Genomic DNA, 115,343 nt, shown 5'->3' with positions numbered 1-115,343 from the left:
GATTCTGCAGCAAATCCTTATGTTGACGGATCTGCATTCCATTTATATGCCGGAGACATTTCCGCATTGGGAACCGTTCACAATTTGTTTCCTAATAAAAATGTCTATTTTACAGAACAATGGACCAGTTCTACAGGAAATTTCGGCGGAGATTTGGATTGGCACACAAAAAACATTATTATTGGATCAATGAGAAACTGGAGCAGAACAGCTTTGGAATGGAATGTTGCCAATGATGCATCATTCGGGCCTCATACACCGGGCGGTTGTACGCAGTGTAAAGGTGCGGTTACCATTACCGGATCTGCAGCGTATGATAAAAATGTTGCCTATTATATTATTGCTCATGCTTCAAAATTTGTTCCTGCAAACTCCCAGAGAATTGAATCTACACAAGGGGATAATCTTTCAACCGTAGCTTTCAAAACTCCTGCAGGAAAAACGGTTTTAATCGTTCAGAATAGCAATTCAGTGGACAAGGCATTTACTATTAAATATAATGGAAAAACAGCACCGGTAACTATTTCAGGAAGCTCAACGGCGACCTATGTTTTTTAAGTTTAATATGATTATCTGAAATTTGTAAAGAATAAAAAACTTTATGTTCTTTGCTGAGCAAAATGTCTTTGCAGAATTTAAAAGCAATGGAGACAAAACTTTGCAAGTTTTGCGTTAAAAAAACAGCGAACAATAGGTAATCAAAAAATAATTTATAAATGAAAAGAGTTTATTTCTTCATGGCAATTACAGCCTTTGGAATCAATGTATTCGGACAGAAGACCAACGATCAGAAAGTTTCTGAACTGTTGTCTAAAATGACGTTGGAAGAAAAAGTAGGACAGTTGGTTCAGTACAGTGGTTTTGAATATGCAACCGGTCCTCAGAATTCCAATTCTGCAAATGTTTTAAATGAAATAAAACAGGGAAAGGTAGGTTCCATGCTTAATGTTGCCGGCGCCGGGGAGACCCGGAAATTTCAGGAATTGGCTCTACAGTCAAGGTTAAAAATTCCTTTATTATTCGGGCAGGACGTTATTCACGGATACCGAACAACATTTCCGGTAAATTTAGGGCAGGCAGCAAGCTGGGATTTAGCATTAATTGAAAAATCGGAACGAATTGCTGCGACTGAAGCTTCTGCATACGGAATCCACTGGACTTTTGCACCGATGGTAGACATTGCCAGAGATCCGAGATGGGGAAGGGTAATGGAAGGTTCCGGAGAAGATACCTATTTGGGAACACAGATCGGGCTTGCAAGAATCCGCGGTTTTCAGGGAAAAGGACTCGGAAATCTTGATGCGATCATGGCCTGTGCAAAACATTTTGCGGCATACGGAGCGGCAGTTGGCGGGAGGGATTATAATTCGGTAGATATGAGCTTGAGACAGCTTAATGAAACCTATTTACCTCCTTTCAAAGCGGCTGCAGAAGCCGGTGTTGCCACATTTATGAACTCTTTTAATGACATTAACGGAATTCCTGCTACAGCAAACAAATATATTTTAAGAGACTTATTAAAAGGGGTATGGAATTTTAAAGGTTTTGTTGTTTCAGATTGGGGAAGTATTGGCGAGATGATTCCTCACGGTTATGCAAAAGATAATAAGGAAGCTGCAGAAAAAGCGATTCTTGCCGGAAGCGATATGGATATGGAAAGCCGAGCGTACATGGCGGAACTTCCAAAACTGGTTCAGGAAGGAAAAGTGGATCCGAAGCTTATTGATGATGCGGCAAGAAGGATTCTGGTTAAAAAATTCGAAATGGGATTGTTTGATGATCCTTACCGTTTCAGCAGTGAAAAAAGACAGAAAGAGCAGACCAACAATCAGGAAAACAGAAAATTCGGAAGAGAATTCGGTTCAAAAAGTATTGTTTTACTGAAAAATGAAAAGAATATTCTTCCGCTGTCAAGATCAACAAAAACCGTTGCTTTAATCGGACCTTTCGGAAAGGAGACTTCAGCAAATCATGGATTCTGGTCGGTTGCATTTAAAGATGATGATCAAAGAATTGTGACACAGTTCGACGGGATTAAAAATCAATTGGATAAAAATTCAACCTTATTATATGCAAAAGGCGCTAATGTTGATGATCAGGACCGATCAATGTTTGCAGAAGCCGTGGAAACGGCTAAAAAAGCTGATGTTGTGATTATGACGCTGGGTGAAGGCCATGCGATGAGCGGTGAAGCAAAAAGCCGAAGCAATATTCATTTTTCAGGGGTTCAGGAAGAACTTTTAAAGGAAGTTGCCAAAACCGGGAAGCCGATTGTTTTAATGATCAACGCAGGAAGACCTTTGGTATTCGATTGGGCGGCAGACAATGTTCCTGCAATTATGTACACCTGGTGGCTGGGAACGGAGGCCGGCAATTCTATTGCAGATGTACTTTTCGGAACAGTAAATCCGGGAGGAAAACTTCCGATGACTTTCCCAAGAACAGAGGGACAGATTCCGGTGTATTATAATCATTACAATACCGGAAGACCTGCAAAAAACAATACGGACAGAAATTATGTTTCGGCATATATTGACTTGGATAACGATCCAAAGTTTCCGTTCGGATATGGATTAAGTTATACCCAGTTTAAATATGCTGATATGAATCTAAGTTCTACAAATCTTAAAGGAAATCAGACTTTAAAAATCAGTGTTAATGTTTCCAACAGCGGAAATTACGATGGGGAAGAAGTAGTTCAGCTTTACATCAGGGACCTGTTTGGAAAAGTGGTGCGACCTGTAAAAGAACTGAAACGCTTTCAAAAAATCTTCATCAAAAAAGGTGAAACAAAAACCGTTACTTTCAATCTTACTCCCAATGATCTTAAATTCTATGATGATGAATTAAATTTTGACTGGGAAGGCGGCGAATTTGATATTATGGTAGGAACAAATTCACAGGATGTTCAGACGAAAAGAATTAATTGGTTAAAATAATACTATAGTTTACTTACTAAGAGCGGGATAAAACCCGCTTTTGGCGGTAGAAGACTACACGTTCTACAAAATCCATTTTATGAAAATCACATCTCAATATATATTTAATTTACTGATCGGGGGAGCACTTGCTTTTTCTATGGTGAACTGTACGGCTAACAAATATCCCGGTAAAAAGCTGGTCTGGTCGGATGAGTTTAATTATAAAGGTCTGCCGGATTCTACCAAGTGGAACTATGATGTTGGCGGACATGGTTTCGGAAACGAAGAATCTCAGTTTTATACCAAAAACCGACTGGAAAATGCAAGGGTTGAAAAAGGGAATCTGATTATCGAGGCTAAAAAAGAAAACTGGGAAGAAAGTAAATATACTTCTGCAAGGCTTCTCACTAAAGGTAAATTTTCATTTGAATACGGAACTGTTGAAGTGAGAGCCAAACTTCCGAAAGGCCGCGGCACGTGGCCTGCAATCTGGATGATGAGCGAAAAGATGAAAACCTGGCCGGATGATGGGGAGCTGGATATTATGGAACATGTAGGATATAACCAGGGATTTATTCACGCGTCGGCACACACCAAAAATTACAATCATAAAATCAATACTCAGAAAACCGATACGATCTTCGTGAAAGATGTCAGTGAAAGATTTCATGTATATAAAGCCGACTGGACCCCGGAAAAGATTGATATCTATGTTGATGACAAAAAATTTTTCACCTACGAAAATAAAGAAAAAACATACGGAGCATGGCCTTTCGACCAGCCTTATTTCCTAATCCTGAATGTTGCAGTTGGAGGATTTTGGGGTGGATTAAAAGGTATTGACGATACCGTTTTCCCTCAAAAATTTGAAATCGATTACGTAAGGGTATATCAGGATAAATAAATTCTTCAGTGAAAAGATTTCTCAAAATTTAAAAGTGAATAGAAAAAAGAAGAAGAAATACATGAAAAAGCTAATTGTAAGTTGTTTTGTGATAGGAATTGCCTGTAATATAAATGCACAAAGCTACTGGAAAAAGAATGCGGGAAAATCGGCAAAAGTTGTTTTTACCCATTCTGAAACCAACAAAAAAATGGTGGATAAGGGAACGGTGAAATTTGAAAAAATGCCTCAACCTAAAGAAACGGATGCCTGTATTTTTGTGGATCCCGACTTTAAATATCAGAAATTAATAGGAATCGGAGGAGCTATTACGGATGCTTCCGCCGAGACTTTGTACAAACTTCCAAAGAATAAGCAGAAAGAAATTATGGAAGCATATTACGGGAAGAACGGACTGGGTTATACCGTTGTTCGTACCAATATGAATTCATGCGACTTTTCAAGCGATTCGTACACTTACGTGCAGGATAACGACAATACTTTGAAGACGTTCAACGTAGCACACGATGAGAAATATAAAATCCCGATGATTAAGGAAGCGCAGAAAATGATTGGTAAGGATTTTACCTTTTACTTTTCACCCTGGAGTCCGCCGGCGTGGATGAAATCAAACAGGAGCATGCTGAAAGGAGGAAGGCTTGAAAATGCTTTTTACCAGACCTGGGCAGATTATTATATTAAATTTATCAAAGAGTATGAGAAAAGAGGCATCAATGTTTGGGGATTAACGGTGCAAAATGAGCCGATGGCCACGCAGACTTGGGAATCCTGCATTTATACTGCTGAAGAGGAAGGCGAATTCCTAAAAAATAATCTGGGACCGACACTCTGGAAAAATGGGTATAAACATAAAAAAGTAATGATCTGGGATCATAACCGCGACCTGATCTACCAACGGGCGACCACTACTTTAAGCGACCCTGAAACTTCCAAATATGCCTCCGGAATCGGATATCACTGGTACGAAACCTGGAACAATAAAACACAGCTTTTTGATAATCTATATGAAACACAGAGAGCTTTTCCGGATAAATTTTTGGCTTTTACAGAAGGCTGTAAAGAACAGTTTGACCTGTCTAAAATTGATGATGTTAAACTGGGAGAACTTTATGGAAGAAATATGCTGAATGACTTCAACAAAGGAACGGCTTTATGGACAGATTGGAATGTTCTCCTGGATGAAACAGGCGGACCGAACCATGTAGGAAATTTCTGTTTTGCTCCGATCATTGCAGATACCAGAACGGGCGAAGTTCATTATACTTACGAATATTATTATATTGGCCATGTCTCGAAGTTTATCAAACCGAATGCGCAGCGCATCGGGACCTCATCAAACCGGGCAGCACTTACTTCCACAACATTTATGAATGAAAACGGGCAGTTGGTGACGGTAATTATGAATGACTCCGATACGGATATTGACACTAACCTCTGGATTGAAGGAATGGCGGCAAAACTTACTGCTCCGGCACATTCGATACAGACTGTAATTTTATAAAACTCTTCATATTAACATTATTTTTAAAGTTTCGGCGGCACCAAAGGTGCCGCCGAAACTGTTTTACAGAGTAAAAATATTAGCCTTTCTCTAGTTCCAGCCATTCCTGTATGGTGGCTTCACTTCCAATTCCTTTTATATAATATTTCGCTCCTTCTTTTTTTATGTAAAATACACCAGAAGATGTACAGTTGTCTTCTTTATCGTTGTAAGATAATTCAAACATATTGTTGTTTTCTCTTACAAGATATTTTCCGTTACATCTTATAGGTTCATGATAAGTATTTGTTTCCAATATCGCTTCATTGCCTCTTTTAAATGAATAACTGATGGAAGCCATTCCCCGCAAAGGTAGCTTCTGTTTCAACATGATATTATAAATTACCGTCAATACCTGAAAGATTAGAACTTTTATTATTACTCAATGATACATTTGCTTTATAATATTTAAACGTTTTTGAATCATCATAGGTTACTTTTATTCCGATATAATTATCACCGAACCAGACTACATCTTTAGTATTAAAATTATCTGAAGAAAAACTGCGGTATTCCGTGAATGTCTTATCGCTGTTAATTTTCAGAATACCTAAAAAACTTTTATTTTTATCATACATATCATTGTAACAGTACGCTAAATATTTTGTATTGGGAGAAACAACAGGATTTTCTACTTTGTTATCGCCCGGCGATACAATGCTGCAAACAGAAGGGTTCGTTGCGTTAATCAGGTTAAGTTCACTAAAACCTAAATAATCGGCTATACTATTTGCGGAAAAAGCGTACATATGTAAAGACGGATAAAATCCTAAATAATCATATTGGGTTTCTCCTTCTTTCAATGTATTGGACAATTTTTTTAATTGAAGAATTTTATCATTTATTTCTAATATATAATTACCATTTCTGGATGGTAATGGTAAACTTGTAATGGGATGGGCTATGCTTTTCAGATTATCATATTCATTTTTGGTAATTTCGGTAAAATCCAATAAAGGCAGCGTTTCAAACTTTTCTTCAAACCCTACCTCAAAATGTTTTAATTTTTTAACATCAACGATTTCCTTTTGAACGATGGGTTCTGATATTACTTTCTGCTCTTTGGTACAGCAGACAAGAATTGTTGATGCCATAAGAATTTGTGCTATATTTCTCATTCGTAATTTGCAATAAAAAAAACCAAAGCAGATTATACTTTGGTTCACATATTTAAAATGATATCATTTATTGTTCAGTATCATATTTATTGATTACTTTCTGCGTTACGCCGGAACTGCTGAATCCACCGTCGTGGAAAAGATTCTGCATGGTTACTTTTTTTGTAAGATCAGAGAATAAGGTGACGCAGTAGTTGGCACAGTCAAGAGCCGTAGCATTTCCAAGAGGAGACATGTCTTCAGCATATCCAAGGAATCCTCCAAAGCCTTTCACGCCGCTTCCCGCCGTTGTAGGAGTAGGAGATTGTGAAACCGTGTTTACACGAACTTTTCTTTCACCCCAGTAGTTTCCGAATGTTCTGGCAATACTTTCAAGATACGCTTTGTTGTCAGACATATCATTGTAATCCGGGAAGGTACGCTGAGCAGCAATATAGGTAAGTGCAAGAATGCTTCCCCACTCATTCATACAATCTTTTTCCCATGCTACACGCATTACTTTATGGAAAGAAACGGCGGATACATCCCAGCCTTTTTCCAACCAGTCATAATTCATTTCTGTATAATGTTTCCCTTTTCTCACATTTACGGACATTCCGATGGAGTGGAGGATAAAATCGATTTTACCAAATTTTGCAACAGCGGCATCAAAAAGTTTCTCCAAATCCTCAATGGAAGTGGCGTCAGCTCCAATTACTTCAGATCCTGTTTTTTCTGCTAACGCATTCAGTTCTCCCATTCTCATAGCGATAGGAGCATTAGACAAAATAAATTCAGCACCTTCTTCATGACATCTTTCTGCAACTTTCCATGCAATTGATTGTTCATTAAGGGCCCCAAATATAATTCCCTTTTTGCCTTTAAGTAAACCGTATGACATATTTTTAATGTTTATTAGTTTACAAATGTAGCAATATTTTGTATTTATTACATCATAAAAAACGGAGCCTCTTGTAAAAAGACTCCGTTTTTCTTGAAAATATTTATATGACTGAAATTAATTTGTTTTCTTATTCCATTCTGCCTTTACATCTTCTGCTGCATCTTTGGTTTTTTCCCATGCTTCATTGGCTTTGTCTTTTACATTTTCCCATGCATCAGAAGCATTGTTCTTTACCCTGTCCAGCCAGTCTTCATGTCTTGCTTCTTCATCATTGGCTCTTTTTTCATTAATATAATCTTTTGCTCTGTCTGCAAGCTCCTCAACTTTCCATTTCGTGTTGTCCGCTGCATTTTTTAAAGAGTTTTCAGTGTTATCTACTGCGTTTTCTGCTTTGTTGTATTCTGAATTGTTCATAATAAAAATATTTTAGTGATGTTATGATTAAAACAATAACTATTCCTAAAATTGTGGTATACTGTTAAACTTTTCATAAAAAGAAATAAATTTATTTATAAAATATTTTCATAGTTGATTTATAATTTGTTGAGAATATTTATATTTGTTATTAATACAAAAACACAAAATGAAAAAAAACAAATATTCTAAAGTAATAGCTGTTTTTATATTATTATTTAAATTCAGTTATAGTTTTACTCAGGTTGGAATAGGCACTACTACGCCTGCGAATTCTTCTATCCTTGATATCACTTCCGGAAACAAAGGAATTCTTATACCAAGAATTACCCTCCTCTCTACCACAGATGTTACTACCATATCATCGCCGGCTGAAGGATTGCTGATCTGGAACAACGGCCTTGGTGGCGTTTCTCCTTCCGGATTTTATTTCTGGAGTAATTCAAAATGGAACCAGATTGCTACGGTCTCTACTGTTTTACCAAGTTCGGGAAATTGGAGTACATCAGGAAATAATGCGGGAAATTACGGAGGTAATGCTACCAATCTTTCTATAGGAACATCAACTTATGATGATCTCATCTTTAAAGTAAATGCTTCTAATATTGGGAAATTAAGTGTAGATGGATCAATAAGTTTTGGCAGCTCTGCAAGTTCAAAATATCAGGCAACAGCTATCGGTTACAATGCTATTGCAGATAATAATGAATCTGCCGCGTTCGGTAAAAATGCGTTTTCCGGAGGTTACAGATCTCTTGCCTTAGGTTTTGCAGCAAAAACCAACAGTAATAATGAAACAGCGGTGGGCAATAATACGCTTACATCAGGACAAAATTCCACAGCATTGGGTTCCGGAGCCTCTGCAAATGGTCAAAATTCTACGGCAATAGGTTACAATGCTTCAACATCTCAGCCTAATGCGATTGTTTTAGGAGATAGCAATGCAAATGTGGCAATCGGAACCGGCACACCCAATACTGCAGCAAAACTAGATGTTAATGGCCAGTATAAGTTGGGAAATAAAGGGACAGTGCAAAAGAACCAAATCAGTTTTGAAACGTTCCCTTCGGTTTCTATAACCAATCTTCCTGCAGGAAAAACTACAACAATGGATATTCCTATTCCGCCGGCTTTGGTGATGACTTCAACTAAAGCAACCATTATTGTTACACCGGCAAATGATTTTGCAGGAAATTCTACATTCTCGATATCAAATCCAAGATTAACCTCCGTTTCAAACATTACCATTAATCTTACCAATATTGCAGGTAACGCTGAAAGTCTGAATTCAGCACATTTTTATGTTACGATTAATGAATTTTAGATTATATTTTGCTTTATTGTGTAATTAATAAATGTATGTTGTCAATATTAAAATCGAATATCTTACAATAATTACTGTCTTTCAGTTTCAAAAGTGAATTTGTAATTTATTCTTGACCTAAATTGAGTTCGTATTAGTAATATTTTAATAATTCTAACTTATTTTTGAGATATAATAAATTTTAGTATGTTTGAGCTTTAAAAGGTTAAACTAATAATACTTTATGAAACTTAAATTACTACTCTTCTTATTTTGTGCTGTATGCATAAAACTTTTCTCTCAGCCTTATTACGGAAAGCAAAATACTAAAGATTTACCTAAAGCTGAATTCCTTTTGGCGAACGGTTCTACGGTAAATGCTTTTTTTGTCGGCTATACGTATCCGAACGGAACCTATCCCGGTTTTTTTGATAAGGATGATATTTATAATTTTATTTATAAAAAAACAAAAACTTCAGAAGATGAAAAATTTGGGGCAGATGAAGTAAAGATGTTGAAAATTTATGATGAACATGATGATGTCACAAGCACAATAGAAAGGCTGGACATGAAATATATCGATAAAGACGGTAAAGTAAATGATAAAAGAAAAAGATCTTTTCAGCCATTGCTTTATGATGGTAAAATACAGATCTATGGTTCAAATATGAAAATGTGCAGCACTGTTTCGTGTAACTATGTTTATTCTCAGCTGTATATCAGGAACGCGAAAGATGAGTTCGCCGTTATGCCGGTAGATTATGACAAGTTGGGACTTTTTGCGGGTTCATTATACGAAAAGATGGTGGAGGCTTTCAGATATGCCGGCCGTGACTGTCAAGAATTTCAGAAATATATGGACACGTTTGAGGCAAAAATTCAAGACAAAGAATTTAAGAAAACAATGAATGCCAAATTTAAAGATATCCGCAAAAAAGCTTTTGATGAAGGCAAGAAAGACAAGCTTGGCCACAACGCAACCCAGGAATTATTAGGAGATTATATGCTTCAGGCTTATTTGGAATTCTATGGCGGCATTATAAAAGAATACGAAAAGAATTGTCCGTACTAAAACATAAAGGATTGCAGAAACGCAATCCTTTTTAATTTATTTGATGATTCTTTCCAAAACCCATTCAATAAGGTTTTTTTCAGAAGCGTGATGATCTGATGAAAACTCGCCGCGCCTCCTGTTGGCAATGACATTATTTACCGTAATGGCTTTATGGCCTAATAATTTTGAAAACGCATAAATTGCAGAAGTTTCCATTTCAAAGTTAGTGATGCCCAGGTCGTTTAATGTTTCGAGGAATTGATCATCCAGAGCTTTTAAACGAAGCTGTCTGCCCTGAGGTGCATAAAAGCCGGGAAATGTCGCCGTATTTCCGTGGTACTTCGCATCTTTATATAATTCGCCAAGTTCCTCAGACCATTCGGAAAAGTACAGCATCGGTTTTATTTTTTCATAAGGGAATTTTTCATAAAAGTTTCTGGAGAATTCGTTTTCAAAATGGTAATCCTGGTAAAAATGCATTAAACCGTCTAATCCAACTACATTTTGTGTTACCAGCATATTATCCACCTGAACATCAGGATTTACACTTCCGCAGGTTCCCATTCTGAAAAGCTTTAGAGAAGTATGTTCGGTTTTGAATTCTTTTTGTTTAAGGTCAATATTCACCAGAGCATCCAGTTCATTCATTACGATATCAATATTCTCCGTCCCGATTCCCGTTGACATCACAGTGATTCTCTCACCACGAAGCGTTCCGGTATGGGTATAAAACTCTCTTTTATTTTTGCGGACTTCCACCGTGTCGAAATATTTCGAAACCTTGGCCACACGGTCGGGATCCCCCACGAGAATGATTTTTTCAGCAATATCTTCCGGTAAAAGATTAAGGTGATAAACGCTTCCGTCTTCGTTCAGAACAAGTTCTGAAGCAGCAAGTTTATTGAGCATAATATGTTTTTATTTGAATTAAAGTTTGTATTAAATCTTCCCCAAATGTCCTATTATCATTAAATCATCGGTATAGAAACCGTTTGTTTAGTTCTGAATATGATTTTGGGGTTTAAAATTAATAAAAATTCCCTTATCTGAAATGTAAACATTATTTAATTCAAATTTAAAATTGGGGTAACCTCCGAAGCTTGTTCTATTAATAGTTTTGCGGAAAAAAATTAATGAAGTTTTATCCTTTGGCTGTTCTTTTTGTGATATTAGGATTTGCAGTAATGTCTTTCAATCCTTCCCATAAAGGCTTTAAAAATGAAAATTCTGTAATTCATGAAGGTTTATCAGATTTTAAAACCAGACTCAGCCAATTGAAATCCGATGCTTATGGTTTTTCCGAAAACAGAATAACGCTTGAAGATTTACGCAAAACATTAAAGGAAACGAGAAACTCATTCAAAGAAGTAGAGTTTTATGTAGCCTATCATTATCCTGAATTTACAAAAACACACCTTAATGCTGCTCCGTTATTTCATATTGAAGCGGCCGGAACAACTTCCTACACACTTCCTCCGGAAGGCCTCCAGGTTTTGGACGAGCTGGTGTTTTCAGATGAAGCCGAAGAGAACAGGGAAGAAATAAAAACCATTACCGATTTCCTTTTCAACAGCTATGCAAGCTTCTATTTAAGTTCCCTGAAAAACGGCCTTAGTAAAGGAAATAATAAAACATTGCCGTTAAGAATTGAACTCGTCAGGATATATAGTCTTGGCGTGACAGGTTTTGATACGCCGGGGTCTTTAAATATTTCCGAAGAAACCCTGCATGCCTTTTCAGGAATGAAAAAGTATATTCAGGATGATCCTTATTTTAAAAATTACAACACGGAAAAAGCTGACCGATTGTTGTCAGCAGGCATTGCTTACCTTTCAGAAAATACAGATTTTGAAACATTTGACAGGATAGAGTTTTACAAAAAAATAATTCAGCCTTTATATCAGGAACTGGGAAGCTGGGATGGAAGAACGGATGATTTGAAAGAATTTTCCGGATGGAATGCCGGAAGCAAAGATTTTTTCAGCAGCGATTTTCTTGATCCTTATTTTTACACTTTGCTGAAAAAAGATGAAGATAATGAAGCGTTAAGAAATTTAGGAAAACAAATTTTCTATGATCAGAATGTGAGCGGCAACGGTAAAATGAGCTGTGCCACATGTCACCTTCCCGAAAATGCTTTTACGGATCTGAAATCTAAGTCGCCGAGCAATGTAGACGGAAAAACCGTACTGAGAAATTCTCCGGCACTCTACAACGCTGTTTTTGCCAAAAGATTCTTCTATGATTTAAGGGCTTTTTATCTTGAGCAGCAGGCAGAACATGTTATTTATAACAAAGACGAATTCAACACCAGCTATGACAATATTATTAAGAAAATAAATGCAGATCCTGAATATAAAAAAGCCTTCAGAAAAGCTTTTAAAAAAGAAAATATCAACCGTGAAAACTTTTCAAAAGCGTTGAGTTCTTATGTTGCTTCCCTTTATTCTTATGAGAGTGATTTTGATAAATTTATGAGAAATGAGAAAGAAATTTCTAACGATGCAAAAAAAGGATTTAACCTGTTTATGGGAAAAGCCAGTTGCGCAACCTGCCATTTTGCACCGAACTTTTCAGGTCTTGTGCCGCCATTTTTTAATGAAAATGAATCTGAAGTACTGGGCGTAACCTCAAAACCGATTGATCACAAGCCTCTTGAACTTGATGCGGATAAAGGAAGAATAAACAGCCCGGTAAGAAAAGAAAATTCCTGGATTTATGAAAATTCTTTTAAAACCGTAACGGTAAGAAATATTGCCCTTACCAAACCTTATTTTCACAACGGGGCTTTCAACAGTCTGGAAGAGGTTCTGGAATTTTATAACGAAGGCGGCGGGGAAGGATTGGGATTGAAAATAAAAAACCAGACGCTCGCTCCTGATAAATTAAACCTTACTCAAACGGAAATTAAGCAGATTATTGCATTTCTTAACTCCTTAACGGATATCAGCAAAGCAAAGCTTAAATAAAAGTAAGCATACTATTGTCATATAAAGTTTTGTTGGCTTTTGTTTTTCAGCATTAGCTTCAACATTATCTTTTGCATCTTTTGCGGTAAATTTTTTTCTCCCCCTGATCTCACGGATTCCGCAGATTTTTTGAATTTATAATTGTTATGATATTTTAAAACATCACGCTTTTCATTCCGGAAAAATCTCACCATAATTTATATAAAGTTTTGTTGGCTTTTGTTTTTCAGCATTAGCTTCAACATTATCTTTTGCATCTTTTGCGGTAATTTTTTTTCTCCCGCTGATCTCACGGATTCCGCAGATTTTTTGAATTTAAAATTGTTATGATATTTTAAAACATCACGCTTGTCATTCTGGAAGAATCTCAACATAATTTATATAAGGTTTTTTTGGCTTTTGTCTTTCAGCATTTAGCTTCAACATTAATCTTTACATCTTTTGCGGTAATTTTTTTTCTCCCGCTGATCTCACGGATTCCGCAGATTTTTTGAATTTAAAATTGTTATGATATTTTAAAACATCACGCTTGTCATTCCGGAAAAATCTCACCATAATTTATATAAAGTTTTGTTGGCTTTTGTCTTTCAGGATTTAGCTTCAATATTAATCTTTTGCATCTTTTGCGGTTAAAAGAAAATATGATTATTGTAGGTGATGTAACATTTCCTTAACCTGATTAACGTTAAATTTTCCATTAATTAATATTTCGAAAGAATTATTTAAACTCCTATTAATAGGCTCTTCATCGCAATAAAATAGATTTGCAGAGTCTAATAAATCGAAATTTAAAATGAAAAGAAAACTACTAACAGTTGCAGCTCTTGCAATGGTTTCGGGTACATTGTTGAATGCCCAGACTTTTATCTTCAACAAAAATTCTTCCTGGAAGTATAATGATGCTAATACGGCATTGGCAGACCAGTGGAAAAATGCAAACTTTGATGTTACGGCATGGCCGCAGGGGAACGGTCCGTTAGGATACGGAGATCCTGTAACCACACAAACCAATACAGGATTAATCACGGCTTATTTTGCAAAAGATTTCACCGTTAACTTAAATGATCTTTCCTCAACAATGGAGCTGGGTGTGATGAGAGATGACGGAATTGTAGTCTATCTGAACGGAGAAGAAGTGGTAAGAGACAATATGCCTACAGGAACAATCGATTTTAATACTTTATCTTCAACAACTATAGACGGATCTGCAGAAAGCGTATATAACGTATTTTCAATTCCAAAATCTAAATTTGTAAACGGAAACAACAGAATTTCCATCGAATTACATAACAGAGGCGCTTCAAGCTCTGATTTAAGAATTGATGCTTATCTGAAAACAACCACAACGGTAACTCCGGTTCCTTGTAACGCCAATCATATCAGCTGCTTTACATCTATCGTTCCTACTGCTCAGACCAACAAATTGATCATTCCATCAGAGCATAAATATCAGCTTATCCTGAAAGAAGGGGACAGCTATACAGAGGGAGGAGGATTAGTAGGAGGTCTAAATGATTTTACAGGATATGTAGCTAAAAATTCAAGCAGCACGAACGGTTACCTTTCCGTAAACCACGAAACAAACCCGGGAGGTGTTACGATGGCGGAAATCAACTATAACCCGACTACTAAATTGTGGCAGCTTACAAGATCAAGAGCGGTAAGTTTCTCTGCACCGAGCCTTGTTCAGACCATCAGAAACTGTTCAGGAGGGGTTACACCTTGGGGAACGATCATTACAGCTGAAGAACAGACAACTTCCAACGATGTCAATGCCGATGGAATGAAGGATTACGGATGGCTGGTAGAAATTGACCCGGCAACGGCTCAGGTAATTACTCAGAATACGGATGGTTCCAAAGGAAAACTTTGGCAGATGGGAATCATGAACCATGAAAATGTAGTGGTTAACAATGCCGGAACAGTAGCTTACTATGGTGAAGATGGAGGAACAAATAAAGTCTACAAATATGTAATGGACACACCGAATGACCTTTCTTCAGGAAATCTGTATGTTTTAAAATTAGATCAGGGATTAAGCAGTGGAGATCCTGTAGCGACAACGGCAACATGGGTTCAGGTGCCTAATAAAACAAAAGCAGATCAGAATAATACAGCTTCATTAGCAAATTCTCTTGGAGGAACTTCTTTCAATGGAGTGGAAGATGTGGAAATCAGTCCGCTGGATGGTAAAATCTATTTTACGGCAAAAGGATTAAACAAAGTGTACCGGTTAAAAGATGACGGAACAACCGCTTCTGAGGTAGAAACTTTCGCAGGTGGTCTTACAACAAACTATTCTTTCGAAACCGCTCAGGGAACAAAAACGGAAGCGTGGGGAGATGGAAATGATAACCTTACTTTTGATGAGCTAGGAAACCTTTGGGTGCTACAGGACGGTGGTAAAAACTACATCTGGGTAATAGCTCCGGATCACACACAGGCGAATCCTAAAGTAAAATTGTTTGCTTCCATGCCTGCAGGTTCAGAGCCAACCGGACTTACCTTCACACCAGATCATAAATTTGGATTTTTCTCCATTCAGCATCCGGATTCTACCATTTCTACGGATATTGACGCCACCGGAAACACCATTGATTACAGAGGGAAATCTGCGACAATAGTAGTAGCTCTGAAAAATGACTTGGGAACAGCCGGTTCTTTAGGAACCATTGAAGCACAGCCAGAAAATACGGTAACTGTTGCACCGAATCCTACTTCAGGAATCGTAAAAATCAATTCTCCAAAAGGGTTGAAGAATATTGCAGTAACAGCTTACAGCATAGATGGAAAAATTGTTTTCAATCAGAAATATTCGGGATTGAATAAAGTTTTGGATTTGGATTTTACCAATCAGCTTAATGCTTCAAGAGTTTTAATTCTGAACATCGAAGCAGAAGGAGGATTCCAGCAAACCGTAAAATTGCTGAAGAAATAAATTATTAATATTTACATTACTGCCGGTAATCGATTGATTGCCGGTAGTTTTTTTAGTTTATGAAAAAGTTATTTTTTTCTGTTTCATTATTGATTTTTTTACAGGCAAAAGCTCAGATTGATCCTGTAAAATATCCTACCTATACCAGTGTTGACGATGCACTGAAAAGTGGAAAAACAGTCTACAGCATGAGTTTTCGGGGAAAAGCAATGTTTAATCTTCCTGTTGAAATTCAAAAGTTCAATTCTGTTTTCTTTCTGAATCTGATGGAAAATAAGTTTGAGAAAATGGATGAATCTATCTTTAAATTAAAGGAACTTACGATTTTGAATCTAAACGAAAACAGCATCAAATATATCCCCGATGAAATTGCCGAGCTTCACAAACTGGAAAGTTTTTCAATCAATCTAAATAATCTTACACATATAAACCCAAACCTTGCAAAGCTTAAAAAGTTAAAAACAATACATCTTGATGCCAATAACCTGAATGTTTTTCCGGAAGCATTACTGGAAATTCCGGGACTGGAAGAAATTAACCTGCAGGGAAACCAGATCAGTTTTATTGCTAAGGATTTAGATAAAATTAAAAATTTAAAATCGTTGAATCTCTCCTCTAATCAGATCAATGATTTAGGAAAATTAGAATTTCCGGGAGCATTAAAATACCTGGAATTACAGCAAAATTCGATTGCTGAACTGCCGGACGGATTATTTCGTTCAAAAGAACTGGAGTTTTTAAATCTAAGCCAAAACAACATCAAAGAAATTTCGCCTAAAGTGAAAGGTTTAAAAAATGTTGTAAGCATGAATTTGGCCAATAACCAGCTCAAAGATCTTCCCTCTGAATTTTCCCAATTGAAAAATCTTAAAACATTAATATTAACGGGCAATCCGATAGAAAAATCAACTCTGGAAAAATTAAAGAAGATGATTCCGGAAACGCAGATTTATTTTTAACATATGAGCGATGTAATTGTAATGTGTGTTTTTTTAACGCGATGTTCGCAAAGATTTGATTGAAATTATTGCGTATATTTTCGATCGTGAAGGCACTTCGTTCAGCAAATGATAGCAGAATGCTTAAATCAAGCGAAATTAAAGATTCGATATAATCAATGCTGATACGAACGAAAAAAAATCTACATTAGGTAGTTTCGCAAATATTGCGTTAAAAGTAATTGTTAAATTTTACGCTCAGATTTTATAATTTAAACCACAAAAACTTCTTTCTTTTATCATTTGCTGAACGAAGTGCCCTTGCGATCAAAAAAATATACGCAACCATTTCATTCAATCCTTGCGATCCTTGCGTGTAAAACAAGGCTTTAATAAAACAAACCTATCCGCCCACCCTTTTCGTCTTGTATCCCATTTCTTTAAGGATATCCATTATTTTATCACGGTTATCTCCCTGAATGATAATCGTCCCATCCTTTTCAGAGCCACCGATTCCCAAGGTGGTTTTTATTTTTTTTGATATTTTCTTCAGTTCTTCTTCACTACCTTCCCAGCCCTCAACAATGGTTACAGGCTTGCCATTTCTGCCTTTCTTTTCAAATTTGCAGACTAATGGCTCTTTCTGCCTGAATTGTTCTTCGGGCATTTCAAAATCCTGCTCTTCATGATCAGGAAAAAGGTTTTTCAGTTGATCTCTTAAATCCATAAGGCAAAATTAATAAAATATTTAAAGAAGGGAATAGTAAGATACTTAAACCTTGAAGGTTTACAATCTAAAAACAATTTTAAACAAATTTTAAGCCTCCAATTCTTGAATTCATTTCAAAATAAATAAATTTGTAATACAAAAGTTTATACAAAATGTCGAAAAAAGCAATATTAGCAATCCTTGACGGATGGGGATTGGGGATGAATCCTGATGTTTCAGCCATTGATAAAGCCAACACACCATTTATAGATAGCTGCCTTAAAAATTTTCCGCATACCACCCTTGAAGCAAGTGGTCTGGCGGTAGGATTACCGGCTGGACAAATGGGAAATTCTGAAGTAGGACACATGAATCTGGGTGCCGGAAGAGTGGTATATCAAAATCTGGTAAAGCTGAACATGGCGGTGGAAAACGGTTCTTTAGGCCAGCAGAAAGTTATTCAGGATGCATTTGAATATGCTAAAAGAGAAAACAAAAAAGTACATTTCATCGGTTTGGTTTCCGATGGAGGGGTGCACTCCCATATCAATCATCTAAAAGGCCTTCTTACGGCGGCACATGAATTCGGACTGCGTGAAAACGTTTTTGTACATGCTTTCACAGATGGCCGCGACTGTGATCCTCATTCCGGAAAAGGTTTTATTGAAGATCTTCAGGAACACATGATAAAAACGGTAGGAAAGCTTGCTTCTGTTGTAGGAAGATATTATGCGATGGACAGAGATAAACGATGGGAACGTGTAAAAATCGCTTACGATGCCATGGTGGAAGGAGTAGGAGCGCAGACAACCAATGCGTTGCTTGAAATTCAGAAATCGTATGACGAGAATATTACCGATGAATTCATGAAACCGATTATCATGATTGATTCTACAGCCATTGGAAATGTTGTTCCGGTGGCTAAAATTACAGATCATGACGTTGTTATTTGTTTCAACTTTCGTACAGACAGAGGCCGTGAAATCACAGAAGTTCTTACACAGCATGATAACCCGGAATATTTCATGAGAAAGCTGCCGTTGTATTATGTGACATTAACGAATTACGATAAAACGTTCCAAAACGTACACGTGGTTTTTGATGAAGAAGTACTTCATGAAACAATGGGCGAAATCCTGGAAAGAAACCATAAAACACAGATCAGGATTGCAGAAACCGAAAAATATCCTCACGTAACTTTCTTCTTTTCAGGAGGCAGGGAAGAGCCTTTCAACGGAGAAAAAAGATTACTTTGCCCGAGTCCTAAAGATGTTCCTACTTACGATCTTAAACCGGAAATGTCAGCCTATGATATTACCAATGCCATCCTTCCGGAACTGGAAAGTGAAACTGCGGATTTTATATGTTTGAATTTTGCCAATACCGATATGGTAGGTCACACAGGTGTATTTGCTGCAGCAGTAAAAGCAGCGGAAACAGTGGATCAGTGTATTGAAAAAGTGGCCACAACGGCTTATGAACATGGCTATGCGGTTTTCATTCTTGCCGACCACGGGAATTCAGATGTTATGATTAATCCGGACGGATCACCAAACACGCAGCACTCAACAAATCTGGTTCCTTTCATTGTAATGGATAAAGATCATACCTGGAATCTGAAGCCGGGCAAACTTGGAGATGTGGCGCCTACCATTTTAAAAGTGATGGGTGTCGAAATTCCGGAAATTATGACCGGAGATATATTAGTGAGTTAAAATAATAATATAAGAGATCAATTGCCGTTATGATTGTATATAGCGGCATTTTTTATGATTAATATCAGAAGATTTAACAGTTTATTATGTCCTAAATAATAAATAAAACTCTAAATTTGCAAATTAAACCTAAATTTATAAAATGTATCAAAAGCTTGTTAGGAAAGAAGTAATGGGAATTTTGGAAAAGGAAGTGGGCTCTTTTCTGGATAAATTTTTAACGCCAATCGAGAAGATCTGGCAGCCTTCTGATTATCTTCCGGATCCTTCAAGCTCAGAATTCAAATACGATCTTGAAGAAATTCAGACCTTTGCCCGGGAAATGCCTTACGATCTTTTCGTAACCCTTATCGGCGACTGTATCACGGAAGAAGCATTGCCTTCTTACGAATCCTGGTTGATGGGTGTAGATGGTGTAGATCAGGAACAGAGAGAAGTGGGATGGGCACACTGGGTGAGAGCCTGGACTGCTGAGGAAAACAGACACGGAGATCTTCTTAGTAAATACCTTTATTTGTGTGGAAGAGTAAATATGAGAGAGGTTGAAGTAACAACCCAATATCTGATCAATGATGGTTTTGATTTAGGAACAAGTATGGATCCGTACAGAAACTTTATCTATACAAGTTTTCAGGAAACAGCCACCAATATTTCTCACAGAAGAGTAGGAACACTGGCAAAGCAATCCGGAAACGGAAAACTTGCTAAAATGTGCGGGGTTATTGCTGCCGATGAAGCAAGACACGCCAAGGCATACAAACATTTTGTGGCAAAGATCCTGGAAATTGATCCTTCGGAAATGATCCTTGCTTTTGAAGATATGATGCGCAAGAAAATTGTGATGCCTGCTCACATGATGAGACAGTCCGGACAGAAAGCAGGAGAGCTTTGGGGACATTTTTCAGATGCGGCACAGAGATGTATGGTTTACACGGGACAAGATTATATCAACATCATGAAAGATCTTCTTGACGAATGGAAAATAGAGCATGTTAAAGGTCTTAACGAAAAAGCCGAAAAGGCCCAGGAATACCTGATGAAGCTCCCGGCAAGACTTCAGAAAATTACGGATAGAATATCGACTCCGGATCTGCAGTTCCAGTTCAGCTGGGTAAAAAGTTAATCTATAGTATTAAATTATAAAAGTAAGAGCGCCGGAGTATACTTGGGCGTTCTTTTATTTGTATCTTTGCATTTCTTAAAATAAATTCACAGAATGAATAATAAAAAAATTGCAGTTGACTTTGACGGAACTATTGTTGATGATGCTTATCCCGCAATTGGTAAACCGAAAATTTTTGCTTTTGAAACATTAAAAAAACTTCAGTCGGAAGGATACAGACTGATTCTTTGGACCTACCGTCACGGTAGGGCGCTGGACGAAGCCGTAGAGTTCTGTATGAAAAACGGTGTTGAGTTTTATGCGGTAAATTCCAGCTTTGAAGGAGAAGTTTTTGATTCTGAAAATCAATCCAGAAAAATTGATGCGGATTGGTTCATAGATGACCGAAATCTAGGCGGATTTCCGGGCTGGGGTGAAATCTACAATATTATTCAGGAAAGAATAGAATTCCGTGTTGAAGGAAAAGAAGTTCTGGCTTATTCAAAGCTTAAAAAAGAAAAGAAAAAAGGGTTATTCTGGTAAAGAATAAATCTAACAATATAACAATGTAAGAGTTTACCAATTTTGATTGTTACATTGTTAAATTTTTAAATTGTTACATTAGTTACATGATTCAGTTAAAAACAATAGACGAGCTTCGTCTTATGAAAGAAAGTGCCCGATTGGTTTCCAGAACATTAGGAATGCTGGCAAAAGAGATCAAACCGGGAATTACCACTTTATATTTGGATAAACTGGCACATGATTTTATTAAAGATCATGGTGCGCAACCCGCATTTTTAGGATATGGTGGATTCCCGTATTCCCTTTGTATTTCACCGAATGAGCAGGTAGTCCACGGTTTCCCGAGCAAAGAGGAAATCAAAGAAGGTGATGTGCTTTCCGTAGACTGTGGCGCCATTTTGAATGGTTTTGTAGGTGATCATGCCTATACTTTTGAAATCGGTGAAGTAAAACCGGAAACCAAAAAGCTTTTGAAAGTTGCTAAAGAATCTCTTTACAAAGGGATCGAGCAGTGTGTCAGAGGAAAAAGAATCGGGGATATTTCCCATGCAATTCAGTCTCACTGTGAAAAAGAAGGATATGGGGTTGTAAGAGAACTTGTAGGGCATGGAGTAGGAAGACAGATGCATGAAGATCCGCAGGTTCCTAATTACGGAAGACAGGGCAGCGGAAAAGTGATTAAGGATGGCCTTACCATTGCCATCGAGCCCATGATCAATCTGGGTACAGAAAAAGTGAAATTCCACAATGATGGCTGGACAGTAACCACTCTCGATAATCAGCCATCTGCCCATTTTGAGCACGATGTTGCCGTGATCAATGGAAAACCTGTCTTACTTTCCACCTTCCAGTACATTTACGACGCCTTAGGTATTGAAAGTGACGAAGAGAAAGCCTTCCAATTGGATTTTTAAATGAAAAAAGCAGCCAAATTTTTATTAAATAAAATTCCGCGCCCTATGCTGATAAGGTTAAGCATTTGGGCAAGGCCGCTTATTTACCAGCTGTTTAAAGGAGACCGTTTTGTTGATCCTATTGATGGACGGTCCTACAGGAAATTTCTTCCTTACGGATATGGTAAACAAAGAGAAAATGCTTTATCGCCAGGAACTTTAAGTCTCGAAAGACACCGTCAGATGTGGCTGTATCTCCAGAATGAAACGGATTTTTTTATTAAAAACCATAAAGTTTTACACATCGCTCCTGAACAGGAATTTCTCAGAAAATTTAAAAGAATGAGGAATCTGGATTATATTTCGGCAGATCTCTTTTCTCCCATTGTAGACGTAAAAGCAGATATTCTCGATCTTCCGTTTGCCGATGAAAGTTTCGATATCATTTTCTGTAACCATGTATTGGAACATATTGTAGATGACGCTAAAGCGATGAGCGAGTTATACAGGGTTTTGAGACCCGGAGGTTGGGGGATTTTACAGGTTCCGATGAAAAATTCGCTTGAAAAAACTTATGAAGATTTCACCATTACGGATCCAAAAGAACGCCAGAAACATTTCGGGCAGTATGATCATGTACGCTGGTATGGAATGGATTATTTCGAAAGGCTTCAGAAAGCAGGCTTTGAGACGGATGCCAATTTCTATTCCCAGCAGTTTTCTGATGACGAAATCAAAAAATACGGACTCAGAAAAAATGAAATTTTACCTGTCGTTTATAAAAAATAAAACGCCTCCAGACTGGAGGCGTTTTTATATTAATAATTTCATCGGCTTACCCCGCTTAATTATAAAAAATTGAATAGTGTTGAAATTATTAAACTTCAACAAGTTTAATGCGAAGAAACCGCTTTAAGCCCAATAATAGAACCAACTAATGTTATGATAAAAAAGATTCTCCAGAAGCTTACCGGATCTTTAAAAAAGAAAATTCCCATCAATACGGTTCCTACTGCGCCTATGCCTGTCCAAACAGCGTAGGCCGTACCAATAGGCAGAGTTTGTGTAGCTTTGATGAGCAAAAGCATACTGATTGTAAGAGACACCAGAAAACCCCCGAACCATAAATACATGGTTGTTCCGCTTGTCTCTTTTACCTTTCCCAGGCAAGATGCAAAAGCAACTTCAAATAATCCTGCAATAATTAAGATAATCCAATTCATTGTTTAAATTTTTCCTGCAAAGTTCGGTATTTAAAAACAATTTTGACCTTTAAACAAATATTTTCCGGTTAATGATTTTTAGAAAACCTTCCTTTTCCAGTTTTTTAATAGTCCGAATCACAGTCTCTACACGCAGTGCGGTGATTGATGCAATATCTTTTCTTGTAAGCGGAACTTCAAAGGAAAACTGCTCCTGATTGTCACTGAAACTTTTCTGATAATTCAGGGCTCCTTTTATACGGACATCAGGCCTTAAAGAAGTATTATTCTCCAGCATGATATATTTGAAATAAAGGCGTTCGGATAAAAATTTATTAATATCTCTGGAAACCTGGACATTTTCATCCAGCAGCCTGATAAAATCACTTTTCGGAAGTTTCAGTACGGTGGTTTCTTCAAAGGTAATGGCATTCACCGGATATTTTTCATCAATAAATAAAAGGAGCTCGCAGACGCTCAGTCCCTTGCTTAGGATTGCAAGAATAAGCTCTTTTCCGTCTTCATCGTAGTGATTAAGTTTTATTCTGCCTTTTACGATCTGGTAATAAAATTTCGGTGTGCTGCCTTCCTCGAAAATAACGTGCGAAGAATCGAGGTTTTCAATGTCTGCACCGTAAGACAGTAAGAGTTGTTCTTCAATTAACATAATAATTTGCTTTAATCGGCATTAGGATATACCACATTTTTAAATATATCACAATGAAAAATATTTCCATTGTGATCCTGATCATAAATATACTGCTATATTTTGATATTGTTAGAGAAAATTTGATCATTATTAATTGTGATTACCGTCATAAAAAGCTCATCGATTATTCAATAAGTTTGAAAACACCAAATTTTTTAAATATGAAAAAACTAATTTTTACAGTTTTTATTTTTACAGTCATTACAGGCTGTACAAAATCCGAAACACAATACATCGATCAGGATAACAAAAGACAATCGGTGAACAACCGTGATTCTGATACCATTAATACCCTGCAACAGCGCTCTGATACATTGCAGAATCAGGATAATCTTAAGAATGTACCGACGGATAATGAGTAACTCGCTTTTTAAAAGTTTTGATATGGTACCAAAAGGAAGACTTATTATGATCAGAAATACTGACAATCCTGTTCCTGAAAAAGATAAAGAAACAAACGGAAGCTTTTTTTTGCATGAGATATTCCAGATTCTATCGAGCAGTAAGGATGCTTCAATAGAACTTATTACGACAGCATCAGATCAGGAAAAGCAGGTTGAAAAAAAATACGCTGAAGGATTGATCGCTGCCGGCTACCCGAATTTTAATTTTCTGTATCTGAGCAAAGAACAAAATGATGATGAACAGCTTTCTTCCAGGCTTAGTCGGGCCCAAATAGTAATCTTCACAGATGAACACTCCGAAATTTGCGGAATCCTGAAAGAATCTACAATTCTTAAGCTCTTATACAGGAAATACCTTTTGGAAGAACACTTTACAATTGTTGGGATAAATGTTGGTGCCATGTGTATTTCCGGGATATTTATGAATGACTCCGGGGTTATTGACGGTTTAGGCTTCATCAATACCTGCATTATTGATACTCGTTTCGATCATAAAACGAGATTTAAAAACCTGATAAAAAATGTTATTCTCAATAACGAATATTTCGGTCTCGGATTGAGCGAAAACACAGCGCTTATTATTGAAGAAGGCAGTAAAGCTATCTGTAAGGGGAGCGGATCTGTAATGCTTGTCAATGCAAGAAATGTAAAAAAATTTAACCCTAAAGATTTTGATAAAGGAAAAACAATGTTTGTAAAAAACCTTAAAGGTCATATTCTTGTTGATGGCTGTACCCTGAATCTCAAGAACGGGGAAGTACTTAATACGGTGCACAAAGAATTAACTGCAAAATAAGTATAATATGGCAAAAGGTAGATTATTAATCATAGGAGGGAAGGAAGACAAAAACGGAAGTGATCCCGAAATGGAACAGAAAAACAAGGATTTTTCACCACATGAAATTTTAAAACTTCTTACAGCATCTAAAGATGACCGCATCGAGGTCATTACAGTGGCTAGTTCCGAGCCGGAAAGTATTCGGGAGAGCTATACTAAAACATTCAATGAAATTGGATATACTAATTTTGATTTTCTCAATATCTGCGACGATCAATTGCACACCGATTATCAGTTTAAAAGAGTCTCGGCAGCAAAAACGGTATTTTTTACGGGTGGGGATCAGCGCAGGATTTATGAAAAATTAAAGGATTCCGCATTAAAGTATCTTCTCAAAGAAAAATATACCAATGAGAAAGATTTTACCATTGCGGGTACAAGTGCCGGAGCCATGTGCATGCCGGAAATCATCATTATGGAAGCCGCAAATGGTGAAGCAATGCTTGATCATGACATCGAGCTCAATTCAGGACTGGACTTCATTGATAAGTGCATTATTGATACTCATTTCGTGCACCGCGCCAGGTTCGGAAGGCTTGCACATGCCGTTATTCTTCATCCGCACTGCTGGGGAATCGGTTTAGGTGAAGATACGGCACTGCTTATTGAAGAAGGATGTAAAGCAACGTGTCGCGGATCTGGTATGGTTTGGCTGCTGAATGCTGAAAATATCGGACAAACAAATATTGATACGGCTAAAAAAGGATCACCCATCTATGCTGAAAATCTTAAGGTACATATATTAACCGATAATTGTATGTTTGATTTCAACGAGAAAATTTTTAAAGGTACAGAGTAGGTAAATAATTTAAGTCTAAAATTGTAAACCGTATTTGCAAAACAATAAACCCCTGAAAAAACAGGGGTTTACAATTTGAAAGTATATATTTAAGTGAAAAAGTGTTGCCAGTCAATATTCAAACACTATGCCGTGAATTATAATCTTAAAGGAAAATTTTCTAAGTTTATTTTATTTTAAATTAAAAATATTTATAAAATATTGATTCAGTGGAATAAATATTGCTGCGTTCTTTACAATTTTTTTTAATGTTAAATAATATTCATATTAATGTGGTACCTGCATGTATAATCGCGAAAACATTACTGTTTTTCGGAATATTGTGAGTATTTTTGATGTTGAACTAAATATAATTAATTATTGATTTTATATTTCTATGATCTTAATTGTTGATGATAACCAGAGCAACCTTTATTCCCTGAAAAAACTGCTGGAATCAAAAGATTTTCAGGTGGATACGGCAGACTCCGGTGAAGTAGCGTTGGGAAAAGCACTGAAGAATGATTATGCATTAATTATTTTAGACGTACAGATGCCCGATATGGATGGTTTTGAAGTAGCCGAAACACTTGCAGGTTACAGCAAAACCAAAGAAGTACCTATTATATTTTTATCTGCGGTAAATACTGAAAAAAGATTTATTACACGAGGTTACGCTTCAGGTGGTAAAGACTATGTGACAAAGCCGGTAGATCCTGAAATTTTGATGCTGAAGGTAAAAACGTTTTACAGTCTTCAGGAACAGAATCTCGCGATGAAGAAAGCGCAGCAGAGCCTGGAGCTTGAAGTAAAAGGCAGAAGGGAATCCCAGGTTACCATGAAATCGCAGATCGATCATTTTCATCTGATGCTGGAATCACTTCCGCAGATTGCTTTTACATTAAATGAAGAAGGAGTCATAGATTTTGTAAATGGCAAATGGTACGAATATTCCCAATCTGAAAAACAATTTCCCGAGACTCATCCTGATGATTTCAATATCAAAGAAGAATTACAACGCTGCGGAAAAAAAGGAACCGCATTAGAACTTGAAGTCAGAATAAAAAAAACAGAATCCGGTAAATATCGTTATCATCTTCTCAGGGTAACACCTGTATATGACGGAGATTCAATCAAGAACTGGGTAGGAACTTTTACGGATATTGACGATCAGAAGAAAGTAGAAAAGGAAAAAGATGAATTCCTGAGTATTGCCAGCCACGAACTCAAAACTCCTTTAACGAGTATCAAAGCATACGTTCAGCTTCTGGAAAGGAAACTTAAGCTTGATAAGGAAAGTGCTGAAGCAGGTTTTGTTACTAAAGTTCAGGACCAGATTGAAAAACTCAATACCCTTATTACCGATTTGCTTGATGTTTCCAAAATAGAAAACGGTAAGCTTAAAATCAATAAAAAGCCAACCAACCTGGAAAGTGTTATCAGCAATGCAATTGATACCATTCTTCAGACTCATGATGAAAATCGTGTGAAAATAAAACGAGACGGCATAAAGCCCGATATTCTTATTCCGCTGGATGAAATCCGAATTGAGCAGGTTCTCATCAACTTTTTAACAAACGCCATTAAATATTCTCCTAAAAATAATCAGATAATTGTTACCACTTTCGTAGATGAAGAAGAGCAGGAAGTAAAGGTAAATGTTACCGATTTCGGAATCGGTATCCCGGATTTCAAACAGGAAGCTGTGTTCAGAAAATTCTATCGTGTTGAAGAATCTTCCCTTCAGTTTCAGGGAATGGGGATAGGATTATTCATATGCTCTGAAATTATCAAGCAGCATCACGGAAGCATTGGCGTCTCCAGTAAAGTAGATGAAGGATCTACGTTTTATTTTACATTACCATTAAATTAATTTTTCAATGCCGAAAAAAATTATAAGAAATCTTCAGTTTGGAGTAGGACTTTCTCTAGTGATCCTGATTGCGAGTTCTATTGCCTCGTATGTAAGCATACAAAAACAGATGGACAACCGGGAAAGCCTTTCAAAAAGTCGGAGATCCATCACTGCTGTTAAAGATGTTTTAATTTCATTGTTGGATGCCGAAACCGGAAGCCGGGGATATCAGCTTACCGGCCGGGAAAATTTCCTTGAACCGTTCAATCGCAGCCTTATTGAGTTTCCGAAAGCAATAGAACGGGCAAAAAATCTTGATATTACCGACGAAAATCAGGTAAAGCTTTTACATGAGCTTGAACGGAATGTTAATACAAATATTTCAAATCTGAAACATTTTGTAGACAACAGGAAAAAAGGAATTGTCATGAGCCAGGAGCAGGTTCTTATGAGTAAATCATATATGGACAGATGCCGGAAAATTGTTCAGGAATTTGTACAAACTGAAGAATCACAGCTCGCTATTAAGAACAAGGATCTTACCAGATCATCCAACACCACGGTTCTATTCATCATATTTTCTGCTATTGCTGCTATTGTGGTAACAACATTCTTTTATCTGAAATTACGGGCAGACCTGATCCGAAGAGATAAGCTGGAAAAAGCACTTCAGGCTAAAGATATTGAGATCAGCAAAAGAGTAAGCGCCATCCGTGAAATTGCCAACAGGGTTGCCAACGGAGATTACAGCCAAAGGGCAACGGATAACTCACAGGACGATCTTGGAGATCTTGCCGAATCATTGAACCACATGACCGAGTCACTGAAAATTTCTTTTGATAAAATTAATGCCAGCGACTGGCGTCAGAAAGGTCTTGCTTTGCTTAATGAATCTCTCATGGGTAACAAATCGGTACAGGAAGTTTCCGATAATGCCCTGAAGCAAATCATTGAATACGGAAAATGCATCAACGGATCCATTTATCTTTATGATGAAGGAATGCTGAAATTGAAAGCCGCTTTCGGGCTGGAAAACAATATGAAAAAGATTTTTGAACCTGGAGAAGGAATGGTGGGACAAACCTTCATTAGTAAAAAAACACAGGTTTATAATAATCTTCATGAAGAGGATTTTGTAGTAACCTTTGCAAGCAGCACCATAAAAATTTACGGAATATTATTACTGCCGGTTTTTGCTGATGGAAACATTATTGGTGTGCTGGAATTAGGATCTACCAATAATTTTGATGAGAGCAGGATTGATTATTTCATTGAATGTACGAGAAATATCGGGGTTGCGCTGAATGCAGCTAAAAGCCGTGAAAAAGAACAGCAGCTTCTGGAAGAAACGCAGGCGCAGTCTGAAGAATTGCAGGTACAGCATTCCGAACTGGAAAACCTGAATACCGAACTTGAAGCACAGACCCAAAAACTGCAGGCATCTGAAGAAGAGCTAAAAGTGCAGCAGGAAGAGCTGATGCAGGCTAATGCAGAGCTGGAAGAAAGATCAAGATTGCTGGAAGAGAAAAATCATCTGATTGCAGAACGTAACAGTGAAATTCAGAAAAAAGTAGAAGAGCTGGCTTTAAGCACAAAATACAAATCGGAATTTCTTGCGAATATGTCTCATGAATTGAGGACTCCGCTTAATTCGATTTTGCTCTTGTCCCGTTTGATGGCAGAAAATCCGGAAGAAAACCTCAACGAAGACCAGATAGAATCGGCTAAAGTGATTCAAAGCTCAGGAAGCAGCCTTCTGACATTAATTGATGAAATTCTTGATCTTGCAAAAATAGAATCCGGAAAAATGACATTGGAATATCAGGACGTGGAAATTAATGATATTATTAAAGATTTAAAGAACCTCTTTAATCCCATTTTCCAGGAGAAAAAACTTCAGTTCAACGTACAGATTGACAATGAGCTGAATAATACCATTGAAACCGACCGTCTAAGAGTAGATCAGGTTTTAAGGAACTTATTGTCAAACGCACTGAAATTTACTACAGAAGGAAGCATCAATTTAAATATTAAAAAAGACATTAAGAAGAAAGATTTTATTGTGTTCTCTGTAAAAGATACGGGAATCGGTATTGCAGAAGACAAGCAGAAAATCATTTTTGAGGCATTCCAGCAGGCAGATGGTTCCACCAGAAGGAAATTTGGAGGTACAGGTCTCGGTTTGTCCATCAGCCGGGAAATTGCAAGGCTTTTAGGTGGTGAACTTACCCTGGAAAGCAAAGTAAATGAAGGAAGTGAATTTTGTCTTAGTATTCCGGTAAGAGCAATTAATGAATCTGAAATTGAACCGATTGAAACCGATCAGGATATAGTAGAGATCATCCGCGAAGATGTGGAGGAAATAAAAAATATTCTGGATGACGGAGAAGAAGAATATTATAATACCATCAATGCGCTGGAAATTCCGGAAGATGTAGCTGATGACAGAGATCATATTCAGGATGGTGATAAAGTAATTCTTATTATTGAAGATGACACCAATTTTGCCAAAGCACTCCTTAAATATGCCCGGATGCAAAAGTATAAAGCTGTGGTAGCAGTAAGGGGAGATCATGGTGTTTCTGCGGCTTTAAAATATCATCCGCAAGCGATTCTCCTTGATGTTCAGCTTCCGGTAAAAGACGGATGGCAGGTAATGGATGAATTGAAATCCAACCCTAAGACAAAACACATTCCGGTGCATATGATGTCTGTACTTCATGTAAAGAAGGAAAGTCTGATGAAAGGAGCTATTGATTTCATCAACAAGCCGGTTGCATTGGATCAGATGACTGAAGTGTTCAGAAAGATTGAAGAAGTACTCAGCAAATCTCCGCAAAAAGTACTTATTGTGGAGGAAAATGCCAAACATGCGAGTGCTCTTTCTTATTTCTTAAGCAATTTTAACATCTCATTATCCGTGCAGACGAATGTTGAGGACAGTGTGAAGGCACTTACCACTGATCATGTAGATTGTGTGATTTTAGATATCGGATCTTCAAAAGGAGATGAATACCAGATTATTGAGTCTATAAAAAGCTATGATGGCCTGGAAAATCTTCCGATTATCATATTTACGGAACGGAATTTGTCTAAATCAGAAGAACTGAAAATAAAACAGTATGCAGATTCTATTGTTGTTAAAACAGCACATTCTTACCAGAGAATTCTGGACGAAGTAGGGTTGTTCCTGCATTTGGTAGAAGAAAAAAATAATTCTCTTGAAACCGTAAGAAGTAAAACACTGGGATCTTTAACCGAAGTATTAAGCGGTAAAAAAATACTCATTACTGATGATGATGTACGAAATATTTTCTCTTTAACAAAAGCACTGGAAAAATACAAAGTAGAAGTCGTAGTGGCAATGGACGGAAAACATGCCCTGCAGCAGATTAAGGAACATCCTGATGTAGATGTTATCCTGATGGATATGATGATGCCGGAAATGGATGGCTACGAAACGATAAAGCAGATCAGAAAAATGCCGATGTATACAAGGCTTCCGATAATTGCCGTTACCGCAAAATCAATGATCGGGGAACGTGAAAAATGCATTACTGCCGGAGCTTCGGACTATATTTCGAAACCGGTGGATATTGATCAGCTATTGTCCTTACTTAGAGTTTGGTTATATGAAATGTAAACAGCTAAAATTCTGATGAATAAGAAAATTTTGATTGTGGACGATGATCCGCGAAATATATTTGCCCTGAAACTGACCCTGAAATCCCGGGGATATCAGATAGAAAGCTGTACAATGGCGCAGGAAGCCATTACTATTCTTAAAAAAGACAATCAGTTTTCTGCTGTGCTTATGGATATGATGATGCCCGAAATGGATGGCTATGAAGCTACCAGGATCATCAGAAGCACGCCTTTGATCAGTAATATACCGGTGATTGCCGTTACGGCACAGGCAATGCCGGAAGACCGTCAGAAATGCCTGGATGCGGGAGCAAACAATTACATATCAAAACCGATTGATGTGGATCAGTTAATACATGCCATTGAAAAATTACCATAATGCTGGAACCTAGTATCATAAAAGATGAAGAGGTAGAATACTTGATTAAAGATGTTTATGATATGTATGGCTACGATTTTTCAGAATACAGCAGGGCGTCCTTTAAACGCAGGGTTAATCGTATCTGCTTAATAGACCGGTTTACCAGCTTTGCCGAATTGCGCTACACCATTCTGAATGATCCGGAATATCTGAAGCGTTTTATCGAAGAAATTACCGTAAACGTTACGGAAATGTTTCGTGATCCGTTGTTTTTTAAGGCATTAAGGGAAAAAATATTGCCTCAGCTGGGAACGTATCCGCTGATAAGAATCTGGGTGGCAGGATGTTCTACGGGAGAGGAGGCCTATTCAATAGCTATTCTTCTGAAAGAAGCCAATCTTTACCACAAATCGCTTATTTACGGAACAGACCTCAACCCTTCAGTATTGGAGAAGGCAAGATCTGGAGTTTTCCCGCTTCAGCAGATGAAATTATACTCCGAAAATTATATATTATCAGGAGGAAAAAAAGATTTTTCGGATTATTATACTGCGAATTATGACAGTGTAAAATTTGATAAAAGTTTGCAGGAAAAACTCATCCTCTCAACTCATAATCTGGTTTCAGACAGCTCTTTCAACAGTTTCCAGCTGATTATATGCAGAAATGTGCTGATCTATTTTGACCGGGGTCTGCAGGAAAGAGTTTTCCGCTTATTTGATAATAGTTTGGAAAATTTAGGTTTTTTAGCGCTTGGTGCAAAAGAAACCCTAAGATTTTCTAAATTAGATGAAAATTATCATCAGATTGACGATCAGAGAATCTGGAAAAAATTAGATCATAATTAATGATATTGAATAACGAAAATATAAAGACAGAATTAGTAATTATAGGAGGCTCCGCGGGAAGCCTCAAGGTTATTCTTGATATGATTAAAAAACTAAATGATGTAATAGCTGTTCCTGTTTTGCTGGTGCTTCACCGGAAGGCCCATTCTACCAATATTCTTCAGGCATTGCTTCAGCAGCTGTCGCCATTGGATGTTATAGAAATTGACGATAAAACAGAGATTGAAAACAATAAAATATATATTACTCCTGCAGATTATCATGTTCTTTTTGAGGATAAAAAAGTGATGTCACTGGACAGTTCGGAGAAAATGAATTATTCCCGCCCGTCTATTGATGTAACCTTTAAATCTGCTGCTGAAATTTATGGAGAAAATCTAATCGGTGTGCTTTTATCGGGCGCCAATGCCGATGGTGTGGAAGGATTGTCCTACATCAAAAAAAACAGGGGAAGAGTCTGGATTCAGGATCCGGAAACCGCAGAGGTAGATTATATGCCGAGACATGCTATGGAAGCAGTACCCTATGACAAAATTATACAACCTGAAAATCTATCAGAATATATCAATCAATTATAAAAAAATAAAAAGTAAATCCCTAACAACTACGTAAGAATATGAACAAAAAGAAAATCCTGATTTTTGATGATGACACTACGATTCTTGAGGTGATCAGCATCATTTTTGAAGAAAATGGTTATCAGGTGGAAATTTCCGAAACTTCGCACGACATTCTGGAAAGAGTGGCGCAATACAAGCCGGATGTTATTCTTATGGATAACTGGATCCCGAAAATCGGCGGAGTGGAAGCTACAAGACTCCTGAAAAATCATGAGGAATTTAAACACATTCCGGTCATTTATGTAACGGCAAACAACGATATCGTAGCCCTCGCCAAACAGGCCCAGGCAGACGATTATGTTGCCAAACCATTTAACCTTGAGGATCTCGAGGAAAAGGTCGCCAATTTTTTACAGTAAGCGAATGACTGAAAATTTACATGCTATTTACACATAAAATAATCCCGGTACGAGTACCGGGATATTCTTTTTATATCATCTGCATATGCTGGGAATCGTTTCCTCTTAAAGAGTGGATCTTTTCCAAAATGAATTCCGTACTGCATTTTTCATTGTTAATTTCGGTAATCAGTGATGTCAAAAACAATTTCAGTCCCGGTTTTGATAAGATCTTTTTCGTGAAAGTAGGAGCAATAATGGTTTTTTTAGAAACTAAATTTTCTGTGAGTGCATATTCTTTTTCCAGATTTATGTCGAGATCAAATTGTGATTTAATAGATATCGTTAAATATTTTTTAATCATCCTTCTTATTTCAGAGCTTGGTGTCATCTTAAGTATTTTTTTTAATAACTATAAAATATCCGTGCCATAATCTATCAAAATGAGACATTTGGCAATTTTTTATGATTGTTTAATGATGGTTTAAAAAAAAACGGATGATGAGCAATAAAGCTTCAGCATCCGTGCGCTAAAATAAGGATGGTATTTTTATTTACCGCCGCCGCCGTTTTTCTCAACATCGGTTTTGGTATTTTCTTTCACTTTCTGGTTTCCGAAACGTTTCACAAAAGATATGGAAGCACCATACCAGTCCCATTTTGAAGAGCTTCTTACAAATCCTTGTTGGTTGTAGGTTGTGGCGTCATAATTTGGTCTCTGGAAAATATTCATCAGCTGGAGGCTGACTTCCATCTGTGTTTTAGGAAATATTTTGGTTGCAGAAATATTATGGAATACATTGGCTCTGTTGGTGGTAGAATTTCCATTGTTCTGATTAGAAACTTCTACCCAGGCACTCAGGTTAATATTTTTATTAAAAAGGTTGGTGTACGAGAGGTTGGTGGAAGCACTCAGGTAACTGATATAGGCATTACTTCTTATTCCGTTTTTCGCATTGAAATCACTATTGTCGATATAATACCATCCAAGCCCCAGATTCACGGTAAATTTATTCTTGAAGAAAGTCTGGTTGGTATTCGCATAAAGATAATATTTATGAACTTTTCCTCCAAAGTTTGATTGTTGGCTGATATTAATCGTTTCTTTTTGACCATTCACTACAATATCTTCTTTAACATAATCCGTCCAGTAATCCTGGTCTGTGTACATATATCTTGCAGAAATAAAATATTTTTTCAGGATTCCAAGCTTCATATAAAGCCTGTCACTCGGGTTGGGGTTGAGTTCTATATTCCCGCGGCTATAAATTCCGTCGGTATTCGGGGTTAGAAACGGATTAAATTCCGCGTACCAAGGTCTCCAGATATTTCGGTTATAGGTTAAGCTCAAATCATATTTGTCTGAGAATGTATATTTCAGCAAAATATTGGGAAGAAAACTGCCGTAGCCATCTTTTCGGGAAGCGTTTCCTACATCCTGACGGATCCTGTAATCAATATATTCATAACGAATCCCGATTCTGGTTTCCAGCTTTTTGAAGAATGTTCTGCTGTAGTTGGCATATAAGGATGTAATCTGATCTTCATAATGAAAAACATCATTAGCGCTTAACCCGCTCAGCATGTTCCCGTATAAATTATTGGGGATCAAATTGTTGTTGAAATTTATTTTACCGCCGACTTCAAAATTCGCACCTTCTTTTCCGATCGGTTGTGTATAATCAATCTTAGCATAATAATTTCTGTTTTCCGTATCTGTGATTACGCCCAGATCTCTTGTGGATGATCCGTCTGCTACGGAGAAGATGTTATTAATAAAATAGCTGTCATCAGATTGCCCGTAATAATTGGTTCCCAGATTTACGTCAAGAATTTTATTTTTTTCTTTATCATACCATTTATAAAAAACATTGGTGCCCAGATTACGGTTAAGTCCTTTTGAATTCTGGTTTTGTTCATAAGAACTAGTGAAATCATTATTGAGGAAATCTTTCCTGTCGGCTTCCGAATTGGACGTGGAATTACTCTGGTAGTATTCCATAATGACACCTACTGTATTTTTATTATCAATTTCAAATTCCGATGTTGACGAAACCGACGGACTTTTGCTTCTGCCTATAATATAGCTGTCGATCTGGTTGGTAGAATTATCCTGGTACCATGTATAAAAGCTTGAGTTTCTCTGAACATAGGTGTTGTCACTATAGCTCCCGATAAGCGTTTGTGTAAACTTTTTCCTGTGGTAATTCAGGTTAAAATTGGTGTATTGTGAATTTTTTGTATTCTGCCTGTTATTAAGCGTAACACTGCCTTTTAGTCCTTCATCATCCCGTTTTTTAAGAACAATATTGATAACAGTGCCTGTCGCTTCGTAGCGGGAAGAAGGGCTTGTAATCACTTCTATTTTCATAAGATTATCCGCCGGAATGGTTTTTAAATATTCTTTAAGCTCCTTTCCTGTGAATACTGATTTCCTGTCATTGATATATACTGTTACAGATTCTCCTTCCGCCTTTATTGCATCATTATTGTCAATACTTACCAGCGGTGTCATTCTCAGAACATCCCATGTTGTATTTCCTGCAAGGATTGAACTATTGGCAACATTAAAAACAGTTCGGTCCACTTTAGACTCTACAGTCGGCTTTCTTGCGGTAACCGTTACAGCTTCAATTTCTTTCTCCTGGGTTTTTATCGTGTCCTTTTCTGTTTGTGCAAAAGTAAGTATGCCGGCCAATAGGGCGACAGGTATTAAAATGGTTTTCATTTAAAACTAAGTTTTAGATATAAGACACCTTAGTGTGGGTTATTGTTACATCATTAGAATTAATTCTACCACATATTTTTAGTTATTTAAATTTTTCATAAACTCTTTTATAGATTATGTTTCAGCACATATTTGTATAAGAAGTTCATTATAGTGCTGTTATGGGAAAATATGAGTGGCTGAAGAAAAATATCAGACTATTACAAATAAAAAAAAATCATGAATTAAATTTTCTTAATACTGCTAAATAAAACGAAAAAGCCGTGAATTGCCGGCAATGAATTTTTTAGTGAATTTTCCGGTTTTTTTTAAATATAACTATCGTTAAAAAATATCTATTTTTGCTGAAATTTAAAATGGCTATGAAGAATGCAATCAGTTGGATTCTCGTTTTATTTATTCTTGTATCAGTCTTAAACAATTGCCTGAATACTTCCGTTAAAAAGGAAATCAGGGAAAAGGCTGATTTTATGGATAAGCTGAGAAATTGGTATTCTTCAGGTGATCCTTCGAGATGGCCTAAACCTGTTCTTGATCCCGAATCTTCCCCAACCTTCTCCGAAATAGGCCACTTACCGGAGATTCCGTTTACGCCCGACAACCCATATTCTTCCGAAAAAGAATTGTTGGGAAAAACACTTTTTTTTGATCCGCGTCTTTCAAAATCGGAACAGATAGCCTGTGCATCATGCCATGATCCGGAGTTGGGATGGTGTGACAACAGAACAGTTTCTTTCGGCCACGACCGACAGCTTGGAGTGCGAAATGCCATGAGTATCATTAATACGGCATATGCTAAAAATCCTTTCTGGGACGGGCGTGTCAGTTCCCTGGAAGAACAGTCACAAAAACCCATTGAAGACCAACGGGAAATGAGCGGGCATATGGATCTGGCAGCGGGTAAGATTGCCGCTATAAAAGGATATCAGGTTTTATTTGAAAAAGCTTTTGGTGATAAATCCGTTACTAAAGAACGTATTTCAAAAGCGATTGCAACTTTCGAGAGAACGGTCAGAAGTTCTTCCAGTAAATTTGATCTTTTCATTGACGGCAAAGCTGATGTCTATACTGATGACGAATTGATGGGACTTCATCTTTTCAGAACAAAGGCCCAGTGTATCAATTGTCATAATTCAGGATATTTTTCAAACAATACATTTGAAAATATCGGCACCTCATTAATGGGAGAAAAAGGAGAGGATCTGGGAAGATATCTTGTAACAAAAAATATGGATGATGCCGGAAGATTCAGAGTTCCCGGACTAAGAGAAGTTTCACGTACAGGACCCTATTTTCACAACGGGTCTATGGCTACTTTACAGGAAGTCATAGCGTTTTACAGCAAAGGAAATCCTGAACATTCGCAGAAACGGAGTACTGTTCACCAAGGTATCAGTTTAAAATCGGAAAAATCCGGAATGGTACGAATGCTTGAATTGTCTGATAGAGAAATTGCGCAGCTTGAAGCTTTCCTGAGAACCTTGACTTCTAAAACGGAAAAAATCACAATCCCGGAATTGCCAAAATAAAAAGCAGTTGTACAAATAATGTAAAACTGCCTCCCCTAAGATTAATTTACTAATTGTAATTTTTAACTATATCTATATTTGTTCTTTCTAAAAAAGAGAGCACTCCGGAAAAGGAGCGTCTCTCACATAAAATATTCCCTTTACTTTTTATTAAAACCATTCAGCATAGTATGCTTAATGAGTTATTGTCTTGAGTAAAAATAAGTATAAAGAATAATATGTTTTATAAATAATAATAATTAAGTTAAAAATGCTTTAATTGGTTAATTTGTTAGAATAAAATTTTTTATATTTGATCCTGCATCAATATTTAAAGAATATTATTCTATGGACAACCTTGACGACAAAGATTTACAGCTGCTAAGATTACTTCAAAATGATTCAAAACTGACTGTAAAAGAACTTGCAAAAGAAGTAAACCTCTCACCATCGCCTGTATTTGAGCGGGTAAAAAGACTGGAACAGGAAGGTTACATTAAAAAATATGCCGCTATTCTGGATGCCGAAAAGCTAAATCTTGGATTTACAGTATATTGTCAGCTGAAATTAAAAAGCAATGACAGTTATCTTGCAATTGAATTTGAACGGGAAATTCTGGAAATAGAAGAAGTGGCAGAATGTTACAGTATTTCCGGGGATTTTGACTTTCTTCTGAAAGTGTACGTCAAGGATATGAAGCAGTATCAAAACTTTGTCTTCAATATATTAGGAGCGGTTCCTTCCATTGGAAGCACCCACAGCACCTTCGTAATGGCTCAGGTAAAGAATACCCACGGACTTACAATCTAAGAGCTGATAGTGATATTGTTATTTAAATCAGATTCAAAAACATAAGAGATTTCAAGAAACTGAAATCTCTTAATCAAATCATATAAAAAGTAATTCTATCTTTAATAATATATTTTTCTGTTTTCTATTTTCACGAGGCTGCTGTTATGCATTTTCTTGATGGTTCTTATTACAGTTTCCACACGGAGGCCTGTAAGATTTGCAAGCTGCTGCCTCGTTAGCGGAACTTCGTAAGAGTATTGATGTTTATTGTTGTTTCCCTTAAGACAATCCATTACTGTTTTTATTTTCGATATCGGATCCGAAGAAGAAATATTAAAAAGCATTATGCATTTATTGTATAAAATATCTGCAAGACAACGGAACATTTTTGAGGAAACTTCAGGATTCTGCTTCAGAAGATTGATAAAATCATTTTTAGGAAGTTTCAGGATCTTACATTCGGTTTTAGCCGTTGCGTTGGTAGGATACAATTTGTCATCAAACAAAAAAGATTCTCCTAAACTCATGCCCTCTGTGAGAATATTCTGGGTAAATTCCTTGCCATCCTCATGATAGTTATTAAGCTCTACAATACCGCTGGCAATCTGAAAATAAAATTTAGGCACATTCCCTTCATAAAAGATCGTTTCACCGGTTTCATACTTTTCATAAAACGCTCCATATCCTAGTAATAAATCTTCACTAATTATCATACTAATTTCTATAGTTAAAAATGAATGTTAGCTGAATTGCGTTTAAATAAAATCAAATAATAAACCATGTGGTAACATTATTAATAAAAAAAATACCACATTTATGTGATTTAATAATTTTTTTAAAAAAAAGGAGGTCTTTAAAAAAGACCTCGTAATGATATGTTGGAAATTTGCGTTTACATTGCTTTGCTGTTGAGATTGGTATCAGCTACCTTAGTCAGCAGTTCATCACATTTTTTTTCTTCATCCAGTGTTTCAAGAAGATATTTCAGACAGTCTTCTTCTTGTAAGACTTTTGCAAATGCCGCAAGTGTTCCGTAGGTTGCAATTTCATAATGTTCCACTTTTTGGGCTGCTGCGATAATTCCCGCATCTCTTACCGTTCCGGGCTCAGTCTCTTCGATGATGCTTTTTGCTTCATCAAGAAGCCCCTGCATGGCATCACATTTTTTTGCCTGTGCTTTTTTACCTAAAGCTTTAAAACATTCTTCAAGTCTTGTTACCTGATTTTCTGTTTCTGCAAGGTGGTTTTCAATAGAGGTTTTCAGCTTTTCATCTGTGGCATTTTTCATCATTGTAGGTAAAGCTTTTACCAATGCTTTTTCTGCCCAGTAGATATCTTTTAACGAATCTTCGAAAAGATCTTTCAGTTCTTTAGCTGCACTCTTTTTAGCTGGAGTTTTTGCTGTGGATTTAGATGATGTTTTAGCTGCTGTTTTTGACGCCGTAGTTTTAGACGCTGTCTTTTTAGCTGGTGTTTTAGTTTCCATAATGAATTAATATTTAGTGATTATTGATTGGTGATGAATCTGCAACTATAAGACCATTTTACTGAAAATGTGCAGATGTGGTATCTAAATATTTCAGGTGAATATGAGGGTACTCATAAAACAGCGGTGATTTTAACGGTATATTTAAAAATTACCAAATCAAAATAATAATTGTATGAGTGCTAAAAAATCGCTGAATCTTACCTTAAAGATCTGGAGACAAAAAAACAGGAAAACAAAAGGACAGTTTGAAATACATAAAGTTTCTAATGTGTCTGTTGATTCATCTTTTCTGGAAATGCTCGATATCCTGAACGAACAACTGATCCGTGAAGATAAAGAACCAATTGCTTTTGACCATGATTGTCGTGAAGGAATTTGCGGTACATGTTCTTTATACATTAACGGAAGAGCCCACGGCCCGGATACAGGAATTACTACATGCCAGCTTCATATGAGAATGTTTACGGATGGTGAAACAATTGTTGTGGAGCCATGGAGAAGCGTAGCTTTCCCTGTAATTAAAGATCTGATTACCGACCGGAGTGCGTTTGACAGGATTATGGCGGCGGGAGGATTTATTTCCGTCAACACTTCAGGAAATACGCTCGATGCCAATGCGATCGCCGTTCCGAAAGAAAATGCCGACAAAGCAATGGATGCTGCTTCCTGTATCAGCTGTGGCGCTTGTGTCGCGTGTTGTCCCAACGGTGCTGCAATGTTGTTTGTAGGAGCTAAAGTTTCTCATTTTGCGCTGCTTCCGCAGGGAAGGGTAGAAGCCAAAAGAAGAGTTCTGAATATGGTAAAAGCAATGGATGAAGAAGGTTTCGGAAACTGTTCTGTAATAGGTGCCTGTGAAGTAGAATGCCCCAAAAATATTTCGCTCGACAATATCGCAAGGATGAACAGGGAATATATAAATGCATGGATCACAACGAAATGATCCATGCATCAATTTATTTTTCTTTGGAATTAATGATAATATATCGGATCCAGTAGCTCAGAAAAGCAAGCTGAATCGCTGCATCTGCAAGATATACCCATTTAATAACTCCCCTGAAATAATAATATGCCTCTACGACTGCCAATCCAAGACAGCAAATCATTACAGAAATAACAATGATAAAATTCCGTTTTTGATTTACCGTAAGGTATAGCAAAAGAAAGCAGTAGGGCAGCAAAAGGACACTGACTGTTTTCACGAGCCAGATGTCTGTTTTTCCGCCGGCTACCCATACAAAACTATGGATATGCAGAATCGGCCATAATGCGGTAATGGTATAGTATAACGTCTGGAGTAAAGGTATAATTCTGAATTTCCGCATGGATCAATATCAAATGCTTATACTTAAAAGAAAATTTTACGGTTTTTAATTCTTACAATTTTATTTTTTTCCATTGCCTTTATGGTTCTGATTGCTGTTTCCACACAAATTCCCGTAAGATTCGCAAGCTGCTGTCTGGTAAGCGGTATTTTAAATGAAAAAGGTTCCTGCTTTTCCTGACTGCTTTTCAGGTAGCTCATAACACCAATCAGCCTGTCGCATGGATTCTGTGAAGAATTTTTCTGCAGCATGATATACTGATAATAAAGCAGATCTGACATTGAAAGACAAACTTTCATGTAGAGCTTCGGATATGTTTCCAAAAGACTGAAAAAATTTTCCTTGCAAAGCCTCAGTACTTTACAGTGGGTAAGCGCTGTTGCATCTACAGGATATGTTTTGTTGAGAAAAAGCATTGCGTCACCAAAGCTTTGTCCTTCCGATAGGATGTTCTGGATAAACTCCTTCCCATCTTCCGTAAAATTGTTAAGTTTTACCTGTCCTTCTGCAATCTGGTAATAATACAGTGGAGTGTTTCCTTCATTAAAGATAAACTCTCCCGGACTGTACTCTTTTATCTCTGCACCTGCTGAGATAAGATAAGTTTCGTTAATGACCATAATAATGTGTTTTTGAGATTATCTTGTATCTATTCTGTTTATTGTACACTGGAGCTTGTTATTTCATAATAAATAGCCCAACCCGCAAACAGGATCACGATGATCCATATCCAGAAAGGAATGGTTTGTGGTGTTTCACTTCCGGTGATGATAAAACTTTTCTGATTTCCTTTATCATATGCATTAATCATAAGAGATAATGTACCGTCCACGATATCTTTTTCCTTCAGTCCTTCTATTTTTATGGCAGGACCGTTGGCTACTGTAAAATGTATTTTCCTGATTCCTTCTCTTCCGGTGGGTGATTTGCTTACGATTTTGAGAATATGCTCTCCATCGGTTAATTTTCTTGTGTCAAGATCAAAAACGATAGGAGTATCCAGTTCGGCAACGGGAGTAAGATCATCATCGATGAAGAGAAAAACTTTGCTGTTGTCTTTGGTCATAGGGCTAAATTTTATTCTAAAAAAGAATATTTGATATGATTTTTATTCTTTTCACCAGGCCTTACGAGATATTTCACCGAATAAAAAAAGGCAAGCAGGGTTATGGCAATAACAATGGCCACAATAAACCAGTCCCAGTTACTTTCCGGGCCGGCACCATGAGTGAGATTCTGTGTAACTTTCGGTTGTCTCAGCTTGCATGTATCACATGCGTAAGAATATTGGATAATCAGCAGAGACCATAAGATCATTATATTTTTCAAAGAATTTTTCATATTATTTCAGTTTATCCATTATTGTTTTTACTTCTTCTACGGTGATTTTCTTGGCATTATTTCCCCAGCTTGTTCTTTCATGGTTGATTACGGCGGTTACATCTTCTGCCGTGAAATTGGCATTGGTTCCAACGGGAGGCATGGTGGCAAATTCCGGTCTCGGATCATAGCCTTTCATAATGATGGTTACATAAAGTTCCAGATCACCTCCTGTTACTACAGGACTTCCTTTAAGAGCAGGGAATGCACCCGGAACGCCTTCACCATTAGCCTGATGGCAGGATGCGCAGTTGGCGGTGAAAAGCTCACCCCCGTCGGGAAGATTTTGTTCTCCCTGATTACCGCCTTCTTTTTTCGGCTGTTTATATAAAAATGCAGGAACAATTGATTTATCTGTGTAATCTGTCTGTTTTAGTGATTTCAGGTAAGCCACCAGCTGAAGTGCTTTCGGGCTGGCAACAATTTTCTTTCTTTTATTTTTTAAAAATTTTTCAGGTACTTTTACTTCCACATCGCCCGGCTGCAGATAATCTCTTTCAATAAACAAAAATTCATAAGAAGGCATAATGGAAGCCTCAATAGCAGCTCTCGGCTGATAAAGGTGGATAAGATGCCATTCTGCACTGGGCTGTCTTTCGCCTACATTGGTAAGATCGGGCCCGGCGCGCTGGGTTCCCATTAAATTAGCCGTATTTCTCCAGAAATCCGTTCTTCGGTTAACGGCGAAATCTGCGGGAATGCTCGGCCTTTTTCCGAAAACATTATCCATCTCAACATTTCTTACCTGTTGGGTATGGCAGGCAACACATCCGTTATCGATGTAAACCAGTTTTCCTGCCCTTTCTTCTTGAGTAAGTATTCTTGCCTGCCGTGGCAGCGGCCTGTTGATCTTCTGATTTTCCAAAGCTGGAATGACCGCAATATACAGCGTGAGGAAAAGGAAAAGTCCCAGTGAAGAGCCAAAAAGTATTCGATGATCATTTAAAAGCATCTTAATTGTTTTTTAGGTTTAACTATCGGTTTCGAAGCTGTCTTCTTGCAGCCAGTATTTCCGCCGGTGTTCCGGGAATTTTTACGACTTCTTTTTTTCTTACCATTCTGTAAAAATTGTAGGCAAAGATGAGATGCGAGATCCACATAAAGGTTCCGCCGATTGCCCTCCACAGCCAAAACGGAAACATATTGATAACACCGTCTATAAAAGGTTTTTTCTTCATCCACATAAGGCCGGTCTGTGTACCGCCAATCATTAATGCGATAACATACATCAGCAAACCGATCAAAGCCAGCCAGAAATGTATTCCTACAAGTATTTTCGGAGGCTCTTTTCCGGTGAGCCTAGGAATAAGCGTATAGGAAAATGCCCAGATCATGAAGGTGATGATTCCGTACATCGTAAGATGGGAGTGGGAAACCGTAAAATCAGTAAAATGCCAGAGCAGATTGGTATATCTGAAAGCTTCCACCGTACCCTGAAAAGATCCTGTAAAATAGAATATAATTGCCATAGAATAAAAGGGCAGGGTATAGCTGGTTTTTAGCTGATACCAGGCTCCGTTGAAGGTTAGTATAAAATTGGTAGTTCCTGCAGCTACAGGAATCAGCATTCCTACACTCGCCACAATAGCGGTCGTCTGCAATCTCCACGGAATAGCACTGAATATAAAATGATGCGTGCCGATAAGGGTATAAAATAATATATGTGTCCAGAAAGCAAGAGCACCCAAACTGTACGAGTAAATAGGTTTATTAAGCTGCTGCGGGAGAAAATAATACATTAACCCGAGATTGATCATCATAAACCACATCCCGATGGCCTGGTGCATATAATATCCTTGTGTAATGGTTTCGCCGATACCATCTTGCCACAATGGAATGTAACCTACAAGGATAACAATCACAATAAACATAAAGCCTGAAATAATATACCAGTTGGAAATATAAATTTCCTTTACGATCCTTTTTGCAACAGGTTTGAAAAGATTATGCGTTGAAATAGCTACTCCAATACCGAATGTAATCATGATCGGCCAGATATATTCCCGGTATTCTCCGCCGCCGTTATTCACCCCTGCAAGAAGTGATATTGTACCTGCAAGAACAGCCAGGTTAATAAGGATCAATGAAATATAGCCGCGTTTGATACTGTAGTTTTCCATATTGCTTACCCTGGTAACGACATAATGGGACAGTCCTACCATAGCAAGAGAAGCCCAGCCCCAGAATACGGCATTGGTATGGGCTGGCCGCAGCCTTCCGAAACTCAGCCAGCTGGTGTGCTCCACATCCGGAACAACATATTTTATCCCGGCATACAAGCCGAAAGTAGTTCCTATAATCAGCCAGAATATAGCAGTCCCCAGAAAGAGAAGGATTAGTTTTGTTAACTCCGGAGAAACATAATTGATGAAAGATGAGTTTCTTCTTTTTGTTGGAAATACTCTTAGATTTTCCGCCGTATTTACATTTTGAATCATACCTTTCTCATCCGAAGGAGCATTAGTACCTGAAAGCTGATTTTCTTCAGGCTCAAAACTCAGTTCTTTTTCCCTGCGCTCATATTCCTGAAGCTCTTCAGGATTAAGATTCTTTATTTTTTTGTAGGTTTCCGTGAGTTCCCTGTGCTTGAGAATTTTGGCATAAATGCCTAAAAACCTGAGAACTACAATAATTAGTCCGGCGATTATAATAATGAGTATCAATGCCAGAGTAATCTGAATTCCGGCCTGATTAAATAATGACGAGTCTGCCATAACGAATATTATGGATTAATGGGTGAATAAATCTTTAAAATAATGGCAATTGGCCTGTATTTAAAACAGAGCTTTAGTACAGCTGTTTCCGCAACAGATTATTTACTGTTTTTTATGGAATCTACATCATAAGCTGTGCTATCCATCGGCAGAGTATCGTCACCGGAATCTGGCGTTATTCCTGCGGTTCCGGAAACCATACTGTCACCAGTATTCAGACTGTCAATATGGGTGGGTTGGGTCTGCGGTTCTTTTTTGCAGCTTACGACAATGCTGGCCGCAAACAGGATGAATAAAAGGAAAGTTTTCATAATATTAAATTTTGTGGTGTGTTTTTCAAAGGTATATATTCAATTGCTGATTTTTTATGACTGATATCATAAGGTCTCATTAATACCGGAAAATTATTTAGATAGCTAATAAAAAACTCCTCAATAAGAGGAGTTAAGAAAAGTAAAATGGAGTGAAAAACAATTAACCTATTAAATTTGAGTTATTTAAAATCAAGAAGACCTTCAGCAAGCAATTTCCATTGTATCTTCGCAATACCAATCATTCCTCCTGCTGCGATCAGGAAGTTCCTAACTTTATCTAAAAAGCCGGCATTAAAGTTTGGCTTCTCGTTCCTGCCGTAAACACCTACTTTCAGGATAGTACCTTCTTTAACAATCATAAAATTAGATGTTGCCGAACGACCGTAGAAGTGAGCAATATGTCCTTTAGGTTTCGTAGGATCTTTTGAAGGCCTGCAGGAAATAAGATAGGATTCGTAATCATCTATTTGCCGATGGGCAATATTGACAATTTCTACCCAGTCGTATCCTCCCGCTTCTTCCGTACCCGGGCCAGGAATGCCGATTCTTATAAAATCTCCTCGTTGAGGTATTCTATTAACCGGCTGCCCGGATTCACTAAAATGTTTAAATTCTGAAGATGCCTTCCCGCAAAAGTCTTTCCATTCATTAATAGAAAAAAATCGTTTTTTAAGGATCGCAAACTGGGCATCAATTTCAATATCTTTATATTGCTTTGTACTTTCGGTATCATGAAATCCCCCGCTTTTCTGTCTGGGGACTCCGGGAATAGGTTTTGGTTTCATACAATTATGTCTATGAGGTGTTTAACAAAGATAATATCAGTATTATGAAATCATTATGAGCAGAATCACAATAGTATCTTTATTTCACAAGTGAGTGCAATCATAATTTTCATTAATTTTATTTACGATATTCGTTCAGATCAAACGAATAAGCATAAGTTTTATAAATTATGAACGGAGTAATTATACAATATTTTCATTGGTATTACGAAGGTAAACTTTGGAATGAATTTGCAGAAAATACAGAATATTTAAACAGCCTCGGAATAAGTGCAGCATGGCTTCCGCCGGCTACAAAATGCAATCTGGGATTGAAAGGAAGGGGATACGATATTTATGATCTTTATGACCTGGGAGAGTTCGATCAGAAAGGAGGAATTGCCACCCGTTACGGAACAAAAGATGAATACATAAAAGCTATTGAAAAAGCCCATCAGCATGGAATTGCGGTATATGCGGATATCGTCCTTAACCACAGGATGGGAGGCGATGAAACTGAAAAAATACATGTTCATCAGGTGGATGAGGATGATCGGAACAAGATTATTTCAGAACCATTTGAAGTAAGCGCGCAGACTAAATTTATTTTCCCCGGAAGACAAGGGAAATATTCGGATTTTATATGGGATTACCAGTGTTTTAGCGGTATTGATATTGTATATAAAGAGGGTGAAGAACTGACCGGAATTTTTAAAATTCATAACGGATTTGGTACTGAATGGACGGATGACGTAAGTCATCAGTTAGGAAATTACGATTACCTGATGGGAGCCGACGTAGAATACCGGAACCCTCACGTTGTTCAGGAAATGAAAAACTGGATCAAATGGTATCTCGAAACCACCAGGGCAGACGGATTGCGATTGGATGCACTGAAACACCTGTCTTCAGGTTTTCTCAAGGAATGGATTACGTATATCAAAACAGAATTGAATCCGGACTGCTATGTTTTGGGAGAATTCTGGAAAGATGATGTTAAAAAAATAACAGCCTTTTCCGATAAGATGAATGATCTTATTTCCTGTTTTGATGCTCCTTTGCATTATAATTTTTTTAAAGCATCGGAAGACGGAAAAAACTATGATCTGAGACGTATTCTGGAAGGCAGCCTGCTAGAAGAAAAACCAGTTTTTTCGGTTTCATTTGTTGAAAATCACGATACTCAAAAGCTTCAGGCTTTGGAATCTACTGTCCGTGACTGGTTTAAACCAATTGCTTATGCCATTATTTTATTATCCGAAGATGCTTATCCTTGTATTTTTTACCCGGATCTTTTCGGAGCGGAATATACCGATGTCGTAGACGGAAAAGAGGTAAGTGTTACCATGCCTAAGATTGAAGCATTGCCAAAACTGCTGATCGCCAGACAAAAATTCGCGATAGGTGAACAGATCAGATATTTTAATCATCCTGATTGTATCGCCTGGGTAAGAAAAGGTACTGATGATCAATTTGGCTGTGTAACAATTATTTCAAACGGTGATGAAAGTTTCATGGAAATAGATCTTGGACCGGAAAATGCACATTTAAATTTTAAAGATTTTCTCGGTCACAGAATAGAGAAAATAACCACAGATGAATCCGGTAAAGCGGTGTTTTCTGTAAACGCTTGTTCGGTAAGCGTTTGGGTGAAAGCAGAGGAAATATAAAATTGACAGTAAGCTGAACGTTTTTATCCGGAAGTAAAATTCATAACCGAATATTCAGATAAGATTAAAATTCACATTAAAAATATAATAATATCTTTGTTAAAATTTTACACTGAAAAATATTTTTATGGATGACATCAGGATGATTGTAACGGATATGGACGGCACCTTTCTCAATTCTGAACATGAGGTAAGCCCCGAATTTCCGGAAGTATATGAAGAGCTAAAAAAAAGAAATATATTATTTGTTCCGGCCAGCGGAAGACAGATGCTGGGCATTACCAAATATTTTGGAGATCTTGAAAATGAAATGGCATTTATTGCCGAAAACGGAGGTTATGTAATCTACAGAAACCAGGAACTTTTTGCCGATAAAATGGAACAGCAACACATCGTTGAGATCATAAAGTCTGTAAGAAAAATTCCCGGTGCAATGGCGGTTTTGTCGGGTAAGAAAAAAGCATATGTTGAAACCGACGAAGCTGATTTTATCAAATATATTTCACAATTTTATACAGATAACGAGATCGTTGATGATTTAACTTCAAAGAACGACGACAGCGTTTTCAAAATTGCAGTTTATCATCCTGAAGGCTCTGAATTAAACGTTTATCCTTTTGTAAAAGATTTTGAAAAATATAATCTGGAAGTCGTGGTTTCGGGCAAATATTGGCTTGATATCATGAACAAGAACATCAATAAAGGGAATGCTTTGGAGAAACTTCAGAATGCCCTGGATATTTCTCCGCAGCAAACGATGGCTTTTGGAGATTATATGAACGATATTGAAATGCTGAAGAATTCAAAGTATTCTTACGCGATGAAGAATGCACATCCTTCCGTAAAGGAAGCTGCCTGTTTCGAAGCATGTTCTAATGATAATTTCGGAGTGTTAAAAATCATAAAGAATTATCTGGATACAAACTAAAAAAGAAGCTGTTTCAACATTCGAAACAGCTTCTTTTTGAATTAGAAAATATATTATAATTAAGATTCGGTGCCCACTAATCCGTAGTTCTTGGTTGCCGGCTCTTTTCCGAACAGACATGAGAAAATATTCTGAAACTCGTGAATATACTTACATCTGATCGAATTTCCATAGATTTTCAATCCTTCTACGATTTTTCTTGAGCTAAGGTCAATATCGTATTTAATAAATGCTTCCGGTCTTTCGTATCTGATACGTTGTTCAGAACTGTATGTTCTTGAAAAACCGAATTTTTCCAGCCATTCTTCAGTAATCTGGATCGGCTTTATTGATGCTGCCGGAACAGAAAATCCGTGAATGTCGTTTTCAATTTTCACAAAATAATCTTTTTCATTATCCTGAAAAATCTCAGTGATATTATAAATCTGATTTTTGTATTCTACTAAATTATTGATTTTTAGATCTGCAACGTTCATGATATTTTGTGTGTTTGAGTTATTATTCAAAATCGGGTGATTATACTAACATTACTATTTACAAATACTATGCCTTATGGTTTGAATAATATCTGAATTAACAGTTAATTTTGATTTTATTTCTATTGTAAAAAACAGTGTAAGGCTTTTTAACACACAGATTAACAATAACAATCGTTACTGGGAAAAGTTAAAAACGTGGTACCTTTGTGGTAGGTAAAAATTTAATGTTTTCTGAATTTATCAAATTAAGGTGATATAAAAATTTATGATAAGTAAGGCTTATCCTCATTTTTCATCTTTTGTTAAACAAAATTTCTACAAAAAATTGTTACATTTAATGTTGAAAAATCACCGAATGATACAAAATTTTCCTTTCTATTTGGTACTGATAATCATTATTGTCCTCCTGATTATGCTGGCTAATAAAATTAAGGTTGCCTATCCTGTTTTATTGGTTATTGCAGGCCTTATTATTAGTTCGATACCCAATATTCCCGTGGTGAAAATAGACCCTGAGCTCATCTTTATCATATTTCTGCCACCATTATTATATGAAGCTGCATGGGCAATTTCATGGAAAGAACTTTGGAAATGGCGGCGGATTGTAGGGAGTTTTGCCTTTATTGTAGTCTTTCTGACTGCGACGACAGTTGCATTTGTTGCCAATCATTTCATTCCCGGATTTTCTCTTGCTCTGGGATTTTTATTGGGCGGAATTGTTTCGCCACCCGATGCCGTAAGCGCTGGTGCAATTCTTAAATTTGTGAAAGTCCCGAAAAGAATGTCTTCTATTCTGGAAGGTGAAAGTCTTTTGAATGATGCCTCTTCATTGATTATTTTTCGTTTTGCCATGATTGCCGTGGCAACCGGTCAGTTCATTTGGCATGAAGCTGCATTGAGCTTTTCATGGATGCTTACTGGAGGAATTGGAATAGGAGTGCTTGTTGGCTGGCTGTTTATGAAAGGACAGAAAATCCTTCCTACAGACGCCAATATGGATACCATTCTCACCATTGTAGCGCCGTATCTGATGTATATTGCAGCGGAAGAAGTTCACAGTTCGGGGGTCTTGGCGGTGGTGAGCGGTGGATTATTACTTTCAAATAACCGTCATAATTTTCTCAGTACATCATCTCGTCTTCGGGGAATTAACGTTTGGGAAAGTCTTGCATTTGCTTTAAACGGTATTGTTTTTATTTTGATAGGTCTTGAACTTCCTGAAATTACATCCGGACTGGAAGGGGTAAGCATATCATCGGCTATCGGTTATGGCTTATTGATTACAGCTGTTTTGGTTTTGGTAAGAATTCTTTCTGCGTATGGAGCCGTTGTCGTAACGTTGATTGCCAGAAATTTTATCACCGTTGCAGACAGCAGAAACCCAGGTTTTAAAGTACCTGCAATTCTGGGATGGACCGGCATGAGAGGGGTTGTGTCTTTAGCAGCCGCATTATCGATTCCCGTAAAATTATATCCGGGAGGACCGGATTTTCCTCAACGAAACCTCATTCTTTTTGTTACATTCATTGTTATTCTTACCACCCTGGTTGTTCAGGGACTTACGCTGCCTCTTATCATCAGAAAAGTTGATCTTCCTGAATATGATGATCATCTTCCTGATGAAGAAGCGGAAGATATGATTCGTCGTGAACTTGCTAAACTGACGGTTCAGCATTTAAAAGAAAATCACAGCGATCTGCTTAATAAAAGTGTATTCCTTCAGCAAATCCATGAAAAGTGGAAAGGTAAAATTAAAGAAGAGTCTGATATCAAACTTTCCTCCGAAACCAAAAATGCCTATCTTAATCTTCTTGATGCACAAAGAGCATGGCTTATCGAGCAGAATCATGATGAAAAGCAATATTTCGATGAAGATCTTATCAGAAAGCACCTCATGAAAATTGATCTGGAGGAAGAAAGGATCTTATTGGTTCATTAAAAACGTCATAACCTTCTGCAGATATTCATCTTCTTTCAGAACTTTATTGTACGATTGCCTTGCATAAACCGGGGAAAGTTCATAATTATCCGGTTTAGAATGAATATCTTCATTCTCAATATAGTTAAGGTGGCGAGTGTAGTCTCTAATAAGTTTGTTGATCGTCTTTCTTTTCATTTTGCATAAAGTATTATTCTTTATCTTCTGGAGAGAATTAAGAATGAAAGATTTGTCACCGTGGAAATTTACAACGTTTTTCACAAAAGAAAGGTTGTGATTATCCTGCATTACAGAATGTTCATCTTCAAAAATCATGATCGTAAAGTTATTGTTTGGGTTAAAATGGTTTCAAAACACTTATGATTGATTGTGAAAATCAATTGACGGGTATGGAAAAAGACTTCCAAAATACCTTGATAAGGCTGTCTTTTGAGGTATTAAAGTGAGTTGACATACTATTAATTTAAGGTTGGTGTGTAAAAAAATAAATACTTTTTGTTTAAAATTTCATATTCAAATATCTAACCAAAAAAAGTAATTATTTTAAAATTATTAAATATTTGTAACAAATCCACTTAAAATTGTAACAATTAACAATAAAAATGCAAAAATGTGGTATATCCCGAATAATTATTTAAATGAAAAACCTCTCTGATCAGGAGAGGTTGTAATAAAATTGACTATGTATTGAGTATTCTCAATCTATTTGTTGTTTTCCAGCCATTTCAGACGACGCAGATCCGGTAAATGTTTAACGCTGAAATTTTCAAACACAGCATTAAAACCGTTTCCGTCCGGGCAGGCGGCCATAAGACCCACCATTACAGGGGAATTATCCTGAAGATAGGCATTGCGCATCATCGTGTAGTTTTTATCATCAAAAGAGTAGAATATTTCTACGGCATCAAGCCTCCTTACGGCTTTTATCCAAATATCGGAAGGTGTTTTATCAAGCGTAATTACACTCCAGTCGCTGGTGGTGTGAGTAACTACAGTACTAAGATTGTATTTACCGTCTACAAATTCAATTCCGGCTTTGATGTAATTTTCCTTATCAATCCTTAACATTAACCCCGACTGGTCGAACCTGGTTTTGTAATTTCCTTTAATTTTCACCTTGGCTTCAAATTCTCCTCCGTAAGTGCAATATAAGAACGGAGCATCATCTACTGTAAAGCCATAATGAGAAATCCTCCAATAATCACTTTGAGGTGTCACAAACATATTCAGGGTGTTATTTTTAATTTCCCATTTTTCAGGCTCATTAAACCACGTCATTTTTTCCAGTGTTTGTGTCATAGCTTTATTGATTGTGCATAATGCAAAAAAACTTAAAAATATTCTCTTCATTCTGTATATGATATTTCAATAGCTTTAATTATTATTAATTTAGCAAAAATATAATTTATAGGAATTGTACTCAATACTGAAAAATAACCATTTATGGAGATCGTAAAAAAGCTTAACCAGGTTCTTCTCCAGGAAAATTATGATAACCAAAAATGTATGATGGACACGGATCTGTATAAGAATATTGCAGATATGTATACCAAAACCGAGCATTCAATAGCTGTACTCAGTGATATGCAGCATAATAAGAGCTATGTATTCAGTTCAGAAACAGCCTTGGAACTTGGTCTCAATTTTCCTGATCGTCCTACGGTGATCGATTCTATATGGGAAGAAGAAATCCTTAAAAAAATACACCCTGATGATAAGCTTGAAAAATATGTGCATGAGCTTAGATTCTTTGATTTTTTATTAGAAACGGATCCTGAAAAACGGTCGGAATTCAGCGTGCTTTCAAGAATAAGAATAAAAAATAAAGAAGGGATCTATAAGTTCGTCATACATAAGATGTTTTATTTTTTCTCACCATTTAATACAAAACTAAGATTTGCCCTTTGTCTGTATAATCTGGATTTTGATCAGTCTAAATTTTCAAAGCCGTCTTTTTCAATCATCAACTCTGTGAAAGCAGAAGTAGTGATAGAAGATAAACTTAATTATACCAGTATTCTTTCCAAACGTGAAATAGAAATCCTGAAATATATTGGCGAAGGGTATACCAGTAAAGAAATCGCGGCAATTCTTTCAATTAGTATTAACACCGTTAACAGGCACAGGCAGAATATCCTTGAAAAATTAAATGTAAAAAACTCTGTAAGTGCTTTTAACGAAAGTTTGAACTATAACCCTGATAAATTGTAAATAGTTGAAAATAATATCATTATGCATTTAAAATACTTAAATATTTATTGCTTTTTTTTTGTTTTTTTATGATATATATTAAAAATATATACAGTTATTATGACTTTTTAATAAAAATTTTACAGCCTTATTGAAAAATACTAACGAAATAGAGATTTATTTTTTAAATTAATGTTATATTTGTTATAATAACAACTAAACATAAAAAGATGAACATTAATTTTTCAACAGCAACTTTCAAAGATTTTGAAAATATTCCGGGAATGAATATGATGGAACGAGCAGACATTTACTATGACTTTCTGGAATATATGAAAAAGAATGGTCACAGATATAGACTACAGAATAATACAGGATGCAGCTCTGTAATGAAAGTCGGCACGGAAGAAATAACGAAGGAATTTATAAGTTTTGTAACAAGTGATTACCTGGGGTTTACCCAACATCCAAAAGTAAAACAGGCTGCTATAGAAGGGATAGAAAAATACGGCACAGGAACGGCTGCCACACCACTCATCGGCGGGTATTATTCTTATCATAAAGATCTGGAGGCAAAAATATCATCTTTTTTCGGGAGAACACAAGATGAAGCCGTAATTTTCACTACAGGATATACTACCAACAGCGCAACATTACAGATTCTCCTTCAGAAAGAAGACATTGCCATTTTAGATATGGCGGTACATGCCAGTGTTTATGAAGGGTGCATCCTTACGAACAGAAAAACATTTCCTCATAATAATCTAGATGCGCTGGAACAGATTTTAAAAAAATCTGAAAACCAGTTCCGTACAAAACTCGTAGTTATTGATGGAGTCTATTCTCAGGATGGAGACATTGCTCCTATCGAAGAAATTTATAAATTAGTAAAAAAATACAATGCCTATCTAATGATTGATGATGTACATGGAGTAGGGATTTTGGGAAAAACAGGTAGGGGAACAATTGAAAACACAGGATTGTTGGACAAGATAGATCTCATTACCGGAACATTCAGCAAAACATTCGGTAACCTTGGGGGATATGTTATTGCAAATAAAACACTGGCCAATTTTATAAGATTCCAGTCACGTCAGCAGATATTTTCTGCCACTACGCCTCCTTCCACTGCAACAGGTATAATAAAGGCAATAGAACTGATAGATGAAGAACCGCATTGGCGCAAAAAACTTTGGGAAAATATCAATTATTTCAAAAAAGGACTTGATGATCTGGGACTTGATACTGGAACTACCTGCTCCGCGGTTATTCCCGTAAAGATAGGAGATCCCCATATCACAGGCGATGTAGGTAAAATGCTCTTGGATCGCGGGATTTATACAAACCCTATAATTTATCCTGCAGTAGCAAGAAAAGATGCCAGAATAAGAATGAGTATGACGGCAACACATGAGCGAGATCATATCGATAAAACACTCAATGCATTTGAAGATATCAATAAAAAATTGCATATTGCGAAAAAATAAATAACAAATGGCTAGAAAAGTTGTACAAGGCCCTATTAGGGATAAAGAAAAGACCAAGCAAAAGCTGCTGGGGGCGGTTGGAAAAATCTTAAGAACAAAAGGTTACGCGGGTCTGAAAGTAAGTAAAATAGCAGCTGTAGCAGGTTTTGATAAAAAACTGATTTACGAGTATTTTGGAAGCACCGAGAAACTGATTGATGAATATATCAAAACTCAGGATTACTGGAGCAGAATGAATCAGGAGAATATTGAAGTGGATATATCAGATGGTGGGAGAGAATTGTCTAAGATGGCTATCCTTAATCAGTATGAACATATTAAAAAAAATAAAGAACTCCAGAAAATTATCCTTTGGGGACTTTCGGAAAGCAAACCGATCCTTAAAAAAATAGCAGACGAAAGGGAAGAAATGGGAGAAATGCTGTTTAAAAACATCGTAGACCCGTATTTTCAGGAAAAATCAACAAGATACCGTGCTATTGCAGCTGTTCTTGTATCGGGAGCATACTATCTGAACCTCTATACGGCACACAATGCCAGCATGTTTTGTGGTATTGATCTGAAATCCGAAGAAGGCAGAAAAGAAATAGAAAAAGCAATCACTGAAATCATCGATTTCGCTTATGATCAAAAATAATGATGAGAAAAAATTTTCCTATTGACCAATGCTAAGTTTTTGTGGATAACTTGAAATTGAAAATTTTCAAATTACAACTATATTTCTTACTTTTGGCCAATGGAAAATTTTATCGTATCTGCACGTAAGTATCGCCCACAACAATTTGATACTGTTGTAGGGCAATCACATATTACGGATACTTTAGAACATGCGATTGGAGAAAATCAGCTGGCTCAGGCTTTATTGTTCTGCGGTCCCAGAGGTGTAGGTAAAACTACCTGCGCCAGAATTCTGGCCAGGAAGATCAATGAAAAAGACGGCTCCGTTTCAGAAGACGGCTTTGCATACAATATTTATGAGCTTGATGCAGCCTCCAATAACTCTGTAGATGATATCCGCGAACTGATAGACCAGGTGCGTTTTGCTCCTCAGGTGGGCAAATACAAAGTGTATATTATCGACGAGGTCCACATGTTGTCTTCAGCAGCTTTCAACGCTTTTCTTAAAACGCTTGAAGAACCGCCTGCCCACGCAATCTTTATCCTGGCAACAACCGAAAAACACAAGATTATTCCTACCATCTTGTCACGTTGTCAGATTTACGATTTTAAAAGAATCACCATCGAAGATATTCAGGGGCATCTTAGAAATATTGCTCAGAAAGAGAATATTCAATATGAAGATGACGCCCTTTATTTAATTGCTCAGAAAGCAGACGGCGCACTGAGGGATGCACTTTCCATTTTCGACAGACTTTCTACATTTTCACAAAAGAACATTACTTTGGCAAAAGCTGCTGAAGTTTTAAATATCCTTGACTATGATCAGTATCTTAAAATCGTTGATCTTGCCAAGGAAGGTAAAATTCCGGATGTACTTGCTGCATTCAACGAGATCGTAAAAAAAGGATTTGATCCTCATATCTTTATTGCAGGACTTGGAAATCATTTCAGAGACCTTATGATGGCTCAGAATACTTCTACGATTGACCTGATTGAAGTGGGAGAACAGACAAAAACCAAATTTGTTCAGCAGGCACAAAACTGGAATGCACAACAGCTGATTGATGCCATAGAAATATGCAATCATGCTGACATCAACTACAAAAATTCTAAAAATCCAAGGCTTACAGTAGAAATTGCATTGATGCAGCTGTCCTCACTTACTGCCGGTACAGATATTTCAAAAAAAAAAAGTTTATAATATTAGCTCCTTTTCTCAATGAAAAACAGGAAATAAAAATTCCTGCACAAGTTATTGAAAAAAAAGAAGAATCTGTTCAGCCTAAGACACAGGATACTACTATTCCTCAGGAAGCAGAAATTAAGAAAACCACAAAACCTTTAACCAGAAAGGTAATTTCTTCAGGATTCAGCATTAGTGCCCTTCTAAATAAGGAAGATAAAGCTGAAGAAGAAGAAACTGTTGTAGTAAAAGCAGAAGCGCTTCCTCAGAATCATTTTACGGAAACAGATCTGCAGGCAGAATGGAATCTATTGCTGAAACAATTGCAAAAGAAAGATACCTTTGTTTTTAATGCCATTAAATCATTCAAGCTCGTTAAATCAGCAGAAAACCAGATTACCGTTTTCTTTCCTTCCGATTCTGCAAAAGTGGAATTTGATAAAGTGGGAAGAGAGTTTTTTAATCACTTTAAAACAAAAGTCCATAATTTTTCCATTGAGATTGTATACCAGCGTGATGTTGAAAATCTGAAAATTGAAGTGATGACCAAAAGAAAAATTTTTGAAAAATTCGCTGAAAAAAATCCGCTCCTTAAAGACTTGGATGATCTTATGCGATTTGATCTTACTTAAATTTTATAATTCAGGATATCCTAACTTGAATAAATTTTATATATTTGCTAAATATTTGTCCTGAAAATGCATTTTCGGCAAAATAAAATGTATCAAAAGCTTATTACAAAACGATCAGCAATTGGAAAATTTAGTAAAACCATTTCTATCTGTTTTTAGACCCGCTACTTTTTTTAGCGGTTATTTTAGCTTTTCTACAGTGTATTACAGAAGTTCAGAAAAAAAGTATCGATTTTATTATTGGTATTGCTAACTGAATTTCTTTCCAAAAAATAACAGGAGAACGACAGCCTGATTCCTGATTCCATTAATATTTTTAACGGCATTTTTTAGAAAGAATTATAAAGTAACTTTATGATGCAATTGCTATGGCTGTATATCAACAAAAAATAAAATAAGTAAGAATAATGAATTTAAAAGAATTGAACAACGACTGGATTGACACCTTCCCTCAGCCTATGATGATTGCAGGGCCATGCAGTGCAGAAAGTGAATCCCAAATGCTGGAAACAGCAAGAAGAATAAAAGAAACACAGGCGCACGTACCGATCTTCCGCGCAGGGATATGGAAACCGCGTACAAAACCAAACGGATTTGAAGGGGTAGGAGTAATAGGACTCAACTGGCTTAAAAAAGTAAAAGAAGAATACGGTTTCAAAACCGCTACCGAAGTTGCCAATGCGCATCATGTTTTTGCTGCGCTTGAAGCGGATGTAGATATTTTATGGATCGGGGCGCGTTCCACTGTAAACCCTTTTACCGTTCAGGAAATTGCAGTAGCACTCAGAGGAACGAAAAAGACAGTCCTTGTTAAAAATCCGGTAAATCCGGATCTTGCCCTTTGGATCGGTGCCTTGGAAAGACTTTTAGGTCAGGATATCCAAAATCTGGGTGTTATTCACAGAGGATTTTCAACCTATCAGAAAACAAAATACAGAAATAACCCAAACTGGCAGATTGCTTTGGATTTTAAAAGCCAGTTTCCAAATATTCCTATGCTGATAGATCCTTCGCACATTTGCGGAAACAGAACCGGCCTGGCAGACATTACCCAGGAAGCGCTAAATGTTGGATATCAGGGAGCGATCATTGAAACCCATTCTAATCCGGATGAAGCATGGAGCGATGCTGCCCAACAGATTACACCGGAAGTTCTGGCAGAACTTATAAGCAACCTTAAAATAAGAAGTACTGATCTTGCAGGTTTTGAAGGAGATATGGGAAGGCACAGGACATTAATTTCCGATATTGACTTCCAGCTGATTGAACTGTTATCGCAAAGAATGAAAATCTCCGAAAAGATAGGGAAACTTAAAAAAGAAAATGATATCGCTATATTTCAGCCGGAACGCTGGAAAGTGATCACGGAATACGCAACGCAAAAAGCAGTGGAAACCGGCATGTCTAAAGAGTTTATTGAAAAGGTATTTAAAACAATTCACGAAGAATCAATAGAAGTTCAGAATAATATTATGATCGACAGATAGCCATATACTTATAAAGTTTGGTGATTCAGGGGCTGAGAGTTCATGAGATGGTAAAAACATTAGCCTGAATTCTTAGCCCTATTTTCTTATATTTGCAGTAAGTTAATATATGAAAGGAAAAATCATTAAATCTACAGGAAGCTGGTATCAGGTTTTGGAAATGGAAACCGGGAGAATCTTTGAAGCAAGAATCCGTGGTAAATTCAAGCTTATCAAAACCAGGCTTACCAATCCGCTTGCTGTTGGAGATTTTGTAGAATTTCAGCTGGAACAGGATGATATTGCATGGATCACGAAAATAGAACCCCGCAGAAATTACCTGATCAGGAAATCCGTGAACCTTTCGAAAGAAGCCCATATTATTGCTTCTAATATTGACCTCGCATGTTTTATATTTACTTTAAAACATCCGGAAACATCCCTAGGATTTCTGGACAGATTCCTGGCCTGTTGTGAAGCTTACAATATTACTCCGCTTATTTTATTCAATAAAATTGATGTTCTTCATGAAGAAGAGATTGAGGTGGTAAAAGATGTAGAATTCCTTTATAATGAAATAGGATATGATACACTTGAAATTTCATCCTATTCCAGATTAAATCTTGATGAACTTCAGGAACTGTTACATGATAAAACCTCTGTGTTTTTCGGCCATTCAGGGTGCGGCAAATCTACTCTGGTAAACGCTTTGCAACCCGGTCTTAATTTAAAAACATCGGAAATTTCAGACACCCATCTTAAAGGAAAACATACCACTACTTTTGCGCAGATGTATTTCTGGAGTTTTGGCGGTAATGTAATTGATACGCCCGGTGTGCGTGAATTTGCTATGATTGATATTGAAAAAGAAGAAGTGCAGCATTATTTTCCTGAGATTTTCAAAAAAAGGGAAGAATGTAAATTTCACAACTGCCTTCATATCAACGAACCAAAATGCGCCGTTATTGCCAGCCTGGAATCAGGAGAGATTCAGCATTCAAGATATTCTACTTATATCAAGCTGATGGAAGAGGCCGAAGAAGCTGCTCAAAAATAATTCAATTTTCTTTGAAAATAATTCATATTACTGTTCATTGATTTAAAATGAAGCAATAAATAGTTGGTTTTATTGCTGTTACATTTAATGGCTGTTTTTAAATGATAAGAAATTGCTGAAAGTACTATAAATAAAAAACCCAGCCTAAGCTGGGTAAAAACTAATAACCATGAAAACTCAAATTAAACATGAGAATCGCAATATAAGAAACAATTATTGTGCCAAACTTTATTCTTTAATTTCTTAACAAATGTTATTTTAATGTTAAAATTTCTTTAAAATTCAATAAACCGATTTTTTTTGTATTTTTGCGCCATTAAAAAAATATACATATATGTCTAACATCACATTCACCATGATTAAGCCTGATGCAGTTGCAGACGGACATATCGGTGCTATATTAGGTAAAATCGCGGAAGGAGGTTTCAAAATTAAAGCATTAAAACTTACACAGCTTACTGTTGCTGATGCTAAAAAATTCTATGAAGTACATGCTGAAAGACCGTTTTACGGAGAATTGGTTGAGTTCATGAGTTCCGGGCCAATCGTAGCAGCAGTTCTTGAAAAAGATAACGCTGTAGAGGATTTCAGAACATTAATCGGTGCTACAAATCCTGCAGAAGCTGCAGAAGGCACTATCAGAAAAATGTTTGCAAGAAGTATCGGTGAAAACGCCGTACACGGTTCAGATTCTGACGAAAATGCTCTTATTGAAGCAAGATTTCACTTTTCAGGAAGAGAGATTTTCTAGTTAGAAAATTGCTTAAAAATACAAATCCGGGGAATAACATTCTCCGGATTTTTTTTTGCTTCATATTACAGGCTTGAAAATCAATCTTAAACCGTCACCGATAAAAGATATTCCGTATAAATACGTAATGATAAATTGCGTATTTATACGGATGGTTTTTATATAAAATTTCATCAATTTTACGTCATAATTCAATAAAGAATTACATAGTAAAAAGGTCTTAAATTAATAACCATAAAGACTCTGATTTTTAGCAAAGAAGAAAAGGCAGCCAATTGAGCTGCCTTTTTGTCATTTTTATTTTAAAAAAAATCAAATCTTTAAAAGTTCTATGGTTCTTTCCGGACTTTCTGCCGAAAAGACAGCATTTCCTGCTACCAAAACATCTGCTCCCGCATCAAAAAGCTTTGCAGCATTATCTACATTTACGCCGCCGTCGATTTCGATAAGTGCGGTAGAATTATTGCTTAGAATCAAATCTTTTGTTTCAGCAATTTTCTTATAAGTATTTTCAATAAACTTTTGTCCGCCAAAACCAGGATTTACACTCATTAACAGCACAAGATCGACATCAGCAATAATATCTTCCAGCATAAGCACCGGCGTAGAGGGATTCAGAACCACACCTGCTTTTGAACCCAGACTCTGAATGTGATGAATGGTTCTGTGAAGATGTGTACACGCCTCATAATGTACTGAAACAAGATCTGCTCCATGATCGATAAATTCTTCTACATATTTTTCCGGCTCCACGATCATAAGATGTACGTCTACAAATTTTTTTGCATGTTGCTGAACGGTTTTCATCACGGGAAACCCGAATGAAATATTAGGGACAAATCTTCCATCCATTACATCAACATGAAACCAGTCGGCCTGGGAGTTGTTTACCATTTCAATATCTCTCTGTAAGTTTCCGAAATCTGCAGCGAGAAGGGAAGGAGCAATAAGCTTCGTTTTCATTTACTTTATACTTTACTTTATTTTTATTCTTATCTGTAAAAGTTAATACAAATACAGGAAAAAGCTACCAAAAATAATGGTTTCAATAATCGCTAATTTAATATTGTTAATTTTAATTACCAACAATCGGTCAATTATAAATAATCCCAATGGGACTATGCTGAAGATGAGAAGCATTTCCAGGACCATCTTGTAGGAAGATCCAATTTTGGGAGGATCAAACCATTTATATACGACACCAAAAATTATACATACAAAATATAGTGCTGTGATAACAGATACAAAGGTTGGTTTTCTGACAAGATGATTAAAGAAAGTCTTCACGATTAATGATATTTCAGCTTCATCTCCGGCTGAATTTTTAACAGCGTTTCGTAAATCAGTTTAATCACATTTCCAACATCTTCTTTGGATACCATTTCTACAGTTGTATGCATATAACGAAGAGGAAGAGAAATCAATGCACTTGGAACGCCGCCGTTAGAATGCGCAAAAGCATCGGTATCTGTACCGGTCATTCTGCTTGCTGCTGCTCTCTGGTAAGGAATCTCCTTAGTTTTTGCCGTTTCAATGATCAGTTCCCGGATGGTGTGATGAACACTTGGTGCAAAAAATACTACCGGCCCGGCACCGCATTTTTGGTCGCCTTCTTTTTTCTTTTCGATCATTGGTGTTGTGGTATCGTGTGTGACGTCAGTAACGATAGCAATATTAGGTTTTATGGTATCTGCAATCATATCTGCACCATACAAACCGACTTCTTCCTGCACCGAATTGGTAATGTACAAACCGAAAGGAAGCATTTTTTTATTTTCTTTTAAAAGACGCGCAACTTCTGCAATCATAAATCCGCCGATTCTGTTGTCTAAAGCCCTGCACACAAAATAACGGTCGTTCATTTCAAAGAATTCATCGGGATAAGTAATCATACAGCCAACGTAGATTCCCATATCTTCAACTTCTTTCTTGGTAGTTGCACCGCAATCTATGAATATATTTTCAATTTTAGGAGTTGGTTCATTCTGATTGGTTCTTGTATGGATAGCAGGCCACCCGAATACGCCTTTTACAATTCCGTTTTCACCATGGATGTGTACGATCTTGGAAGGTGCGATTGTCTGATCAGAACCTCCATTGCGGATCACATAAATAAGTCCGTCATCAGTAATATAATTTACATACCAGGAAATTTCATCGGCATGCGCTTCAATGACAACTTTAAATTCTGCTTCAGGATTGATAATTCCATAGCATGTACCATAGTGATCAACCTCGATTTTGTCAACATAAGGCTTAATATAATCCATCCAGACTTTCTGCCCTTCGTGCTCATAACCGGTGGGCGAAGAGGTATTTAAATATTTTTCTAAAAACTTAAGGGATTTCTTATCAAATTTCATAAAAAGGAATGATTTTTGCGTTTTAGTTTCTTTCTAATAGGTGTAAAAATAATGAAATTTAGTAAGATTATTTGTCTTTATCTTTTCTTTTTTGGGGTAAGTGTTTTCGGCCAGAGAGACTCCGTAATCGCAAAACCGTTAAGCCAATATCCTCAGGAACTTTTAAAGGTAGACGAATTTGGAAATAGATATTTTTATGATGAAAGGCAAAAGGCGAAGATTTACGAGATCAATGGCGAAACGGTAGTAGTAATGGATGAACTTGTTCTGCTGAATAAGCCAAGATTTAATAATCAACTGGACAGAAACTATTATTATTTTCTCAATAAAAAACTGTATAGAGTTTATCCTTTGTTTTTAACTGCCCTGCAACAATACAGGGATATTCAGGGCGAAATGAATAACCTGGATAGCAAAGCAAAAAGAAAATACATTAAAGACCGCCAAAATATGCTTGCCGACCAATATGAAAAACAATTGAGAGATCTTACAACAACTGAAGGGCAGATCTTTGCAAAGCTTATGAACAGAGCTACCGGAAAAAATGTTTATGAAATCATAAAAGAGTTGAGAGGAGGCTGGAGTGCTTTCTGGTGGAATGTAAAAGGTAAAATGGCGGATATAGACCTTAAAGATAAATATGATCCGCATGTCAACAGAACGGATGAATATCTTGAATCACTGCTTCAGTCTAACTGGAACTCAGGCTATTTGCAGCCATATCCGGGAGCAGCAAATTTCAGAGTTTACAAATAATAAATCAATATAAAGAAAAATTCCTGTAAAATATTACAGGAATTTTTCTTTAAGCTTATCGAAAACAATTCTATCGATGGGAAGAACAAAAGGATTGTCTGCTCTGTCAATATCAATCCATTCAGTTTTTTCAATGCAAGGGTCAAGAATAAGGAAATCTTCTTCATTAATGATATTCACGAGGTAATAAACAGTCAGCAGCTGCTCGTTCTCCCTAAAACGCGAAACCATAAAATTTTCCTGAGTGTAAAAGTGTTCCAGAATCTCTATTTTAACATTAAGCTCTTCATCAAACTCTCTGTGCAGACATTCTATCAGCCCCTCTCCAAATTCGAGACCGCCACCAGGAAATTTCATTAAAGGTTCACCTGCATACTCCTCAAATAAAGTCAGAACTTTATTATCTTTCACCGCACAGGCATAGACTCTAATGTTTATCTTATCTATCATATGTAATAATTTGTATAGCTAAAGTAAGAATAATGAAGCAGGAGACAAAACGAAATCATTTATAACATAAATTGAAGTTTAAATTTTCTAGATATATTTCTCCTGATTTGAATTACGTTGATTTTTGATTATATTTAAGGATAAACGTTTAACCAAAATAATCCTTAAATGTAAACGATTTAATTTTTTTTACATTCAATAAACAAAAAATGTAATTTAAATAAAATATTAAATAATTGTAAATCAGAAGTTTACTTTTATTAGTATCGTCTTTTAATAAATCCGCGAAACTACAATTATTTTTCAAACAACCAAAAAATAATCCTATTGTTTTTTATATCTATAATAGAATATTTTTGCGATAAAGCCAACAAATTATGAAGCGAGCTTCAATAAAAGATATAGCAAGAATTGCAGGAGTTTCGGTAGCGACAGTATCTTATGTTCTTAACAAAAAAGAAGGAAGCCGGATTAGCGAAGCAACCCGGGATAAAATTCTGAAAGTTGCACAGGAAATCAATTATACCCCAAATAAAATCGCCAAAAGCCTTAAAATGAGTAAAAGCAAATTGATTGGTCTTATCGTAGCTGATATTTCCAACGACTTTTACTCCAATATTGCCAGAAGTATTGAAGATGAAGCCATGAAAATGGGATACACTCTGCTTATAGGAAGCTGTGATGAAAATCCGGAAAAATTCGGAAAACTTACCGAGCTTTTTTCCGAACAGCAGGTGGACGGGATGATTCTTGCCCCGGTGACAGGTTCCGATGATGCTATTAACAGGCTTGTCCGTGAAGAATATCCTATTGTAACCATTGACAGATACCTGAAGAATATAGACCTTCCGGGAGTGATGATCAATAATTTTGAAATCTCAGAAAAGATTTGTGATCATTTACTCAGAAAAGATTTTGATGAGCTTATTTATGTAGGCTATGACACCGAACTGCCACATTTGCTTGACCGACAACACGGTTTTGAGAAAAGAGCCGAAAATTCTAATGTTACTATTAAAAGGATTTTAACGGGAATTCATAATATTACCGAAGAAGTTCAGCTGCAGCTTAATGATCATCTTGATCTTTCTAAAAAGACAGCTATTTATTTTTCAAGTAACAAGCTGGGAATCGCCGGATTACGCTACCTTATCGATAATAATATTAAAGTTCCCGAAAGTATTTCATTGGTTGCATTTGATGAGACGGAAGCATATTATCTTTTTCCAACCGAAGTAAGCTTTGTTCGCCAACCTTTGGAAGAAATGGCCCGGGAATCTGTACAGCTTCTGGACAGCCAGATCACCAGCTATATAAACCATGGTAAAAGAGCGACATTTAAAGCGGAATTTGTAGAACGAAATTCAGTAAAATGACAAAAAATTGATCAATGACAGATAAACAATCGTATATAGTATGTTTCGGGGAAGTATTATGGGATCTCTTTCCTGAAGGTTCCAAAGCAGGCGGAGCACCTTTTAATGTGGCATATAATGTGCATAAAATGGGTCTTGATGTAAAGGTTATCAGCAAAACCGGAAACGATAATCTGGGAGAAAAATTAAGGCAGCAAATCGTCAGCTGGGGAATTTCTACTGACCTGATACAGGTTGATGAACATCACCCAACCAGTACTGTCATCGCAAAAATTGACGAATATAATGAAGCAACGTATGAAATCATCAATCATGTAGCCTGGGATCATATTGAATATCTTCCTGAATATAATGATTGGGTATCGAATGCTGAAGCTTTCGTGTTCGGAAGTCTTTCTGCAAGAAACGAAGTGACAAAAAATACCTTATTAAAACTTCTGGATAAAGCAAAGCTTAGAATTTTTGATGTTAATTTCAGACCTCCGTTTATTGACAAGGAATTAATAAAAATACTTTTACATAAAGCGGATATTGTTAAAATTAACCAATCAGAGCTGCAGCAGATCATTGAACTGATGGGAGGAAAATTTCGCACGGATGAAGAAGCGGTTAAGATTATTCAGGAAAATTTTGATGTTAATGAAGTCGTTTTAACCAAAGGAAGTAAAGGAGCAAGCTATTTTGTACATGGCAAAAGCTACACACTCCCGGCCTTCCCGATTACGGTTGCAGATACCGTAGGAAGTGGCGATGCTTTTCTTTCAGGATTCATCTCTAAAAGAATTACCAATAAAGATCAGGAAGAAATAATAAGGAATGCAGTGGCGCTTGGTGCGTTTATTACTTCTAAAGCAGGAGCCTGCCCTGATTACAACTATTCTGAATTTGAAGAATTTAAAAGAAATCATTTTAAATAAAACTGCTTAAACAAGCTAATTTAAATTTCACTAAAAAATGAAAATCATGAAAAAATAAAGTGAAAATCTGTAATAATTTAGAATATATTTCGTTTTATATTGAACCAACAAAATTAAACGATATGAAAAATTTAAAGAAACTAACAAAAACGGAACTTAAATCCGTGTACGGAGGGCAGCCAAAACAATATTGTGTGTACTGCGAAAGATTGAATAAGCTTGTCTGCAGTGAGGCTCAAATTTCACAATGTCCGTAATTACTTACAACCGCTGAAAAGCGGTTTTTTTATTTACTTGTATTTCTTTAATCCACCTTAAACTTACATAGAATTATACCACGAAAATCAATACATTTGATGTATAATTAAGACTGTCGTGAATCCTATTTTTGATGTCGTTGTACGTTCCCTTTGTGTTTACCTTTTTATGGTAATCGCTATCCGTCTTTTTGGTAAAAACCAGCTTTCACAGCTTAATGCAGGAGATGTTGTCCTGTTGCTGCTTATTTCCAATGCCGTGCAAAATGCAATGGTGGGGGAAAACACTTCATTGCAAGGGGGGCTTATAGCTGCACTTGTTCTTTTTATTGCGAATTTTATTGTTAAAAGATTAATGTTCTCTAATAGAAAATTCAGCAGCTTTCTGGAAGATGATCCTGTAGTTTTGGTTAAAGATGGAAAGGTTGATCAGGAAGCATTAAATAAAGTAAAAATTACAAGAGATGAGCTTGATGAAGCCGTAAGGGAACATGGTGTAGACGGGATAAAAAAAGTTAAATTATCCGTTCTGGAGGTAGACGGAAACATCAGTGTGATCTCAGAAGATGAAGAAAACAAACAGACCCATTACACAAGAATAAAACGTAAATATAAACGCAAATATCATTAATTTTTCACAATTTAATCTTAAAACCTGAAAGGACTTAGTTAAGAACTTCTCAAAATAGCTTCATTAATACTTTTAAACAATTTTTGGCACCAACATTGTTTCATAAATCAGGAATTTGAAAAGTGAAAAAATGAAAGGATTGATTAAAATTGTTGGAGTTACAACAGTGGTAATGATGATGACATCATGTATTGTTCATGAGCATCATGGTAGAAGAGGAATGCCTCCGGGACATGCAAAGAAAGTGTATATCTACGAGAAAAGAGGACATGGCCATGGTCACGGGCATCACAGAGGACATGGACGTCACAGGTGAAAATGAAAAAAAATAAAAAGCATCGATGTGTTCGGTGCTTTGTCATTTATTAGCATTACTGCTGTTTCTGTAATTTGGCATTCCGCTTGATACCTATATATCAATCACAAAAACTGTTTTTATGAAAAATTTATCCAAAATGTTATTGGCGCTGGCGTTGTTTGCCGCGCTTTCTTCATGTCTTCCGCGGCCGCCGGCTCCGCCAAGGCCGCCGGAACCACCGCACAGACGATAAAAAGTAAGCCCGGAAATTTCCCGGGCTTTTATTTATATTTAAAATCTTGTCTTTCTTGGATTTAAAAAAGTATTAAAAATCATTACTTCTGTCCCAAACCTGGCTTCTACACGTTCTGCAATATTCTTAAGTTCACTTTGTACGAAGTCTTCCCTAAGGTTATCATTATCAAAAACCAGCAGGAGATTATAATTTTTTCCTTCATCAATATAATCACTATGCACCTCTGAAAGGATATATTTATTGACATCCAGTAAATTTTCAGCCATCAGGATTAATGTTTCGTCAATATAATTTTCCCATTCTTCCAGATTGTTTTTTGTACAGTGGAAAGTTATACTTAATACGCTCATGTTTTATGATTTTTTTAATATTTTGAGTAAAATTCTACCGCAAAAATCGGCAAATTTTTCGTAAATTAGCCCGTTAATAAAAATTCAAAAAAAATAATTTTCAGACATACAGCTAAGGGTCTGACTGTCATTATAATAAAATTTGTTTATGCAAAAAGAAGGAGAAAGACTGATTCCCATCAATATTGTTGATGAAATGAAGTCGTCTTATATCGATTATTCGATGTCTGTTATCGTTTCAAGGGCGTTACCTGACGTGAGAGACGGTTTGAAACCCGTTCATAGAAGAGTACTTTACGGTATGTATGGATTAGGGGTTTTTTCTAATAGAAAATATTTAAAATCTGCTAGAATTGTTGGAGACGTTTTAGGTAAATATCACCCTCACGGAGATTCTTCTGTATACGATGCCATGGTAAGGATGGCTCAGGATTGGAGCCTTCGTTATCCTCAGGTAGACGGGCAGGGTAACTTCGGTTCAATGGATGGTGATCCGCCGGCAGCAATGCGTTATACCGAAGCAAGATTAAAAAAGATTTCTGATGAAGTACTTTCAGACCTGGACAAAGAAACGGTTGATTTCCAGAATAACTTTGACGACAGTTTACAGGAACCGACGGTTTTACCTTCTAAAATCCCCAATCTTTTAGTAAACGGAACTTCCGGTATTGCTGTAGGGATGGCCACCAATATGGCACCACACAATTTATCGGAATCGGTAGATGCTATATGCGCTTACATTGATAACAGGGAGATCACTATTGATGAACTGATGCAGCATATTATTGCTCCGGATTTTCCTACGGGAGGTATCATTTATGGATACGACGGAGTAAGGGATGCATTCCACACCGGGAGAGGAAGAGTAGTACTTCGTGCTAAAGTTGCTTTTGAAGAGATAGGAAACAGAAATGCGATCATAGTAAATGAAGTTCCTTATCAGGTAAACAAAGCCGAAATGATTGCCAGAACGGCAGAACTGGTGAAGGAAGAAAAAATCCCTGGAATCTACGAAATCAGAGACGAATCAGACAGAAGAGGACTTCGTATTGTTTATGAATTAAAAAATGATGCAATTCCGAATGTTGTCTTAAATTTATTATATAAATATACCTCACTTCAGACCTCTTTCAGTGTTAACAATATTGCATTGGTACACGGAAGACCGGAGCAGCTGAATCTGAAAGATATCATCCACCATTTTGTGGAGCACCGCCATGAAGTTATTGTAAGAAGAACCCAATTTGAGCTTAGAAAAGCAAAAGAAAGAGCTCATATTCTGGAGGGTTTCATGAAGGTGATCGGAACGCAGGATTCGTTGGACAGAGCCATTTCTATCATTCGTCATTCTGCCAATCCGCAGGCTGCAAAAGAAGGATTAATCGAAGCTTTCGAACTTTCTGAAATTCAGGCTCAGGCAATCCTTGATTTACGTCTTGCCCGTCTTACAGGAATGGAGCTTGATAAGATCCGTGATGAATATGATGCGATCATGAAAGAAATTGCTGATCTTGAAGACATCCTGGCCAATGAAGCAAGAAGATTCCAGATTATCAAAGATGAATTAATTGAAGTTAAAGAAAAATATGGCGATGAAAGAAGAACCGAAATTGATTATTCCGGAGGTGAAATGTCTATTGAAGATATTATCCCGAACGAATCTGTGGTTCTTACCATTTCCCATGCCGGATATATCAAAAGAACTTCGCTTTCAGAATATAAAATTCAAAGCAGGGGAGGTGTAGGAAACAAGGCCGCAACGACAAGAGACTCGGATTTCCTTGAATACATTGTATCTGCAACCAATCACCAGTACATGCTGTTCTTCACAGAAAAAGGAAGATGTTACTGGTTAAGAGTATTCGAAATTCCTGAAGGTTCCAAAACAGCCAAAGGAAGAGCGGTTCAGAATTTGATTAACATCGAACCGGATGATAAAATTAAAGCTTACATCAGAACCAACAACCTTAAAGATTCTGAATATGTAAACCAAATGAGCGTAGTAATGGTTACTAAAAACGGTACTATTAAGAAAACATCATTGGAAGCGTATTCAAGACCGAGAGTAAACGGTGTTAATGCCATTGAAATCCGTGATAACGACCAGTTATTGGGTGCATATCTTACCAACGGTAATTCCCAGATTATGATCGCTACTAAAAACGGCAAATGTATCCGTTTCCCGGAAGAGAAAGTAAGAGAAGTAGGAAGAGGATCTATCGGGGTACGCGGAATTGCAATGGATGATGATGATGAAGTAATCGGAATGATTGTAGTAAATGACGTAGAAAAAGAAACCGTTCTGGTAGTATCTGAAAAAGGATACGGAAAAAGAACTGCCGTAGAAGATTACAGAATTACCAACAGAGGAGGAAAAGGAGTGATCACCCTTAATATTACTGAGAAAACAGGAAATTTGATTGCCATCCAGAATGTAACGGATGAAGACGGGTTAATGATCATCAATAAATCCGGAGTGGCCATCAGAATGGGAATGGATGAAATGAGAGTAATGGGAAGAAATACCCAGGGGGTACGTTTGATTAATCTTAAGAAAAATGATGAAATTGCCGCCATTGCAAAAGTAGAAATGGACAAAGATGTAGAAGACGCAGAAGAAAACGAAGAAATAGAAGGAACAGCAGCTGATAACCACGAAAACGATACAGAAGCTCCGCAGGCAGATCATAATGCAGAGGGCAATGAGAATTCTGATTCGGAAGAATAAAATTGTATAATTAATATAAAATAGTGATTATGAAAAAGCTAATTTTAGGGATGGCTATCGTAGCATCAGCTTTTGTTTTCGGACAAAAAGGAGATGTGAACGCTCAGCTGCAAGAAGCTAACAAAACAGCAATGGATGCATATAATGCTAAAAACTATGCTGTAGCGGCTCCTAAGTTTATGGAAGTTTACAACTTACTTAAATCAAATGGACAGGACAATAAAGTATATATGTATTATGCGGGTCTTAATTATGCTTTGGCAAATGATTATCCGCAGGCTACAAAAATATATACTGATCTTATCAACTCTGGCTACACCGGAGTTGAAACAACCTATACTGCAAAAGATAATAAAACAGGGCAGGTATCAACTTATGATCAGAAAACATGGGAGATATTAAAGAAAACAGCTTCTAAAGATTATTCTGATTTCAAAACACAACAATCACCAAGTGTAGAGTCTGATCTTTATGAAACTTTAGCAACCATTCTGCTGAATGACAAGAAAAATGATGAAGCATTGGCTATCATTGAGAAAGGTTTGGCAAAGTTTCCTAATAATGCTAAATTAAAAGAATATCAAGGAAGTGCATTGTATGCATCAGGAAAGACAGATCAGTTTATGCAGAATCTGAAAGATCAGCTGGCTAAAAATCCTAATGATGCTACCAACTGGTATAACTTAGGAGTTCTTCAGTCTAAAAACCCGGCAACGGTAAACGAGGCTATCACGTCATTACAGAAAGCTATTGAATTGAAGCCGGACTTTGGAAATGCTTACCAGAATCTCGTATATGCCGTAATTGGGGATGATGAAAAAGCAGTGAATGAGATCAATGCATTGAGAAAAACAAAACCGGACGAAGCGACCAAGCTTATTGAAGCAAGAAAGGACAGATTCAGCAAGGCATTACCATACGGAGAAAAATGGCTGCAGGCAATGCCTAATGATCTTACAGCAGTTCAGACCATGAAAGATGTCTACAACACAACAAGAAATACAGCTAAAGCCAATGAGATGAAAGCTAAGGAAGCTGAACTTATGGCAAAACAGCCAAAATAAATAGAAAAAACCGAAACGACATCGTTTCGGTTTTTTTTATCTTAAATCAAAATTGAATAATATCTCAATTACCCAAGAACCGTTACTCCCTTCTGAATCATGTCATAGATTGCATCTCTGCCGTTATCGGGCTTTACGTTTACAGCTCTTGTACCGTTAAAATGAAGGCAGGTAACATATCCGTTGTCTACTGCATCAGTGCATGTATATTTTACACAGTAATCCATGGCGAGGCCAACAATCTCGAGAAGCTGAATATCATGATATTTTAAAAAGTCATCAAGCCCCGTTTTCATAAAATGATTATTATCCTGAAAACCGCTATAGCTGTCAATCTCAACATTTTTTCCTTTCTGAATAATATGGGTAACTTTGTCCCTGTTGAGATCTTTATGAAATTCTGCACCAAAAGTTCCCTGAATACAGTGATCCGGCCACATGAACTGCGGAACACCATTTAAAATAATACTTTCACCAACTTTTCTGCCATTATTGCTGGCAAAACTTTTATGATTAGCAGGATGCCAGTCCTGGGTCAAAACAATCTGATCATATTCATTTTCTTCCATCAGAGCATTGATGTACGGAATGACCTCATTGGCTCCCGGAACTGCCAGTGCGCCGCCTTCACAAAAATCATTCTGTACGTCTACGATTATTAACGCTTTTTTCATATTTAAAATTCTCGAATTTTTGATAAATTTACAAAAACAACAGCAAATAATTATCCAAAGCAGACTTATCGGACAAATAGACATTTATGAAATCTTCACAGTCCGGGATTTCAGGATTAGCCAGGTGATTAATACAATTAAATCTCAATAAAAAAATGAATGATATAGAACAAAAAAAGTTCCCCATAGGCACCTTTAAAGTACCTGAAAATATTTGTGATCGTACTCTCGACGAATACATAAAAGTCATCAAAGATTTCCCCGGAAAATTAAAAAATCTGATTGAAGACTTCTCCGATGATCAGCTTGACACTCAATATAGACAAGGCGGCTGGACTGTAAGACAGCTGGTAAATCATATTGCAGACAGCCATATCAACAGCTTCATCCGATTCAAACTGACACTTACAGAAGAAAATCCTACCATAAAACCTTACGAAGAAGCGAAATGGGCCGAGCTTCAGGACAGTCTGAATATGCCTGTAAAACCAGCCATGAGGATGATCAGAGGAACACACCAAAGATGGACAACTTTACTAAAAAGCATGACCAACAAACAATTTGAAAGAACCTTTCATCATCCGGAACATCACAAAAACTATGATCTAAGACATTGCCTTGCCTTGTACGCATGGCATTGCAACCATCACTTTGCTCATATCGAAAACCTCAAGAAAGAAAAAGGGTGGTAAAAAAAAGTCTTCACAACCCTGAATGTTTTGAAGAAATCATAACCAGAATTCATCTTCTGAACAAAAATTCTCCTGCAGTGTGGGGCAAAATGAATGTCTGCCAGATGATGAGACACTGTAATCATGTCCTTCAGGTTCCGCTCGGGAAAATAAAACTTCCGGAAATTAACATTTTGTTTGCGGCAATCGGAAAGATTACCAAATGGGAGATTCAGGTTTTTAATAACGGAATTCCCAGGAATATGCCTACTTTTCAAAAACTTATTATTAATTTTGAATGTGATTTTGAAGAAGAAAAGGAAAACCTCCTGAAAACGCTAGAAGAATACAGAACATATTACAGGAATAATAATCTTCCGGAACGCCATGTTCTTTTCGGGTTAATGAAAGAAAAAGATTGGGGATTTCTGGAATATAAGCATCTTCATCATCATTTAAAACAATTTAATGTATGAGTTTTTTTGACAAAATATTCGGTGGAAGAGAAGAAGATTCTGAAAAGAATCAGCTGTGGAAATATATAGAATCTGAAGACGACCTTAAAAAAGCAATCGAACACTCTTTTACCCAAAAGATTGCCATCTTCAAACATTCTACAAGCTGTTTTATCAGTAAAACGGTCTTAAGGAATTTTGAAAAAGAAATAGAAAACGCAGAACAAAAACCGGAATTGTATTTTTTGGATTTGCTCGCTCACCGAGATCTGTCTAATAAAATCGCATCGGATCTTGAGGTAAGACATGAAAGTCCCCAGTTACTGGTGATTGAAAACGGAATAGTAATCAGCAATGCTTCACATCAACATATATCGGCAGACCAAATCCTATAATGAAGAATATCAATAATTATTTATCCAAAGTTCTGGACGTTCCCTTAGAAAAAGTGAATCTGTGCAGTCTGCATTATGAAGTAAAGAAAATACCTAAAAACCAGTTTCTTTTACAATACGGCGAAATATGCAGATACATTTATTTTGTTGAAAAAGGGCTTCTTAAAATGTATTCTATCGATAAAAACGGTAAAGAACATATTATTCAGTTTGCTCCGGAGAGCTGGCTTATTTCAGACCGCAGCAGCCTTTATTTCAATGAAAAGTCCGTTTATTATATAGAAGCAGTAGAAGATTCTGAAGTTTTGCTTCTTCATCCTGATTTCATTAACAAACTCATCGGCGAATTTCCCAACAGCCTGGAAAAAAGTGATATTCTTCTCCAGAAACATATAAAAAGCCTTCAGGATAGAATCAATTCCTTACTGGGAGAAACCGCTGAAGAACGCTACATGAAATTCATAAAAATGTATCCGGATCTTTTGATGAGAGTCCCGCAGTGGATGATTGCTTCTTACCTGGGAATTACTCCCGAAAGCCTTAGCCGTGTAAGAAAAGAACTTGCAAGAAAGAATTTTGTTCCAGATAGCAAATAGAATTCCTAAAATATTGAAATTGACCATAGTTAGCTATTGGTCATTTTTTATGACCAGGATCATGTTTTTTCTAATAAAATATTCCTAAATTTAAATACACACCACAAATTTAATATTATGAAATTTACAAAATTCCAAAATGCATACATCTCATCAGTACACACTGATGATTACAAACAGAATTCTATAAACTGTAAAGTACTTTAACAGTAACCATCTATAATTTTTATTCCAGCTGTTATAAAAACAGCTGATTTGACATATCTGATAAAAATTCAACCGTTTATTAGTGGACGGCTTTTTTTAGATATATATCAAATATTGAATTCAATAATATCAAATAATTAAAATATTAGCAGATAACTTATTTTTATTCCAAAATAGAAATTAAAATTAAAGTTTAAACATTAATAAATTATATTGATTAAATAAAATGCAATAAGGTTCAAAATTTGCATTCATATAATACGAACTAACCAATATTTACTAGGAATGCTTACTATTTAACATTTAAAAACAGCTAACATGGTTATTAAAGAAGAAGTTCTGCATTCAGTAGGTGCAATCATAAGGCATTACCAGCCTGGGGAAGTTATTTTTAACGAAGGGGACGTACCCAAATATTATTATCAGATCATATCAGGTCAGGCAAAACTTAATAATTACAGCGACGACGGGAAAGAGATCATACAGACCCTTTTGGAAGAAGGCCAGAGTATAGGAGAATCATTGCTTTTTATTGATAAACTATATCCTGTAAATGCTGTAGCCATTACAAAATGCTCTGTTCAGAGACTTCCCAAAACAGTTTTTCTTGAGTTGATAAAGCTGTATCCTGAGATTTCATTCGAAATGAATAAAACACTCTCTCAAAAGCTTTATTTCAAGCTGATTATGGCACAGAATCTTTCCTCTCAAAATCCGACAGCCAAACTTAAAGTATTAATGGATTACCTAAAAAGTTTCCAGGAAAATCAATCACCTTACTCTTTCATGATACCGCTCACCAGACAGCAGATGGCAAGCCTTACCGGCCTTTGTGTAGAAACCGCAATCAGAACTATTAAAGTAATGGAGAGGGATAAGATTGTAAAGATTAAAGACAGGAAAATTTTGTATTAAATCTAATTTTTTTTAAATTTAATCAGGTCTAAAAACTTCAAGAATGAAAACAGTCAGCTGCATGAATATCGAGCCTGAACTCCTTTTTTCATACGGTGCCGAAATAAAATTATACAGGCATAATGAGATTATATACAGAGAAGGTGACCATGCAGCTTATTATTACCAGATTGTTAAAGGGAAGGTTAAACTGAACAGTTATAACGAAGAAGGAAAAGAATTCATCCATAACATCGTCGGTGAAAAGCAAAGCTTCGGAGATGCAATGATTTTCGTTGAAAATTTCTATGTGATGAATGCCGTTTGTATTGCTGAAGCAGAGATCATAAGGCTTTCCAAGAATAATTTTCTCGATCTACTTAAAAACAATCCCGAAGTTTCCCTTGAAATGAATGCCTGCTTGTCGCAGCGATTATATTTCAAAGCCATCATGTTGCAAAACATGTCTTCACAAAATCCTGTTATCCGCCTGGAAGGATTACTTGATTATCTTAAAAGTTACCACGATGGTGATTGCGAAAAATGTTTTCCTGTAGAACTTACCAGACAGCAAATCGCCAATCTTACCGGACTTCGCGTTGAAACGGTCATCAGAACCCTGAAAAAAATGGAAAAACAGGGTAAACTTACCATAAAAGAACGAAAAATTTTATATTAATGCCTTCCAACATGATTTGAGTCATAATTTGGTGAAATATTCTAACGTACATTTGAGTTAATTAATTCATCCATATTTCTTAAAGCCTCCTTGCAGGAGGTACGTTTAAGCTGTTTTCAGCTTACATGTTCATGCAAATTAACCAAAAACTCATTGCCGTCTAATACTAGTCACGGCCGGCAATACCATCACTATAATATTAATATAAAAAATTCAGTTATGAACACTAGAAATTCAAGAAATCGTAGAGGAAACTCAGATTCATCAAGCAATCTCGAAGAAATTTATCAATTAGGGTATGACCACGGTTATAACGATGCATCACAGGACGAAGAGTATGATGATGACTTCTCAGAATATGAAGATTATTTTGAAGAAGATGATGAAGATTATGATGATGAAGACTATGACGACGAAGATTACGATGATGAAGACTATGATGATGATGATGATGATGATGATGAAGACTACGATGACGATGAAGATGATGATAATAGAGGAAGAGGCAGAGGAAGATCAGGAAACGGAAACCAGCAGAGAGACAGCCAGGGAAGATTTACTTCCGGAGGTGGTAGAGGCGGTTCCCGTGGAGGATCAGGTCGCGGCTCGGGTTCAGGCTCAGGATCATCCGGAAGAGGAAGAAATTCAGGAGGATCCGGATCAGGAGGAAGAGGCAGGTCATCCTCATCAGGTAACGGAACTTCAAGAAGAGGCTTTGCTTCTATGAGTAAGGCTGAACGTACAAGAATCGCTCGTATGGGCGGTGAAGCTTCTCACGGAGGTGGAAGAGGCGGCTCTCGTGGAGGATCAGGATCTGGCTCTAACTCCAATTCAGGAAGATCAGGTTCAGGATCCGGAAGCGGCAGAGGCGGCTCAAGATCAGGAAATAACAGCGGTTCAGGTCGAGGTTCTAATTCAGGATCAGGCTCAGGATCATCAAGAAGAGGTTTCGCTTCAATGAGTAAGGCAGAACGTACGAGAATCGCTCGTATGGGCGGACAGGCTTCTCACGGCGGCGGAAGATCTTCAGGTTCGGGCAGATCCGGATTTGGAGGCAGACGTAATAATTCATAATTCTTTTTCCATGATTACCTCTTTATTATTTTGTAAAGGGGTAATCTTTTAAAAAACCAAACACCACATTCACATTATGGCAACAAAAACATTAGATAATAAAGACAACAGTACTACTGGTACTGAGACATCATCAACATCCAATACAGGATCAACTTCATCAAAAAAAACAGCTTCGGTAGATAATGCTACGGTAGATCAAAATGAAATGCAGAGTTCTCCATTACATAAATTCTTTGTTTCCGCATTGAAAGATGTTTATTATGCAGAAAACGCCATCATTGAAGCATTAGGAAAAATGCAGGAAGCAGCCACCACCGACGAGCTGAAAGAAGCTTTTGAAGATCACCAGCTGCTTACTCGGAAACACGTAAGCAGACTTGAAAAAGTTTTCAAACTGATCAATGAAACCCCGGAGAAAAAAGAATGCAAGGCCATTAAAGGAATCATCGAAGAAGGTGAAGAAATCATCAAATCCACAGAAGAAGGTTCCATGACACGGGATGCTGCCTTAATAATCGCTGCACAAAAAGTTGAGCATTATGAGATTGCAACCTATGGCGGACTCGCACAGCTTGCCATCACGATGGGACATGATAAAGCAGCAGATCTTCTCGAAAAAACACTCCAGGAAGAAGAAGATACCGATTACGAACTAACGGAAATCGCCGAAACCTTCATCAATTTTGATGCAGAACAGGAAGACTAAAATCTACAATATAAAGCCATGTCGAGCTTTTCTGCATGGCTTTTTTCAAATTTAAAAATATTAAATGATTAAATTTTATGATTTCTAAATAGTTTTAAACTAAAAATACCACACCAAATATAAAGAATTATGAAAGACAACCAACCGACCAACGAAAAACTAAACCAACTGGAAGATCACATGACTTCCAATGAAAATGAAAAACTTACGACCAATCAGGGATTGAAAATCAATAACAATCAGGATTCTCTGAAAGCAGGAGACAGAGGACCTACTTTGCTTGAAGATTTCATTTTAAGAGAAAAAATTACACACTTCGACCATGAAAGAATTCCTGAAAGGGTGGTTCATGCCCGCGGATCCGGTGCGCACGGCGTATTTAAGCTTACCAAAAGTCTTGCAGAATATACCAGAGCCAACTTCTTGTCCGAAGTAGGTAAAGAAACTCCAGTTTTCGTAAGATTTTCTACCGTTGCCGGAAACAGAGGAAGTACGGATCTCGCAAGAGATGTAAGAGGTTTTGCCGTAAAATTTTATACAGACGAGGGAAATTATGATCTTGTTGCCAATAATATTCCGGTATTTTTCATTCAGGATGCCATTAAATTCCCGGATCTTGTACATGCGGTAAAACCGGAACCTCACAACGAAATACCGCAGGCGCAGTCTGCACATGATACTTTCTGGGATTTTATCTCTTTAATGCCTGAAAGTATGCACATGATTATGTGGCTTATGAGCGACAGGTCTATCCCAAGAAGTTATAGGATGATGGAAGGATTTGGGGTACACTCCTTCAAATTGATTAACGATGAAGGTAAAGCTCATTTTGTAAAATTCCATTTTAAACCGAAATTAGGAGTACATTCCGTTGCCTGGGACGAAGCACAGAGAATCTCAGGAGTAGATCCGGATTTCCACAAAAGAGATCTTTGGGAATCTATTGAAAACGGCCTGTTCCCGGAATGGGATTTCGGCGTACAGCTGATTCCTGAAGAAGACGAATTTAAATATGATTTTGACCTTCTCGATCCTACCAAGATTGTTCCTGAAGAAGAAGTTCCTGTTCAGCTTATCGGAACATTAACATTAAATAAAAACCCGGAAAACTTTTTCGCTGAAACGGAACAGATTGCTTTCCATCCAGGACATATTGTTCCCGGAATCGATTTCACCAATGATCCGCTCCTTCAGGGAAGACTGTTTTCTTATACCGATACACAGCTTATCAGATTAGGTGGCCCGAATTTCCACGAAATTCCGATCAACAGATCCGTAAATGTTGTTCATAATAACCAGCGAGACGGTTACATGCGTCAGCAGATTGCTAAAGGCAAAGTAAGCTACGAACCGAATTCTATCGGTGGTGGATGTCCTTTCCAGGCAATGATGAAAGAAGGAGGCTTTGTTTCCCAGGAAGCAAGAGTTTCAGGAGCTAAAGTAAGAGAAAGAAGCAAGAGCTTTGTAGATCATTATTCACAAGCCAAATTATTCTACAACAGTCAGTCACAGCCGGAAAAAATGCACTTGCAGAATGCATTGATCTTTGAACTTTCAAAAGTAACCATCCCTGCAATCAGAGAGAGAATGGTAAGCCAGCTTGCCTTCATTAATAAAGAGCTTGCTTCAAAAGTTGCCGCTAAAGTGGGCGTAGAAGTAAAAGAACTCAAATTTCCGAATCAAAGTATCCCTGCAGATGCAGATCCTTCAACGTTACAAAGCGAAGAAAGAGAACCTGAAACCAAAATTTCAGAAGCACTAAGCATGCAGAATACCGTTAAGGATACCATTATGGGCAGAAAGATCGGATTTATTATGGGAGACGGCGCAGATGCAGCGGCCATTAATGATTTAAAAGCCGAGTTGGAAGCAGAAAATGCAGTAGTGGAGATCATCGGAACAAGTATGGCTCCCGTAAAGGTAAATGACGGCTCGTCACTTATTCCGAAACATTCTTTAACAAGTAATTCCAGCGTTTCTTTTGATGCGCTTTATATTGCGGCAGGAGAAAATTCTACAAAAGAATTACTGACTCCGGAAAACAAACAGCATGCGCTGAATTATATCAACGAAGCCTACAAACATTGTAAAGCTATTTACTTTGGAGAAGGAACAGAGCCGTTATATATGAACAGCAATGTAAGCATGAAAGATCATATTGATCCTGCTATTGTTATTGCGGAAGATGAAAATCCTGCAGACAAATTTATTACAGCAATTGCAAATCACAGAGTCTGGGATCTTGAAATAGAAAGAAACGCCAGAAAATAACTAATCACCTTCACACCACACTAAATATTAAGATTATGAAAGCAGCAGTTATTCACGGACCGGGTGTCATTAAATGTGATACGGTCGACGATCCGATTATCAAAGATTCAAGAGATGTTATTCTGAAAGTCACGTCAACGGCTATCTGCGGAAGTGATCTTCATATGTATTCCGGAGGAATTCCCCAGGCAAGACCAATGGTAATGGGACATGAATTCATGGGAATTGTAGAAGAAGTAGGACAGCATATTACCAACCTTAAAGTAGGAGACAGAGTGGTTGTTCCCTTCCCGATTTCCTGTGGCAGCTGTTACTTCTGCCAGCATGATCTCCCTACAGCCTGTGAACACAGTAACCCTGAACACTATGGTCCGGAAGGAGGAATTGTTACCGACAAAGGCGGTGCGCTTTTCGGATATTCGGATTTATACGGAGGCTATGATGGCGGACAGGCACAATATGTAAGAGTTCCTTACGCCCATTTTGGTCCCAGAAAGGTTCCGGATCATCTTACTGATGAGCAGGTTCTCTTCCTTACTGATATTTTCCCCACAGGCTACACAGGAGTCATGTGGGGAGAATTGAAAGGAGGTGAGACAGTGGCAATTTTCGGTGCAGGACCAGTAGGTTCTATGTCGGCAAAGTCCGCGATCCTGCATAATGCAAAAAAAGTAATTGTTGTGGATACCCAGCAATACAGGCTGGATCAGATTAAAAATCTTACGGGCTGTGATACTATTTTATGGGAAGATGGACAGGATGTGATTGATCAGATACGTGACATGACAGACGGCAGGGGTGCGGATCTCTGTATTGAGGCAGTAGGCTTCGAACCGGACAGAAATCTACTGGATCGGGCAAAAGCGGTGATCAACTTTGAAAAGGGTTCAATCAAGGTTCTGGAAGCTTGCATGAGCGCAGTAAGAAGAGGAGGAATTGTTTCAATTTTAGGAGTTTATCCGGTAAATTATGATAATTTCAAACTTGGACAGATTTTTGATAAAGGTATTACTATAAAAGCAGGCCAGTGCAACGTTCACGCAATTATTGATGAATTAATGGATCACGTGCAGACCGGAAGGGTACAACTGGATGACATTATTACCCATCGGCTTTCCCTTGAAGAGGTTTCAAAAGGATACGAAATCTTCGATAAGAAACAGGATGGATGCGTAAAAGTTGTCCTTGATCCGTGGAAGGCTTCTGGTCTTTAAAAAAATTACACACTAACACACTAAATATTAGAATTATGGAATTTCAAAAAAATCTTCTGGAGTATATCAGCCAGTCTTTAATGACGACAGATGAAACGATTTCGGTTGCAGAAAGCGTTACCTCAGGCTGTTTACAGCTTGCTTTTTCTCAAATGCCTAACGCATCAATGTTTTACAAAGGCGGACTGACTTCCTATACATTACAGGAAAAAGTACGGCTATTGGGAGTTGATGCACACGAAGCGGAAGAATGCGACTGCGTGTCAGAAAATATAGCGGAAACAATGGCCCTCAATGTGGCAAAGCTTTTCGAATCAGACTGGTCGATCGCAACAACGGGGTATTGTACACCAATACGCAATTCTTCGTACAAAATTTTTGCATTCTTTTCATTTTCTTACAAAGGAGAAATTGTTTTAACTAAAAAACTGGAGCTCCATCCTAAAACCCAGGCATTAAATGCCCAGCTTTATTATACTGAATTTATTTTAGGATGCTTTAAAAGTGAGATCAATCAGTTACTAATCCTAAAGTAAGAGGTATGAACAAAAAAAATGAATATGTGCTGGTTACGGGAGCAACCAGCGGGATCGGTTATGAGCTTGCAAAACAGTTTGCCAAAAATGGATACGATCTCGTAATGGTGGCCCGCAATCATGACGAGCTGAAAGCGAAAGCAGATGAATTCAAAAGCTTTGGAATTAATGTCATTACCATTGCTAAAAATCTCTTTATCGAAGAAGATGCTTACTCTTTATATTCTGAATTAAAGCTAAACGGAATCAGTCCTTCAATTCTGGTAAATGATGCCGGACAAGGCGTTTATGGAAAATTTCAGGATACGGATCTGCACCGGGAAGTTGATATTGTTAATCTTAATATCGTTTCCGTGCTTATCCTGACCAAAATGTTTGTAAAAGACCGTTTACCAAAAGGTTCCGGGAAAATCCTGAATCTTGCCTCCATTGCAAGTAAAGCCCCCGGTCCGTGGCATTCGGTGTATCACGGAACGAAAGCATTTATTTTGTCATGGTCAGAAGCCATCAGAGAAGAATTGAAAGATACGGGAATTACGGTAACAGCACTATTGCCGGGACCTACAGACACGGACTTCTTCAATAAAGCAGGTATGAACGAAAGTAAGATCCTGGAAGATAAAGACAACCTTTCATCACCGGAAGAGGTAGCTATTGACGGTTTTAATGCCTTAATGAATGGTGATGACAAAGTAGTTTCAGGATTAAAAAATAAACTCACCGTAGCCATGTCCAATATTGCAACAGACAGCATGGCTGCACACAGAATGGGAGAAATGCAAAAACCGGTAAATGAAAAATAAACGATTATGGCAAATTTGAAATTAGAAAATAAGAAAGTACTGATCACAGGAGCAGACAGCGGAATCGGTAAGGCAGTAGCTTTGCTTTTTGCAAAAGAAGGAGCAGATATTGCCATTATTTATTATTCAGACGATAAAGATGCAGAGGAAGTAAAATCGGAAATTGAAAGCCTCGGAAGAAAAGCTTCTGTCTTTAAGGGAGATGTCAATGATTATAAATTCTGTGAAGAGACCACCCAAAAAGTAGTTTCTGAATTCGGAGGAATTGATATTCTCGTCAATAATGCGGGAACACAGTTTCCTTGTTACAATATTGTTGATCTTGAGGAAGAAAACATCAGAACCACTTTTAATTCCAATATTATAGGAATGATCCTTTTGACAAAACTTGTTTTTCCTCACTTGAAACAGGGAAGCTCTATCATCAATACAACATCGGCGGTAGCGTATCAGGGACATGAAGAGCTGCTGGACTACTCGGCTACAAAGGGAGCAATTGTTTCTTTTACCCGTTCTTTAGCGTTACAGTCAAAATCAAAAGGCATCCGCGTCAACGCCGTAGCACCGGGACCGGTAGCAACACCATTAACCAAAGAAACTTTCGGAGAAGAAGAAGACGATCCGAACAAGCCGCCTTTCGAAAGAAACGCAACACCGGAAGAAGTGGCAACCAGCTTCCTTTTCCTGGCAAGTGATGATGCAGCGCAGATTACCGGACAGGTACTTCATCCTAACGGCGGTATTGTCGTGAACGGATAATTAAAAACAAACATATAAAACATGAAAACGACTGCTCTATTGCTGGGAATCATAAGTCTTTTCGCCTTATCATCATGCAAATGTGATTTTGACGAAGACGAACCTAAAAACAAGTATGACGGAAAAAATTCCGGCACCAACAAAAACAATGGCAGTACATCTGAAAATGATACACTGCAGATCAAGTAAGTTTAACCAAAATTCTAAGTCATGTACAGAGACGGGGCAAGAAAAAGTATATGGCAGGAAGAAATCAGGAGATTTTCCTCGGAAGCCGACCTTCATCAGTTCTACGATGTCGCAGTTGTGGGTGGAGGGATTACCGGCATTTCTACTGCCTTAAAGCTGCAGCAGGCAGGAAAGAGATGCATTCTTCTGGAAGCTGCCAATATCGGTTTCGGAACAACCGGCGGAACCACCGCACACCTTAATGATTTTTTTGATACGACCTTTAACCAGGCCATTAGCGATTTCGGGCAGGACCATGCTCAATTGTTTGCAGATACGGGCCAGGAAGCCATCAGCATCATCGAAAACAATATACAGCAATATGGAATCAACTGTGATTTCCAGAGAAAGACAGCCTATTTATTTGCTCTAGACGAAAAACAGGAGAAACAGCTTACCGATATTGTGGAAGGTGCAGCAAAGGTAGGTCATACCATGAATTACGTTGATGAAATTCCTTTTCCGATACCATTTAAAAAAGCAGTAACGATACCTGATCAGGCGCAGTTTCATCCCATAAAATATATTAAAGGACTTTGTGAAGCATTCCTCAGTTTGGGCGGAGTTATCCAGGAAGACTGCCGTTGTGAAGGCCATGATGAACAGGAAAATCATGTTAGTTTAGAAACATCCAAAGGAGAAATTAAAGCTAAAAATGTGGTTTATGCAACCCATATTCCACCCGGATTGAGTATTCTTCATATTACCAATGCACCTTACAGAAGCTATGCGATTGCGTTCAGCCTAAAAAGCGGCAACTATCCTAAAGATCTGGGATATGACCTTATCGATCCTTACCATTATTACAGAACCCAGGAAATTGACGGGCAAACGCTTCTTATCGCCGGAGGAGAAGACCATAAAACCGGACACGAAGAAGATACAGGCGAATGTTTTTCACGCTTAGAAAATTATGTCAGAAAATATTTTGATGTGGAAACGGCTTATTACAGCTGGTCCAGTCAATATTATGAACCAACCGATGGGTTTCCCTACATAGGAAAGCTTCCGGGAAGCAGCGGAAGAATTTTTACCGCCACCGGATTCAGAGGAAACGGGATGATATTCGGAACCATTTCTTCACAGATTTTATCAGATCTTATCGTTACGGGAAACAGTAAATATGAAAATATCTTTAACCCTTCCAGAATAAAACCTATTGCAGGCTTTGCCGATTTTGTAAAAGAAAATGCAGTAGTGGCTTATGATTTTATTAAAGACAAGCTTTTTGCAGAAAAGATCAATTCGCTTGCTGAAGTAAAAGATGGTGAAGCAAAGGTTGTGAAATATGAAGGTGAATCATATGCTTTATACAAAGAAACGAATGGAAAGGTACATCTCGTAAAAAGCACTTGTCCTCACGCCAAATGTGAAGTCCGCTGGAACAGTGCGGAACTCAGTTGGGACTGTCCGTGTCACGGTTCAAGATTTAACGTTAATGGAAAGCTTCTTACCGGACCTACCGTGAGAGATCTTCCGAGAGTAGATACAGATTCAGAAAATCAATAATAAGGTTATGTCTAAAAAAGGGTTTTTATATCGAAACAGTTTAAGTATTGTTTTGATTATCTTTATGGTTTTCTGCCTCGCTGCACAATTTTTTACAGGGTGGAAAACAGAAAATAAAGAACTTGTAGAACATGGAGATCAGGCACTCACAATTGGACAATATATTCACAGCGGACATTTTATTCAGGCTACTTTTGAAAACTGGGAAAGCGAATTTTTACAGATGATGCTCTATGTTGTCTTAACGGTTTCACTTCGTCAGAAAGGCTCAAGTGAATCAAAATCACTGGATGAAGAGGAAGATGTTGATAATGAACCTGTTCCTCATGCTAATGCTCCATGGCCGGTTAAAAAAGGCGGAGTGTGGCTGAAGATTTATAAGCATTCTCTGTCGTTAGCTTTTGCCATCTTGTTTATCATTAGTTTTTCGCTTCATTTCTACGGAAGTCTTAAAGATTATAATGAAGAACAGATCTCAAAAGAAAAGCCTACCATTACTGCAATAGAATATATCACCGAATCTCGTTTTTGGTTTGAATCTTTCCAGAACTGGCAAAGTGAGTTTCTGGCTGTGGCCTCTCTGGTTATTCTGTCGATATGGCTTCGGGAAAAAGGTTCCCCGGAATCCAAACCGGTAGATATGCCGCATGATGAAACCCCTTAGACCTTTGAGTTTATAGCATAAAAAAGCGGCTGTCCAAACTCTCGGACAGCCGCTTTTGAGTTTTTTTTAATAATAATTTTACAGCATAAAGAGTGATGAAGTATATTTTAACTTGCTCCTACGGAGCATCAAGATTACTTTGTTCATGTCCGGCAGAAAAAAAAGACTGTCCAAACTCTCGGACAGCCGCTTTTGAGTTTTTTTTAATAATAATTTTACAGCATAAAGAGTGATGAAGTATATTTTAATTTGCTCGGGAGGAGCAATATCTGTGTAGAACTTTATCAGTTGCTTGTAATAAACGGAACTCCATAGGAGTTCTATTTTATAATAGCACACCTACGGCGTGCTTGCGATTATCCTATTACTTTCTGCTACACAGATATTGCTCCTAGGGAGCATCAAGATTACTTTGTTCATGTCCGGCAGAAAAAAAAGACTGCCCAAACTTTTCGGACAGCCTATCAATTCTTTATCTGAAGATCTTTAAATTTTTGCTTTACCTTCCACGCCGTCAGAATTGTCAGTGGTATTTCCGGTAACGGCTGCAGTTACAAAATTAACAAGACTTACAAGTTTACCTACTTTAGTATCCCAGTAATATGATTCGGTAGGCTCTACACGAATAATGGAAACATTAGGATCATCTTTTCCATCCTCGAACCATGCTTTTGCCATTGGAGACCATTTATCTTCAATGGTTGAGCGGTCTTTGTAAATGGTAGCATCCCCAAAAACCGAAAGATACTGGTAATCTCCGTTGTTCATAAAGAACAGCTGAACTCTTTTATCATCTTTAATTTCAAAATTCTTATTGCTCGTATCGCTGCTAATGAACCAAAGGTTTCCTTCATCGTCCGTTTCCTGAAGTGTCATCGGCCTTGAATTAATAGGCAGGGTCTCCAGCTCCGTACAAAACATACAGATTTTTGCACTTTCGGATAAATCTTTGATTTTTTTAATAGCGTCCTGGTGGGTAAGATTTTCTGTTGACATAATTTTATATTTTAGTGATTTGATAAATAAAAATTACTCTTTACTATTCAAAAATCCGACCATAATAACGTCCCGGTTCAAAATTATAAACAATACATCACTTGCAAACAATCCCTTTTTCTATAAAAAACTTAAAATATTTAGCTTTAAAGCATTAATTTATTTAGGAATAATTTCAGACTGTAGAAAAGGAAGCAAAATTGTTATAAAAGCCTGCCAAGGTTTTATCTAAAAGATGCTTAGATTTTGATCAAAAGTTGCGCAGGTTTTAATCGAAAGAGATTCGGGCATTTTTATAAACCGGAAGGAGTTCCAGTATTTGATATAATTATTTCTGATTCTGAAACTTTCTCAGTATTTTTACTGAACTTTTAATTTTAAAGAAAATGATTCAATACTTAGATAATATTCATCACAAAGATTCCAAAAACTTTTTTCTTATTGCAGGCCCTTGTATTATTGAAGGCGAAGATATGGCACTTAAAATTGCCGAAAAAGTAGTGGAGCTCACCAATAAATACAATATTCCGTATATTTTTAAAGGAAGCTTTAAAAAAGCCAACCGCAGCAGGGTGGATTCTTTCACGACAATCGGGGAAGAAAAATCTTTGGAAATTCTTAAAAAAGTAGGAGAGACTTTTAATATCCCGACGACGACCGATATTCATGAAAACGATCATGCTGCATTGGCAGCTCAGTATGTCGATGTACTGCAGATACCAGCGTTTCTGGTTCGTCAGACCGATCTTTTAGTGGCTGCCGCGCAAACAGGAAAATGTGTAACCCTGAAGAAAGGGCAGTTCCTTTCCCCGGAATCCATGAAATTTGCAGTTCAGAAAATTACCGATTCCGATAACCGGAAAGTGGCAATTATTGAAAGAGGAAATTCATTCGGATATACTGATCTTATCGTTGATTACAGAGGAATTCCTACGATGAGAAACTATGCTCCTGTGATCCTGGATGTTACCCATTCTCTACAACAGCCTAACCAGAGCTCAGGGGTTACGGGAGGAAGGCCGGATCTTATTGAGACCGTTGCAAAAGCCGGTATCGCGGTAGGCGCAGACGGAATTTTCATCGAAACACATCCTACACCGGAAACCGCTTTATCTGATGGTGCGAATATGCTGAGACTTGATCTGTTGGAGGATCTGCTCCAAAAGCTCACCAGAGTAAGAGAAGCAATACTTTAATCGGTATTTTATCTTATTGAAGTAACATTTAAAGCGATCTTAATAAATGTTAACAAAGTATAAATAAGTTAAAATAAAATTTATATATTCACGTTTGAAATTTTAAAACATTTCTTTTGAAAAAACTAGTTTTACCATTGAGCCTTATGGTTCCTGCATTAGTATTCTCCCAGGTAAGAAAAAAGAAGGATACCATGAAAACCGCGAATATTGAAGAAGTGGTATTTCAGAAAAAGGTGACAGGAAAAACCAATGATCTTACCACTGTGAAAATTTCGGCCAAAGATGCTCAGAATGTTGCGAGTATTTCCGGAGGTATTGAGGGAATTATTAAAACGTTACCTTCGGTAAACTCCAATACGGAACTTTCTTCACAGTATATGGTTCGTGGCGGAAACTATGATGAAAATCTTATCTATATCAATGATATTGAAATTTACAGACCATTCCTGATCAGAAATTCTCAGCAGGAAGGATTGAGTATTATCAATCCCGATATGGTTTCTACAGTGAATTTCTCTGCAGGCGGTTTTGAACCCCGATACGGTGACAAAATGTCTTCGGCATTAAATATTTACTACCGTGAGCCGGAAAAATTCGAGGTTTCAGGAGAAGGAAGCTTAATCGGCGGAAGACTTACCACTGGTTTTGCCGCAGGAAAGGATAAGGAAGGTAACCGAAAGTTAACGGCTTTATTTTCAGGCCGATACCGGAATACCAATCTTGTTCTTAATACGTTAAAAGAAGATACGGACTTTAATCCGAAGTATATGGATTTTCAGACGTATCTCAATTATCACTTCAGCCCGAAATTAACATTGTCCTTTATCGGATTCTATTCTAACAATGATTATGAAATGATCCCCAAAGAAAGGGAAGTGGATTTTGGAAGCCTGCAGCAGCCTTTGAAGCTGAATGTTGCTTATGGAGGCCGGGAAGATGATAAGTATAAAAATATGATGGGAACCGCATCATTGAATTTTAAGCCTTCGGATAAATGGCGCTTTACCCTTGATGCATTTGCTTATCAAAACCGTGAAAGAGAATATTACAGTATTGCTTCGGCGTATGTTTTGCAGACTTTTGACCCGGTGACCGGAGATCCGGTTACATCATATGATGCAGGGGGCCAGATTGAGCATGCACGAAATGATCTTTTTGTAAAAACATACGGCGCACAATTCCGGACACGCTTCTCACCAAACGTGAATACGGATGTTGAAGTAGGGTTCAAATATGAAAAAGAAAATCTTAAAGATTTTACCAATGAATGGAGGCTTGTAGACTCTGCAGGATACAGCCTTCCCCATGAAGCATTTATTGATCCCAGAAATGCAGGCGACTTAAATCTCATGTACCATATTGCGGGGAGAAACCACATTCAGCCTACAAGAATGTCTGCGTACGCACAATATTCCCAGAAATTTTTCTGGGGAAGCAATAAAGTATTTGTAAATGCCGGAGCAAGAGTTGCCCACTGGAGTTTTAATAATGAAACCATATTTTCACCGAGAGCGCAATTTGCCATCAAGCCGGATTGGGATACGGATATGTTGTTCAGGCTTTCGGGAGGAGTTTATTATCAGGCACCTTTCTACAAGGAAATTAAAGATCTTGAAGGCAACTTCAATTCTTCTATACAGTCACAACGATCCATACAGGCTATTTTGGCTAATGATTATGAGTTTTATATGTACGACAGGCCATTTAAGCTGACAACAGAGCTGTACTATAAAAAAATGAATAACCTGATTCCTTATTATATGGACAACGTAAGAATACGGTATACTGGTAAAAATAATGCTTCAGGATATTCCTACGGAATTGATACAAGGCTTTTCGGAGAATTTGTTCCGGGTGTAGATTCATGGCTGTCTGCAAGCTATGCAAGGGTATATGAAAATATAGACGGAAAGGGTGATATCCCGAGGCCGACGGACCAGCGATTCAGGTTTGCGATGTTCTATCAGGATTATATGCCAAGATTTCCTGCAATGCGTGTTAATTTAACGCTGGTTTACGCAATGGGGCTTCCAACAGGAGCACCGATTCTTACCGATCCTTATCAGTATCAAAAAACATTACCATCCTACAAAAGGGTAGACCTTGGACTTTCCTATGCATTTATTGATCCTAAAGAAAAGAAAAATACCTACGGATTCTGGGAAAATTTTGAAGAATTGACGCTGGGAGTTCAGGTATTTAATGCTTTTAATATCAGAAATACGGTGGCCAATCAATGGATAACAGATGCCAATACCAATTTTATGTATCCGGTTCCGGTACGCCTTACCGGAAGGTTTTTCAATGTAAAGCTTGAATTTAGAATCAAATAATAAAATTTTTATAGATACAAGAACTTCTGATATTCAGAGGTTCTTTTTTTTCTGAATTCTGTAACAAGCTTACAAAATTTTATAACAACAGTACCACAAATATTTTTATATTTGTTCATCAATTAATTATCATTTAGGGAATGAAAAAATATATCATTACAGCTGTATTCGCTGTATTTTCCATACTTTCGGCTTCGGCGCAGTCTAAAAAGAATGCTCAGGTTTCTGTTCTTTATCAAAATTATATTACGATTAAATCTGCCCTTGCTTCCGATGATGCTGAAAAAGCTTCAAAAGCTGCATCCCAGTTTATTAAAACATCTTCAGGTGTCAACAGTAAAATTGTTTCTGAAAAAGAATTAAATGCGCTTAAAGAAAATGCTAAAATAATCGCAGCTTCTAAAAATATTTCAGTACAGAGAAAGTCTTTTTATCAATTATCTGACCACATGATCGCTTTAACAAGAGAGTTTAAAGTATCTCAAAATCCGGTTTACGTTCAGTATTGCCCGATGGCTGAAGGAAGCTGGCTGAGCGATGAATCAAAGATCATTAATCCATATTACGGAAAATCGATGTTGTCTTGCGGGAATGTGAAGTCGGTGATTAAATAATGCAATAGTTAAGATAAACAGTGAATTTTCCTGTATTTCAATGTCTTATAATGATTAGTGTTGAAACACCTTCAACTATATAATTGAATTCAAATCAAAATCTACTGTATTAAAATCAATAAATATTTTATACTGGGCACCCATTAATCCTTGTCCGAAACTGCCTTTTATTCTTAATTTTCCATTTACCCTAAATTTAGAATCAAAACGGATTTTTTGGGGAATATGTTGAAAAACTTTGTCACTATTGCTAACGTGTAAAATCGGCTGAGCCATACCAAGGGGCTTTGTAAAAAGCAAAATAAATATTTCCTGATCTAAAATAACAACATCTGCCTTATTAAATTGGTATCTGTAACCCAGTTTGCCAACAGATTCCATTTCCATATTAAGTTTCTTAAATAGAATGTGCTGTTTTCCTCTTAAGGATTGTAAAAAATTTTGATGCTTTTTTTTATAATGTAGATGGATTGCCAGATTTCCAAAAATGAAAAAGCAAACCATAGCGCTTAGAATGAAATACATTTCCATAGTTGCAAAAATAAAAAACGGAGCCTGAAAATCAAGCTCCGCCATTATTTTAAAGTTTTCAGTTTATTGATAATGTCATTTTGCTTTCTGATAAAGTTTTCAAGACTGTCCGTCTCTAAAGGATGTGCATTTTGATATTCTTCTATTTCTCCTAAAGTCTTTCTGATTTTAAAGACATCATACCAAGTATAGATTTCGAAATAATTCTGATTGATTTTTCTTTTCAATTCATTAAGTCTTTTTGTTTTAAGAAAATAATTTTCTTCACTATTTGTTAGAAGCCTCAGGATTTCTTTTTTAGTACCAGAATCCCGAATCGATTTAGCTCTGTATTCTGCGATTTCATAATAATTTTAAGAATTAACGATTACATCATTGTAAATTTTCATGATCTGATGTTTATCATTTTGAATGTCTGCTATTTTAGAATCCAAGCTCTGCATATCCTTATTATTTTTAATATAGTCAGTATAAATACCGTCCAGGATATCCTGAGTATTTCTTAATCTCTTGATGGGAAAGTCGGATTCTGTATTTTCTGCTGCTTTTTCTACCATTTGAGTTCCATCAGTTTTTCCGTCTGAGCAAGAAACAATTAAAAATATAAAAGCTGTGTTTATCAGTTTTTTTATCATGGTACTATTTAATGGAATTAAACCTTTAAAATTATGAATAAAAAACGGAGCCTGAAAATCAAGCTCCGCCAAATATATTTTAACTTAAAAATTATTTACCCAGATAAGATTTTAAGATCTTGCTTCTGGTGTTGTGTTTCAATCTCTTGATCGCTTTTTCTTTGATCTGACGAACCCTTTCTCTCGTAAGGTCGAAAGTTTCGCCAATTTCTTCTAAGGTCATTGGGTGTTTTCCATTCAGTCCGAAATACAATCTTACCAAATCAGCCTCTCTCGGAGTAAGCGTGTTCAATGCTCTTTCGATCTCAATCTGTAGCGATTCAAGCATCAGATCCTTATCCGGGCTCGGCGATTCCCCTGAACGTAGTACATCATAAAGATTGGAATCTTCCCCCTCTACCAAAGGCGCATCCATAGACAAATGTCTTCCGGAATTTTTCATTGATTCCTTAATATCTTCCTCGCTCATATCAAGAACTTCTGCCAATTCCTCCGGTGAGGGCGGTCTTTCATTTTCCTGTTCAAGGTGAGCGTAAGCTTTGTTGATCTTATTAATAGATCCGATTTTGTTCAATGGTAATCTTACAATTCTCGACTGTTCTGCCAAAGCCTGTAAGATTGACTGACGGATCCACCAAACTGCGTAAGAGATAAATTTGAAACCTCTAGTCTCATCGTACCTTTTTGCCGCTTTCATAAGTCCCAGGTTACCTTCATTAATTAAATCCGGTAAAGAAAGACCCTGATTTTGGTATTGTTTAGACACCGATACTACGAAACGAAGGTTAGCCTTGATTAATTTTTCCAACGCGGCTCTGTCACCGGCACGGATCCTTTGTGCTAATTCTACTTCTTCATCCGCAGTAATCAATTCAACCTTACCAATTTCCTGCAAATACTTGTCTAATGAAGCAGTTTCCCTATTGGTTACCTGCTTAGTGATTTTTAATTGTCTCATCTATTTTTTCCTCAAAAAAGAGTTTCTATAGTATTATACGTTTGAGATACAAGAAAGGTTACAAATATTTCAATTAATTTTTATTCAATTAAATTACATTTGAAAAAATAATTGTAAATTATGCCTCTTGCTTCATTGGAGAAGGATTTACAAACACATACTTTAGATTAAAAAAACAACTACCTTTAAATAGAATTTGCATTATTCACAATGTTTGTCATCCTGTAAGGATCTAGCCAAACCTAAAATTCTGTAGGCAATACTATGAATTCTGTGAAAATCTGCGAAATCTGTGGGAAATGAATACCTAAAAGAGAAGTCAAGTTCCATTTATAATTAAATATCAAATTCACAATTCACCATTCAATTGCGCAGCAATATTCACTTTATTAAACCACCCCGTCAAAAATTCTTGCAGAATTTTCGCCACCCCTCCAGAGGAAGGGAATTTTTAATCCCGCTTAAAAAATTAACTTATTTATTTGGCAATTCTTTAATCCTTGTCAACAAAAAAAGCGGAACCCAAGTTCCGCTTATCATATTATAACGAATAGTAATTAACTATTCACATTTTACCTCTCACTTTTCACTTGATTTTAAAAAAGATCATTCAGCCATTTCGCCAATCGTAACCCTCCGTACAAAAGCTGTCTTTCCATCGTATCATTGAATTTATACTGATAATCATAAGACAGTTTGGAATCATTTGGTGTCTGCGCATAGATTTTATTAGCGATTTTATGTGAATCATACAGCCAGTCTTCAAGCGTTCCTTTCTGAATTTCTTTTACTTCGGCATCAGATTTAATGTCTAATAATGTTGCATATTCGGTATAGCTGTATTTTTGAGAATCTACCAGTTTTCCGTCCCATACAGAATGCAAATTGGTCTTGTCTCCGAAATAAGTGACATTGATTTTATTTCCACCCAAATCTTCAGCTCTTCCCACATGTAAAGGCTGCGCAAGATCACCCATAATGTGGATAAGGAAAATCAAAGCAATTTTTCTGTCTTTCTCAGAAGTTTTTTCATCTTTGATCTGACTGGAAAGAACATTCACCTGAGTATATAAACTCGGGCCGGCCTGACCTTTTAATTTCTCCTCAAAAATCTTGAAATCAGTTTGAGGATCGATATTTACATAATGCCATGATGAAGCCTGCTTCCAGGCACCCGTTGTATCAGATTTAATAAAATCCGGCCAGTTGGCCCAATAAGCCAGCCGCTCTCTCCCCATCATTTTTTTAATTTCCCGCCTAGCTTTTCCGGAAAGGTGATTTTCTGCAATTTCCGCAATAATTCTGTGCCCTGTTAATCCCCATGCATACGAATACACCGAAGATGCCATGAATGCCAAAACCAAAATTTTTGAATACATACTTTTCATTGTAAATAACATTTTCAGGGGGCAAAGATACGGTTAATTTTAAGGTTAAGAGTAAGGTTGAGAGAAGGAGTGGAAGATTTAATCAAATCTTAATTTCAGTTTTATTTTAAGGTTAAAGTTGTGAACTAATTTATTCATTTAATTTAATCTCAACCTCAGTCTTAGCCTTATTTTTACCGTTTCTTTTTTTACTCATAATTATTTACTATTTTAGAATAAAATTAATCATATATTATTTTTTCAATAATTTGAGATATAGTATTTTTATAAGCCAAAATCACAGCAAACCCTATGTATGAAAACAATATTGTAGAGATGCATTACAATAAACTGCAGACAGACTTCAAAGCAGAAGCTGTTGCAGTAAACCTCTTGAAATATCACAGAGCAGTAAGCAATATATTTATTCAGAGAATCGGCATCAATGACCGCGCCTATCTTAAAGATATTAAAAGCATTACCAGCGATTATCTTGGTTTCGATGAAGAAGTTTTTATCATAGAAACTTATAGGGAAGGTATCTACGATTATCTGCCGGAAGGTCTTTTTCATCCGCCTTCTTTAGGCGCAACAAGAAAAAATGTAGAAAGTGTCGTGAAGGAAATCCGCAAACAGAAAAGGGTAGAAGAAGATGCCAGAAAATTTTTCAGGCCCTTTGAACTGGAGATTTTCTTTACGGAAGTAAGCGCTCTGCTTAAAGAATTCGACTTTGAAATTGCCAGCGATACCGATGCCCTGCTTAAAACAGTAAGTGAGCTCTGGCCGCTGGTGAAAATGATGGATAAGCAAAACGCTTATATATTCATTCATATTTTGCCTTTTTTTCACCAGATCCGTGGGGATAAAGCATGGTTTGAAAGGTGCATGACGGCTTTTCTGCAAATCCCCGTAAAAGTTACATTTGCGCCTAATATTATAGACGGTGTTGAAGAAGATGACGATTCTATGCTGCTGGGGAATTCACGTCTCGGCGTAACCTATATTCCGAGTGGCAAACATATGGACGGAGAGAGAAACTGGGTGGTCAATATCGGCCCTATTCCTTATACTGAAATGAAGAAATTTATAGACGGCAGCCCGTTCCGGAAAGTACTTAATGCGATGTACGATTATTTCCTGCCGGTAAGCGTGGATATTGAAGAAAATTTTATCACCGAAAAAGAAGACTTTTCATTCGCCCTGGAAGACGATGAAAGAAATTCAAACCGGCTCGGATACTCTACATTCCTCTGAAAATTTTTAACTATATTTACTAAACCAATTAAAAATATTAATACGAAAAAGACGCATGGAAATTTCTTCAGTAAAAGGAATCTTTTTAAGGTATATTCTTATGCCTTTATTTGCAGTTATTATGATGGTAATTCTCGGAATTATCAGAAGAAATAAGCCTGCGATAAAAATAAAAACAATTATCATCTATGTTCTGCTTTGCAGTTTATGTCTTGCCATTCCGGGATTTTTCGGTTTCGCAGGAAATCTTTTTAATCCGTACTGGTATCTTATCGCGCAGATTATTTATCTGATCCTGGGAATAATACATGTGAATCTTTCTGATAAATATTTCAAAAAACATTTTAGTTCTTTAGCGAAGAGCATTTTATTTGAATCCATCTTATCCGTCACCTGTGTCGGTTTTGGAGGATATCTGTTTTATTTGATATTCAACTGGATGAGTAAAGGTACAGGATATCCAATAATGGCCGCGACAAGTATTTTAATATTCCTTGTTCCGCTGGTTTTTCATTACTGCTATGTTCAGTTAATTAGTATTCCGGTTGATATATATAAGACCTGGCGCTATTCTCCGGATCAGAAGCTGCCTGATTTTGAAGGGGCGGATTTTGACAGGCTAATGGTTTTGAATGTTGAGCTCAGCAAAAATCTTGAAGATGCCAACAGATTTAGAATTAAAGCTAAAACATTGCCGACGGGAATTACTTTCGGAGACTGGTTTTACAGAGTAGTGGACGATTACAATCACAAAAACCCGAATTCTGTGATTCATTTATCTGATCAGGAAAGTGAACCGTACTATTGGATCTTTTATACGAAAAAGTCATTCTTTAGCTTTAGGAAATATATTGATTTTGACCAGGATATCACAGACAACAGGATTTCTGAAAATGATGTGGTGATCTGTAAAAGGGTTATCCAGCATGAGGAAGAAGGAATAAGAAGAACACAATCTCACACCATCTAAAAATATTGAATATGATACAGCCTATTAAGCATTTTGCCATCAATTGGGTTGACGGGATGAAGGTTTCCCAGAGACATCTTAACGATCAGGATAATTTTTTAATCGATACCATCAGAGATTCCAGTTCATTGGGAATCACCGCATATAATTACGGGCTTTTGCCTATTTCAAACGAATTTACAGACCGTAGTATTTTTGATGTTCACAATACGGCCACCAATGACGTACAATTGGTGATCAAGCGTTGCAGCGCGGTAACCCTTGCCGGCTACCGAATTGAACTGACTGACAGGAGGGTAAGTGTAAAATCTCTCGCAAAACTAATGAATGAAGAGCAGGCAGACGGAGAATATTATATTTTAATTTCCGTAAATCCTTTTGATAAAGTACCTTTCGGAGATATTGATCCTGAAGAAATCCCACCGCGCCACCCGAATACGCAGCCGAACCATCATATTGAACTGCTCCCCGTGACATCGCTGAACAGCAGCTATTCCGGAGGAAACTACCTGATCATCGGTAAGGTAGACCTTAAAGGAAATATTGCCCAGGTAGATTCTAATTTTATCCCGCCATGTACGTCGGTTCAAAGCCATCCTGCGTTGCTTGATTATTACAATAATTTCGCAAAGTCTATCGGGAATCTTCAGCAATATGCGTTTAAAATCATTCAGAAATCTTCTCATAAAAACCAAAATACGGCTCTGGCCCAGAACTTTAAGTTTTTATGTAATACGATGATCAATACATTCGGAGATATGTATTTCCAGTTCCGGAATATTACACCGTATCAGCCGCCGGTTTTTCTGATCGAGTCTTTTGCCAAGCTGGCGCTTCGCTTATATAATGCCACGCAGGTTCTGGTTCCGGCTGAACTGGAAGAAATGCTGAACTACAGTCTGGAATGGAGTGAAATTGCACCTCATACGTTATTGAATCAGCTATCCATTGTAGCAGAAACCAATTATGACCATCATAACTGTGGCGAACCACTGATATACATCCAACAGATGCTGAGAAGCCTTGAAACGATCTTCTCTAAATTAAGCGAACTTGATTATATCGGACAAAGAAAAGAAAATATCATTGTTAACGAACAGGAAGTTTCCAACAATAACAATCCGAAAAGAGGCTGGAGCGTTTTAGATTAAAACTAAAATAATTCTTTAAAATAATGATCCCGAAATTTGCTATTCGGGATTTTTTGTAAAACTTTCTATTTAAAATGCAAAAGATGCAAAAGATTTAGATACTTTAATTAAAGTTAAAAACATAGAGAATAAAGAACACAAGAGTTCTTAAAAATCTTTGATTTTCTTTCGAGATAATAATATCTTTAAATAGTATTTTGTGGATTTAAATGTAAAAATCAGTGTGAACTAGTAAATAAAATTACGATAAAGTAAGAGCCTGTTTAAACTTTATCTAATAATTTTTTATGGACATTCTTTAATCTACTTCATCTAAATAAACAGAGTTTATTTTTAACATTAAGGAATTCAGTTTATTAAGTAAAAAAAAATAAGAAATCAATTAATTGATTTAAATTAAGCTAATTAAGAAATTAAACCTTAATTCCTTAATGTTAAAAATATATTTATAATTTAAACGCGCTATAAGATTAAAATCATTTTTGAAAATGAATATAGATATAATAAAACAGGACACCCGAGGACTTTCGGACGGAAAGATTTTTCTGAATAATGCAGGATCTTCTCTAATGCCATCAGTTGTAGTAGATTCAATGATCGATTACCTTGAGCTGGAAGAACAACTTGGCGGGTACGAAGTCGCAAACAGAAATGCAGAAGTTCTCGAAGAATTCTATGATGAAACCGCCAGACTGATTAATGCAAAACCTTCCAATATTGCTTTCGCAACAAGTGCCACCGAAGCCTATGCTAAAGCTTTATCCAGCATTATGTTCAAAGAAGGAGATGTAATTATTACCACTGCGGATGATTATATTTCCAACCAGATTACTTTTATTTCGCTTCAGAAAAAATTAAAGTTAAACGTTATACGAACTAAAAACCTTCCTGATAACGAGCTGGATCTTGAAGATTTGGAACATTTAATCAAAAAATACAATCCGAAACTAATTGCTGTTACCCATATTCCTACCAATTCAGGAGTAATACAAAATGTGGAAGGAGTAGGAAAACTTTGTAAGCAATATGATATTTTATATCTCGTTGACGCGTGCCAGTCTGTTGGTCAACTAGCAGTAGATGTTGAAAAAATAGGCTGTGATTTCTTATCGGCAACCGGAAGAAAATTCATGAGAGGACCGAGAGGAACCGGTTTTTTATATGTATCAGACAAAATTTTAGAACAGAACTATGCGCCGCTTCTTTTAGATATGAGAGGAGCAGACTGGACGGAATTTGACGATTATGAATTGTTTAAAACCGCAAAAAGATTCGAAAGCTGGGAAATTTCTTACGCTTCATTAATGGGCTTTACAAATGCTTTACAATATGCGAATCATATTGGATTACATGCTATTGAACATTACAATAAAGGCTTATCTGAAAGATTAAGGGAAAACCTAAGAAACAGCGGCTTTAATGTCTGGGATTGGGGTAAAAACCTGAGCAGCATTGTTACTTTTTCCGGTCCGGATAGTGATTTGGAAAAGATTCAGCAGGTGCTGAAAGAAAATAACGTATTCTTCTCCGTTACGTATAAAAATTCAGCTTTAATAGATTTTACCAAGAAAAATATTAGTGGGATTGTGCGTTTGTCGCCACACTATTTTAATACGGTTGAAGAAATTGATATTGTCTCTAATGTTCTAAAAAGAGCTTTTTTTTAAATAGAATGGGCTTCGACAGGCTCAGCCTGACAATCCTTAAATAAGATCGTAAGTTGTCGCAATGTCACTCTGAGCTTTTCGAAGGGTTACCATAAAAAAGAGAGCCTTTCAGACTCTCTTTGTATTATTGCTCCAGCTTTTCTTTGATGTATTTTGCGGTGTGCGATTTTTTATTTTTGGCGAGATCTTCAGGAGTTCCCGTAAATACTACTTCACCACCGTGCTTTCCGGCTTCCGGACCAATATCAATGATATAATCTGCACATTTGATGATATCCGGCTGATGTTCGATGACAATCACCGAATGGCCGAGATCAATCAACGCCTGCAAAGATTTCAGCAATTTCTGAATATCATGGAAATGAAGACCTGTGGAAGGCTCATCAAAAATGAAAAGTGTTTTATCTGTAGTCACTCCTTTTACAAGGAAAGACGCCAGTTTTACACGCTGTGCTTCACCTCCTGAAAGGGTTGAAGAGCTTTGTCCAAGCTGTAGATATCCCAATCCTACTTCCTGTAACGGTTTCAGTTTGGTCACGATTTTATCTTCATGATTATCCTTAAAAAACTCCAGCGCGTCATCTACGGTCATATGGAGAATATCAGAAATATTCTTTTCATCATATTTAACTTCCAGAATTTCGCTTTTGAAGCGGGTTCCTTTACAAACCTCACATTCCAGTTCGATATCTGCCATAAACTGCATGGATACATTGATTACCCCTTCTCCTTTACATTCATCACATCTTCCGCCGTCAACGTTGAAAGAGAAATGCTTCGGTTTGTAACCCATCATTTTTGCCACTTTCTGTTTGGCAAATAAATCCCTGATGTCGTCATACGCTTTTAAGTACGTTACCGGATTGGAACGTGAAGATTTCCCGATCGGGTTCTGATCGATGAGTTCAATATGTTTAATCAGCTTCTTAGGAAAATCAACGGAGTCATAATCTCCCTTTTTACCGCCCATTCCCAGCTGAATCTGGATGTCATTGGTAAGGATTTCCTTCATCAAAGTAGACTTTCCACTTCCTGAAACTCCGGAAATTACGACAAGATTTTCCAAAGGAACATCTACATCAACATTTTTAAGATTATTCTGGCGGGCACCTTTAATATGAATCCATTCTTTGGCTTTTCTGCGCTCTTTAGGAATTTCTATTTCCAGTCTTCCCGTAAGATATTTGGATGTTAACGTATCTGCATCTTTAAGTTCTTTATAATCTCCTGCAAATACAAGTTCACCTCCTAAATATCCCGCTTCCGGACCGATATCAATGATATAATCTGCCGCTCTCATCACATCTTCATCATGCTCAACCACAATTACGGTATTTCCGAGATCGCGAAGGTTTTTCAAAACTCCGATTAAATTTTCAGTATCTCTGGAATGAAGACCGATGGATGGCTCATCAAGAATATAAATTGATCCTACCAATGAACTTCCGAGACTTGTCGCCAGATTAATTCTCTGGCTTTCTCCTCCGGAAAGCGTATTGGAGGTACGGTTCAGCGTTAAATATCCTAATCCTACTTTTAATAAAAATTCAAGACGGGTGGTTATTTCATACAATAATCTTTTGGCAACTTCCTGATCGTGTTCGGAAAGCTTTACATCTTTTATTAAAGAAAACAGCTCATCCAGAGGAAGTTCGATCATCGACTGGATGTTATGTCCGCCGACTTTTACCCAGCTGGTTTCTTCACGTAGCCTTAAACCTTCGCAGGTTGGGCAAAGTGTTTTTCCGCGGTAACGGGAAAGCATTACCCGGTATTGTATTTTGTATAAATTTTCTTCAAGCATCCTGAAGAAATTGTCGATGGATGGGAAGGTACTTTTTCCGTCACCTTTCCAGAGGTATTTTTTCTGTTCTTTGGTGAGCTGATGATACGGTTTGTGAATCGGGAAATCTTTGGCTTTTTTAATAAAGTCTTTTTTCCATTCGCTCATGCTTTCTCCTCTCCAGGAAGCTACCGCATCTTCAAAGATGGAAAGCGCTTTATTGGGAACTACAAGATCTTCATCAATTCCGATCACTTTTCCATAACCTTCGCAGGTAGGACAGGCTCCGTAAGGATTGTTAAAGCTGAAAAAATGGACGTTCGGTTCTAGAAATTCTATTCCGTCCAGCTCAAATTTGTTGGAAAATTCTTTTACTTTTCCGGTATCGGTATTCTTCAGGTAGCAGTAGCCACGGCCTTCATAAAAAGCCATTTGGATAGAATCAGCGAGACGTTGCAGGAAACTTTCATCTTCTTCATATGAAAACCGATCGATCACAAGATTGATTTCCATATTTTTTTCCGGAGTAAAGCCAAAGCTTTCGAGGTCTTCTATTCCGGCTACATTACCGCTGATCTCAAGCCTTGTAAATCCTGCTAATTTCAGGACATTCAGATTTTCCGCAAAATTATCTGCATCATAATCCAGCGGAGCCGTTAATAAAAAGGATGAATCTTTTTTGGAAGTTTTAATGAAGTCCACCACATCAGAAACCGAATCCTTTTTAACTTCTTCACCAGAGACAGGGGAAAATGTTTTTCCGATTCTTGCAAAAAGCAGCTTCAGGTAATCATAAATTTCCGTTGAAGTTCCCACCGTTGATCGGGGATTGGAGGAAATTACCTTCTGTTGGATGGCGATAGAAGGAGCAAGCCCTTTGATATCATCAACTTTCGGCTTTTCCAGCTTGCCCAAAAACTGTCGTGCGTAAGAGCTGAGACTCTCTACATATCTTCTTTGTCCTTCCGCATAAATGGTATCAAAAGCCAGTGAAGATTTTCCGCTTCCGGAAACTCCTGTAATGACAATTAATTTATTTTTAGGGATAAGAACATCAATGTGTTTCAGATTGTTAAGGTGTGCATTCTTAACGAATATCTGTTTTTTAATATCTATATCTGTTGTTTTGGCCATAGTAAAATTAAGACTAACAAAATTACGAAATTCTGACGGATTTTTGGTGTTTAATTAGTTGCTAATTCCTTTCCGGTTTTTGAACTGTTTCCCATATGTATTTAACATAATTTTATTGACTAAACTTTGCATCCTGTTGTAAAATTATCTAACATTGCAGAATAAATTGTAATTAGATATGAAAAAATTCTTGAGGGATCTGATTGCATATTTGATGAGAAAAAGATAACAAAGATAATTCCCCAAAATGCAGTTCTTAGAGACTGCATTTTTTTATGACAACTATCATTTGTAAGTATTCTTGAACTCCATTACTTTTGGCATCACAAATAATTAGCTATAAATCTGACATATGATACGTAAAGCAGGAAGTATTCTTTTTCTCGGAACCTTATTTTTTGCGCAGGCACAGGAAAAACTCACCGATATTGAAGCCATTGAAATTCAGGGAAAACTTTTTTCTACCCCTTATAAAAGTGCCAACCAGAATATCTCGGTGATCACCAGAGAGGAAATTATTAATTCTCCTGCAAAAAGCATCGATGAAATTCTGCAGCAGGTAACAGGAATGGATATCAGAAGGAGAGGAGCAAACGGAGTGCAGAGTGACATCGGTTTTCGGGGAAGTTCTTTTGAACAGGTTCTTCTGCTTTTGAACGGAATCAGGATGAATGATTCCCAGACCGGTCATAATTCCATGAACCTTCCTGTAGATCTCAGTGATGTAGAAAGAATAGAAGTGATAAAAGGTCCTGCAGCAAGACGTTTCGGGCAAAATGCATATGCTGGTGTCATCAATATCATTACCAAAATAAATCCCGGAAAAAGGGTAAAAGTAAATGTTGAAGGAGGAGATTATGAAACATATCAGCTTGGATTCAACGCACAGGTGGGAAATGATAAATTTTCAAATTCTTTACAGGCAAATTCTTCCGGATCTCAGGGGTATATGTACAATACCGATTATGAAATCAGGAATGTTTTTTATCAAAGCAAACTCAATATAAAAGACGGAAATATTAGATTGCAGGCAGGCTTTTCAGAAAAAAAATTCGGAGCTAACGGATTTTATGCTTCAAAAGCCGCAACAGAGCAATATGAAGAAGTACAGGCTTCCGTGATCAGTATTGCACATCAGCAGGCCTTCGGAAAATTAAAATTAAATTCAAATGTATATTGGCGAAGAGGGCAGGATATGTATTTGTTCAACCGTCAGAAACCTGAAATTTACAGAAACATGCATATCGGTAATAATGTGGGTGGAGAAGTGAATTCAAGCTATGAATGGGGATTGGGCACCACAGGAATCGGTGTTGAACTGAGAAAAGAGTTTCTGGCAAGCAATAATCTTGGCGAGAGAAACCGTTTTGTTTCCCAGGTATTTTTTGAGCATCATTTTTCACTTTTAGACAAAAAACTGAATATCAGTCCGGGAATTTCCTGGGCCAATTATTCTTCCGAGGGCAACTTTTTCTACCCTGGACTGGACATCGGATACAGCTTTAACCAGAATAACAAAGTCTACGGAAATATTGCGAAAGTCCACCGAATCCCGACTTTTACGGATCTTTATTATACAAGCAAAACCGAACAGGGAAATCCTGATCTCTTGCCTGAAAATGCGGTATATGCAGAAATCGGCTATCAGTTTCAGACGAAGAATATTTTGGCTAAAGTAAGCGGATTTCTGAGAGATACAAACGACGCAATTGACTGGACCAAAGTAAAACCGGAAGATCCTGTTTGGTATGCCCAAAACATAGGAGAAACAACGGTAAAAGGAATTGAAGCGGAATTCAATCACCGCCTGAAAGACTGGCTGAAATATACTGTAGGATACACTTATCTGGATAATAAGTTGAACAAGCCTGCCGATTTTTCGGCAAGATATTTATTGGATAACTTAAAGCACCAGTTTATTGCAAAATTAGAAACACGCTTCCTGAAGAACTTCACCAACGAAATTGTTTATCGTTACAATGAAAGACTTAACAATGGCAGCTACAATCTTGTGGATGATAAATTAAGTTTTGTTAAAAGAGATTTTTCCGTTTATGTTCTGGTCAATAACTTAACAAACACTTCATACACAGAGACTTTTGGTGTAGAAATGCCACAAAGATGGTTTCATATAGGATTATCTTATAATTTTAATATTAAGTAATTGTTAATTATTGATGAATTAAAGTTAATATTAACAAATTGTTAATTAATTTACATTTGCAAAAATTTTTTTCAAATGAAATTGTCAGTAGGTTTAGGTTTGGGGCTCTTTTTAAGTGTAACATTTTTTAAAGCACAGGAACATCAGGAACATATTTCCAGCTTCAATGCACTGACGATTACCTACAAATTTCATCCGAAGTTTTTTCTTTACGCCGAAGGACAGTCTAGAGGAATACAGGAATACACCTATCCCGATTATTATGAAATAAAGGGCGGACTGGGTTACAATCTTACCAAAAATCACAAACCTTTTATCGGATTGGGAAGATATGCCACTTACAAGGACCGGAAAATTAATAGAGAAGAATTCAGGGTCTGGCTTCAGGATGTTATTGATTTCAAGAAAGGCATTGTAAAATTTGAGAACAGGTTGCGTGCGGAAAAAAGCTGGTTCTATGAACCTCAGACCGGCAAAAGTTCTGAAAGAATGCGCTACAGATATCGTCTGAACATAAGTGTTCCGCTGAATGCAAAAGAAGTAAAAAAAGGGACTGTTTTCGCCAATGTGTATGACGAAATTTTTCTTGTAAGTCCTATGAAACCTACTTTTGCAAGAAACAGAGTATATGGTGGTTTCGGTTACCAGATTGACGACTACTTCGGAGTTCTCGGCGGCTATTTGTGGCAGAGGGAATTTGAAGCTTCCGGAAATAAAAATTTCCACTTTGTTTACCTGGCTTTGAACATTAATATCGACGCCACAAAACATCCGAAGAAGACGTACGACTTCCCCGGAGCAGATTAATTATCTGCTTTCTTAATGTTTGCCTGAAAATCAATAAGCTGATTTTTGTAATCGGTATAGGTTTTATTGAGTATTGTGCGGTATTCATTAATAAAGGTAAATATGGCATCCACTTCTTTCTGAATATAGCGGTCATTGTTGAAGTATATATATTCCGACTGTATAAAGTTATTCAAAATCTCTTTGCTTTCAATCGTCAGAAGGTCTTTATAAGCCGATTCCTCAACCAATTGTTTTACGATATCTTTAAATGGCTTTTCGTTTCTCAGCAATACAGATCTGTGCTTACGGATTTCTTCTACAGGTAAGGTAATCATCATGAACTGCAGGCTTGGAATAAACTGATTGACGGCATTTTCAAATGTATCATATTCGCGGTCCAGAGAAGCAAATTTCAGATACTTGTCTGTAAGGATTTCTTTAGCAGCATCATCTGCAATAGTATAATAATGGCTGAAGATTTTTCCGTCATTTTCCGCCAGTCTGCTTTTCAGGTTTTCTACTTCCTTCGTAAGGACCGGAATTAGGTTTCTTGCATTTTTTGATTGATATAATATTCCATTATACTTGAATGTCTTTACCAGTTTTGGATTTTCAGCAATCTGATTCAGCGTAAAAAGATCCGATTCCGCGCCGTTTTTTTCATATATCAATGAAACCTTTTCATCACTGAAGAGCTCATCATATGTTGAAATTCCTGAAGTTTGGATCAGATCGTCAATATTTTCAAGGACAGGATTGTGATTTTCGTAATATGCGTTAAAATACACATTTACTTTTTGCAGCGGATATTTTTCAGTGTAAAGCTGAATAAAACGTTCATTGTCAGCGATTACTTCCCCTACATTTTTGATATTATTCAGCGTAAGGTATTTTTTCGTTAATATTTTACCAATATCATCATAACCGCGGATCACAGTCTCTGCCAGTTCATTATTTTCAGGGTTATTTTTCGTTTTGTTCCTGCGAATCATCTCGATTCTTCTGTGCGTTTCGGGATGAGAGGCCCACTGGTCTTCAATTTCTATCTTCGATCTGTTGTAACGTGTCAGATCATCCTCTTCGATTACAGGCAAATTGTTTTTGTAAGGATGGTTGTTTCTTTCACTGAAAAGCTTCATTAAAGCAGTCTGGTTCGCAAAGAGATTTTCCGGAAGATATTTTCCGTTGCTTTCGGTATATAAATGAAAAGAACTGTTGAATGCAGCATTACTAAGCTCAAGTCTCAATAAAGAAGAAATCTGCTCTTTAGGATTAGTAACATACGTTGCAACGGCATCGGCGTGGAATTCCATTTCTCTCCTGAGAGAGGCATTGTTTTTAAAGATAAAATCTGAAAAGAATTTGAGAATATACTGAAATAGACTTATAAAACTCACGGAAATCCATCCTGCAAGCTGAAATGCCCAATATCCGGAACCGTTTTTAATGGTCTGCTCATATTCTCGGTTGTTGTAAACCGTATCGAAAATAATCTTTTCAGCCTGATTGACATATCCTCCGACCTTCATGCTTTTTTGCGAAAAGTGACCAAATTCATGGGCCAGAACGGCTTTAAGTTCACCTACCGTAGTAGAATTTATCAATCCTATCCCAATAGTAAGATTCTTTTTAACGGGTAAAAACATACTCCAGAAAATAGAATTATAGCTTACACTTGCATTAACATCCGGAGAAAGAAATACTTTTCCCGGCATTTTTACGGCTGTTTCTTTGACAATTTCGTCAATAATTGCAAAAAGTTGGGGCTGTGTTTTCCTGTCGATTTCGATAAGATGGCGGGTACTGTCATTATTTTTTATGAAAATAAATTTGATCAGGAAATAAAATACGATAAGTCCGATACTGAATAATCCTAATGCAAGAACCACGGTAAGGTAATTGGCATGTAATGCAATAATTTTTACGGCACCATATCCTAATAGAAATATTAATCCTAGAGATATCAGAATTAACAGGAAATACACAAAAAAGAATATAGAGATGGATGCAATTGCAGAAATAAGCTTAGATCGGTAAGCTGTAGAAATAGGAGGGAGGTTATTAGTCATTTCGTCTTAGTATTTTTCAATAAGATAATGATAGGCTTTAAGATATTTATTAAATCTTTTGATGTCTTTAGGAGTGAGCTCTCTGTTTACTCTGCGAAGATCCATATTATCTCTTAAATCATTCAGTTTTACAGCTATAGCAAGCGGGGAACGCTCCGTTCTTCTTACAAAATCGTCATAATCTTCTTCAGGATCAAACTTTGTAAGGCAGCTGATTGCAAAAATAATATATTCCGGAAAGCCTTCGCTTCGCAGGTAATCCAGGCTGAATTCCTGAGGATGATCTTCAACAACATCATGCAGAACACCTACGATTTTTTCATCCATTGTTTTTCCGTATTCCATTACACGCATGACATGGGCGATATACGGTGCATGGTATTTATCAGTCTGTCCTTTATGTGCCTTGTCGGCTATTTTTATTGCTCTGTTGAGCAGTTCTTCTTTTGTCATCGTTAAATAAGTAGAATGCAAAAATAAAAAATGCCCCAATATCTGAAACATTTTTTAGTAATAATTTTGAGTAATACTGGTAACTGCCTGAATACTTTAATTCTTTTCAATCATAATTAAGTTTTAAAAGACATATGATTATTTACCTTCAAAGTGTTTTGAGGAATCAAGGCATTTAGTATTTTATAGTCCGTAGTATCTTTTCTTTTGTCTCTGAGACTGGAATAAGCATATTCACCTGCTTTTGCGCAGGGCATTTTATACATTCTATTTTGAGTTTCGTTTAATTTCATTTCTTTATCAAACGACTCAGGTTTTTTATCTTTTTCTAATCTTTGAGGGACAGGCAGTTTTTCTTTTTGCTGCGCTGAAATGGTAACAGAAATAAATATGATTGGAATTAATAGCTTCATCAGTATTTTTTTTAGATTAACCGTATTTTATTAAAAACAATTTAAATCCAGTTTTTATTACATCTAAATGTATTTTCTGAATTGAAGCAAAAAACGTCCCGACAGAATCGGGACGCTTGAAATCAAATTTATATATAAAAGACTAATAAGTTCCTTTTTCAATATAATGCGCAGCAATTTTTTCAGTTAATGCCACTACATTCGGATGGTTGGTATATTTCGTAAACCTTCTTAATCCTGAAAGCATCATTCTCTGCTCGTCGCCTTCAGCGAAAGAAACGATTCCTTCTTTGGCAGCGGTAATGATTTTCTCAACAGCTTTATAAAGATTCAATTGAGCCATAGCCGCTTCTACAGACTCCGGAGAGAAGTGTTTTTCCGCTCTCAGTACTGCAGATTCTGCCATGTAAATCTGGTTTAGGATTTCAGAGGCATTTAATAGTAAATGCTGTTGTTTTTCAATATCCATCATGTATTTCTGAAGGGCAGCTCCGGAAACCATTAAGAATACTTTTTTCAGGTTGGCAATGATTGCTTTTTCTTCACTCATGAACGAAGAATAATCCGGAACTTCGAATGACGGAATACCCATCAGTTCTTTGCTGATTGCCATTGCGGGAGATAATAAGTCTAGTTCTCCTTTCATTGCTCTTTTGATCAGCATTCCGACTGATAAAAGCCTGTTGATTTCGTTGGTTCCCTCATAAATTCTGGAAATTCTGGAATCTCTCCACGCAGCTTCCATCGGGGTATCTTCAGAGAATCCCATTCCACCGTACACCTGAATTCCTTCATCTGCCGTATGCTGCGCAAGATCGGAAACAAATACTTTCAAAATGGAGCATTCAACAGCAAACTCTTCAACCCCTTTTAATTCCGCTTCCTGATGATTCATTCCGCCGGCAACCAGCTCATCAATTTTATCCTGAATATTTTTTGCCGCACGGTAGGATCCTGCTTCACTTACGAAAACTCCGGTTGCCATTTCAGCAATTTTCTTTCTGATGGCTCCGAATGTTGAAATCGACACACCAAACTGTTTTCTTTCGTTAGAGTATTGAATAGAGTGGTTTAAAATTCTTCTCTGAGCATCTAAACAAGCGGCAGCTAATTTAATACGACCGACATTCAGTGCATTTAAAGCGATTTTAAAACCATTGTTTCTTTCTCCTAAAAGGTTGTCAACAGGGATTTTCATATCATTAAAGAAAACCTGGCGGGTAGAAGAGGCACGGATTCCTAATTTATGCTCTTCCTCACCAAAAGTCAGACTTTCAGGATTTTCAAGTTCCGAACGGTTGATTACAAATCCGGTAATATTTTTATCGTCATCAATTTTTGCGAACAAAGTAAAAGTATCGGCGAATCCAGCATTGGAAATCCACATTTTTTGTCCGTTGATAATGTAATGCTTTCCGTCCTCAGAAAGTTTTGCTCTTGTTTTTCCTGAGTTCGCATCAGAACCAGCATCTGGCTCTGTAAGGCAATACGCTCCGAATTTTGTACCGGTGGCTAAATCCGGAAGGTATTTTTGTTTCTGCGCTTCTGTTCCGTACAACACGATCGGAAGGGTTCCGATTCCGGTGTGTGCTCCGTAGGCTGTTGCTAATGAACCCGTTACTCCTGAAAGATAATCGCAGGCCAGCATTGTGGTTACAAAACCCATCCCAAGGCCGCCGTATTCTTCAGGAACAGCAATTCCCAGCATTCCCATTTCACCAAGTTTACGCATCACTTCTTCCGTAAAGGCATAATCTTTTTTCTCGAAACGCTCTTTTTGCGGAACTACTTCTCTGTCTATAAATTCTTTCGCAGAATCGCGAAGCATTTTTTGCTCTTCATTCAGTTCTTCAAGACTGAAGATTTCGTTTGCAGGAATTTCTTTAATTAAGAATTCACCGCCTTTTACAATATTTCCCATTTAATACTTGTTTTTTTATTTTATTTTAAGACTTTTAGATTATAGACGGATAGAGGATAGACCTTTTTGGGTCCTTGTCTACAACTATGTATTTGACTATCTATTCCTATCTTTAATCTTTATTTAATGTATTCTGAAAGACCATTGTTGCTCTTTGAAATTCTTCAATCATGTCTTCAAAGATTTGGCATTTATCATCAGACAAATATTTTCTATAATTTGCTAACAATATTTGTGTTTGCAATTCAAATGACGAGCCTAAAGAAACATCTAAAAAATGACTAAAAGATTTATTTGTTCTGCTTGATCCTTCAGCTATATTGGAAGGAATAGAAATCGAACATCGATCAATCTGGCTTTTTAAACCATATTTTTCGTAATCGGGAAAAGTATCAGTAAGATCAAATGCTAACTTTGATATTTCCATACTCATCTGCCAAATTTTAAGTTTCTTAAAATTGTGTCTTTTAAAATCATTCATCATTTCTTTGTGCTCAAAATCTATTATCAATCGGTCTATTATCTATTGATCTATTTTTTATCTTTTAAAGAAGCTCAAAAATACTCGCTGCTCCCTGTCCTGTTCCCACACACATGGAAACCATTCCGTATTTGTTTCCGCGTTTTCTCATTTCATCAAGAAGCTGAACCGTTAATTTCGTTCCGGTACATCCAAGCGGGTGACCTAACGCAATTGCCCCTCCGTTTACATTGAGAATTTCAGTATTTAAGCCTAATTCTTTTTTAATGGCAACTGACTGTGAAGCGAAGGCTTCGTTCAATTCAATTAATTCTATATCCTTTAATTCCAGGCCTGCTTGTTTTAACGCTTTTGGAATTGCGTAAATCGGGCCCATTCCCATGATTCTCGGTTCAAGACCTGCTGCGGCATAAGCAACCAGTCTTGCTTCCGGCTCCAATCCTAATTCTTTCACCATTTCCTCACTCATTACCATTACGAAAGCGGCTCCATCACTCATCTGGGAAGAGTTTCCTGCTGTTACGCTTCCCCCGTTGGCAAAAACCGGTCTTAATTTAGCCAGACCTTCCAGGGAAGTATCTGCTCTCGGGCCTTCATCCACAGAGAAATCAAACTTTTTAGTCTGCAATTTCTGATTTTCATCCAGGAAATTGTATTCCACGGGAACCGGAACGATCTGACTGGCAAATCTACCTTCCTGATTGGCTTTCAACGCTTTCATGTGAGATTCAAAAGCAAACTGATCCTGTTCTTCTCTCGTAATATTATACTGTTTAGCCACTTCTTCTGCAGTATACCCCATTCCCCAGTAATAATCCGGGTTTGTTTTGGCAATATCTGTTTCCGGAACCGGTTTATAGCCACCCATCGGAATATAAGACATGGATTCTGTACCTCCGGCAATAATGCAGTCTGCCATTCCTGCCTGAATTTTTGCAGAAGCAATCGCAATTGCCTCACTTCCTGATGCACAGTATCTGTTCACCGTAACTCCCGGAACTTTATCGGTATTTAATCCCATCAAGGAAATCAGACGGGCCACATTTAAACCTTGCTCGGCTTCGGGCATTGCATTTCCTACGATCAGGTCGTCAATTCTGTTTTTATCTAATTGCGGAAGTTCGGCCATTAATTTTTCAATTACGGTTGCCGCCATTACATCGGGTCTTGTAAATCGTAAACTACCTTTGGGTGCTTTTCCAACGGCCGTTCTGAACCCTTTTACGATATATGCTGTTTTCATTTGTTTAATTATTTCGGATTTTACACCGGGTTTCCCCCGATGCTTTTTTATTTCGCCCTTTCAGGGCTCAAAAATCTTGGCTTTTTGATTTAATCCTGATTTTATTTTAATTTCTCAACGGTTTTCCATTCTGCAACATGTATTGAATTCTTTCCAATGTTTTTCTCTCTCCGCAAAGCGAAAGGAAAGTTTCTCTTTCGAGGTTCAATAAATACTGTTCTGTCACAACTGTTGGTTCGGATAGATTTCCTCCAACCATTACATAAGCAAGTCTGTCGGCGATTTTCTTGTCATGTTCAGAGATGTAGTTTCCTGTTAACATCTGATCGGTTCCTACATAGAACATTCCGAGAGCATCTTTACCCAACACTTTTACCTTTTGTTCAATAGGCTGGGTGTAACCGTGTTCCGCTAAGCTTTTAGCAAGCATTTTAGCAGTCTTGATCTGCGTTCTTTTGTCAACAGCTACGATATCTTTTCCATGCTCAAGAATTCCCATATCGTATGCTTCATAAGCGGAAGTAGCTACTTTACCCATCGCTATATTCATAAAAGCGTCGCGCAATCTGTTGTTTTTTACGTCGTCGTTATGAAATTCTCTGGAAGTTCTCAGCGTTAGTTCTTTTGTTCCGCCACCGCCGGGAATTACACCCACTCCGGTTTCAACCAGCCCGATATATGTTTCTGCTGCGGCAACAACCCGGTCAGCATGCATCGTCATTTCGCAGCCACCACCTAAAGTCATTCCGTGAGGAGCAACTACTACAGGAATAGAAGAGTAGCGAACCCTCATCATTGATTTTTGGAAATAAGCAATGGCCATATTCAGGTCATCCCAATCCTGTTCGATTGCCATCATGAGAATCATGGCTAAATTGGCACCTACAGAGAAATTGGTTCCCTGGTTTCCGATTACTAAACCATCATATTCTTTTTCAGCTAAATCAATAGCTCTGTTTAATCCATCCAACACTTCGCCGCCTAAGGAGTTCATTTTAGAACGGATTTCAAAGTTGATGATTCCGTCGCCCAAATCTTCAATAGCAGAACCGGAATTGCTCCAAAGAGTTTTATTTTTCCTGATATTATCTAAAATAATGAAAGCATCCTGTCCCGGAATGTTGTTGTATTCGCCGGAGTTTTTATCAACATAAATGCTTTGGCCTTCATCATTGACTTTATAGAATGTTTCCACATTCTTAACCCAGTCTGAAACTTCATACCCGGCATCTTTAGCCAGTTCAATACCTTTTTGAACGCCCACGGCATCCCAGATTTCAAACGGACCGTTTTCCCATCCGAAACCGGCTCTCATGGCATCATCAATTTTATATACTTCGTCAGAGATTTCAGGAACTTTATGCGAAACATACGCAAATAATGCCCCTAAAGATTTTCTGTATAATTCTCCGGCCTTATCTTTTCCGCCGATTAACACTTTAAAACGATCGATAGGTTTGTCTATGTTTTTAGTTAATTCTAAAGTTGCAAAAGAAGATTTGCCCTGAAGTTCATATTCCAAAGTATCCAGATTCAGCCCGTGAATTTCCGATTTGCCTCCTGCATTTTTTACTTTTTTATAGAATCCCTGTTCTGTTTTAGATCCCAACCACTTATTATCAACCATTTTCTGGATGTAATCCGGAAGTGCGAAAACATCATTAAAATCATTAGCTTCAGCACCGCTTTGGCGAACACCGTTTGCTACCATAACCAAAGTATCCAGACCTACAACGTCAGCAGTTCTGAAAGTTGCAGACTTTGGACGACCAATTACAGGCCCCGTCAATTTATCAACTTCGGAAACCGTTAAGCCTAATTTCTGAACATTATGAAGTAAATCCATCATGGAAAAAACTCCTATTCTGTTGGCAATAAATGCCGGTGTGTCTTTTGCTAAGACCGTTGTTTTTCCTAAAAATTTCGCTCCGTAATTCATATAGAAATTGATCACTTCCGGAAGTGTATCCTGAGTTGGAATAATTTCTAAAAGAGGAAGGTATCTTACAGGATTGAAAAAGTGTGTTCCTGCAAAATAGTGTTTGAAATCCTCACTTCTTCCTTCTGTTAATAAATGAATAGGAATCCCGGAAGTATTGGAAGAAATCAATGTACCCGGTTTTCTGAACTGTTCTATCTTTTCATAAACTGACTTTTTGATATCCAGTTTTTCAACAACAACTTCTATGATCCAGTCGGTATCTTTTATTTTCGGTAAATCATCATCAAAATTTCCAACCTTTATTCTGTCTGCAAATTTTGGAGAGTAGAGCAGGGCCGGGCTTGCTTTCTTAAGTTTTTCAAAGTTTTCTGCAGCGATTCTGTTTCTTACCGCTTTATCATCTTTGGTCAAACCTTTTTTCTGTTCCGCTTCAGTGAGTTCAAAAGGAACAATATCGAGCAACGATACCTGAACGCCAATATTGGCGAAATGCGCTGCAATACCGCTTCCCATAATTCCTGAACCAAGAACTGTGACGTGTTTGATTCTTCTTT

Annotated in this window: 112 protein-coding genes (2 of these 112 only partly in view); 70 read left to right on the top strand and 42 right to left on the bottom strand. The window is 37.1% G+C overall.

Translation table 11 applies throughout. From position 1 onward, the window contains the following. From BUA76_RS01650 to BUA76_RS01635, 4 genes are all read left to right on the top strand, one after another. Positions 1-558: the 3' portion of a glycoside hydrolase family 30 protein gene (locus BUA76_RS01650; protein ID WP_072883037.1), read on the top strand. The gene continues 912 nt to the left of window position 1, outside the view; the window shows 558 of its 1,470 coding nt (coding positions 913-1,470); its start codon lies beyond the left edge, outside the window; the stop codon is at positions 556-558. 158 nt (positions 559-716) lie between these two features. Next, entirely contained in the window at positions 717-2,939 is a 2,223-nt protein-coding gene (locus BUA76_RS01645; RefSeq protein WP_072883035.1) for a glycoside hydrolase family 3 N-terminal domain-containing protein, read from the top strand. Positions 2,940-3,018: 79 nt separating this feature from the next. After that, positions 3,019-3,825, top strand: coding sequence for a glycoside hydrolase family 16 protein (locus BUA76_RS01640; RefSeq protein WP_072883032.1), 807 nt, complete (start codon positions 3,019-3,021; stop codon positions 3,823-3,825). Positions 3,826-3,886: 61 nt separating this feature from the next. Further along, complete coding sequence (locus BUA76_RS01635) at positions 3,887-5,326, top strand: glycoside hydrolase family 30 protein (RefSeq protein WP_072883029.1); 1,440 nt, start codon at positions 3,887-3,889, stop codon at positions 5,324-5,326. 79 nt (positions 5,327-5,405) lie between these two features. Here BUA76_RS01635 and BUA76_RS01630 read toward each other — a convergent pair whose 3' ends face one another. The 4 genes from BUA76_RS01630 to BUA76_RS01615 all read right to left on the bottom strand — a co-directional run bounded on the left by BUA76_RS01630 (position 5,406) and on the right by BUA76_RS01615 (position 7,780). Continuing rightward, positions 5,406-5,696 (bottom strand): hypothetical protein, encoded by a 291-nt coding sequence (locus BUA76_RS01630; protein ID WP_143149836.1) that lies wholly within the window; start codon positions 5,694-5,696, stop codon positions 5,406-5,408. A gap of 4 nt (positions 5,697-5,700) precedes the next feature. Beyond that, positions 5,701-6,483, bottom strand: a complete 783-nt coding sequence (locus BUA76_RS01625; protein ID WP_072883024.1) for a hypothetical protein — start codon at positions 6,481-6,483, stop codon at positions 5,701-5,703. Between the two features lie 67 nt (positions 6,484-6,550). Next, positions 6,551-7,363 carry an enoyl-ACP reductase FabI gene (locus BUA76_RS01620; protein WP_072883022.1) on the bottom strand — a complete coding sequence of 271 codons (813 nt, stop codon included), beginning with the start codon at positions 7,361-7,363 and terminating at the stop codon, positions 6,551-6,553. A 117-nt stretch (positions 7,364-7,480) separates the two neighbouring features. Continuing rightward, the gene (locus BUA76_RS01615) at positions 7,481-7,780 is read right to left on the bottom strand and encodes a hypothetical protein (protein WP_072883019.1); all 300 of its coding nucleotides are present in this window, start codon (positions 7,778-7,780) and stop codon (positions 7,481-7,483) included. Between the two features lie 169 nt (positions 7,781-7,949). On the opposite strand from BUA76_RS01615, the gene BUA76_RS01610 reads away from it, so the two are divergent. Both BUA76_RS01610 and BUA76_RS01605 read left to right on the top strand, forming a co-directional pair. After that, the gene (locus BUA76_RS01610; protein ID WP_072883017.1) at positions 7,950-9,104 is read left to right on the top strand and encodes a hypothetical protein; all 1,155 of its coding nucleotides are present in this window, start codon (positions 7,950-7,952) and stop codon (positions 9,102-9,104) included. A 223-nt stretch (positions 9,105-9,327) separates the two neighbouring features. Further along, positions 9,328-10,155: a hypothetical protein gene (locus BUA76_RS01605; RefSeq protein WP_072883015.1), complete on the top strand. Its 828-nt coding sequence runs from the start codon at positions 9,328-9,330 to the stop codon at positions 10,153-10,155. Positions 10,156-10,191: 36 nt separating this feature from the next. Here the strand turns inward: BUA76_RS01605 and BUA76_RS01600 are convergent, their stop codons facing one another. Then, entirely contained in the window at positions 10,192-11,046 is an 855-nt protein-coding gene (locus BUA76_RS01600; RefSeq protein ID WP_072883013.1) for a nucleoside phosphorylase, read from the bottom strand. Positions 11,047-11,270: 224 nt separating this feature from the next. Here BUA76_RS01600 and BUA76_RS01595 point away from each other — a divergent pair, with 224 nt between their 5' ends. The 3 genes from BUA76_RS01595 to BUA76_RS01585 all read left to right on the top strand — a co-directional run bounded on the left by BUA76_RS01595 (position 11,271) and on the right by BUA76_RS01585 (position 17,003). Continuing rightward, complete coding sequence (locus BUA76_RS01595; RefSeq protein WP_072883011.1) at positions 11,271-13,106, top strand: cytochrome-c peroxidase; 1,836 nt, start codon at positions 11,271-11,273, stop codon at positions 13,104-13,106. 793 nt (positions 13,107-13,899) lie between these two features. Further along, positions 13,900-16,044, top strand: a complete 2,145-nt coding sequence (locus BUA76_RS01590; protein WP_072883008.1) for an alkaline phosphatase PhoX — start codon at positions 13,900-13,902, stop codon at positions 16,042-16,044. A gap of 59 nt (positions 16,045-16,103) precedes the next feature. Continuing rightward, positions 16,104-17,003 (top strand): leucine-rich repeat domain-containing protein, encoded by a 900-nt coding sequence (locus tag BUA76_RS01585; protein ID WP_072883006.1) that lies wholly within the window; start codon positions 16,104-16,106, stop codon positions 17,001-17,003. 382 nt (positions 17,004-17,385) lie between these two features. Here BUA76_RS01585 and BUA76_RS01580 read toward each other — a convergent pair whose 3' ends face one another. Continuing rightward, positions 17,386-17,709: a translation initiation factor gene (locus tag BUA76_RS01580; RefSeq protein ID WP_072883004.1), complete on the bottom strand. Its 324-nt coding sequence runs from the start codon at positions 17,707-17,709 to the stop codon at positions 17,386-17,388. A gap of 155 nt (positions 17,710-17,864) precedes the next feature. Here BUA76_RS01580 and gpmI point away from each other — a divergent pair, with 155 nt between their 5' ends. From gpmI to BUA76_RS01555, 5 genes are all read left to right on the top strand, one after another. Beyond that, the gene (gene gpmI, locus BUA76_RS01575; protein WP_072883002.1) at positions 17,865-19,406 is read left to right on the top strand and encodes a 2,3-bisphosphoglycerate-independent phosphoglycerate mutase; all 1,542 of its coding nucleotides are present in this window, start codon (positions 17,865-17,867) and stop codon (positions 19,404-19,406) included. A 142-nt stretch (positions 19,407-19,548) separates the two neighbouring features. Next, positions 19,549-20,529, top strand: a complete 981-nt coding sequence (locus tag BUA76_RS01570; RefSeq protein WP_072883000.1) for an acyl-ACP desaturase — start codon at positions 19,549-19,551, stop codon at positions 20,527-20,529. Positions 20,530-20,622: 93 nt separating this feature from the next. Then, entirely contained in the window at positions 20,623-21,051 is a 429-nt protein-coding gene (locus tag BUA76_RS01565) for a BT0820 family HAD-type phosphatase (RefSeq protein ID WP_072882997.1), read from the top strand. 86 nt (positions 21,052-21,137) lie between these two features. Then, a complete protein-coding gene (gene map / locus BUA76_RS01560; protein ID WP_072882995.1) occupies positions 21,138-21,947 on the top strand; it encodes a type I methionyl aminopeptidase in 810 nt (269 codons plus the stop codon). Next, positions 21,948-22,715, top strand: a complete 768-nt coding sequence (locus BUA76_RS01555; RefSeq protein WP_072882992.1) for a class I SAM-dependent methyltransferase — start codon at positions 21,948-21,950, stop codon at positions 22,713-22,715. Positions 22,716-22,819: 104 nt separating this feature from the next. Here BUA76_RS01555 and BUA76_RS01550 read toward each other — a convergent pair whose 3' ends face one another. Further along, positions 22,820-23,149: a DMT family transporter gene (locus BUA76_RS01550; RefSeq protein ID WP_072882990.1), complete on the bottom strand. Its 330-nt coding sequence runs from the start codon at positions 23,147-23,149 to the stop codon at positions 22,820-22,822. 49 nt (positions 23,150-23,198) lie between these two features. After that, positions 23,199-23,795 (bottom strand): Crp/Fnr family transcriptional regulator, encoded by a 597-nt coding sequence (locus BUA76_RS01545; protein WP_072882987.1) that lies wholly within the window; start codon positions 23,793-23,795, stop codon positions 23,199-23,201. Positions 23,796-23,998: 203 nt separating this feature from the next. Here BUA76_RS01545 and BUA76_RS19050 point away from each other — a divergent pair, with 203 nt between their 5' ends. The 9 genes from BUA76_RS19050 (at position 23,999) to BUA76_RS01500 (ending at position 33,545) form a co-directional block, all read left to right on the top strand. After that, on the top strand, positions 23,999-24,199 hold the full coding sequence (locus BUA76_RS19050; protein ID WP_143149835.1) for a hypothetical protein: 201 nt from the start codon (positions 23,999-24,001) through the stop codon (positions 24,197-24,199). A 22-nt stretch (positions 24,200-24,221) separates the two neighbouring features. Continuing rightward, positions 24,222-25,037: a Type 1 glutamine amidotransferase-like domain-containing protein gene (locus BUA76_RS01535; RefSeq protein ID WP_178337291.1), complete on the top strand. Its 816-nt coding sequence runs from the start codon at positions 24,222-24,224 to the stop codon at positions 25,035-25,037. Positions 25,038-25,044: 7 nt separating this feature from the next. Further along, positions 25,045-25,878, top strand: coding sequence for a cyanophycinase (locus BUA76_RS01530; RefSeq protein ID WP_072882979.1), 834 nt, complete (start codon positions 25,045-25,047; stop codon positions 25,876-25,878). A gap of 376 nt (positions 25,879-26,254) precedes the next feature. Next, positions 26,255-27,730: a hybrid sensor histidine kinase/response regulator gene (locus BUA76_RS01525; RefSeq protein WP_072882977.1), complete on the top strand. Its 1,476-nt coding sequence runs from the start codon at positions 26,255-26,257 to the stop codon at positions 27,728-27,730. Between the two features lie 7 nt (positions 27,731-27,737). Beyond that, positions 27,738-31,355 (top strand): response regulator, encoded by a 3,618-nt coding sequence (locus BUA76_RS01520; RefSeq protein WP_072882975.1) that lies wholly within the window; start codon positions 27,738-27,740, stop codon positions 31,353-31,355. Between the two features lie 15 nt (positions 31,356-31,370). Continuing rightward, the gene (locus BUA76_RS01515; RefSeq protein ID WP_072882973.1) at positions 31,371-31,736 is read left to right on the top strand and encodes a response regulator; all 366 of its coding nucleotides are present in this window, start codon (positions 31,371-31,373) and stop codon (positions 31,734-31,736) included. After that, complete coding sequence (locus tag BUA76_RS01510) at positions 31,736-32,566, top strand: CheR family methyltransferase (protein ID WP_072882972.1); 831 nt, start codon at positions 31,736-31,738, stop codon at positions 32,564-32,566. Before BUA76_RS01515 ends, BUA76_RS01510 begins: the two co-directional genes overlap by 1 nt. Then, positions 32,566-33,144 carry a chemotaxis protein CheB gene (locus tag BUA76_RS01505; RefSeq protein ID WP_072882971.1) on the top strand — a complete coding sequence of 193 codons (579 nt, stop codon included), beginning with the start codon at positions 32,566-32,568 and terminating at the stop codon, positions 33,142-33,144. The genes BUA76_RS01510 and BUA76_RS01505 overlap by 1 nt, the downstream gene beginning before the upstream one ends. 38 nt (positions 33,145-33,182) lie before the next feature. Further along, positions 33,183-33,545 (top strand): response regulator, encoded by a 363-nt coding sequence (locus BUA76_RS01500; RefSeq protein ID WP_072882970.1) that lies wholly within the window; start codon positions 33,183-33,185, stop codon positions 33,543-33,545. Positions 33,546-33,615: 70 nt separating this feature from the next. On the opposite strand, the gene BUA76_RS01495 is transcribed toward BUA76_RS01500, so the two are convergent. Both BUA76_RS01495 and BUA76_RS01490 read right to left on the bottom strand, forming a co-directional pair. Continuing rightward, positions 33,616-33,915: a hypothetical protein gene (locus BUA76_RS01495; protein WP_072882969.1), complete on the bottom strand. Its 300-nt coding sequence runs from the start codon at positions 33,913-33,915 to the stop codon at positions 33,616-33,618. A gap of 159 nt (positions 33,916-34,074) precedes the next feature. Then, positions 34,075-36,252, bottom strand: coding sequence for an outer membrane beta-barrel protein (locus BUA76_RS01490; protein WP_072882968.1), 2,178 nt, complete (start codon positions 36,250-36,252; stop codon positions 34,075-34,077). Between the two features lie 362 nt (positions 36,253-36,614). Between BUA76_RS01490 and BUA76_RS01485 the strand changes: the two genes are divergently transcribed. Further along, positions 36,615-37,781: a cytochrome-c peroxidase gene (locus tag BUA76_RS01485; protein WP_072882967.1), complete on the top strand. Its 1,167-nt coding sequence runs from the start codon at positions 36,615-36,617 to the stop codon at positions 37,779-37,781. A 327-nt stretch (positions 37,782-38,108) separates the two neighbouring features. Continuing rightward, complete coding sequence (locus BUA76_RS01480; RefSeq protein WP_072882965.1) at positions 38,109-38,570, top strand: Lrp/AsnC family transcriptional regulator; 462 nt, start codon at positions 38,109-38,111, stop codon at positions 38,568-38,570. 101 nt (positions 38,571-38,671) lie between these two features. On the opposite strand, the gene BUA76_RS01475 is transcribed toward BUA76_RS01480, so the two are convergent. After that, positions 38,672-39,265: a Crp/Fnr family transcriptional regulator gene (locus tag BUA76_RS01475; RefSeq protein WP_083573125.1), complete on the bottom strand. Its 594-nt coding sequence runs from the start codon at positions 39,263-39,265 to the stop codon at positions 38,672-38,674. 179 nt (positions 39,266-39,444) lie between these two features. Continuing rightward, complete coding sequence (locus BUA76_RS01470) at positions 39,445-40,038, bottom strand: YciE/YciF ferroxidase family protein (protein ID WP_072882963.1); 594 nt, start codon at positions 40,036-40,038, stop codon at positions 39,445-39,447. A gap of 175 nt (positions 40,039-40,213) precedes the next feature. Here BUA76_RS01470 and BUA76_RS01465 point away from each other — a divergent pair, with 175 nt between their 5' ends. Further along, positions 40,214-40,981, top strand: a complete 768-nt coding sequence (locus BUA76_RS01465; protein WP_072882960.1) for a succinate dehydrogenase/fumarate reductase iron-sulfur subunit — start codon at positions 40,214-40,216, stop codon at positions 40,979-40,981. Positions 40,982-40,994: 13 nt separating this feature from the next. On the opposite strand, the gene BUA76_RS01460 is transcribed toward BUA76_RS01465, so the two are convergent. The 8 genes from BUA76_RS01460 to BUA76_RS01425 form a co-directional block, all read right to left on the bottom strand. Continuing rightward, positions 40,995-41,363, bottom strand: coding sequence for a hypothetical protein (locus BUA76_RS01460; protein WP_072882957.1), 369 nt, complete (start codon positions 41,361-41,363; stop codon positions 40,995-40,997). Between the two features lie 23 nt (positions 41,364-41,386). Next, positions 41,387-41,983 (bottom strand): Crp/Fnr family transcriptional regulator, encoded by a 597-nt coding sequence (locus BUA76_RS01455; protein ID WP_072882955.1) that lies wholly within the window; start codon positions 41,981-41,983, stop codon positions 41,387-41,389. Between the two features lie 38 nt (positions 41,984-42,021). Next, positions 42,022-42,429, bottom strand: coding sequence for a cytochrome C (locus BUA76_RS01450; RefSeq protein WP_072882952.1), 408 nt, complete (start codon positions 42,427-42,429; stop codon positions 42,022-42,024). A gap of 11 nt (positions 42,430-42,440) precedes the next feature. Next, positions 42,441-42,704, bottom strand: a complete 264-nt coding sequence (locus BUA76_RS01445; protein ID WP_072882950.1) for a hypothetical protein — start codon at positions 42,702-42,704, stop codon at positions 42,441-42,443. 1 nt (position 42,705) lies between these two features. Further along, positions 42,706-43,695, bottom strand: a complete 990-nt coding sequence (locus BUA76_RS01440) for a cbb3-type cytochrome c oxidase subunit II (RefSeq protein WP_072882947.1) — start codon at positions 43,693-43,695, stop codon at positions 42,706-42,708. A 22-nt stretch (positions 43,696-43,717) separates the two neighbouring features. Next, the gene (locus BUA76_RS01435; RefSeq protein WP_072882944.1) at positions 43,718-45,457 is read right to left on the bottom strand and encodes a cbb3-type cytochrome c oxidase subunit I; all 1,740 of its coding nucleotides are present in this window, start codon (positions 45,455-45,457) and stop codon (positions 43,718-43,720) included. Between the two features lie 98 nt (positions 45,458-45,555). Then, the gene (locus tag BUA76_RS01430) at positions 45,556-45,768 is read right to left on the bottom strand and encodes a hypothetical protein (protein WP_072882942.1); all 213 of its coding nucleotides are present in this window, start codon (positions 45,766-45,768) and stop codon (positions 45,556-45,558) included. 182 nt (positions 45,769-45,950) lie between these two features. Then, a complete protein-coding gene (locus BUA76_RS01425; RefSeq protein WP_072882940.1) occupies positions 45,951-46,556 on the bottom strand; it encodes a hypothetical protein in 606 nt (201 codons plus the stop codon). Between the two features lie 170 nt (positions 46,557-46,726). Here BUA76_RS01425 and amyA point away from each other — a divergent pair, with 170 nt between their 5' ends. After that, positions 46,727-48,205 carry an alpha-amylase gene (gene amyA / locus BUA76_RS01420; RefSeq protein ID WP_072882938.1) on the top strand — a complete coding sequence of 493 codons (1,479 nt, stop codon included), beginning with the start codon at positions 46,727-46,729 and terminating at the stop codon, positions 48,203-48,205. 127 nt (positions 48,206-48,332) lie between these two features. Further along, entirely contained in the window at positions 48,333-49,133 is an 801-nt protein-coding gene (locus tag BUA76_RS01415) for a Cof-type HAD-IIB family hydrolase (RefSeq protein ID WP_072882936.1), read from the top strand. Positions 49,134-49,192: 59 nt separating this feature from the next. Here BUA76_RS01415 and BUA76_RS01410 read toward each other — a convergent pair whose 3' ends face one another. After that, positions 49,193-49,609 (bottom strand): hypothetical protein, encoded by a 417-nt coding sequence (locus tag BUA76_RS01410; protein ID WP_072882933.1) that lies wholly within the window; start codon positions 49,607-49,609, stop codon positions 49,193-49,195. 358 nt (positions 49,610-49,967) lie between these two features. Here BUA76_RS01410 and BUA76_RS01405 point away from each other — a divergent pair, with 358 nt between their 5' ends. Continuing rightward, the gene (locus BUA76_RS01405; RefSeq protein ID WP_072883358.1) at positions 49,968-51,551 is read left to right on the top strand and encodes a Na+/H+ antiporter; all 1,584 of its coding nucleotides are present in this window, start codon (positions 49,968-49,970) and stop codon (positions 51,549-51,551) included. On the opposite strand, the gene BUA76_RS01400 is transcribed toward BUA76_RS01405, so the two are convergent. Then, a complete protein-coding gene (locus BUA76_RS01400; RefSeq protein ID WP_072882931.1) occupies positions 51,537-51,866 on the bottom strand; it encodes a hypothetical protein in 330 nt (109 codons plus the stop codon). The two genes, BUA76_RS01405 and BUA76_RS01400, sit on opposite strands and share 15 nt — an antisense overlap. Positions 51,867-52,253: 387 nt before the next feature. After that, positions 52,254-52,901, bottom strand: a complete 648-nt coding sequence (locus BUA76_RS01395; protein WP_072882929.1) for a DUF1349 domain-containing protein — start codon at positions 52,899-52,901, stop codon at positions 52,254-52,256. A 93-nt stretch (positions 52,902-52,994) separates the two neighbouring features. Here BUA76_RS01395 and BUA76_RS01390 point away from each other — a divergent pair, with 93 nt between their 5' ends. The 8 genes from BUA76_RS01390 (at position 52,995) to BUA76_RS01355 (ending at position 60,938) form a co-directional block, all read left to right on the top strand. After that, positions 52,995-53,762, top strand: a complete 768-nt coding sequence (locus tag BUA76_RS01390; RefSeq protein WP_072882927.1) for a response regulator transcription factor — start codon at positions 52,995-52,997, stop codon at positions 53,760-53,762. A gap of 209 nt (positions 53,763-53,971) precedes the next feature. Beyond that, a complete protein-coding gene (locus BUA76_RS01385; RefSeq protein ID WP_072882925.1) occupies positions 53,972-55,228 on the top strand; it encodes an aminotransferase class I/II-fold pyridoxal phosphate-dependent enzyme in 1,257 nt (418 codons plus the stop codon). Between the two features lie 7 nt (positions 55,229-55,235). After that, on the top strand, positions 55,236-55,865 hold the full coding sequence (locus BUA76_RS01380) for a TetR/AcrR family transcriptional regulator (RefSeq protein WP_072882923.1): 630 nt from the start codon (positions 55,236-55,238) through the stop codon (positions 55,863-55,865). 99 nt (positions 55,866-55,964) lie between these two features. Beyond that, entirely contained in the window at positions 55,965-57,050 is a 1,086-nt protein-coding gene (gene dnaX / locus BUA76_RS01375; RefSeq protein WP_072882921.1) for a DNA polymerase III subunit gamma/tau, read from the top strand. A gap of 293 nt (positions 57,051-57,343) precedes the next feature. Beyond that, positions 57,344-57,664 (top strand): hypothetical protein, encoded by a 321-nt coding sequence (locus tag BUA76_RS01370; protein ID WP_072882919.1) that lies wholly within the window; start codon positions 57,344-57,346, stop codon positions 57,662-57,664. A gap of 407 nt (positions 57,665-58,071) precedes the next feature. Continuing rightward, a complete protein-coding gene (locus BUA76_RS01365; protein WP_072882916.1) occupies positions 58,072-59,151 on the top strand; it encodes a chorismate mutase in 1,080 nt (359 codons plus the stop codon). Positions 59,152-59,260: 109 nt separating this feature from the next. Further along, complete coding sequence (gene rsgA, locus BUA76_RS01360; RefSeq protein WP_072882914.1) at positions 59,261-60,187, top strand: ribosome small subunit-dependent GTPase A; 927 nt, start codon at positions 59,261-59,263, stop codon at positions 60,185-60,187. Positions 60,188-60,521: 334 nt separating this feature from the next. Then, positions 60,522-60,938 (top strand): nucleoside-diphosphate kinase, encoded by a 417-nt coding sequence (locus BUA76_RS01355; RefSeq protein WP_029293064.1) that lies wholly within the window; start codon positions 60,522-60,524, stop codon positions 60,936-60,938. A 312-nt stretch (positions 60,939-61,250) separates the two neighbouring features. On the opposite strand, the gene rpe is transcribed toward BUA76_RS01355, so the two are convergent. Beyond that, positions 61,251-61,901 carry a ribulose-phosphate 3-epimerase gene (gene rpe / locus BUA76_RS01350; RefSeq protein ID WP_072882911.1) on the bottom strand — a complete coding sequence of 217 codons (651 nt, stop codon included), beginning with the start codon at positions 61,899-61,901 and terminating at the stop codon, positions 61,251-61,253. A gap of 326 nt (positions 61,902-62,227) precedes the next feature. Next, on the bottom strand, positions 62,228-63,301 hold the full coding sequence (gene chrP, locus BUA76_RS01345) for a chryseobasin maturation metalloprotease ChrP (RefSeq protein WP_072882908.1): 1,074 nt from the start codon (positions 63,299-63,301) through the stop codon (positions 62,228-62,230). A 51-nt stretch (positions 63,302-63,352) separates the two neighbouring features. On the opposite strand from chrP, the gene BUA76_RS01340 reads away from it, so the two are divergent. Continuing rightward, entirely contained in the window at positions 63,353-64,057 is a 705-nt protein-coding gene (locus tag BUA76_RS01340; RefSeq protein ID WP_072882906.1) for a DUF4294 domain-containing protein, read from the top strand. Between the two features lie 33 nt (positions 64,058-64,090). Here BUA76_RS01340 and BUA76_RS01335 read toward each other — a convergent pair whose 3' ends face one another. After that, a complete protein-coding gene (locus BUA76_RS01335) occupies positions 64,091-64,507 on the bottom strand; it encodes an NUDIX domain-containing protein (protein WP_072882904.1) in 417 nt (138 codons plus the stop codon). 377 nt (positions 64,508-64,884) lie between these two features. Here BUA76_RS01335 and BUA76_RS01330 point away from each other — a divergent pair, with 377 nt between their 5' ends. The 5 genes from BUA76_RS01330 (at position 64,885) to BUA76_RS01310 (ending at position 68,004) form a co-directional block, all read left to right on the top strand. Continuing rightward, positions 64,885-65,883: a LacI family DNA-binding transcriptional regulator gene (locus BUA76_RS01330; protein ID WP_072882901.1), complete on the top strand. Its 999-nt coding sequence runs from the start codon at positions 64,885-64,887 to the stop codon at positions 65,881-65,883. 14 nt (positions 65,884-65,897) lie between these two features. Then, positions 65,898-66,800 (top strand): carbohydrate kinase family protein, encoded by a 903-nt coding sequence (locus BUA76_RS01325; protein ID WP_072882899.1) that lies wholly within the window; start codon positions 65,898-65,900, stop codon positions 66,798-66,800. Positions 66,801-66,922: 122 nt separating this feature from the next. After that, positions 66,923-67,057 carry a bacteriocin-like protein gene (locus tag BUA76_RS01320; RefSeq protein ID WP_072882896.1) on the top strand — a complete coding sequence of 45 codons (135 nt, stop codon included), beginning with the start codon at positions 66,923-66,925 and terminating at the stop codon, positions 67,055-67,057. A gap of 118 nt (positions 67,058-67,175) precedes the next feature. Then, complete coding sequence (locus tag BUA76_RS01315; protein WP_083573124.1) at positions 67,176-67,688, top strand: DUF421 domain-containing protein; 513 nt, start codon at positions 67,176-67,178, stop codon at positions 67,686-67,688. 130 nt (positions 67,689-67,818) lie between these two features. Then, positions 67,819-68,004: a hypothetical protein gene (locus BUA76_RS01310; protein WP_072882891.1), complete on the top strand. Its 186-nt coding sequence runs from the start codon at positions 67,819-67,821 to the stop codon at positions 68,002-68,004. A gap of 273 nt (positions 68,005-68,277) precedes the next feature. Here the strand turns inward: BUA76_RS01310 and BUA76_RS01305 are convergent, their stop codons facing one another. Further along, positions 68,278-68,592 (bottom strand): DUF4286 family protein, encoded by a 315-nt coding sequence (locus BUA76_RS01305; RefSeq protein ID WP_072882888.1) that lies wholly within the window; start codon positions 68,590-68,592, stop codon positions 68,278-68,280. Between the two features lie 148 nt (positions 68,593-68,740). On the opposite strand from BUA76_RS01305, the gene gyrA reads away from it, so the two are divergent. Both gyrA and BUA76_RS01295 read left to right on the top strand, forming a co-directional pair. Then, entirely contained in the window at positions 68,741-71,320 is a 2,580-nt protein-coding gene (gene gyrA, locus BUA76_RS01300) for a DNA gyrase subunit A (protein ID WP_072882886.1), read from the top strand. Between the two features lie 29 nt (positions 71,321-71,349). Further along, the gene (locus tag BUA76_RS01295; protein WP_072882884.1) at positions 71,350-72,384 is read left to right on the top strand and encodes a tetratricopeptide repeat protein; all 1,035 of its coding nucleotides are present in this window, start codon (positions 71,350-71,352) and stop codon (positions 72,382-72,384) included. A gap of 68 nt (positions 72,385-72,452) precedes the next feature. Here BUA76_RS01295 and pncA read toward each other — a convergent pair whose 3' ends face one another. Then, on the bottom strand, positions 72,453-73,058 hold the full coding sequence (gene pncA / locus BUA76_RS01290; RefSeq protein ID WP_072882881.1) for a bifunctional nicotinamidase/pyrazinamidase: 606 nt from the start codon (positions 73,056-73,058) through the stop codon (positions 72,453-72,455). A 155-nt stretch (positions 73,059-73,213) separates the two neighbouring features. On the opposite strand from pncA, the gene BUA76_RS01285 reads away from it, so the two are divergent. The 16 genes from BUA76_RS01285 to BUA76_RS01215 all read left to right on the top strand — a co-directional run bounded on the left by BUA76_RS01285 (position 73,214) and on the right by BUA76_RS01215 (position 86,722). Beyond that, on the top strand, positions 73,214-73,750 hold the full coding sequence (locus tag BUA76_RS01285; protein ID WP_072882878.1) for a YfiT family bacillithiol transferase: 537 nt from the start codon (positions 73,214-73,216) through the stop codon (positions 73,748-73,750). Further along, positions 73,744-74,205, top strand: a complete 462-nt coding sequence (locus tag BUA76_RS01280) for a DUF1569 domain-containing protein (protein WP_228408435.1) — start codon at positions 73,744-73,746, stop codon at positions 74,203-74,205. The genes BUA76_RS01285 and BUA76_RS01280 overlap by 7 nt, the downstream gene beginning before the upstream one ends. Then, positions 74,202-74,579: a bacillithiol system redox-active protein YtxJ gene (gene ytxJ, locus BUA76_RS01275; RefSeq protein WP_072882876.1), complete on the top strand. Its 378-nt coding sequence runs from the start codon at positions 74,202-74,204 to the stop codon at positions 74,577-74,579. The genes BUA76_RS01280 and ytxJ overlap by 4 nt, the downstream gene beginning before the upstream one ends. Beyond that, entirely contained in the window at positions 74,579-75,175 is a 597-nt protein-coding gene (locus tag BUA76_RS01270; protein ID WP_072882874.1) for a Crp/Fnr family transcriptional regulator, read from the top strand. Before ytxJ ends, BUA76_RS01270 begins: the two co-directional genes overlap by 1 nt. Before the next feature lie 525 nt (positions 75,176-75,700). Then, positions 75,701-76,297 carry a Crp/Fnr family transcriptional regulator gene (locus BUA76_RS01265; RefSeq protein WP_072882871.1) on the top strand — a complete coding sequence of 199 codons (597 nt, stop codon included), beginning with the start codon at positions 75,701-75,703 and terminating at the stop codon, positions 76,295-76,297. Positions 76,298-76,340: 43 nt separating this feature from the next. Beyond that, positions 76,341-76,955 (top strand): Crp/Fnr family transcriptional regulator, encoded by a 615-nt coding sequence (locus BUA76_RS01260; protein WP_228408434.1) that lies wholly within the window; start codon positions 76,341-76,343, stop codon positions 76,953-76,955. 219 nt (positions 76,956-77,174) lie between these two features. Continuing rightward, positions 77,175-78,029 (top strand): KGG domain-containing protein, encoded by an 855-nt coding sequence (locus tag BUA76_RS01255; RefSeq protein WP_072882868.1) that lies wholly within the window; start codon positions 77,175-77,177, stop codon positions 78,027-78,029. Between the two features lie 76 nt (positions 78,030-78,105). Further along, on the top strand, positions 78,106-78,738 hold the full coding sequence (locus BUA76_RS01250; RefSeq protein ID WP_072882865.1) for a ferritin-like domain-containing protein: 633 nt from the start codon (positions 78,106-78,108) through the stop codon (positions 78,736-78,738). A gap of 129 nt (positions 78,739-78,867) precedes the next feature. After that, on the top strand, positions 78,868-81,009 hold the full coding sequence (locus tag BUA76_RS01245) for a catalase (RefSeq protein WP_072882862.1): 2,142 nt from the start codon (positions 78,868-78,870) through the stop codon (positions 81,007-81,009). A gap of 35 nt (positions 81,010-81,044) precedes the next feature. Continuing rightward, positions 81,045-82,223 (top strand): zinc-dependent alcohol dehydrogenase, encoded by a 1,179-nt coding sequence (locus BUA76_RS01240; protein ID WP_072882859.1) that lies wholly within the window; start codon positions 81,045-81,047, stop codon positions 82,221-82,223. Between the two features lie 35 nt (positions 82,224-82,258). Further along, positions 82,259-82,759, top strand: coding sequence for a CinA family protein (locus BUA76_RS01235; RefSeq protein ID WP_072882856.1), 501 nt, complete (start codon positions 82,259-82,261; stop codon positions 82,757-82,759). Positions 82,760-82,764: 5 nt separating this feature from the next. Beyond that, the gene (locus BUA76_RS01230; protein ID WP_072882853.1) at positions 82,765-83,562 is read left to right on the top strand and encodes an SDR family NAD(P)-dependent oxidoreductase; all 798 of its coding nucleotides are present in this window, start codon (positions 82,765-82,767) and stop codon (positions 83,560-83,562) included. Between the two features lie 6 nt (positions 83,563-83,568). Further along, positions 83,569-84,321: an SDR family oxidoreductase gene (locus BUA76_RS01225; RefSeq protein ID WP_072882851.1), complete on the top strand. Its 753-nt coding sequence runs from the start codon at positions 83,569-83,571 to the stop codon at positions 84,319-84,321. A 21-nt stretch (positions 84,322-84,342) separates the two neighbouring features. Further along, on the top strand, positions 84,343-84,510 hold the full coding sequence (locus BUA76_RS19155; protein WP_178337290.1) for a hypothetical protein: 168 nt from the start codon (positions 84,343-84,345) through the stop codon (positions 84,508-84,510). Positions 84,511-84,531: 21 nt separating this feature from the next. After that, on the top strand, positions 84,532-86,058 hold the full coding sequence (locus tag BUA76_RS01220) for an FAD-dependent oxidoreductase (protein WP_072882849.1): 1,527 nt from the start codon (positions 84,532-84,534) through the stop codon (positions 86,056-86,058). Positions 86,059-86,065: 7 nt separating this feature from the next. After that, positions 86,066-86,722: a DUF6766 family protein gene (locus BUA76_RS01215; protein ID WP_072882847.1), complete on the top strand. Its 657-nt coding sequence runs from the start codon at positions 86,066-86,068 to the stop codon at positions 86,720-86,722. Between the two features lie 486 nt (positions 86,723-87,208). Here BUA76_RS01215 and BUA76_RS01210 read toward each other — a convergent pair whose 3' ends face one another. Beyond that, positions 87,209-87,718 carry a pyridoxamine 5'-phosphate oxidase family protein gene (locus tag BUA76_RS01210; RefSeq protein WP_072882845.1) on the bottom strand — a complete coding sequence of 170 codons (510 nt, stop codon included), beginning with the start codon at positions 87,716-87,718 and terminating at the stop codon, positions 87,209-87,211. A gap of 386 nt (positions 87,719-88,104) precedes the next feature. Here BUA76_RS01210 and kdsA point away from each other — a divergent pair, with 386 nt between their 5' ends. The 3 genes from kdsA to BUA76_RS01195 all read left to right on the top strand — a co-directional run bounded on the left by kdsA (position 88,105) and on the right by BUA76_RS01195 (position 91,864). Continuing rightward, entirely contained in the window at positions 88,105-88,914 is an 810-nt protein-coding gene (kdsA, locus tag BUA76_RS01205) for a 3-deoxy-8-phosphooctulonate synthase (RefSeq protein WP_072882843.1), read from the top strand. A 116-nt stretch (positions 88,915-89,030) separates the two neighbouring features. Then, positions 89,031-91,250, top strand: a complete 2,220-nt coding sequence (locus BUA76_RS01200; RefSeq protein ID WP_072882841.1) for a TonB-dependent receptor plug domain-containing protein — start codon at positions 89,031-89,033, stop codon at positions 91,248-91,250. A 140-nt stretch (positions 91,251-91,390) separates the two neighbouring features. Further along, on the top strand, positions 91,391-91,864 hold the full coding sequence (locus BUA76_RS01195; RefSeq protein ID WP_072882838.1) for a DUF3347 domain-containing protein: 474 nt from the start codon (positions 91,391-91,393) through the stop codon (positions 91,862-91,864). A gap of 75 nt (positions 91,865-91,939) precedes the next feature. Here the strand turns inward: BUA76_RS01195 and BUA76_RS01190 are convergent, their stop codons facing one another. The 5 genes from BUA76_RS01190 to BUA76_RS01170 all read right to left on the bottom strand — a co-directional run bounded on the left by BUA76_RS01190 (position 91,940) and on the right by BUA76_RS01170 (position 95,376). Beyond that, positions 91,940-92,440 carry a hypothetical protein gene (locus tag BUA76_RS01190; protein ID WP_072882835.1) on the bottom strand — a complete coding sequence of 167 codons (501 nt, stop codon included), beginning with the start codon at positions 92,438-92,440 and terminating at the stop codon, positions 91,940-91,942. Further along, positions 92,440-92,622, bottom strand: coding sequence for a hypothetical protein (locus tag BUA76_RS01185; protein ID WP_072882833.1), 183 nt, complete (start codon positions 92,620-92,622; stop codon positions 92,440-92,442). The genes BUA76_RS01190 and BUA76_RS01185 overlap by 1 nt, the downstream gene beginning before the upstream one ends. A 126-nt stretch (positions 92,623-92,748) precedes the next feature. After that, entirely contained in the window at positions 92,749-93,030 is a 282-nt protein-coding gene (locus tag BUA76_RS19045) for a hypothetical protein (protein ID WP_178337289.1), read from the bottom strand. Between the two features lie 91 nt (positions 93,031-93,121). Next, positions 93,122-93,988 (bottom strand): sigma-70 family RNA polymerase sigma factor, encoded by an 867-nt coding sequence (locus BUA76_RS01175; RefSeq protein WP_002979276.1) that lies wholly within the window; start codon positions 93,986-93,988, stop codon positions 93,122-93,124. A 596-nt stretch (positions 93,989-94,584) separates the two neighbouring features. Continuing rightward, a complete protein-coding gene (locus BUA76_RS01170) occupies positions 94,585-95,376 on the bottom strand; it encodes a S1/P1 nuclease (RefSeq protein ID WP_072882827.1) in 792 nt (263 codons plus the stop codon). 291 nt (positions 95,377-95,667) lie between these two features. On the opposite strand from BUA76_RS01170, the gene BUA76_RS01165 reads away from it, so the two are divergent. The 4 genes from BUA76_RS01165 (at position 95,668) to BUA76_RS01150 (ending at position 100,397) form a co-directional block, all read left to right on the top strand. Further along, positions 95,668-96,609, top strand: a complete 942-nt coding sequence (locus BUA76_RS01165; protein WP_072882825.1) for a type VI secretion system baseplate subunit TssG — start codon at positions 95,668-95,670, stop codon at positions 96,607-96,609. 55 nt (positions 96,610-96,664) lie between these two features. After that, positions 96,665-97,579 (top strand): TssN family type VI secretion system protein, encoded by a 915-nt coding sequence (locus BUA76_RS01160; protein ID WP_072882823.1) that lies wholly within the window; start codon positions 96,665-96,667, stop codon positions 97,577-97,579. Positions 97,580-97,590: 11 nt separating this feature from the next. Further along, a complete protein-coding gene (locus tag BUA76_RS01155; RefSeq protein WP_072882821.1) occupies positions 97,591-98,730 on the top strand; it encodes a hypothetical protein in 1,140 nt (379 codons plus the stop codon). Positions 98,731-99,218: 488 nt separating this feature from the next. Then, positions 99,219-100,397, top strand: a complete 1,179-nt coding sequence (locus BUA76_RS01150; protein WP_072882818.1) for an aminotransferase class V-fold PLP-dependent enzyme — start codon at positions 99,219-99,221, stop codon at positions 100,395-100,397. Between the two features lie 124 nt (positions 100,398-100,521). On the opposite strand, the gene uvrA is transcribed toward BUA76_RS01150, so the two are convergent. After that, positions 100,522-103,314 (bottom strand): excinuclease ABC subunit UvrA, encoded by a 2,793-nt coding sequence (gene uvrA / locus BUA76_RS01145; RefSeq protein ID WP_072882816.1) that lies wholly within the window; start codon positions 103,312-103,314, stop codon positions 100,522-100,524. A 352-nt stretch (positions 103,315-103,666) separates the two neighbouring features. Between uvrA and BUA76_RS01140 the strand changes: the two genes are divergently transcribed. Both BUA76_RS01140 and BUA76_RS01135 read left to right on the top strand, forming a co-directional pair. After that, positions 103,667-105,478, top strand: a complete 1,812-nt coding sequence (locus BUA76_RS01140; protein ID WP_072882814.1) for a TonB-dependent receptor plug domain-containing protein — start codon at positions 103,667-103,669, stop codon at positions 105,476-105,478. A gap of 75 nt (positions 105,479-105,553) precedes the next feature. After that, positions 105,554-106,285, top strand: a complete 732-nt coding sequence (locus BUA76_RS01135) for a DUF2490 domain-containing protein (protein ID WP_072882811.1) — start codon at positions 105,554-105,556, stop codon at positions 106,283-106,285. Here BUA76_RS01135 and BUA76_RS01130 read toward each other — a convergent pair. The 7 genes from BUA76_RS01130 to BUA76_RS01100 form a co-directional block, all read right to left on the bottom strand. Beyond that, positions 106,282-108,336 carry a M48 family metalloprotease gene (locus BUA76_RS01130; protein WP_072882809.1) on the bottom strand — a complete coding sequence of 685 codons (2,055 nt, stop codon included), beginning with the start codon at positions 108,334-108,336 and terminating at the stop codon, positions 106,282-106,284. The two genes, BUA76_RS01135 and BUA76_RS01130, sit on opposite strands and share 4 nt — an antisense overlap. Positions 108,337-108,342: 6 nt before the next feature. Beyond that, the gene (locus BUA76_RS01125; protein ID WP_072882806.1) at positions 108,343-108,789 is read right to left on the bottom strand and encodes a phosphohydrolase; all 447 of its coding nucleotides are present in this window, start codon (positions 108,787-108,789) and stop codon (positions 108,343-108,345) included. A gap of 116 nt (positions 108,790-108,905) precedes the next feature. Then, positions 108,906-109,202 (bottom strand): hypothetical protein, encoded by a 297-nt coding sequence (locus tag BUA76_RS01120; protein ID WP_072882803.1) that lies wholly within the window; start codon positions 109,200-109,202, stop codon positions 108,906-108,908. Positions 109,203-109,344: 142 nt separating this feature from the next. Then, on the bottom strand, positions 109,345-111,123 hold the full coding sequence (locus BUA76_RS01115) for an acyl-CoA dehydrogenase family protein (RefSeq protein ID WP_072882801.1): 1,779 nt from the start codon (positions 111,121-111,123) through the stop codon (positions 109,345-109,347). A 112-nt stretch (positions 111,124-111,235) separates the two neighbouring features. Continuing rightward, the gene (locus BUA76_RS01110) at positions 111,236-111,604 is read right to left on the bottom strand and encodes a four helix bundle protein (RefSeq protein ID WP_072882799.1); all 369 of its coding nucleotides are present in this window, start codon (positions 111,602-111,604) and stop codon (positions 111,236-111,238) included. Positions 111,605-111,668: 64 nt separating this feature from the next. Further along, positions 111,669-112,847, bottom strand: a complete 1,179-nt coding sequence (locus BUA76_RS01105; RefSeq protein ID WP_072882797.1) for a thiolase family protein — start codon at positions 112,845-112,847, stop codon at positions 111,669-111,671. Positions 112,848-112,953: 106 nt separating this feature from the next. Next, a protein-coding gene (locus BUA76_RS01100) for a 3-hydroxyacyl-CoA dehydrogenase/enoyl-CoA hydratase family protein (protein WP_072882794.1) crosses the window boundary here: on the bottom strand, positions 112,954-115,343 show its 3' portion. Its footprint extends 4 nt past the window's final position; the window shows 2,390 of its 2,394 coding nt (coding positions 5-2,394); the start codon falls outside the window, past its right edge; it ends in the stop codon at positions 112,954-112,956.

Origin of the sequence: Chryseobacterium takakiae (genome assembly GCF_900129385.1) — a bacterium.
In the GTDB taxonomy this organism is placed as follows: Bacteria; Bacteroidota; Bacteroidia; order Flavobacteriales; family Weeksellaceae; genus Chryseobacterium; species Chryseobacterium takakiae.
The sequence above is the reverse complement of the archived record's forward strand: the minus strand, read 5'-3'. Positions and strand labels throughout refer to the sequence as shown.

Coding starts and splice junctions, on each gene's coding strand:
- BUA76_RS01645 (WP_072883035.1), top strand. CDS start 717: ATGAAAAGAGTTTATTTCTTCATGGCAATTACAGCCTTTGGAATCAAT.
- BUA76_RS01640 (WP_072883032.1), top strand. CDS start 3,019: ATGAAAATCACATCTCAATATATATTTAATTTACTGATCGGGGGAGCA.
- BUA76_RS01635 (WP_072883029.1), top strand. CDS start 3,887: ATGAAAAAGCTAATTGTAAGTTGTTTTGTGATAGGAATTGCCTGTAAT.
- BUA76_RS01630 (WP_143149836.1), bottom strand. CDS start 5,696: ATGTTGAAACAGAAGCTACCTTTGCGGGGAATGGCTTCCATCAGTTAT.
- BUA76_RS01625 (WP_072883024.1), bottom strand. CDS start 6,483: ATGAGAAATATAGCACAAATTCTTATGGCATCAACAATTCTTGTCTGC.
- BUA76_RS01620 (WP_072883022.1), bottom strand. CDS start 7,363: ATGTCATACGGTTTACTTAAAGGCAAAAAGGGAATTATATTTGGGGCC.
- BUA76_RS01615 (WP_072883019.1), bottom strand. CDS start 7,780: ATGAACAATTCAGAATACAACAAAGCAGAAAACGCAGTAGATAACACT.
- BUA76_RS01610 (WP_072883017.1), top strand. CDS start 7,950: ATGAAAAAAAACAAATATTCTAAAGTAATAGCTGTTTTTATATTATTA.
- BUA76_RS01605 (WP_072883015.1), top strand. CDS start 9,328: ATGAAACTTAAATTACTACTCTTCTTATTTTGTGCTGTATGCATAAAA.
- BUA76_RS01600 (WP_072883013.1), bottom strand. CDS start 11,046: ATGCTCAATAAACTTGCTGCTTCAGAACTTGTTCTGAACGAAGACGGA.
- BUA76_RS01595 (WP_072883011.1), top strand. CDS start 11,271: ATGAAGTTTTATCCTTTGGCTGTTCTTTTTGTGATATTAGGATTTGCA.
- BUA76_RS01590 (WP_072883008.1), top strand. CDS start 13,900: ATGAAAAGAAAACTACTAACAGTTGCAGCTCTTGCAATGGTTTCGGGT.
- BUA76_RS01585 (WP_072883006.1), top strand. CDS start 16,104: ATGAAAAAGTTATTTTTTTCTGTTTCATTATTGATTTTTTTACAGGCA.
- BUA76_RS01580 (WP_072883004.1), bottom strand. CDS start 17,709: ATGGATTTAAGAGATCAACTGAAAAACCTTTTTCCTGATCATGAAGAG.
- gpmI (WP_072883002.1), top strand. CDS start 17,865: ATGTCGAAAAAAGCAATATTAGCAATCCTTGACGGATGGGGATTGGGG.
- BUA76_RS01570 (WP_072883000.1), top strand. CDS start 19,549: ATGTATCAAAAGCTTGTTAGGAAAGAAGTAATGGGAATTTTGGAAAAG.
- BUA76_RS01565 (WP_072882997.1), top strand. CDS start 20,623: ATGAATAATAAAAAAATTGCAGTTGACTTTGACGGAACTATTGTTGAT.
- map (WP_072882995.1), top strand. CDS start 21,138: ATGATTCAGTTAAAAACAATAGACGAGCTTCGTCTTATGAAAGAAAGT.
- BUA76_RS01555 (WP_072882992.1), top strand. CDS start 21,948: ATGAAAAAAGCAGCCAAATTTTTATTAAATAAAATTCCGCGCCCTATG.
- BUA76_RS01550 (WP_072882990.1), bottom strand. CDS start 23,149: ATGAATTGGATTATCTTAATTATTGCAGGATTATTTGAAGTTGCTTTT.
- BUA76_RS01545 (WP_072882987.1), bottom strand. CDS start 23,795: ATGTTAATTGAAGAACAACTCTTACTGTCTTACGGTGCAGACATTGAA.
- BUA76_RS19050 (WP_143149835.1), top strand. CDS start 23,999: ATGAAAAAACTAATTTTTACAGTTTTTATTTTTACAGTCATTACAGGC.
- BUA76_RS01535 (WP_178337291.1), top strand. CDS start 24,222: ATGGTACCAAAAGGAAGACTTATTATGATCAGAAATACTGACAATCCT.
- BUA76_RS01530 (WP_072882979.1), top strand. CDS start 25,045: ATGGCAAAAGGTAGATTATTAATCATAGGAGGGAAGGAAGACAAAAAC.
- BUA76_RS01525 (WP_072882977.1), top strand. CDS start 26,255: ATGATCTTAATTGTTGATGATAACCAGAGCAACCTTTATTCCCTGAAA.
- BUA76_RS01520 (WP_072882975.1), top strand. CDS start 27,738: ATGCCGAAAAAAATTATAAGAAATCTTCAGTTTGGAGTAGGACTTTCT.
- BUA76_RS01515 (WP_072882973.1), top strand. CDS start 31,371: ATGAATAAGAAAATTTTGATTGTGGACGATGATCCGCGAAATATATTT.
- BUA76_RS01510 (WP_072882972.1), top strand. CDS start 31,736: ATGCTGGAACCTAGTATCATAAAAGATGAAGAGGTAGAATACTTGATT.
- BUA76_RS01505 (WP_072882971.1), top strand. CDS start 32,566: ATGATATTGAATAACGAAAATATAAAGACAGAATTAGTAATTATAGGA.
- BUA76_RS01500 (WP_072882970.1), top strand. CDS start 33,183: ATGAACAAAAAGAAAATCCTGATTTTTGATGATGACACTACGATTCTT.
- BUA76_RS01495 (WP_072882969.1), bottom strand. CDS start 33,915: ATGACACCAAGCTCTGAAATAAGAAGGATGATTAAAAAATATTTAACG.
- BUA76_RS01490 (WP_072882968.1), bottom strand. CDS start 36,252: ATGAAAACCATTTTAATACCTGTCGCCCTATTGGCCGGCATACTTACT.
- BUA76_RS01485 (WP_072882967.1), top strand. CDS start 36,615: ATGAAGAATGCAATCAGTTGGATTCTCGTTTTATTTATTCTTGTATCA.
- BUA76_RS01480 (WP_072882965.1), top strand. CDS start 38,109: ATGGACAACCTTGACGACAAAGATTTACAGCTGCTAAGATTACTTCAA.
- BUA76_RS01475 (WP_083573125.1), bottom strand. CDS start 39,265: ATGATAATTAGTGAAGATTTATTACTAGGATATGGAGCGTTTTATGAA.
- BUA76_RS01470 (WP_072882963.1), bottom strand. CDS start 40,038: ATGGAAACTAAAACACCAGCTAAAAAGACAGCGTCTAAAACTACGGCG.
- BUA76_RS01465 (WP_072882960.1), top strand. CDS start 40,214: ATGAGTGCTAAAAAATCGCTGAATCTTACCTTAAAGATCTGGAGACAA.
- BUA76_RS01460 (WP_072882957.1), bottom strand. CDS start 41,363: ATGCGGAAATTCAGAATTATACCTTTACTCCAGACGTTATACTATACC.
- BUA76_RS01455 (WP_072882955.1), bottom strand. CDS start 41,983: ATGGTCATTAACGAAACTTATCTTATCTCAGCAGGTGCAGAGATAAAA.
- BUA76_RS01450 (WP_072882952.1), bottom strand. CDS start 42,429: ATGACCAAAGACAACAGCAAAGTTTTTCTCTTCATCGATGATGATCTT.
- BUA76_RS01445 (WP_072882950.1), bottom strand. CDS start 42,704: ATGAAAAATTCTTTGAAAAATATAATGATCTTATGGTCTCTGCTGATT.
- BUA76_RS01440 (WP_072882947.1), bottom strand. CDS start 43,695: ATGCTTTTAAATGATCATCGAATACTTTTTGGCTCTTCACTGGGACTT.
- BUA76_RS01435 (WP_072882944.1), bottom strand. CDS start 45,457: ATGGCAGACTCGTCATTATTTAATCAGGCCGGAATTCAGATTACTCTG.
- BUA76_RS01430 (WP_072882942.1), bottom strand. CDS start 45,768: ATGAAAACTTTCCTTTTATTCATCCTGTTTGCGGCCAGCATTGTCGTA.
- BUA76_RS01425 (WP_072882940.1), bottom strand. CDS start 46,556: ATGAAACCAAAACCTATTCCCGGAGTCCCCAGACAGAAAAGCGGGGGA.
- amyA (WP_072882938.1), top strand. CDS start 46,727: ATGAACGGAGTAATTATACAATATTTTCATTGGTATTACGAAGGTAAA.
- BUA76_RS01415 (WP_072882936.1), top strand. CDS start 48,333: ATGGATGACATCAGGATGATTGTAACGGATATGGACGGCACCTTTCTC.
- BUA76_RS01410 (WP_072882933.1), bottom strand. CDS start 49,609: ATGAACGTTGCAGATCTAAAAATCAATAATTTAGTAGAATACAAAAAT.
- BUA76_RS01405 (WP_072883358.1), top strand. CDS start 49,968: ATGATACAAAATTTTCCTTTCTATTTGGTACTGATAATCATTATTGTC.
- BUA76_RS01400 (WP_072882931.1), bottom strand. CDS start 51,866: ATGATTTTTGAAGATGAACATTCTGTAATGCAGGATAATCACAACCTT.
- BUA76_RS01395 (WP_072882929.1), bottom strand. CDS start 52,901: ATGAAGAGAATATTTTTAAGTTTTTTTGCATTATGCACAATCAATAAA.
- BUA76_RS01390 (WP_072882927.1), top strand. CDS start 52,995: ATGGAGATCGTAAAAAAGCTTAACCAGGTTCTTCTCCAGGAAAATTAT.
- BUA76_RS01385 (WP_072882925.1), top strand. CDS start 53,972: ATGAACATTAATTTTTCAACAGCAACTTTCAAAGATTTTGAAAATATT.
- BUA76_RS01380 (WP_072882923.1), top strand. CDS start 55,236: ATGGCTAGAAAAGTTGTACAAGGCCCTATTAGGGATAAAGAAAAGACC.
- dnaX (WP_072882921.1), top strand. CDS start 55,965: ATGGAAAATTTTATCGTATCTGCACGTAAGTATCGCCCACAACAATTT.
- BUA76_RS01365 (WP_072882916.1), top strand. CDS start 58,072: ATGAATTTAAAAGAATTGAACAACGACTGGATTGACACCTTCCCTCAG.
- rsgA (WP_072882914.1), top strand. CDS start 59,261: ATGAAAGGAAAAATCATTAAATCTACAGGAAGCTGGTATCAGGTTTTG.
- BUA76_RS01355 (WP_029293064.1), top strand. CDS start 60,522: ATGTCTAACATCACATTCACCATGATTAAGCCTGATGCAGTTGCAGAC.
- rpe (WP_072882911.1), bottom strand. CDS start 61,901: ATGAAAACGAAGCTTATTGCTCCTTCCCTTCTCGCTGCAGATTTCGGA.
- chrP (WP_072882908.1), bottom strand. CDS start 63,301: ATGAAATTTGATAAGAAATCCCTTAAGTTTTTAGAAAAATATTTAAAT.
- BUA76_RS01340 (WP_072882906.1), top strand. CDS start 63,353: ATGAAATTTAGTAAGATTATTTGTCTTTATCTTTTCTTTTTTGGGGTA.
- BUA76_RS01335 (WP_072882904.1), bottom strand. CDS start 64,507: ATGATAGATAAGATAAACATTAGAGTCTATGCCTGTGCGGTGAAAGAT.
- BUA76_RS01330 (WP_072882901.1), top strand. CDS start 64,885: ATGAAGCGAGCTTCAATAAAAGATATAGCAAGAATTGCAGGAGTTTCG.
- BUA76_RS01325 (WP_072882899.1), top strand. CDS start 65,898: ATGACAGATAAACAATCGTATATAGTATGTTTCGGGGAAGTATTATGG.
- BUA76_RS01320 (WP_072882896.1), top strand. CDS start 66,923: ATGAAAAATTTAAAGAAACTAACAAAAACGGAACTTAAATCCGTGTAC.
- BUA76_RS01310 (WP_072882891.1), top strand. CDS start 67,819: ATGAAAGGATTGATTAAAATTGTTGGAGTTACAACAGTGGTAATGATG.
- BUA76_RS01305 (WP_072882888.1), bottom strand. CDS start 68,592: ATGAGCGTATTAAGTATAACTTTCCACTGTACAAAAAACAATCTGGAA.
- gyrA (WP_072882886.1), top strand. CDS start 68,741: ATGCAAAAAGAAGGAGAAAGACTGATTCCCATCAATATTGTTGATGAA.
- BUA76_RS01295 (WP_072882884.1), top strand. CDS start 71,350: ATGAAAAAGCTAATTTTAGGGATGGCTATCGTAGCATCAGCTTTTGTT.
- pncA (WP_072882881.1), bottom strand. CDS start 73,058: ATGAAAAAAGCGTTAATAATCGTAGACGTACAGAATGATTTTTGTGAA.
- BUA76_RS01285 (WP_072882878.1), top strand. CDS start 73,214: ATGAATGATATAGAACAAAAAAAGTTCCCCATAGGCACCTTTAAAGTA.
- ytxJ (WP_072882876.1), top strand. CDS start 74,202: ATGAGTTTTTTTGACAAAATATTCGGTGGAAGAGAAGAAGATTCTGAA.
- BUA76_RS01270 (WP_072882874.1), top strand. CDS start 74,579: ATGAAGAATATCAATAATTATTTATCCAAAGTTCTGGACGTTCCCTTA.
- BUA76_RS01265 (WP_072882871.1), top strand. CDS start 75,701: ATGGTTATTAAAGAAGAAGTTCTGCATTCAGTAGGTGCAATCATAAGG.
- BUA76_RS01260 (WP_228408434.1), top strand. CDS start 76,341: ATGAAAACAGTCAGCTGCATGAATATCGAGCCTGAACTCCTTTTTTCA.
- BUA76_RS01255 (WP_072882868.1), top strand. CDS start 77,175: ATGAACACTAGAAATTCAAGAAATCGTAGAGGAAACTCAGATTCATCA.
- BUA76_RS01250 (WP_072882865.1), top strand. CDS start 78,106: ATGGCAACAAAAACATTAGATAATAAAGACAACAGTACTACTGGTACT.
- BUA76_RS01245 (WP_072882862.1), top strand. CDS start 78,868: ATGAAAGACAACCAACCGACCAACGAAAAACTAAACCAACTGGAAGAT.
- BUA76_RS01240 (WP_072882859.1), top strand. CDS start 81,045: ATGAAAGCAGCAGTTATTCACGGACCGGGTGTCATTAAATGTGATACG.
- BUA76_RS01235 (WP_072882856.1), top strand. CDS start 82,259: ATGGAATTTCAAAAAAATCTTCTGGAGTATATCAGCCAGTCTTTAATG.
- BUA76_RS01230 (WP_072882853.1), top strand. CDS start 82,765: ATGAACAAAAAAAATGAATATGTGCTGGTTACGGGAGCAACCAGCGGG.
- BUA76_RS01225 (WP_072882851.1), top strand. CDS start 83,569: ATGGCAAATTTGAAATTAGAAAATAAGAAAGTACTGATCACAGGAGCA.
- BUA76_RS19155 (WP_178337290.1), top strand. CDS start 84,343: ATGAAAACGACTGCTCTATTGCTGGGAATCATAAGTCTTTTCGCCTTA.
- BUA76_RS01220 (WP_072882849.1), top strand. CDS start 84,532: ATGTACAGAGACGGGGCAAGAAAAAGTATATGGCAGGAAGAAATCAGG.
- BUA76_RS01215 (WP_072882847.1), top strand. CDS start 86,066: ATGTCTAAAAAAGGGTTTTTATATCGAAACAGTTTAAGTATTGTTTTG.
- BUA76_RS01210 (WP_072882845.1), bottom strand. CDS start 87,718: ATGTCAACAGAAAATCTTACCCACCAGGACGCTATTAAAAAAATCAAA.
- kdsA (WP_072882843.1), top strand. CDS start 88,105: ATGATTCAATACTTAGATAATATTCATCACAAAGATTCCAAAAACTTT.
- BUA76_RS01195 (WP_072882838.1), top strand. CDS start 91,391: ATGAAAAAATATATCATTACAGCTGTATTCGCTGTATTTTCCATACTT.
- BUA76_RS01190 (WP_072882835.1), bottom strand. CDS start 92,440: ATGGCGGAGCTTGATTTTCAGGCTCCGTTTTTTATTTTTGCAACTATG.
- BUA76_RS19045 (WP_178337289.1), bottom strand. CDS start 93,030: ATGATAAAAAAACTGATAAACACAGCTTTTATATTTTTAATTGTTTCT.
- BUA76_RS01175 (WP_002979276.1), bottom strand. CDS start 93,988: ATGAGACAATTAAAAATCACTAAGCAGGTAACCAATAGGGAAACTGCT.
- BUA76_RS01170 (WP_072882827.1), bottom strand. CDS start 95,376: ATGAAAAGTATGTATTCAAAAATTTTGGTTTTGGCATTCATGGCATCT.
- BUA76_RS01165 (WP_072882825.1), top strand. CDS start 95,668: ATGTATGAAAACAATATTGTAGAGATGCATTACAATAAACTGCAGACA.
- BUA76_RS01160 (WP_072882823.1), top strand. CDS start 96,665: ATGGAAATTTCTTCAGTAAAAGGAATCTTTTTAAGGTATATTCTTATG.
- BUA76_RS01155 (WP_072882821.1), top strand. CDS start 97,591: ATGATACAGCCTATTAAGCATTTTGCCATCAATTGGGTTGACGGGATG.
- BUA76_RS01150 (WP_072882818.1), top strand. CDS start 99,219: ATGAATATAGATATAATAAAACAGGACACCCGAGGACTTTCGGACGGA.
- uvrA (WP_072882816.1), bottom strand. CDS start 103,314: ATGGCCAAAACAACAGATATAGATATTAAAAAACAGATATTCGTTAAG.
- BUA76_RS01140 (WP_072882814.1), top strand. CDS start 103,667: ATGATACGTAAAGCAGGAAGTATTCTTTTTCTCGGAACCTTATTTTTT.
- BUA76_RS01135 (WP_072882811.1), top strand. CDS start 105,554: ATGAAATTGTCAGTAGGTTTAGGTTTGGGGCTCTTTTTAAGTGTAACA.
- BUA76_RS01130 (WP_072882809.1), bottom strand. CDS start 108,336: ATGACTAATAACCTCCCTCCTATTTCTACAGCTTACCGATCTAAGCTT.
- BUA76_RS01125 (WP_072882806.1), bottom strand. CDS start 108,789: ATGACAAAAGAAGAACTGCTCAACAGAGCAATAAAAATAGCCGACAAG.
- BUA76_RS01120 (WP_072882803.1), bottom strand. CDS start 109,202: ATGAAGCTATTAATTCCAATCATATTTATTTCTGTTACCATTTCAGCG.
- BUA76_RS01115 (WP_072882801.1), bottom strand. CDS start 111,123: ATGGGAAATATTGTAAAAGGCGGTGAATTCTTAATTAAAGAAATTCCT.
- BUA76_RS01110 (WP_072882799.1), bottom strand. CDS start 111,604: ATGAATGATTTTAAAAGACACAATTTTAAGAAACTTAAAATTTGGCAG.
- BUA76_RS01105 (WP_072882797.1), bottom strand. CDS start 112,847: ATGAAAACAGCATATATCGTAAAAGGGTTCAGAACGGCCGTTGGAAAA.